Raw genomic sequence first — 97,492 nt, 5'->3', positions numbered from 1 at the left:
GCACACAGGCCATCAACGCATTCGAGGCATGGGTAAAGCAAAAGCACTTTTACGCTGCGCATAACCTAATAAGCAGTTAACTTATCACCGATAAGGCACAGTTGTGCTCACAATCCCGTTAAATACCTATTATTCCCACCAAATAGGCTGAAACTAACCCTCAGCTTCCACACCTCAATCAATCCAAGTCATTTTCACGCTCAAAATCGATATTGAATATTTTGGTTAGTCTCAAAATCTAATTATGGGTGGCTTGATAAAAAATGATGGGTGGTTTGATAAAAAATGCGGCTTGATAAAAAATGCGTATTTCGTTAATTAATCGGATTTAGCTTATCTATGTTAGTTACTTGATATGACTAGTCATACTTATTTAACTGCTATTTCGGGTATATCATTGAGGTCGCTTGTACTTTAGGGCTCTATTCTAAACAGAGATGCTAAAAGACAGTTTTTGTTAAATCACTATAAATATTTAATTAAATTCTGTCGGATGTATCAGTGATTTTTGATGAATATTTGAGAGATAGGTAAGGTGATTTTGTGGTATTTACATGATCCTCTAATGCAAATATTTGATTAAATTAAGAAGGGGGTCGGTGTGAACGTTACAACTTCAATTTTTTAGTATTTAAGGATCCTGATGTTCAACTATGAAGAAGCATTTTCGCGAAATATAGGTTGGGTTACTAAAAAAGAACAGCAACAACTTAGAAATTCTAAGGTTGCCATTGGTGGTTTGGGTGGAGTGGGAGGTGACCACGCAATAGTATTAGCCCGCTTGGGCATTGGAAATTTTCACATCTCTGATCTAGATGATTATGATGTCGCTAATTTTAATCGTCAAGCAGGTGCCAATATGTCAACTTTGGGGCAACCCAAGGCTGCCGTTATGGAAAAAACTATCAGGGGCATCAACCCTGAGGCTAACATAAAAAACTTTGACTCAGGAATTAATGAAGGAAATATTGAAGCGTTTTTAGAAGGGGTCGACATCTACGTTGATAGTCTAGATATTTTTGCTTTGGAAATTAGACGCAAAGTTTTTCGTCGATGTTATGAAAAGGGAATTCCAACGATAACCGCAGCGCCAATGGGAATGGGGACCGCTTTTTTAGTATTTATGCCTGGGAAAATGTCTTTCGACGAGTACTTTTCAATTGTTGATGCTGCAGCAAATGCCAGTGATGATGAAAGAGCTCAAATTTTTAATGATAATATTATTCGCTTCGTTATTGGCGTTTCTCCTTCGGTGCAGCAACGTCATTATTTAGTTGATAAGTCATCGGTTAACTTCCTTAAAAAGAAAGTTCCGTCAACTTGTATGGGGATTTCATTAGCTGCAGGAACGCTTTGTACCAATGTATTAAAAATACTATTAAAACGTGGCAAAGTAATTCACGCACCCCATGGCATGCATTTTGATGCATACAGAAATAACTTGATTAAAACTTGGCGGCCTTGGGGTAATCGGAGCTGGCTGCAACGTTTTATGTTTTGGCGTGTTAAGCAACTATTAAAGGCAACAACTAACTAGTGGGTTTCATATGCAGAAACTCCAAATGCACTAAACAGGCACCCTTTGCGGGACGATTCAAATCTTAGGATTTATTATATGAAAGTGCGCTTTAGCCTGTAAGGCTTTTGTAGACTTAAATCCTATTCGCGCCAAGATGGATACCACACCAGAAACGTCAAAACACACCAGTATTCAGCAACGTATTCACGCTCTCATCAATGGAAAGCAGACCCTTAGTTTCATGCGTTTCATGGGGAATCACAGACAAAACATGCCAAAGGCATTACCTATAGCTTGATTGATAACTGTGAATTAGTCGATTGCACAGGCCGTTGTATTCGAGATGATAAAGCCGGCTACATAAAGCATTCCAACAGCGCTATTCTAGAGCAGTTGGGCCTCAACTCAGAACAATGGGTAACACTAAACACAGAGTTCGAACAACACTTCAGCGCACACACTTTCAACGCTTCCAGCACTACCTGTGCTCAATGGTGTTGTTTGAAATTTGAATTGGCGAATTATTTAGTTGCATTCAATAAGCCAAATCCCCAATAGGCCTGAATTTCTTATTTTTTAAAACTCAATAGTGGAATATACCGATCACTTTATGCTTGTTGATTAGACCGAATTGCGTTGGGTGTCTTCATTAATATTCAGTGATTGGTTACTGAATTACGTTGGGTGTCTTCATTAATCATCTTCATTAATCAGGATTAGGTTAGTGACGCCTTTGTCGATTAATACAAACAAAGGCGAAGTTACTTTCAACGATTGGTGATCGCCACAAGCGATGAGTCTTCTTCAGTTTTCAAGCCATCATTGTTGCTCAGTATGTTGTGCTGATTAACTATCTTCAGGTTACCTGCCACCATATTTTGGAATTGACGAAAATGACTGGCTACATCTAAATCTTCGAGGCTCGCCTCTAGGTTTCCCTGAACATAGTGCATCACTGCACGGTTATTATAGGAAACAACTGATGCTTTACCTGTGTTAACGGCTGCTTGGCAGTATTGGTTTGCCTGTTGCATATTGTTAATGGCTAAATGAGCGACGCACAAGTTATCAAGAAGTGGTTTACGTAAAGACTGGTTAGAAGTTTTGACTAAAGCCGCTTTGCTTTTACGGATACCCTGTGCAAATTTTCCTGACTCAATTTCTCGTACACCTATGACCTCAACTACGCTGGTTTTTACTTTCAGTCCTGAAGCTGCTGTTGTATCAGTTGCCGATGCTTGGCTAGCTGACATTATCGTCAGCAAAGCTAAGGCCGCTGGATAGTATGATTTGATTGCAATTTTCATAATGACCTACCTTTTTTGTTTGCTTGAGTGATTAACGTATATCTGTTAGTGATTTATGATTACTTGTGCTACTTGCTTGTACCCTTTGTGTTTGATGAGTATGGTGAACCGGTAGGGAATATTCCTGAGGAACAACAGATAAAAAGCTGATGAAATGGTGATGAAAAGCCGATTTTGGAGGTTATATACCCATACTAGGAAGATAATTGTGTTGGACCAGATAATTGACTGAACAAGTGCTACCTGAAAATAGTTATTTCCGTTTAGGTGACTACTACATTGATGTGGGCGATCATAGAGTATTTTTTGGTGAACAAAGTCGTCACTTAGAGCCAAAAGCCATTCATGTTCTTTATCAGCTTGCTTTGTTTGCCGGCGAGACTGTTAGTCGACAAGAATTAATGGAGAAAGTATGGCATGGACGTGTGGTGATGGAGGATGCTCTGACACGGATCATCTCGCAGCTTCGCCTGACCTTCAACGATAGTAAAGCTCGCCAGATAATTCATACTGTGCCTAAAAAAGGTTACCGGTTGTCAACAGACGTCACTTGGTTGAGTAGACAAGAATTTATTAAATTCAGCACAAAACACAGCAAAAAATCAGGGTTAATCTCATCACTTAATAAGGGCAAAGTTGCAGCACTTATAGTGTTGAGCTTAATGCTTGCTCTGTTGATCTTTGTTTTATTACCGAAAACTCCTGAGAATCAAGGATCTACGCCAGAGGTACTTACTCAGAATATTGAAAATAACCACACAAAGACAGAAACGGTCATCGCTTTTTTACCATGGCGCAATCTTACTGGTGATGCTAGCAATGATTATTTGGCTGAGATGCTTCCAGAGGAGTTATCAATCGCTCTGGCTAAGTCAGATAAGGTTACCGTGTTGGCACACTATTCTTCTATTGCCCTTGCTAGAGACTCTGGTGCGTTAGATTCTATAGTTGAAAAATTGAATCTTGGGTATTTGGTAGAAGGCAGTATTACTGAGGCGAATGAGCGCATTCGGGTCTTAGTGCATTTGGTCGAAAAGCAAAGTAATAAGGTGATTTGGTCACAAGTGTATGAAGATAACATGCAAAAACTGCTGACCTTAAATTCTAAGGTAATCGCAGATATAAATGCGCAACTGTTTGGGCAAAGCGAACAAGCAAATTTTACAACAGTAAGCGGAAATGTGGATATTAATGCTTACCGAGCCTATCTTCAGGGCAATTACTGGTGGATGAATGGAAAAACCAGCGAGTGGTTTTTTCAAGCAGAAGCAGCATTCTTAAGAGCAACTCAACTTGCCCCTAATTTTGCTGCGGCGTTTGGCAGTTTAGCGTTTATCTACGCAAGATATAATTATCATGACATCTACATGGAAAAGGCCGTTGCGGTAACAAAGGCTAGAGTGGCTATTGATACAGCCTTACAACTTGATCCTAATGACATTAACGCGCTTCTTGCTGGGGCATTGTTAGCGATTGAAAATTTTCAGTTTGATGCAGCCGAGCAATTAATCAATAAAGTATTAAGTGTAGATGCCTCGAATACCAGAGGCCTATATGTTTATTCAGAGTTGGCCTTGGCCAAAAATCAGTTTGATGTGGCACTGATTTATGCTGATAAAGCGCTGCAAATAGATCCTCTTTCACCTTGGATAAATGTAAACAAAGCTATTGTGCACTTTTGGCGTAATGAGATGCCTAAAGCATTAGCATCAGTAGACCACGCCATCGATATTGATAGTAATTTCACCTGGGCTTATGTATGGAAAGCCAAAATACTTAGTCAAAGGGGACAGCTTTCAGAGTCTATCGAGGCAATGAAAGTTTGTTTAGAAATTGATGATGGCTCGCCAGTAAATAGCATCTACTTGGCGTTGCTATATTCCAAGGATTCTATGCCTGAGCAGGCACAAAGATGGTTTTCCCATACCGCGTCACTTTATGGTGATTCCCCCGACGCTAGATTTTGGCAAAACTATTTAAGCTTGATTACACAAAAAGAAAACCCTGATATCGCGCGACAATTAGTCAATCAAGTCACCTTAAAAACCACTCGGTTTTTTAGTTTGGTGCCTTTGCAAAAGGCCTTGCTATCATCACACCCCAAACTGATAAAGCAAGCCTTGCCTCAGTTCCTGTCACTTATTCAGGCTCCTAATCAATCGGGTTTTTGGGTCAACCATCATAATCAATTTAGTGCCTACGCCGCCTTAGCATTGATGCAGCAACTAGATAGTATTCAACATGAACAAAAAAAAGCCTTGCTGAATGTTCAAATTAAGGCATTTGAGAGTAAAGTAGCTTTGCAACTGCGAGCAGATTTCCATTAAAACGAGTTTGATATGTGGGTTAACTAATTAATCATTTCGTACTAATTTCGGACAGTATAGTTAACCCAATAGGTATAGGAAGGTTAATAGAAATTATTATCCTCATTTTCAAATGTAAAGAAAACCTAAGAGTATTTTTATTTTGTTTAAGTCAGTTGCCTAACTTTTAAATGCTAAAGAATAGATCCCCGTGATTACAAATAAAATGGTAGTGGTTGTTTTGTAATAGCGACTAAGGCCATGTAAGTAATACAACTAAGTGCTAGTAATAAAAACGAAAATCTAGAAACCACACTCTTGTCGCCTTTTAAGGCAAGTGCCCCACAGAGTATATAGCCAAATAATCCGATTATTTTTGCGCTGAGCCAATGATTTACAATGGGATATTGTTGGATCATCAATATTAGCGTGATGGCAGTTGCTAATAAAAATGTGTCGATTACATGTGGGGTAACTTTGGCCCACTTTTTTTGTAACCATTGTGCCTTTGCAGATACCGCAATAACACGAATAATTAGAAAACTAACGCTGATTACAACTAAGGTTAAATGGGAATGTTTAATGATTAAATACATATTAGATGACTCATTTTACTTTTAGAGTAGGAATAATCTAGACACCCAATTACAGCGTGTTTAATGACATGTTTTATATTAGCTAACTGACTTCTTACTAATAGTTTATCAGAGGATTTATCTAATGGCTCATTTTAAGCTTCGTTGTTTCTAGAATTAATAGGTAACAGAAGCACCTATATTTCTGGGAGCAACAACTGAAACTTAGCCATCTTGGGGATTAAGGATCCCCATTTTTAAAGGCTAATAAAAACACGGTTATTTCCTAAGCTTTAAGGTATTTAAACAACCTCGGATGCTCTGTTATGCCGCGACCACGTGAAAATCAGATACCCCTTATTAACATTGATTTTCACGTTGTATTCACAGTTCATTTATTTATAAACTTTGACGATTATGGGCTTTGGTAAAATCCTGCGCTGGCCCTACCGGTATAATCCCTGTGGGGTTAATTGTAAGATGACTGCCATAATAATGTGTTTTGATATGTTCAAAATTCACGGTTTCGGCAATGCCTGCAACTTGATACAACTCTCGTACGTAGTTACTCAAAGCTGGGTAGTCTGCAATTTGCTGGCGATTGGTTTTAAAGTGGCCGAAGTACACTGCATCGAATCGTATTAAGGTCGTAAATAAACGCCAATCGGCTTCAGTCAATTGCTCACCTGCCAGATAGGGTTGTTTAGATAAAATATCTTCAACCCAATCGAGTGACTCAAATAACGCCTTGAACGCTTTTTCGTATGCTTGTTGCGTAGTGGCAAAACCAGAGAGATAGACGCCATTGTTAATGGTGTCATACACTCGTTTGTTCACAGCATCTATTTGGCTACGCAAGTCCTCAGGATAATAATCACTGTGATTACCAGTTAAATGATTAAAGGCAGTATTAAACATGCGAATAATTTCTGATGATTCGTTGCTGACAATCGTTTGGGTGTGTTTATCCCATAAAATGGGCACTGTGACTCTACCTTCATAATTCGGATCTGCCTTTAAATACAGTTGGTAGGCATAATCAAAGCCATACAATGGCTCCCTAAGCTCCCAACCATTTTCTAGCATAATAGGCTCGACAGCCGTGACATCGATGTATTCTTGTAAACCCTTTAATGCTCTGAAAATAAGTGTTCGGTGCGCCCAAGGGCAAGCCAAAGAGACATATAAATGATAACGACCTTTTTCAGCTTTGAAACCTTGCACGCCATTGGGGCCGGCTTCACCATTTGCGGTTATCCAACTTCTAAAACGACTGTCTTGGCGGCGAAACTCGCCGCCGCTGTTTTTAGTGTCGTACCACTTGTCGACCCATTTTCCTTGTTGTAGTAAGCCCATTATGCGACCGCTAAATCTTCGTTGGTTTGCTCATTTTCTAAAAAACTGTCAATTTGTAGTTTGCCCGATTCGATGATTTGTTCAGGTGAACCTTTTGAACCACCGGCATCAATATGTACTACTTCTTTAACCCCTATAAAATTACAGATATGTGCCAAGTAATCACTGGCAAAATCCATATCGCTGCCTACAGGGGTACCGCCAGTAGCAGTAATAATGAATGCTCGTTTAATATTCAATAATCCCACTGGTCCCTGCTCGGTATATTTAAAACTCACACCAGCTCGGCATATAGCATCGATCCACTGCTTTAACGATGCAGGTATACCAAAATTGTACATCGCCGCGCCAATAACTAGAGTATCGGCATCTTTTAGTTCTTGGATCAATTGATCGGACAGGGCCAAATGAGAGTGCAAACTGTCCCGTTGATCATCAGATGAACCATGTACACCCATTAGATCTTGCGCGCTAATTGGAGGTAAAGGGTTAACAGCCAGATCACGGTGCACTACCCCTGCGTTTAATTCATTCACTAGGTACTGCCCAATTATGCGAGTATTCGAGCCTGTTAAGCGGGCGCTAGTATCTATATGTAATATGCTCATTGTATTCTCCAGATAAGTTTCGATTAATAGTTACGATTAAGAGTTAGGTTTATTGATTGCTAAATTTGTTGTGTAATAGATTGTCCAAGCTCAGGCTTCCTGCGCCTCTAATCGCTAAACCCACGCTTATAACTAACAACGCCAAACCAAATTCGTAACCGCCATTGGACATAAACAGGCCGTTTTGAATATGCACTGTGCAAATTGCTACCAACATAGTTACGGCTAAAACCACTGCAGTAGGGCGTACCAATAATCCTGCTATTAATAACAAACCACCAAAAAATTCAGCACCACCTGCCAAAGCTGCCATTAAAGTACCGGGAGCAAGACCTATTGATTCCATCCAACCTGCCGTGCCTTCTAAACCATAGCCGCCAAACCAGCCAAATAGCTTTTGAGCGCCGTGAGCGGTAAATATGATCCCTGCACCTATACGAACCGGCAGGGTATCTAGACCCAATTTTGTTGAGGTTAATGTATTGATAAATGTTTTCATTTTGTTGTTCCAATAAAGTGTTTAGGTAACTGATGGGGCCATTGTACTGAGTTGAATATTTGGAATAAGGGGGTAAATATGTTTAATATGTTCTAATTATTAGAACAATGGGGCGTTGATGCAGTGGCTAGAAATCCAATTAGTATAGAGGTGCTTGAAACTCTTGATGCTATCGAGCGGCGTGGCAGTTTTGCAAAAGCAGCAGAAGAGCTGAACAAAGCCACTTCTGCCATTTCTTACGCAGTACAGAAACTTGAAGAGCAACTTGGGATTTCGTTATTTCAACGTTTGGGTCGTCGTTCAGTTTTAACCCCAGCGGGGCGTTTGATCTTGGCCGAAGGCAGAGAAATTTTGCAAACTACCCGCAGGTTGGCTGACAAAGCCAAGGAAGTAGCAACGGGGTGGGAGCCTCGGATCAGTATTGGTATTGAATCACTGCAGTCTTATGTAGATTTTTTTCAAGTAATAAGTGCGTTTTTGCTGGAATTTCCAACAGTCGAAATTGATATATCTGAATGTGTATTAAACGGCGGATGGGAAGCGTTAGAGCAAGGTAGAGTTGACTTGTTGGTAGGGGCTCCGGGGCCCGTACCTTCGCTAAAAGGTTATAGAGCGGTTGTTATTGAGCGTGGTGAATTAGTACCTGTCATTGCAGCTAATCACGCCTTAGCAAAACAGTTAGATAATAAACAAAATACAGAGAGATTGTTGGCACAGCTTAGGCGTATTGTTATTCACGATACGTCATTTAGCGGAATAACACGCAGTGAAGGGTTAAGCAGTGATGGTCAGATGTTTTATGTGCAAAACATGGATCAAAAAATACATGCAATATTGGCAGGTATAGGTATTGGCAATATACCAAAACATCGGATCCAAGGTTATCTTGATAAAGGCATTCTGTTACCTCTAGGCATACAACAAAAAGGCGGTGTAGAATCCTTTTTAGCTTGGAAAATTAATAATAAAGGCAAAGGGTTAAAGGTCATCACCGATAGGTTTATAGCGCTGCAATCAAGCAAATAAATAGCCTATACCCAAAATCATTGGGATTGCACCGAGGCGGCAAATGAATGAGATCCCATGAGCTTAGTACACTAAGTGATTGGGGCGAAAGAATGTAGCCAACAAAGGTGCAGTTTCAAGGATGAAGGGTTTACAAGCTAACAACCATACCATCAGTTGCAAGGTATATCGGCCCAGGATACTTTTGGCTAATGATGCTTTTTGTTTCTTTTTGAACGGCTAAGGTGCGTTTCATAAAATGTGATAACACAAGTTGTTTGATTTGGGCTTTTTTAGCTATCTTGGCTATTGTAGATGGTGTCATATGTAGGTTGATAGCTGCACCAGAAGCATTATCGGGTACCGCATTATTGGCTACTAATATATCGGCCCCATTAGCGAATGCACTAAGCACATCAAATTGATTATTCATATCGCCAGAAAACACAATACTACATCCAGCCAGCTCAACTCGCCAAGCGACAGCCGCTACTGGACCGTGGTGCACAAAAGTAGCCTTAGCTTTGATGTTGTTTCCAAGTGAGTAGTCAAAGGTCTGTCCTATTACTAGTGGAACATCTGTTGCAACAACCTTGTAGTCAGAGTCATGGCGTTTGTTGACATAATCTTTTAGGTACGCAAACGCACCTTTGTCACCCATTAATCGTTGCAGATAGTCACTAGTTGAAGGCATTAGATCGTTTGCAGCTGGGCCATAGAGGAGGAGGTTAGTACTTCTTGAAGTAAAGTAACTACCTTTAATAAACGCGGCTAAGTCAGCACTATGATCGACATGTAAATGAGTCAGTAAAATACCCTGTAAATCTTCAAACTTAGCGCCACTTCGCCCATATTCAACACTTGAACCCGCGCCAGCATCTATGAGTACGCGGGCTTTATTCTGATACCAAATTAAATAGCCGCTGGAATTTCGGCCATCGTCAAGTTCAGGGCCACCAGAGCCCAAAACTTGTAATTTTATTTGGTCAGTTTTGCACTGGTTGGCAAAGCTGCTGCTGCTAAACGTCATTAATAGTAATAACACTGTCAGTATTGAGACCTGTTTAAACATGACTCTTTTTCTCCTAGTTAGCGATAGCTTTGCACTCAGCTTATTGTTAATCGATTATATCATCAGCCGGCACATTGACCTTAGGAAAAGATCTAACTTTCAAAGGTTTAACGGGATCTTTGTTAATCTTTTTCTGAAGTAATTTAATTGCCGCCTGCAATTGCGCATCTTCACCATTAAAAGTCGCGTAGGGTAAATTGTCGACTTCGATATCTGGAGAGATACCTCTGCCTTCTGTGATCCAGCGGCCGTCTATGGCGTAAACAGGATATTCGGCTACTCGAGACATACCTCCGTCTGTTTGTCTATTACGACCACTTAACCACACACCTGCGCCTGCTGTCTGTTTACCAATTACTGTACCGAGCTTTAGGGCTTTAATACCAGCGGTAAAGGTTTCTCCGTCTGAATAGGTAAATTGATCTGCCAATACAACTAAATGTCCTCTGAAGGTTTGTTGCATGTTAGTAAAGGATTCGCCACCGCGCACTTGCCAAAATGACCAAGCTCTTTTGAGTAGTTTTTCTAATATCCAGCTATCGACATTGCCACCATTATTACGTCTGACGTCAATGATAAGTCCTTGCTTTTTATATTGCGCATAGAATTCTCTAGCAAAATTAGCCACGTCACCAGCGCCCATTGCACGTAAATGTAAATAACCTAACTCATCATTAGCTTGATGCACTTTTTGTTGATTCTGCGTCACCCAATCGAAATAACGATTGTAATAATCGTCTCTAGTTGAACTGGGTTTGACTACAGTTTTTAGTTGCTCTGTTGCTCGAGTTAGACTCAGCAATACTTGTTTTCCAGCTTGATTTTGTAGCGCCTTAGCAATGTCGGGAATGGTTTGTATACTTTGACCATTAATGGCGCTAATGATATCGCCTACTTTAGCGTTAACACCGGGCTTGGCTAGTGGCGATAGGCGGCTGATAAGTTCAGGGTCATTGCTATAAATATGTTCAATTTTCACGCCTTGTTTATCCTGAGAATATTCTGCGCCTAAAGTCGCAGCTTTGGCGGTGTTGTTATCCTTTGGCAAGTCGCCACCCCGCACTTGGGAGTGTAAGGTATTTAATTCGCCCATCATTTGTTTAAATATATCGTTTAACTCATTACGATCGGTCAAACGTGCTAACAAAGGTTGATACTTTTGTTTGACTGCAGACCAATCTAATCCGCGCATGTTTTTATCGAATAACGAATCACGATGCATTAACCAGGCGTCGTGAAATATCTGCTGCCACTCTTGCTGCGGGTTGACATGTAACTTCCAGTCGGAGGTATTTACTTTAGTGTCTTTTGCGGTACTTGAAAATTTGGCGTTAGCCGATACCAGATACATGTCTTTTTTGCTGCCCGTTTTCTGCAAAAATAGTGTCTGACCATCGTCAGACAAACCAAAAGACTGCACCGATCCTAAGAAAGTACTAGATTTGCTTTTAGGTTCTATTTTTATCGATTTTAATTCTGCTTGGCTGTTAGGTTCGGTAATTTTGTCCAGCACATATAAGAACTTTTTGTTTGCTAACATTTTTGAGTAGTTACCAGATGCAACAGGAACTTGCCATAATCTGTCGTTAATGTTTTGCCAATCCACAGCGATTTTTGGCTGGTCTGCAGTGGTTTTTTCTTCCGATGAATCTGTATCTTTCTGACCATCAGCTTGGTCTTTTTCATTATCTACTTCGGGGTCTTTTTGTGTATCTAGCCCATCGAGTTCAGTAGGTTGTTCGAATGGAAATTTTGCTTCTTCTTTTAAGGCAATAGCAAAAATTTCTGTTCTTCTATCAAAACTTGCGCCCATATTTCTGTCTCCCCAAGGTGAATTAGGGAAGCTGTCAAAGTGACGGTCAGATAAAAAATACAACCAATTTGTATCGCTAGAAAATGCCGGTGAAAACGAAGCATACTTCTCACTTGTAAGAGTCTGGTGTTTGTTGTTTAAGGTATCAATGAGCAATATTTGGCTACGCTCTGCTTTTACTTCCGTATAAGTGATAGCGATAAGTTGGCTGTTGCTAGACCATGCCAAAGAATCGATGGGAAAATTACCTACACTATTTGAGAGTACCTTTTCATTTTTTTTGCTGGCTATATTTAACAGCCACAAGTCACCGTTTTTATCATCATGGGCGATAGACTTCCCATCAGGCGATAGGTAAAGATCCCAGCGAAATATTTTGCCATCAAAGGTTAATTGTTCACCACCCTGTGAACCATCAGCAGGATATTGCCAAATTTCCATTTCGCCGCTGCTGTCGTTTAGAGCATAAACTGACTTTTTGTCGTGACTTAATAATGCCTTGCGGGTTCGGGAATCTTCGGGAGTCGCAATTTCAATTAATCTTGACCCATCAGTGGCGGCAATAGCAACTCGTCCTCGGGCTGTTAATAACACTTTTTTAGTATCGCCAGCTTGTTTTGCCGAAGTGAGGTTCTTCAAAGGGTCATTAACCCAGTGCTCTCTTAACTCTGGGAAATCTGAAGTAAGTGCGATATCCACCACTGAACTTTGCCCACTTGAGATATCAAAAATTTTAATGTCGGCACCTAGTTGGTAAACAATTTTATTGTTGTTTAGTCGAGCGGTTCTGACTTCCCAATCTTGATATTGAGTATGTTGTTGTTGATCTCGACCATTAAGTTTCATTGACCAAATATTGTCGCTGCCGCTTTGATTGCTAATAAAATATAAACGCTCGCCAGATATCATAGGGGTACGAGCCGAACCTTTATGTTTTACGGTAAGTTGAGTCGCTTCTTCATTTGATCCTAACTTGTACTTCCACAGCTCTCCTTTTGCGCCTCCTTGATAAGCGCGAGCATTATCATTGGATATTTGTAAGCCAAACTGAGTGAAAAATAATGTGTTGCCATCGGTTGTTATTGTACCTTCCACCGCATCAGCCAAGGGAATAGTAGTAGTGATAAGGGTAACGGGGTCAACTTGTTTGAGGGTCCAGTTTCCGGCAGGACCTACTCGGCCATTATAGCTATATAATACTTTTGAATCGGCGCTCCAACCCTGCACTTTCACCCTAACGTTTTCAAATGTAATACGTTTGGCTAAACCTCCTTGAATAGGCATAACATGCACTTCTGATGCGCCCGAGTAATTGGCTACAAAGGCTACCCAATTGCCATCAGGAGAAATGCTGGATTCTATTTCTTCAGCAGGGTGTGTGGTTAAGCGCTTGGCATATTTTTCACCTAATGTGGTTGTCCATAAATCACCTTCAGCGGTGAAAACCAAAGTGTCATTATGTAACGCGGGATAACGGTAATAACCTGACATGGCTAAAACAGGTTGTGTCACTAGCAGTAAATATATTAAAAAAATCGAGCGCATTTATTGGTTCCTTTGGGTTGGTGGGCGAGTCCAAACAAATTAATCATTTATTACGAAATTATAAAATAGAAGCTCAGTTAATAACAAAGAAGTAAACATGTCTATGATGATGTTACAATTTCCATCTTCGAAAAATGCGGTCTTAATAAGGTTTATCAATAGTTTATGTCGTCGTGGAAATGCCCCTCTTGCGCAAATGTGCTGTTTCTTAATAATAAGTCCTGGGCTTGTACAAATGGCCATAGTTATGATGTGGCGAAAGAAGGCTATGTTAATTTATTATTGGCCCAACATAAAAATAGCAAACAGCCTGGTGATAACAAACAAATGGTCAATGGTCGCCGTGCTTTTTTAGAGCAAGGCCATTATCAGCCTTTAGCAGATGCCATTTCCGAAATCTTTAAGCGGCATCTCACAACACTTGCAGATCAAACTGAAGTGAGTTTTTTTGATGCTGGCTGTGGTGAAGGTTATTACATGGATCAGGTGAGTCAATCTAGCAATCAAGTTGACATTAAAATTGGGTTTAGTGGCTTAGACATATCTAAGTTTGCGGTGCAAAAAGCCGCTAAGAAATACCCCAAAAACCATTTCGCAGTGGCGAGTACTTTTCAATTACCACTTGAAAATAATAGTCAGGACACTGTATTGCAAATCTTTGCGCCCAGCAGTGAGCTCGAAATTCATCGTGTATTAAAGTCCACTGGCATATGGATTACAGTTAATCCCGCCGCGAATCATTTATATGAATTTAAACAGGCTTTATACGACAATCCTACTGAGCACAAAGCAGAGCAGCTAACGCCAGATGGATTTTCTTTAGCAGAACAGCTAAATGTAAGTTTTGTTATGCAACTCACCGAACCAGATCAAAGGGAAAACCTGTTAATGATGACACCTTACTACTGGTCGGCAACTGCTGAGAAAAAGCAGAAGTTAGTAGATAACTTGCAACAATTCACTACAGATTTTGATGTTTGTGTGTATAACAAACAATAGGCTTAAGTCTAGAGTCGACAAAGGCATGAATAAATAGGTGTTTTATGAGTGATGAAGAACTAAGCCCTTTCTGGGTGAACACCAACGAGGGACAGTATCAGGTGGTAGACGGCAGTGATCGCACTTGGCTGGAAACCTCTCATGCCGCGACTGCTGAACATTATGTGGATTTACTGAATAAGGCTTTTAAATCTGGATTTAAAAAAGGTTTCCGTAAAGCTCGTGCTGCTGAGTAAAAACCTATAGAAAAAACATAGCAGGTTTAACTGCTATGTTTTAAAGCCAAGTTACTGACCAAAACGCTCCTCAGCTGCAGGTTTGTTATCAACAATACTTTCTATGCGTTCCAAAACCTCTGGGGTTAACTTATCAAGAGCATTTACCGCGCTTAAGTTATCTTCTAGTTGAGACAATCTAGACGCACCTAAAATAACCGTACTAACATGCGGATTCTTTAAACACCAAGCAATGGATAAATGCGTTAGGCTGATACTTAACTCATTAGCGAGTGTGGTCAGTTGTCTAATTTTAGCGAGCTTTTGTTTGCCGTCTTCGCTGGTCCATAAATCTCGCAGCCATTCATAACCCGGAAGTTTTAAGCGACTGTCATCAGGAATGCCATCGTTATACTTACCCGTTAACAATCCGCTAGCTAATGGTGACCAGATTGTGGTGCCCATGCCATATTGTTCATATAGCGTAGTAAACTCACCTTCAACTTTATCGCGGTGCAATAAATTATATTGAGGTTGCTCCATAGTGGGTGGGGTTAAATGCTCTTGACGCGATATAGCATGGGCTTGGGTAATCTGCTGTGCCGACCACTCTGACGTACCCCAATATATCACTTTACCTTGCACAACTAGGTTGTGCATAGCGCGCACTGTTTCTTCAATGGGAGTATCAATATCGGGGCGATGGCAAAAGTACAAATCTAAATAGTCAACATGTAAGCGTTTAAGCGCAGCATCACATGCATCTCGCACGTGTTTAGCGCTTAAGCCCATTTGCATTTTTTTGTCGCCTCCCCAAAATACTTTAGAGGAAACTGCGAAGGTATCACGTGCTAAACCTAAGCCAGAAATTGCATCGCCCATGATTTTTTCTGATCCCCCAGCTTCATAACCTTCGGCATTATCAAAGAAGTTAATGCCGCCATCGTAAGCGGTCTTTAATAGTTTTTTTGCATCTCTAATATCAACTTGTTTGCCAAAAGTAACCCAAGAGCCCAATGACAAAGCCGAAACTTTTAAGCCTGCTTTACCTAAACGACGATATTCCATTTATATTTCCTCATATTTTAAATTAATATTCAGTTGTTCTTCCTAAGTATCACTATTTGGAAAACAATATTGATAACTTTGTGAATTTTTATAAATAACTCTATTTTATGCTCGATAGTATTTTTATTCCCAGTAGGGTGCATCCCCAAATTGGTCAGTAAAATAATCGATGAAAGCTCTCACTTTAGGGGCAAGTAACCTAGAGCTAGGGTAAACGGCCCAAATGGCCGTATCACTTACCAGTGGGTAATCTTTAAGGATTTGGATAAGTTCTCCATTTTGTAAGTGTTTATAAATACTCCATCGAGAGTTGATGGTAATTCCCAGTCCATTAATACAAGCGTCACGCACGGCTTCGCCATTGTCGGTTCTGAAGTTACCTTTAGCTTTAATGTTTACTTGTCCTTTTGGTGTTTGAAATGCCCAATCATCAAGCCCCATTAAGGTAATACATTGGTGGGAGTTTAACTCTTGGGGAGTGGCTGGCTCTGCGTGTTTTTGCAAATAACTTGGCGATGCACACAAAATCCTATTATCAGCTGCTAATTTTCTCGCAATTAAACTGGAATCCTTTAATTGAGAATTACGAATCGCAATATCAAAGCCACCTTCAACTAAATCAACAATAGTATCTGAGAGTTTTAAATCGACATTTAATTCAGGATAAAGTGTTAGAAAGTTAGTGAGTGCAGGCAATATATGCATGCGTCCAAAAGACGCTGGTGCAGCAACACGTAATGTTCCTATTGGTGAAGCGTTACCGGCACCAACCGACATTCGGGCTGCTTCAATGCTAGATATCACATCTTCGGCGTAAGGAAGAAAGGCTATTCCTTCTTCGGTAAGTGACACTTTTCTTGTGGTTCGATGAATTAAACGTACACCTAGGCCTGCTTCTAATTTATTGATATGCGCGCTAGCGACCGCTGCTGATAGCCTTAATTCGCTTCCTGCTAAGCTAATGTTATGGGTCGCTGCAATTCTAATAAAAAGTTTAAGGTGTTCAATATTCATGATTATCAACATAATCTATAAAGTGATTCTTCTTTCAAGTCTATTATCAAGGTATTCAATAGTAAATATACTGACTTCATTAAATCATCCAAATTAATTAATGAAGGAAATCTCATGAAAGCAATGATCATAAAAAGTTTTGGCGGTTCAGACGTTTTTGAACTAGCTGATATAGCAAAACCTGAAATAAAAGCCGGCCATGTTTTAGTCAGTATTGCAGCAAGCAGCGTAAACACAGTAGATACAATGATCCGTTTAGTGGGTGAAGAGTTACCTCTGGCTCCACCATTACCAGCTGTTTTAGGCATGGACTTTGCCGGAACGGTTGAAGCGGTTGGTGAAGGTGTGACTCAGTTTGTAGTAGGAGATGAAGTATACGGCTGTGCTGGTGGATTAGTTGATTTACCTGGAACCTTGGCAGAATATATTGTGGCAGATGTTAACTTAATTGCTAGAAAAGCAAAAAACTTAAGCATGCGTGAAGCGGCTGCCATTCCTTTAGTGGGCATTACTGCTTACGAAGGTCTAATGCGCGCTAATACCAGTAAAGATCAAACTGTATTAGTACATGGTGGTTCGGGTGGTGTAGGCCATATTGCTATACAACTAGCTAACTACATGGGTGCTAATGTTTTTGCTACAGGTGGTGGTGATAAACAACTCACGTTAATTGAAAAGCTTGGCGCAAAGGGTATTAATTACAAAACTGAAGCTGTTGAAGATTACGTGGCTAAACATACAAATGGAGCTGGTTTTGATGTGGTATTTGACTCAGTTGGTGGTGCAAATATGATTAATTCATTTAATGCAGCAGCGTTAAATGGCCAGGTTGCATCAACCGTTTCTATGGTGGAATTAGATTTAAGTGTGGCGCATTTTAAAGGGCTTTCATTACATGTTGTTTTTATGCTTATCTCTATGTTGCATAATTATAAGCGAGAAGCTCACGCTCAGATCCTTAACAAATTGACTGAAATAGCAGAAGCGGGTGCTTTACGTCCAGTGTTAGATGAGCAAACTTTTAGCTTAGAAGAAGCAGGTCGTGCGCACGATCGTCTTTCAAGTGGTCAAGGCATGGGTAAAGTGGTTATCGATATAAAATAACGGGATAAAATGCTGTCTTCGTTAAAAGAAACTAGTTTTGACGAGATTAATCGAGGTTACAATCATTTTTTATTGCAGTTTAAAGGAGGCATAACATGGCAAAAACAATCTTAATTACAGGTGCAACAGACGGTATTGGTTTAGAAACGGCAAAACTGTTAGCGTCTAATGGCCATGATTTGTTAATACACGGACGTAATAGTGAAAAGTTAAGCTCAGTAAAAAAACTCTTGTCTGCAATACCTAATGCAGGGAGCATCAAAACGTATTTGGCAGATTTATCTGAATTTGCGGATGTTTCAAAATTAATTAGTAATATTAAGAATGAATATAAACATCTTGATGTTCTGATTAATAACGCGGGCGTATTTAAAACCAATAACCCCATTACGGCTGATGGCCTAGATGTACGCTTTGTGGTGAATACTATTTCCCCTTACCTTCTTACCCAAGAACTTTTACCGTTACTTGGGCATTCAGGGCGAGTTATCAATCTTTCTTCAGCCGCTCAAGCACCGGTCAATATTCAGGCATTACTTGGTAAGGCAATACTTACAGACATGGAAGCTTATGCACAAAGCAAATTGGCTATTACCATGTGGAGTAAAACGCTTGCTGATAAAACTGCCGGAAGAGGGCCTACTGTTATTGCTGTTAATCCGGGATCTTTACTCGCCTCAAAAATGGTAACAGAAGGGTTTGGTGTTGCAGGAAAGGATTTAAGTATTGGTGCAAAAATATTGCAACGTATAGCGCTAGAAGAGGGAATTTCTGAACACTCAGGTGAATATTTTGATAACGACAGTGGGCAGTTTTCGCCTCCACATCCAGATGGGCTTAATGTTCAAAAATCAAAAGAAATTGTAGACGTGATAGAAAAAATTATAAATAACCGATAAAAATGCTGTTACTTAAAATACAAAAATTGATTGGGCATTATTTTCTAGATTAAATACTTATTCTTTAGCTGATCTGTGGTTTGATCATCTTCGAAGAAATAGGCATGCAAGCTTTGGATTTCTTGAACTTTTTGCTGGTATTGCTGTTTGTCTAACATTTCATATAACAGGGGTAACAGACGTTTTATATAGCGATAACACTGTTTTCGCCAAACACTGGCAAGGCAATTATCACACATAGTATCTATCAAAGTGTTGAGTACGCGCATATGTGCTTGTTGCACTGCGGATATATCAGAGTACTTTTTAGCCCGCTCCAATCCTAAGTGTACGTAGCAACTAATGATGTCTTTGTTAGTTTCGTAATCGCCATAGCGAACCGACATTTCTACAGCAGAAAAAGTAAAACAATACGAATAAGACATAAAACGCCATAATGTAAATGATAACCGTTATCATTTACATTATGGCGCTTTTAATATGATGTCAACACAGAAATGCAAAAATAGTGTGAAAGTTCATCTATTTCTGAGGCACCACATGCAACTAAGTTAGGCTCTTAAAGCAAGAGCCTATTGATGAATTTAGAAAAGCTAGTTCAGATTATTTATAAGGTTTGTTTGAACGTTTAGCTGAAAAGTGACTTAGATGTTTAATCCCTTGGCTAAGAATATTGGTATTTACTTGGCTAAAGGCTTCGTCGCCTGTATTTAAGTCAAAAACACGCACATTGCCATTGCTCATTATCTCAATTCTTTGTTCATTGGTCAGTAACAATACTTTGCTGCCTTGAGTACTGACAATATAGTTGAGTTTACTTTTTTGAGTAAGAGTATCTCCAGTACTATATGTTGTGGTTTGTGCCGCACAGCCCATTAAATGTAAGGCTGTGGGGGCGAGGTCCTCTAAACTAGTCATAGATTTATTGACGCTAATATTGGTCAGTAATGAATTGTTTAACGGGTTTTGAGCAACGAGGTTAGTAACTATCACCTGATATTGCGATAATACGCTTTCTGTTAAAAGCTCATTTAATTGCTCTGCTTTAACAAAACCGACAGATAAATTACTCGATGCATTGAATAGGTTTTGCTTAAATTGCTGCCAATTTTGCTGATAAGTCCTGAGCTGTTGATTCTTAGTATTGTCGAGATACAAAGATACATTTAGTCCCAAAGAGCTGGGTATTTGCAGTAATAATGGCGAGTATTTTTGCAATGCATCGTGATACAACTCAGGTAATCCATATAAAACAGTTGTGATGCCATACTCTAAAGATGATTGCAGTAGATAGTGATGCTCAAACTTTGATAAACCTACTATAGAAGTCGGCATTTCTCCTGCCACCAGTGATAATAACAATACTTTTTTGCTGCTATCTACTGAGCAGTAAACTGGATCCGCTGGGTAGGTAATGCCATTGATGGTTTTATTGAACTGTAGTGCTTTGCGTTGCTGATAGTCTTCAATGTCAAGCAAACTATATTTGGCCATCAGGGTTTTAGCGGTAGCCGGATAGGATAAGGGAAACATATTGTCTTGTTGCACAATGGGCTGATACAGCTTAGCATCAGCCCATACATGTAAGGCATGGCTGATAACAAAACAGCTGACAAAAAAGCTACTAATAGGTAAACCTAATTTGCGTTTTTGTAATCTGCCGATACGTTGCCATAACGCATTCGCAACAATTAATTGGAATGACAACCAGACAACAAACAATAACAGCAAAAATCCCCATTGCTGCCAACCAAACTGAGCCATCGCGGTTTGTGTTTCATTGCGGATAAGCTGGGCCGAGTTAATACTCAGGTGCACGCCATATTTGTTATACAGTAGTGCATCAAAAGCCAATAAGGCTAAACCTAACGCCGCTAACACTGAACTCAACACTTTGACCGCTTTTGCGTTAGGAACTAAGTAACAAAGTGGTAAAATGAGAATAACAAAACCAAAAAAGGTCAAAAATCCAATATGACTTATCCAATTAGTGAATAAGTAAAAGGTTCCGACGGCTGAACCAGGAGCCGGAGAGTTAAGAATATAAATGGCGGCAATGGTCACCGCAATCACAATATTAAGCAGTGCAAACCAATGACCCCAATTAACTAATTGGGTTACTAATTTTCTGCGCGGGGTTTCAGCTAGGATCATTTAACCTGTCGACCTTTTTTTATTTTCCATTGATACTTTTTAATAGCACTTGTGTAAACTGTTCGGCCATTTGTTGGCGCTTGTTTTCTGGAACTTGCTGGTGGAAAATATTAGTTATGACATTACCTAACACCATAAGTGACAGGTCTCGATTCGCTTTATTTTTCTCAATAGCAATAATGATGTCATGCATTATGGCTTCAAATTGGCTGTCAGAGTATTTGGATTGTTGTGGCATGTTGCTTGGCTCAGAAATAATAACACTGTGTATTTGAGCGATAATAACAATGGTCTAGATAAAATGCGAATAAAGCATCGAGGGTGAGTTGAATTTTTGTATATCGACGAGATACAAAAAGACCAATATGCTCAAGTTAGTGACTAAATTTAATTGATTTTTGTTAAGGAAAAAATGTGAGTGCGTTGATCCATCACTTTGTTGTACACCAATTAGCCGTTAACCAACAACAAGAACTAACCCTAGTTCCAAGAGCGAGTTGTTTTGATGTAAGCCCCGAGATAGAAAACTTGGCGCAACAAATCAATCATGCTTTTAATACTAAACCCGGTAAAGGGGTTGGCGCCTTTGTCGCTGAAAATGTTGAGATAGTCAGTGTAAGTAGAGAGCCATCAGCTAATGAAGAGCCCTCAGCCGGTGAAGAGCCATCAGCTAACGAAGAACCGCAAGTTCTGACTCCTCACGCCGTGTCATTTAAAACCTTGTTAGAAGATTTGCAGTCTGAAAAACATGACTTCGTTGAATTTAGTATTCAAGCCAGCGAGTTGTTGAAAAAGTCTTTAATTGATACAGGCACACTTGAAACTGGCTTTGTGGTGTTTAGTCATTACCAGTTTCTAGCCACTGATTATTTGATGATTGCGATCATCAACACTAAACAACATGTTGAAATAAGCAGAGATTTAGAGCTAACCAGCAGTGACCATTTAGATTTAGCTAAAATGCAATTGGCGGTTAGAATTGATTTGACACAATTAGCCGTGACAGCGGAACAACTTCGCTATATCAGCTTTATCAAAGGTCGTATGGGACGTAAAGTGTCTGATTTCTTTATGCATTTTATTGGTTGTGAAGAATTAGTTGATATTAAACAACAGAATAAGCAGTTATTAACCACTGTGGATGCGTTTTTAGCTGCTGAACAATTAGATCCTCAAGAAAAACATCAAGCACGAGAAACAGTTTCCAATTATTACAAAGAAAAACTCGAGTTGGGTGAAGATATTCAAATTCAAGAACTGGCTGCCAAACTACCTAGTGATCATGTTAGCTTTGAGGAATTTAACCAAAGTGCAGAATTGCCAGTAGAAGAACACTTTCAAGCTGATCGCGGCGTGTTAAAAACCTTAGCCAAGTTTAGTGGTCAAGGTGGTGGTATTTCCCTCAGTTTTGAGCGTAAGTTATTGGGTGATAGAGTGAGTTATGATGCCGGTTCGGATACTTTGATGATCAGAGGCATTCCACCAAACTTGAAAGATCAACTTTTGAAATCACAAAGCTGACTTCTGACTAGTTATCTTTATAATACAACGATAGTTTTAGAATATACCCATAAACACTTTACACAGAACAGGACATAACCACTTTTTATGCAATTATTTGTTAATGATTTAACCGTAATGGACTTCTCTTATCTTTGCCCTGAGCGTGGCATGGTAGGAGAAAGCTGGATAGTAGACGTGATCCTAAGCGGTGATTTGAATGAAGAAAGCATGGTGTTGGACTTTGGTAAAGTTAAGAAACAACTGAAACAGCTTATTGATGAATACATAGATCATAAGTTATTAGTGCCAGTTGAACACCAATACAGCCGTGTTAAACATGATGAAAAATCGGACCGAGTTAAAGTGGACTTTATTCGACCAGATGGCAAGTCGATTCATCTAAATTGTCCTGCTGAAGCTTATGCCTTTGTGTATTCACCAAATGTCACTATGCCTTCGGTGAGTGATTATCTTAAAGACGTTATTGCCACTCATTTGCCAGAAAACGTTGCCGGTCTTGAACTTAACTTGAGGGCTGAAGTGATTAATACACCTTATTATCACTACACCCACGGCCTTAAAAAACATGATGGCAATTGCCAACGTATCGCCCATGGTCACCGCTCTAAAGTGGTGGTGTTTGAAAATCAGCAAGAAAGCACCAAATGGCAACAATACTGGGCAGATCGTTGGTGTGATATTTATATTGGCTCGACTGAAGACATAGTTGATATCGGCGAAACCGTTTTCTCGCTTCCTGATGATGATGCCACGCAACATTATGTGTTCGCCTATGAATCGTCACAAGGCAGGTTTGAATTGGCTATTCCAAAAGCGGAATCAGAAATGTTAGATACTGATACTACAGTTGAATGTTTAGCGCAGTATATGGCAGATGAACATAAACGATTACAGAGTAACAGTGACTTCAAGGTTTTAGCTTATGAAGGCGTGGGTAAAGGAGCGATAGCTTTTGCTTAAGTTTCTAGCCACATGTTTTTTTTGTTTGTTGTCCTTTGGGGTTATCGCTAAAGACCTCCAGTTAAAAGGCAAAATGACCCAAGGGAGTTTGATTCGAGGCCAAGTTCCAGTTGGTCATCAAGTTTGGCTAAATGACACTGCAATAAAAATATCACCGGAAGGGTATTTTACTTTTGGGTTTGGTCGCGATGCCGAGTTAACCCAGCAACTCAAGTGGTTTGATAATCAAGGAGTCCAGCACACTCAATCTTTGCAACTTCAAGCTAGAACATACGATATTCAGAAAATTGAAGGCATTCCCAGCAAATACGTCAGCCCCCCAAAAGAAGTCAGTGCGCGGATCAAATTAGATAATCAGCAAATAGCTAAGGCTCGTTCATTAAACGCTGAACGTACAGACTTTTTTCAAGACTTTATTTGGCCGGCCGCAGGGCCAATTAGCGGAGTGTATGGTAGTCAGCGAGTTTTTAACGGCACCCCTAAACGCCCACATTTCGGCTTAGACGTAGCCGGCCCAACAGGCACTGCTGTGTACGCACCGGCCGATGGTATTGTGACCTTGTTTGTGCCAGACATGTATTACTCCGGTGGCACCATGATCATCGACCATGGCCATGGAGTATCTTCTACTTTTTTGCATCTAAGTAAAGGCCACGTAAAAGCCGGAACTAAAGTCAAACAAGGTGATTTGGTTGCTGAAATTGGTGCTACAGGGCGTGTGACTGGCCCCCATTTAGACTGGCGAATTAATTGGTTTAAGGAAAGACTCGATCCTGCTCTTTTAGTGCCTAAGCGTTAAACTACGGCTAAAAGCCCGTTTATTAGTAAAAAGCTCAAAATTTACTCTCGCGTTTTCTTTTAACATCTGTATAATTCGCGCCCTGCCCAGTTGCCCCCGCTTGTGGGAAAGCGGATGAATCATACGACTCGAAGGGGTCAAGGTATTGATTTTTAGCGGTTTTGTGTAGCAGTCGGTAGTTAAATGCCGGACATGAAACCAACGTAACGATTATTTATATATTTCGGGTAATTTTAAAATGAAAACTTTTGTTGCAAAGCCAGAAACGGTAAAACGTGAATGGTATGTGGTTGACGCCGCAGACAAAACTCTTGGTCGCTTAGCGACTGAGATTGCTAGCCGTTTACGCGGAAAGCATAAGCCAGAGTACACACCTCATGTAGACACTGGTGATTACATAGTTGTGATCAACGCTGAGAAAATCACTGTTACTGGCAATAAAGCCAAGGGCAAGATTTATTATTCTCATTCTGGTTATCCAGGCGGTCTTAAAGATACAACCTTTGAGAAGTTACAAGCTTTCAAACCAGAGATGATCATTGAAAAAGCGGTTAAAGGTATGTTGCCTAAAGGTCCTCTTGGACGCGATATGTTCCGCAAAATGAAAGTCTTCGCTGGTCCTGAGCATACACATGCTGCTCAGCAGCCTCAAGTCTTAGACCTTTAAGGAGCATTACAGATGGCAGATAATCAATATTACGGCACTGGCCGACGCAAAAGTTCTACCGCTCGTGTTTTTCTTCGCGCAGGCAGTGGCAACATTGTAGTAAATCAACGTCCTCTTGACGTATTCTTTGGTCGTGAGACTGCACGTATGATCGTGCGTCAACCGCTAGAATTAGTTGAAATGACTGAAAAGTTTGACATTTACATCACCGTTGCCGGTGGTGGTATTAGTGGTCAGGCTGGTGCAATTCGTCACGGCATTACACGTGCCTTGATGGAATTTGACGAAACTCTTCGTCCAGCATTACGTAAAGCGGGCTTTGTTACTCGTGATGCACGTAAAGTTGAACGTAAGAAAGTTGGTCTTCATAAAGCACGTAAACGTCCTCAATTCTCAAAACGTTAATTGTTCGACGACAGTCTCTTTACAAAAGACATTTAAAAAAACCCAGCTTTTGCTGGGTTTTTTATTGCTTACGATTTGTACAAAAAAACATCATCTCTTCAATATTCTCCTAAAAACACCTTAAGTATCAGTAATTCTTCATTTTATTGACGATTTCCTTGTCTTTTATGTGGGTTTTCTTTTATCATTTTCGGTTAATAGAAAAACTTTATTTTTTGAGTCAAATATCATTCAAAAATTAAAGTGTCAGCCATATTAACCCTCGGAGATTAGTGGATGAGCAATGTATCTTTAGATGCGCATGATTCGTCTGAAACCGAAAACCAACCAACCAATAGTAATAGACGCCGATTTTTAACGGTTGCGACTTCTGTTGTTGGTGGTGTCGGTGTAGTCGGTGCTGCAGTGCCTTTTATCGCATCCTGGAACCCTAGTATCAAAGCGAAAGCTGCTGGTGCTGATATCGAAGCTGATATCAGTAAAATCGAACCAGGTCAGTTGATTCGGGTTATTTGGCGAAGCAAACCAGTTTGGATTGCGCGGCGAACACCTGAATTATTAGCGTCCTTGCTCACTCATGACGATCAATTAAAAGATCCTAACTCCGATGAAGAGCAGCAACCTGAGTTTGCTAAAAACTCTTATCGTTCTTTGAAAGAAGAATATCTAGTGTTAGTAGGAATTTGCACCCATTTAGGTTGTTCTCCACAGCATTTAAAAGATGGTGCTTTCGCTGAATACGTAGAAGGTGTAGAAGAAGGCTTTTTCTGTCCTTGCCACGGTTCTAAGTTTGATATGGCTGGTCGAGTATTCGAAAACGTGCCAGCGGGTTTGAATTTGGTGGTACCGCCTTACATGTTTATTGACGACAATACTATTTTGATTGGTTCCGAAGAAGGGGCAGCATAATATGTGGAAAAATTTAATGGACTGGGTTGAGTATCGTCTTCCCATAATGCGCGTTGCTAATATGCACGCCATTCAATATCCCGCCCCTCGCAACATGAACTTTTGGTACATGTTTGGGTTTTTAGCGACCATAGTGTTAGTGAACCAAATCGTCACAGGCGTATGGTTAACTATGAGTTTTACACCTACTGCTGAAGAAGCATTTGCTTCAGTAGAATACATCATGCGTGATGTTGAATACGGCTATATACTCCGCTACATGCATAGCACAGGGGCATCGGCCTTCTTTATTGTTGTCTATTTGCATATGTTCAGAGGCATGATTTACGGCTCTTATCAAAAGCCTCGTGAGCTATTGTGGTTGTTCGGTATGTTTATCTACTTAGCGCTTATGGCAGAAGCCTTTATGGGTTATGTACTTCCTTGGGGACAAATGTCCTACTGGGGCGCACAGGTAATTGTATCTTTGTTCAGTGCTATTCCTGTGATTGGTCCTGACTTGGTTATCTGGATCCAGGGTGACTACGTTATCTCTGGGGCAACACTTAACCGTTTCTTTGCTCTGCATGTTATTGCACTGCCGTTAGTTATTGTGATTTTAGTGTTCTTGCACATAGTGGCATTACATGAAGTTGGCTCTAATAACCCCGATGGAACCGACGTTAAGCGTAAGAAAGGTTCCCTTAAAGATAGTGAAAAAACCAACTTCAAAATCCATGAATACTATACGGATAAATACGACATCGTTGACGATATAGTACCGTTCTTCCCCCATATAGTGTTGAAAGACCTTGTTGGCTTTGCATTCTTCTTACTGGCATTCTGTTACATCATGTTCTTTAACCCAGAGATGGGCGGATACTTCCTTGAGCACCCTAACTTTGAGATTGCTAACCCGTTGAAAACACCAGAACATATCTTTCCTGTATGGTACTTCACGCCTTTCTATGCAATTTTGAAAGCTGTACCCCATAAATTGGGTGGTGTTATTGCTATGTTTGCAGCGATTATATTCTTGGCACTGTTGCCATGGCTTGATAGAGGTAAAGTGAAATCTTGGCGTTATCGTTGTGGTTTACATAGATGGAACTTGATGATTTTTGCTGCGGTATTTATTTTCTTAGGTTATTTAGGTGGTACACCTCAAGAAGCTTGGAAAATTACTGCATCACAAATTTTGACCATCATGTATTTTGGTTTCTTTGTATTGTTATTTATATATAGCAAAAATGAACGCACCAAGCCTGTACCAGCGAGGATCACAGAATGAAAAAGTTAATTTTTGTATTGTCCTTGTTGTTACCTATGGGGGCTTTTGCTGCAGGCGGCAATGTTCACTTAGATAAAGCTGAATATGACTTAACCGACAAAGCCTCTTTGCAAACTGGTGCTAAGTTGTTTATGAACTACTGCTTAGGTTGTCATCAAACCCAATATCAACGTTATCAGAGAACTTTCGATGACTTAGATATTCCACTTGAACTTGGCAGCGCGAATTTGCAGTTTACTGGTGAGAAGCCAGGTGAACATATTAAAAATGCTATGCCAAGCGAGTCAGCAGCTAAATGGTTTGGTGCGCCGCCTCCAGACTTAACCTTAGTTGCCAGGGTTCGTGGTGCAGATTGGATTTATACTTACTTAAGAACTTTTTATGCTGATGAAAGTACTAAGTTTGGTGTTAATAACCTAGTGTTCCCAGATGTTGGTATGCCTCATGCATTGCAAGAACTACAAGGTGTACCAAGAAAAACCACTGAAAAAATGTTGGTAGACGGTGTGATGGTCGACCGTTATGTTGGCATTAAAGCTGACGGTAGTGGTGAACTAAGTGCAGCTGAGTACGACACAGCAGTGTTAGATTTAGTGAACTATTTAGTGTATATCGGTGAACCTTCGCGCTTACAGTCAGAAGCCATTGGCCGTTGGGTAATGATATTTTTACTGGTACTGCTAGTGTTAATCTATTTACTGAAGAAAGATTATTGGAGGGACGTACACTAATTCATAGCACTTTTATATTGAATTTAGTGTATAATCCGCAAAATTTTTGAGAGGGGCTATATATAACGTATATGCCCCTTTCTTTTCCGTTTTTAATTAGCTGGTTGACTTACTAATCGCTAGTAAAAGAACAAAAGCATAGATACCTAAGACGCTATCTTAGACACTATGCGATTATGTATGACATTTAGGAGATATATAGATGGCTGTAGCCGCCAATAAACGTTCAATCATGACGTTGTTTTCAGACACGATAGATATATACAGTCACCAAGCACGTATAGTGTTAGCCGAGAAAGGTGTTGGCGTAGAAATCAGTTTTACGGTCCCTAATGAGTTGCCAGAAGATCTTCTTGAACTAAATCCTTATGGTACTGTGCCTACTTTAATTGATAGAGAGTTAGTTTTATATAACTCGCATATCATCATGGAATATTTGGACGAGCGTTTCCCGCATCCACCTCTTATGCCTGTTTACCCAGTTTCTCGTGGCCAAAGTCGTTTGACCATGCACCGTATTCAAAATGATTGGTACACATTAGCTGAAAAAATCATGGCGAAAAAAGGCGATTTAGAAGCGACTCGTAACGAACTACGTGAAGCATTTTTAGCTTTAGCGCCATTATTCGCTGAAACGCCCTATTTTATGAGTGAAGAATTCAGTCTAGTTGATTGTTACTTAGCACCCTTATTGTGGCGTTTACCTGCATTAGGCATTGAATTGACTGGTACCGGTAGTAAAGACGTGAAGGCTTATATGAAACGCATTTTTGAAAGACCTTCTTTCATCGCGTCATTGACGGATCAAGAACGTGAAATACACAACCCACTATAACGGGTAGAAGTATATGACACCTAATCAACCATACTTATTACGCGCATTTTATGAGTGGATTGTGGATAACAATCTCACGCCTTACATAGTCGTAGATGCGCATTATGCTGGTACTCAAGTGCCGCAAGAGTTTGTCCAAGACGGTCAGATAGTGCTCAATGTATCTCCGTCTTCGACTGGTAATTTACAGATAGGTTTAAGCGACATTATGTTTAATGCGCGCTTTGGTGGCGTGCCAAGGAATATAGTTGTTCCTTGCCCAGCAGTACTTGCTATCTATGCTAAAGAAAATGGCGCAGGTACGGTATTTACTGTTGAAGAAAACATAGGTTCATCAGAGGTGTCGGAGCAACCCGCACCTCAGAAAACTGCACCAAAACCCAAAAAGGGTAAACCTACATTAACAGTTGTTAAATAACTGAACTTGAAATGGTTTGAACAAAAAAAAGCGCCTATTGGCGCTTTTTTTATTGAAACACATTAATTTGTTATCTCTGCCAAGTAACCTGAACTCGGGTTAAGACGTGCCGCTTGCTCTAAAGTAATTATAATAAAAACAATAAGTTAGAAAGTTAATGTTTATTTGGCTGCTTATTTAATGCATCCAATGCTGATATTATTGTGTTTATCAAGGCGAGCTTGTGAAGGAATAGCCACCTATTGAGAACAAGTTCAACGAAGATAGACGCAATAATTGCGGTGCTGGACGGTATGGCTTATCCCGAATTCAGGTTAAGTATATTCAAATGCCTTTATGACTTGTTTTACGCCATTGATATTACGAGTGATATCTACTGCAATATTCGATTCTTGTTCACTGACCAATCCCATTAAAAACACCTCTCCGTTTTCAACTTCTATCTCAATGTGCAGACCATCTATGCGTTTATCGGCAAGCAATTTGGTTTTTACCTTTGAGGCTAGCCATGCATCATTCGCCACTACACTTGCTGGTATAGGTGAGCCTAAACGAATTTGGTTGTGGAGTTTTCTAATGTTTTTTACTGCTGAAGCAAGATTCTGTGCCTGTTGGATCAGCGCTTGTGTCGGGGCTTGGCCAACTAATAGGGCGGTACCATTAAATACTTGCACTGAGATGCTGGTTTGTTCGTGTATTGCTAGGTCTTTAGACAAGGCATTAGATATACGACCCGCTGTTGTTGTATCGTCAACTTGGGTGCCTATTGTGCGTCTATCGTGTGCCACAGATGCGGCACCAACACCAGCACCTATGATTAATCCTGCACAGCTTTGTAATAATAAGCTTGCTGAAAGTACTAACGGTAGACAGATGTTTTTTGAATTAAGCATGTATTACTCCTGAAAATTTTCAGGGAACAAACAATTGTCTATCCCCTCACAAATACTATGTACCACTAAATAATGGACTTCTTGAATACGTGCAGTACGATTCGACGGTACACGGATTTCTACGTCATGTTGGCTTACTAAACCCTCCATCTTACCTCCGTCCATACCCGTTAAGGCCACTATCGTCATATCACGGCTAAGGGCAGCTTCCATGGCTTTGATCACGTTATGTGAATTACCACTGGTAGATATAACAAATAAAATGTCGCCTGCTTGGCCTAAGGCGCTAACTTGTTTTGAATACACCTCTTCAAATGAAAAGTCATTAGCTATTGAAGATAATGTGGCTCCATCTGCAGTCAATGCTAATGCGGGGAGGCTGGGTCTTTCGCGTTCAAATTTATTCAATAATAAAGATGAAAAGTGCTGGGCTATGACTGCCGAGCCTCCATTACCGCAACATAATATTTTATTGCCATTTATTAGTGCATTAACCATCATATAAGTGGCGTTAGAAATGGGTTCGGGTAACAACTCAATTGAGGCAATTTTGATTTGAATACTTTCAGTAAAATTGGCCTTAATGCTTTCTAACATAACACTCCTAGGTAAGTTATTTCTGAGATTGGTGCGCTCGGATTAAACACTTTTTAACCAATTGATATTTTGCTGTTTCTGGCCATTACCCTCAATACCCACTAAGTCAATTCTATGTGGGATAATACTCGGGTTGAAGCCTTTTTCTTGCATATAGTGCATGGCTGCAGATTCAAACTTGCGCTTTTTGCTAGCATGAAAAAACTCTATTGCTGAGCCGTGTTGACTCTTACTACGATATTTTACTTCAACAAACACCAATTCATCACCATCTTGCATAATTAAGTCTATCTCACCTGTTCGGCACCGATAATTTTGCATTACAAATGTAAGACCTTGCTGCTCAAGGAAGGTTCGAGCAAAACGTTCTGCCTCACTGCCAATTAATGGGGAGAGTGCTTGCTTAATCCATTGCAAGTAATTTTACTCGGTTTTGAGCGACTTGGGCCCAAGGTAAACGTCTGTGTAGCACTCCTTGCTCGTCAACATTGATTTCGCCGGTTAAGCCGTGACTGACAAGTTGCGGAAGCGTTTTTAATCGACGTAAATTCGGCAATAAGTTGTAGGCATCGAAACCCATTGCAAATAACCTTAATAGGGTGTCTTGTCGTTGTGGCCAAAGTTGTTTGGTTTGATTAGCCAAGGGTTGCCAACTATGCTCGGGTAACATCCAAGGCATGTCTGCGAATGTGAGATTACGCAAATCTCTGAGACTATTGCTATTCAAATCAACGCTATAGCTTCGTGAAGAAGCAAACACTGATAGTGATTTTCGAGCAAATGCGCTAAGGCTGGCTTCGATAATAGGATTCAATAATGCCGTTTGTTCAGGGTTGGCAAATAATACTATGGAATCGATATCTCGACGATTTCTTTCCATCCCAAAAACTTCGACATCTGCCAACACTTCAATTTGATTAATGCGTTTTTCGCTTTGGGTTACATCTAACATTTCTGATACACGAATACGCATGTCTTTATTGTCGGTGAATATTGTTAGGTCTGGCTGAATAGCGTTGGGTTTTTCTTGCCAAGCGGCAATAAAGGCCGCAGCCATTCTTTGGGTTGTAGGGTTGTCTGCAGCGAAGACAATAGGTCTCACTAATTGTCTTTGTTGTATTTGTAATGCCAGTTGTTGGGCTTCGTCTTCAGGTGCTAATGAAAAGTAATAATGTTCTGGCACAGCTAAAATTGGCTCTGATATCTCATCTAACTGCACTATTGTCGGCGTATTGGTTTTTAACTCCACTCTGTTTAGTGCCAAAAGTATTTTATCTGAGGGTAAAACGGCGGTTAGTTCAGTGATTTGTTCTTTGACCAATGGACCCAAAACCACATCAAAATCAGCTACAAGTGCATTTAGCTGTTGTGCTGTTTTTAAGGCAGAGTCAAAAAAACGAATTTCACGGTATTGTTGGCTGTTGCTCTGAGTTGTTTCGCCAAACTCAGTAGAAGCAGTAGGATCAAGCTCTGCTGCCGCTAAATTTTCTAGATACGCGGCTAATATTCCCTCTTTTATGGCTAAGCCTTGATTCGCTAGTCTGCCCGTTAATGGCAATAAAACCGCGATCCGTCTCGCCTGTATAGGTGATTCTATTAACGAACTTTGTATTTCTTGCGGGAGACTAGTGACTAGTGGGTGCCCTAAATGCCTACTCTGCCAATTGACTAGTTGCTGCTTAAATACCTCAGGCTCTAACGCAAAACGTTTTACTATTATGGCTAGTTGCAGCCAAGGTTGTAGTGTTGTCTCAGTTAATCGCGCCTTTTCTAACTCAGTTAAATCTAGTTTGTTGAGCCATTGCCAGATTGTTTGGGTTTTTTGCAGTTCTTCAATGTCTGTATCTTGTAATGTTATAGCGGCTTTCAACCATTGTTTTTTATTAACCTCAAGTTGTGCCTGTAACGCGGCTACGCGGGCTCGATAACCATAAGCATCAGTCAAATTTGCTAGTATGCTTTCTACCTTATCAAAGGTCTTGTCAGACAGAATCAAGTAACACTCAGCTAAAATCAGTTTACCATGAGTGAGTTGGCGATTGTCTTGCAACTCTGGCTGTAGAACTTGAAGTATCCTAATGCTCTTCTGGCATTGATGTTCTGTCTGCAGGGCTTCGGCGGCCTGTAATAGATAATCATTCCGTTGGTATATATCATTGTTTTTTGCATAAATTTGTTTGGCTTGGGTTAGATAATAACCACTGTCTTTCGCCACTCCGGATATCTCTTTCGATGCTTTTATGGTGATTTTTTGGGTTTGCTGAGTAGGACTGCTAGTACAAGAAAAAAAACTAAAAATAGCGATACAATATACAATTAACGCTCGAAAACTCATCGCTGATATCCATTAAATAAAGTGATTATACCCATGATAGTTTATAGTAACGGACATAAATATCTAATGCTTTGTTATTAAACTTATACTTGGACAAAGGTTAGATTAACGTTGTATTTTTTGGAGAGTAATCATTGATTGAGTCAGGTACGTTATTTATCGTCGCTACGCCTATTGGCAATCTGGAAGACATCACCCTTAGGGCTTTACGCATCTTGGCCGAAGTAGATTTAATCGCTGCTGAAGATACGCGGCATAGCCAACGTTTATTGCAACATTACGATATTTCGACGCGTTTAATCTCACTGCATGATCATAATGAATCGCAGCGGGCTATACAGCTTATCGAAAAAATAAAACTCGGCCAAAATATCGCCTTGATTTCTGATGCAGGTACGCCGCTGATCAGTGACCCAGGTTATGGTTTGGTTAGTCAGTGCAGAGAAGCTGAGGTTAATGTGGTGCCATTACCGGGACCGTGCGCGGCCATAACCGCTTTGTGTGCTGCGGGTTTGGCTACAGATAGATTTAAGTTCGAAGGATTTTTACCCGTCAAAGCAGTTGCTAAACAGCAGGCTTTGCAGCGTTTATTAACTGAAACCAGCACTAGTGTGTTTTATGAATCGCCCCGTAGAGTGGCCGGCACTGTCAAACAGATAGTAGCGGAGTTGGGTGAAAACCGAAAAATGGTGGTGGCAAAAGAGCTAACTAAGACCTTTGAAACTTTTTATTCAGGAAGTGCTCAAGCTTGTTTAACTTGGCTTGAGGCTGATGCTAATCACCAAAGGGGCGAATTTGTTTTAATGATCGCCGGTGAAAAGCAGGATCAGACTGATGTGTCAGCTGATGCACTTAATTTACTTAAACTATTAGTCAAAGAGTTACCTCTTAAAAAAGCCGCTGCTGTGACGGCGGAGCAATTTGGCTTAAAGAAAAATCAGCTTTATCAACTCGGATTAGATCTTAATTTATGAGGATGAAAGGACTTGTCTCGACCGCTTTGTGGCTGTGTCTGTTGATTTATTCAGGGCAGTCTTCGGCAAAGTGGTTTGAAGATAAACAAGGGATTATGGGCACTAATATTCACGTAGAGCTTTGGAGTGATTCTGCGCAACAAGGTGAAGCTGCAATACAAGCTGTGATGGACGAAATGCAACGCATTAATCAGTTAATGAGTCCATATATTGAAAGTAGCGAGCTGAGTAAGCTTAATCATCAAGCCTCTGCTGGTTTTGTGCCTGTTTCTAAAGAGTTATTTGAGCTTATTGCACTTTCAGTTGAACTTGCAAAGGAGACCGATGGTGCTTTTGATATAACTTTCGCTAGTGTGGGTTATCTGTATAACTATCGAGAAAGTCAAAAGCCACAGCAAAGCCAGATTGCAGCCTTGTTAAAGGCTATAAACTACCGCCACATTAGGTTTAATCTAACAGAACAGAGTGTTTTTTTCGCCCATCCCAATGTGAAGATTGATTTAGGAGGGATTGCTAAAGGTCATGCAGTTGACAATGCAATTGAAATATTAAAGAAACGTGGCATTAAACATGCTTTAGTGACAGCAGGCGGTGATACAAAATTGTTAGGTGACAGGCTCGGAAAACCCTGGATGGTAGGTATTCGTGACCCTCGTGATAAAGATAAACAGGCCGTGGTTTTGCCATTGGCGGATACAGCGTTATCCACCTCTGGTGATTACGAACGTTATTTCGAACAAGACGGGAAACGCTATCATCATATTTTATCCCCAAAAACAGGTACTTCGGCCAAAGAAGTGCAAAGTGTGTCTATTATTGGGCAGCGCAGTACATTAAATGATGCTTTATCTACAGCAGTGTTTGTATTGGGGGTGCAAAAAGGTATGGACTTGCTGAATCGAACTCCAGGATACGATGGCATTATTGTCGATAATCAGCGCAAGTTGCATTATTCCAATGCATTGGTGCAGTAATTTCTAGCATTTTATTTTTTAACAATTAACTGATGAGTAGTCGTATTATGAATAAACTCACAGGCCATGGCAGAATTAATATTCCTAATATTATTGATGTTGAAGCCAGTGGTTTTGGATCTTTAAGTTATCCCATTGAAGTGGGGGTCATTAATCAATCAGGTAAAAGGTTCTGCGGCTTGATTAAACCACAACGCGACTGGACGCACTGGGATAAAAAAGCTGAATCATTACATGGTATTAGCCGCAAACTACTAGCTGAAAAAGGTTTGCCAGTACAAGAAGTCTGTCGGCAACTCAATCAGTTTTTGGCAGGTCAGGTGGCATATTCAGATGGCTGGGTGGTAGACGATACTTGGTTAATTAAACTTTTCAACGCGGCTAAAATGACCATGCAATTTCATGTCAGTTCACTGGAAATGATTTTAAATGAAGTACAAATGCCGCTATGGCATGCAACCAAAGATAGATTATTTAAACAAATGAAAGAGCAGCGTCATAGGGCAAGTAGTGATGCAGCGCTAATCCAAAACACTTTTGTGACAACCCAAAAAATATGTATTGAAAACGCTAATCAATTACGGGCTTCTTAATTTGTATAAACCAAACTAGTAATTGTTGGAACTATCGGTTATTTTATTTAACATCTTGAAATCATGATAGATATTTGTGCTTCACAAGATAAAATTACAGATTCAATACAGTGAAATAATGCAACAAAATACAATTATCAATACACAATTTAACGTCAATATTCTCTGGCTGCTAGTTATCTAAAGCAGTTAGCGTTGTGCTGGCTGCTTATATTGGCAGTCAGACAAGTCTTCTACACTATTTTCATCTGACTCTCATATAAAAAACACAGCCACTTGGCATTTTTACTATGGGAGAACGGCTCACAAGCCCGAATATAATTTATGGTTACACAGCAACAAAAAGGTATTTTCTTTGTCGTGATGGGGACTTTATTGTTTTCTAGCAAAGCCATTATCGTAAAAATGTTATTTCAAATTGGCCTTGGCGCACTGGAATTGCAAACATTAAGGATGTTGTTCATTTTACCATTCTACCTAGGCATACTTTATTGGACAGTGTCGCGCCGAAGTTGGGGAGTAACAAAAAAAGATGTGTTAGGCGCAGTCGCAGCTGGAGTGGCTTGTTACCACATTGCCAGTTACCTTGATCTACAGGGGCTGTTATATATCAGTGCAGGTTTAGAACGGATGATCTTGTTTTGTTATCCTGCGATATCGATGTTATTTGCTTGGATTTTTCTAAAAGAAACTGTCTCATCTCGCTTATGGTTAGCATTGTTGGTGGCTTACAGCGGTATTGGTTTATTCTTTTTTGCCGATTTAAGTTTTGGTGGCGACGACCTTTGGTTAGGCAGTTTGCTGGTGTTTATTGCTAGTATTTTTACTGCTTGGTTTATGATTGCGAATCAAATTTATTCTCGGCGCATTGGCAGCCAACGTTTTACTTGTATAGCAATGATTGGCGCAGTAGCAACTATGTTAATGCATGCTACCGCAGTGGGTGTGCAAGACCTAAGTACTTTTACTAGACCTATGTATGCAGGCGCAGCAGCTATTGCTATTTTTTGTACGCTTATCCCATCATTTTTAGTCAGTGCCGGCGTCAAAATCGTAGGGGCGAGTAAAGCGGGGATTGTTGGAGCTGTTGGGCCTCTGATGACAATCATTCTATCGAACTATTTGTTGCAAGAACCACTAGGTTGGATGCACTTTGTTGGATTAATACTGGTTATAATGGGGATGCGCTTGTTAAAATAACAAGACCAACAATATGAAAATGGCAACACCTGTGACTGAAAATATCTGTTTGAGCGAACAGTTGATAGACAATATAGCAGATGCGTTGCAACATCATGGCTATATTCAGCTAATAGATTTTTTACCTGCTTGGCTGGGTACTCAATTGCAGCAAGAGGCAATACGATTATCTGCTATTAGTTTTAAACCCGCAGGCATTGGTCGCCAAAATGACCTGCAGCTTAATGCACAAATAAGAACCGATTCAACTTTATGGCTCGATGGTCATTCAGTACAACAAGAGGCTTATTTGCAATCTATGGAACAATTACGGGTAGGTTTAAATAGACGTTTGTTTATGGGCTTATTTGATTTTGAATGTCACTTTTCTCATTACGCAGAAGGTGACTTTTATCGGCGGCACCTAGATGCATTTAAAGGTCGTAGCAATCGTATATTGAGTACTGTGTTTTATTTAAATGACAACTGGCGTAAGAATGATGGTGGCGAGTTACTTTTGTATGCCGATGAGCAACCGTCACCTTTGCTTGTTGTGCCGCCGTTGTTTAATAGCTGCATCATATTTCTTAGTGATGTTTTCCCCCATGAAGTAATCACTAGTCATTGTGATCGATACAGTATTGCTGGTTGGTATAGGCTGAACAACAACTCCCAGGATCATCTGGATCCCAGCCAATAAGCTAGCCTTATAAATATTCAATTAAATCATTCCAATATCAGAGCTTTCTGATGCACACCATCAAAAATTTTTAGCAACCTCATTAAACATTATTCGTTTAATTCTCACTACCTTTTTTGCTGCTAATCAAAATACCCTTGACTATGTTACCTCACTGATCTTATTATTAGTGCAAATGATAGTGATTCGTATTTAGATTAAATGAAATTGACACCTTTAGTACTTAGTTTAGCTTTTTGTTGCATGGTTGATGTTGCTAGATCTTCGACAATGGAACAAATAGTAGTGACTGGCACTCGCTCAACTATATCCCAATCTCAAAGCCCAGTTTCAATTGACGTTATATCTGCGGTGCAATTGCAAAAACTCAGTCATGGCACCTTAGCAGGAGCATTGAATTATATTCCTGGAGTGGTCGCTAAGCGCAACGCTAAAGACGGATACACAGTGCAAATGCAGGGCTTTGATGAAAACCATGTATTGATTTTGTTGGATAGTCAGCCGTTAATTTCTCCCACAGGCTCAGCCGTTGATTTAGATCAAATTGGTGTGGTGGATATTGAACGAATTGAGGTATTACGCGGTGCAGCTTCAGTTTTATACGGTAGTTCTGCCATGGGAGGGGTGATCAATATTATTAGTCGTAAACAGTCGAAAGATCATCTTAAAGTAAAATATCAAAGCAGTAGTTATACCAATAACAATATTGATTCTGCTGATGTTGGTCAGCAACTTCAACTAGATGCCAGCCAAAACATACTTGGCTGGCAGAGCAGTCTTAGTCTACAAAAAATTGATGATCCTGGATTTGATTACGATACTAAAACCGTCTCTCAAAGTGCGCCAAGTACTGATAAACATTTTGTGAACTTACGCTTGTCAAAACAATTTGAAGATTCACTAGAACTAAGCCTTAAAGCTAGGTATTTCAGTGATGATAAGCAAAAACAGCGTTACGTTATTCCCGGTCAGGCAGGTGAGATCAGTTATCTTTCGCAGGTTGAGCAGTGGCAATACGATCTGGGACTTAATCAAGGAGAATTTTGGCGCGTTCAAGGTCGTTATCTTAATCATCAAGAAACCAGTGGAGATTCAAATTCTTTGCGAGATGCTGACATAAAGTTAGCGGAGATAGATAGTCAGTATCTATGGAATATTTCAGAAATTGAATTGGTATCTGGTTTTGTATTGCACCGTGATGAGTTGTATCAAGTGAAACAAGCTAGTGAAGAGGGCACTTCAGGAACCGTTGAAATTGATGATAAAGCACGGGACAGTATTGAGGGTTACAGTCAATTAAGCTGGCAAATTGCTGACCATGAAGTGTTAGCAGGTATCCGTGCCCAGCATGATAGTGAATTTGGTTGGCACAGCGCTGCCCGTGTAAATGTCTTATTCAGCTTTGTTGAAACTCAGCAACAGCAATGGCAACTTCGAATGGGCGTGGGGCAGAGTTACCGTGTACCTACATTAAAAGAACGTTTTTATATTTTTGACCACAGTAATTTAGGATACATGGTCTTAGGTAACGACCAGCTAAAACCAGAAACCGCAGTGAGTACTAACTTAGAGGCAACCTATCTCAATCAACTCAATAGCTCAAAGCAACAGCTATCATTAAGTGTTAATGCCCATTATGCCAGAGCCAAAGACTTTATCGAAACGGTGACAGATGTCGACGCATCTGCGGCTTCCGGCTTACTTATTTCTCGCTACAGTAATGTTGAACAAGCTGTGATGAAAGGGTTAGATCTCTCAGCAAAATTATCCTTGGGCAAAGTGAATTATCAGCTAAGTTACAGTTATTTACATGCCACTGATCACAGTGGTGAGCATCTTAGCGACCGTCCCACTCATCAAATCAAAGCTAATTTGGATTGGCAATTTCCATTCGATATTCATGGGCTGATTTATCTGGTGTATGAAAATGGCAGTTACCCGACAGAACAACAAGTAGGCGTAGAAAAGGACGCTTGGAGTAGTTTGAATTTAAGCCTTAGTCAAAGTTTAAATAAAAATTGGCACTGGATCGCTGGTGTCGACAACGTATTTGATAACCATCAAAACACAGATGCTATTGCAGCGGGGTTACTCGATGTTAGACCGCTGTCGAGTAGACGGGTTTTTGCTGGTATCTCCTATCAATTTTACTAAAGGAAAGTTACAACAATGAAGAAATATACCATTCCAGCGCTAAGTCTATTAGCCATAATGAGCGGCTGTGGTAGCTCAAGCTCTGATCCAGTTGATGAAATTGAAGTTATACCTGAGGTGGAAGAGGTTGTAGAAGAAGGTGTGATTTTTGGACCATTCAGCACAGGTACTTCGTCAGAGCCAAAGAGTGTTTATTTCGATTTAGAGACAGGTGCTGTGCTTGAATTAACCGATGAAGCTGCTGCAACTGACAGCCAATGGGATATAGCTTTTAAGCGTACAGAAGTGTCTTTAAATACCCATACAGATAACACTGTCGGAACCTATTTTAGTACTATAAATAGTGACTTTTATGATGATGCAGGAAATGCCATCAGTGACATGTTTTTAAACGCCACGGCTGATGCTGAGTTAGATAATTATTTGGCTGTTGGTGTTATAGATTTACCCACTGAGGATGACTACAGCTATGATTCTGAAGAATATATCGTAGGTGACAAATTTTATAATTATGATCTCACTACTCACCAAGTCAGTGCTGCGGATGATGTTTATTTTGTTGTTAGTTCTGACAATGCCTACACTAAATTTAGAGCCAAATCCCTGACAACTTCTGGTCGTACTTTGGCCACTATTACCCTTGGTATACAGCACCAAAGTGCCTTAGACGGTGAAACTGAGTTTGCAGAAGAATTCGAATTAGAGTTGGATGCAGTGAGTTGTGATACTGGGATATATGTAGATTTTGATCTTGCAGAACCTGTCAGTCAAGATGATGCCTGGGATATTCAATTACCTTGTCTCACAGATTCAGGCGTTACAGGCGCTGACTTTCAAATATTCATCGCTGATGAAGCTTCGGCACTTGTTGACACAACAAACAGCTATCTTGGGGTCGATAGTGAGGCTGAACAATATTATGGATTTAAGTCGAATTTGACTGAAGTGAAAGCATTTACCGCAAACCCTTGGTACCAATACAACCTCAATGATGGGCATTTATTATGGTCACAATATGGTGTCTACCTCATAAAAACCAATACAGCTAATTACAAGTTACAGGTCACTAGCTATTACGATGAAAGTGGCATTTCTGGAAACTACAGCTTTCGCTTTGACGCGATATCCACTGACTAACTAAAGGCGGGTTGTTCCCCGCCACTGCTGAGAAATAAACTATGTACAAGTTAATACTGATTTATGCACTAGTTACTGGTGTCGTGAATGCAGCTACAGATGCCCCGAAACGCATAATAAGTTCAGGTGGAAGCATCACCGAAATTATTTATGCCTTAGGTAAGCAGGAACTGATTGTGGCAACCGACAGCACCAGTCTTTATCCCATGGCTGCAGTTAATTTACCTAAACTTGGCTATTTTAGGCAGTTAAGTACTGAAGGGGTTTTAAGTTTTCAACCTAGCCATCTTATTGGTGCCCATGCGACTGGCCCCGCTAGCCTTGCTGGGCAACTTGAAGCTGCAGGGGTGCAAGTTAATATATTGGGAGAACAAAGGGATTTGGCAGGTTTAACGCAACTCATTGAGCAAGTTGGCAAGTTACTGGGCGCTGAGAATGACGCATTTTTATTAGTCGAAACCATCTCGCAACAAGTGACAGAACTTAAACTTCGGCAAAACACTGATCCTTCATTAAGTGCCTTGTTTGTGATGTCTGATAGTGAAAGAGGATTAACAGTTGCGGGTAATAATACTGTGCCACAAGCCTTGTTTGATGACGCAGGCATTCATAACGTTGCCGCTAAATTGACGGATTACAAAGTGATGGACAACGAGTCTATTTTGGCTGCAAACCCAGACTTGATTTTTGTTGCTAGTCACAGGATTAAAGAGCCAAAAGCTATAAAAGCACTTTGCCAACATCCAGCCTTAAAAGCCACTACAGCAGGTAGAAATTGCAGCCTAGTTGTGATGGAAAGTAGTAATGCCTTAGGTTTGTCGCCCCGATATCCTCAAGCGCTTGCCACTATCATTTCGAGTATAGAGTCGCTTTATGTCCGCAGATAGTCTGTCTGTCACCCTGCATGCTACCTTAACTCAACGCCATAAAAAGTATGGGCGGGGAATCTGGCTTGCAGCAGGATTGGGAGTGTTTTTGATACTAGTTGGTTTACAGGCTGGTAGTTTTGCCCAGTCATCTTTTGACATGTTGCAGATGTTGATTAAAAAAATCACCTCGCAAGACTTAACCCAACAACAAGATATCCATTGGTACATCTTTTCCGAGTTAAGAGCGCCGCGCATGGTAATGGCGATATGTGTGGGAGCACTATTGGCTATGTCAGGATGTGCCATGCAAGGCTTAGTCAGAAACCCATTAGCTGATCCAGGATTAATAGGTATTTCGGCCGGAGCAGCCGCAGCGGCAGCTACTACTTTAGCCTTGGTTAATCATTTTCCTGAACTAGAAAAAGCCGGGCAATATCTAGTGGCCGGCAGTGCGTTTGTAGGGGCATTACTTGCAGTATGGATAGTCTTACTGGTTGCTAAAACCCCCATGGGTACGGCTATTTCGTCCTTGATTTTGGCAGGTGTAGCGGTGAATGCTTTAGCGGGCACTCATATAGGTGCAATCAGTTATATGGCAAATGATGACGCACTGCGGCAAATCACCTATTGGACAATGGGCAGTTTAGGTGGGATTGACTGGCATAAAGTATCATTTGTCGGGGCCTTAAGTGTGCCTGCAATTGGGCTGTTTTTACATCTACGCAAGTCATTGAATATGCTGGCATTGGGAGAAAATGAAGCCCAATGTATGGGGCTCGCGGTAGCCAAGCATAAACGCCTGACTCTTTGGTTGGTGGCTTTTTCAGTGGCTTTAGCGACAGCACTTTGCGGTATTATTGGTTTTGTTGGATTGGTAGTACCTCATATTGCTCGCACTTTGTTTGGGGCAGACCACCAATATTTAATGCCCGCTTGTGGCGTGCTGGGTGGTGTATTGATGTTGGTAGCCGACATTATATCGCGAACCTTATTCCCTCCTTTAGAAATTCCCATAGGTATAGTGACTTCTGCCGTGGGTGCTCCTTTCTTTTTGTATTTATTAGCTAAGGGCAAGGCCGAGCATGTTTGAAATGAAAGACATATTTCTAAATTATAGGGAAAAAAGCATTCTTCAAAATATTTCTTTATCACTCAGTAGCGGAGATTTTGTCACTGTTATTGGAGAGAATGGTTGCGGTAAATCTACCTTACTACGTTGTGTTGCGGGTCTGCATCAACAAACTAGTGGCAGTATTATGTTTCAACAAAGAAACTTGGAGCAATGGTCAAATAAAGCCTTGGCAAAAGAACGTGCTTTTGTGGCGCAAAACAACCAGGTGCATTTCGCTTTTTTAACTGAAAATCTCTTAAAATTAGCGCGTTCAGAACAAGTAGAGACTGATAAACAAAGCACTTTGCTGATCTGTGAATTAGCCGAAAAGTTAAGTATTAGCCACTTGTTTGGACGTGATGTGCGTACCTTATCAGGAGGTGAACGTCAGCGGGTGTTTATCGCTAAAGCTCTGTTGCAGTTATTGCCAAGTAATAAACCAAACAATCACCAGTTAGCCTATCAAAACAAGTTGCTACTGCTAGATGAACCGACCTCTGCCCTCGATTTTCGTTTTCAAAAAGCCATGATGGATCTAGTTCAAGAGTTCTGTCAAAAAGGTTTAGCTGTGGTTTGTGTTAGCCACGATATGAACTTGGTGTTGCCCTATGCGAGCCAAGTTGTATTGCTTGCCCAAGGCAGGTGTTTAGCTAAAGGCGAAGCTAAAGATGTCATCACCACAGAAAATTTATCCGATTGTTTTGGTGTCACCCCCAAACTTATTCCACAAATAGGCTCAGTGCCTTATATCACTCATTAACTTTTATTAGGATTTAACATGAAAAAACAAGCCTATATATTTGATGCTAAAACCCTAGTGCGTCAACAACATTCAGCTGTGCTAAGCACTCATTCCCAGTCGGTAGAGGGTTATCCATTTGGTTCGATAGTGCCTTATTTTATGACGCCAGAGGGAGATTTGATTATATACATTAGTCAAATAGCCCAACACACTCGGAATATTAAGGGTAATCATAAAGTGTCTATGACTGTATTTGATAACTTGGCTGATGACTCTCAAGCTTCTGGCCGAGTGACTTTGCTTGGCGATGCTCATTTAATTGAGGATGAATCGCTGAAGGCTCAATATTTCTCTCTATTTAAGCAAGCGGAGGCCTACCAGCAAACCCATGATTTTATGTTCTATAAAATTATTCAAAAGCGGGTCAGGTATATTGGAGGTTTTGGAAAAATTCATTGGATCAACCAAGAAGATTGGCAACTAGATGTAAGTAATTGGCAACAAGCCAGTAAAGGCATAGTGGAACATATGAATAAGGACCATCAAGAAGCCATGCAATTGATCTTAGCTCATCAGTTTAATATCGAAGCCCAGCAAGTATCTATGCTGTCAGCATTTTGTGAGGGTGTGCATTTACAAGGGGATAATAATATTTATTATTGGCCATTCGACAACACTTGTTTGACATCGACTCAAGTGCGCGAACAACTGGTTAAGGCGACACATGATGCTAGGGCAGGGTTAATCTCTGTAGCCTCTTAAAAATTGGGCTATAGCTTTACTTCAATTACCAGAAACTTAAAGCCCAAGTTAATGACTTGAGCTTTAAGTGGTTAAGTCATTATTCTTGTTTGAAAGTTAACCCAGCATTCGCCACTAGGCGTTTAATCAACTTATCACCCATAGCTGGCGCTGATGTCCAAAAACCACCTTGGGTTTCGGTGGCATCTTTGACCAAACAAATAGCTGCTTCGGCAATAACTTTTGATGTTGAACCGTAACCTGGATCTCTGTCGCCTGTTACGGCAACTTTGATACTGTTACCTTCTGCGTCTGATCCAACATAAAGTAAATCGTAAAAGCCATTCTCGCGCTCTTCTTTGCTTGGGCCTTCACCTGGTTTAGGTCCGCCATCTCCGCCCATGCTTTTGTCATTTGCCATAGCGTTGGCAATGGCCTCACCTTTTTCACCAGGGCCGGTCATAAACATCTCGTCATACACAAAATCGTCGCCATATTCGCTGTTCAACAAAAAATTAGAACGTTGTACGTTGCGGGTATTAATGGCTGCCATCACAAAAGGGGTCACCCAAGTGCCTAGGTCTTCTTCATAATAAGGTTTATTACCAAAAGGTTGTTCGGCTCCAGTAAATCCAGGTGTGAGAGAAAATGGATTAAGAAGTGCTTTCATTTTAGCAGGATCTTTTTTGGCTGCTACTAGAGTGGCTTTAAGGCTAGCTGCCGTACCTCCCGAAAAGGTTCCTTTCATTTTTCTAACGCGACATCTTACTCTGGGCATAGGATGACCAAATTTTTCTTTGGCCAATTGTTGTAAGTGATACACACCTAGGTCAGATGGAATTGAGTCAAAACCACATGAGAACACTATACGTGCGCCACTGGCTTTAGCCGCTTCTTGATGGGCTGGGATCATTTCGCTCATCCATACCGGCTCACCACATAAGTCGACATAATCTACTCCTGATTTAGCGCACATTGCCACCAAATCAGAGCCGTACAATTGATAAGGACCTACAGTTGTTAATACCAGTTTGGTATCGTCCAACATTGCTTGGATTGTGCTTAAATCTTCTGAGTCGGCCACAACTAAAGGGGTATCAGAAGGCGCGCCTATTTCATCTCGAACCTGCGCTAGTTTTGCAGCACTTCTACCTGCCATGGCCCATTTTACTGAACTATCGCCAGCATATTGTTTAACCAAATATTCGGCAACTAATCGGCCTGTAAAACCAGTGGCTCCATAAATAACAATATCGAACTTTTTATTTGTACTCATAACACTCTCCAATTACTTTTGTATGTTGAGTGTAATGGGGATCATCTATAATTTTAATTTATTTGGGTAATGGCTAACTATATCGTTTATTAATGAATAGCTAGCTTCAGAGTAAAAAAAAACGAGCCATTAAGGCTCGTTTTATATTCAGAATATCGACTAGATAACGCTAGTTAATAGTTTTCTTAAGCTGTAACAATCTTACAAGCATTGGTGCCACCGACAGTTTCCATTACATCGCCATAAGTCATAATGAATTGATCACCAGGCTCTACAATGCCTTTTTCTAATAGTACTGCTACCACGTCGTCTTTAAGTTTACCCGGGTCGCTGCCTCTAGAGTCAAAAAAGACAGGTTTAACACCGCGATATAAAGCCATTTTGTTTAAGGTACTTTCGTGTCTAGACATCGCATAGATAGACAGTGAAGTAGTGATACGTGACATTAATAATGGTGTGCTACCACTTTCAGTTAAAGCCACTATAGCCTTAATTGTACTTAAGTGATTCGCTGAATAGACCGCGCTTAATGCCACTGTTTCGCTGACAGAGTGAAAAGCTTCATCCATTCTATGTTTTGAGATAGTTACACTAGGATGTGTTTCTGCACCTACACAAACGCGCGCCATCGCTTCTACTGTTTCAACTGGGAATTCACCAGCCGCAGTTTCGGCTGACAACATTACAGCATCAGTACCATCTAATACTGCATTGGCTACGTCCATTACTTCAGCACGAGTTGGCATTGGGCTGGTAATCATCGACTCCATCATTTGTGTGGCGGTAATCACTACTTTATTAAGCTGACGGGAGCGAGCGATAAGTTTTTTCTGGACACCCACTAATTCAGCATCACCAATCTCCACACCTAAATCACCACGAGCAACCATTACGGCGTCAGATGCTTCGATAATGTCATCAATGGCTTCGTCTGAAGCAACGGTTTCTGCACGTTCTACTTTTGCGCAAATCATGGCATAACAACCCGCTTCTTCAGCAAGTTGACGGGCATATCGCAAATCAGCACCTGAACGTGGGAAAGACACGGCTAAATAGTCCACGCCAATTTTGGCTGCAGTAACTATATCTTCTTTATCTTTAGCCGTTAGTGCTTCAGCTGACAAACCACCACCTTGGCGGTTAATGCCTTTATTATTCGATAATTTGCCTGCAACAGTCACTTGGGTATGTACTTTATTACCTTCAACGCTAGTTACTACTAATTGAATACGTCCATCATCAAGCAATAATAAGTCGTCTTTTTTCACATCTTGAGGCAATGCTTTATAATCGATACCTACTGCTTGTTGGTTTCCATCTTCTTTGCCCATGTCGGCATCAAGAATGAAATGGTCGCCAATTTTTAATTTGATAGAACCGTCAACAAATTTAGATACGCGAATTTTAGGTCCCTGCAAATCGCCCAATATGGCAACGTATTTACCTAATTTTTTCGCTGCAGCGCGAACTTTGTTTGCTCGGTTAATATGATCTTCGGCTGTTCCATGGGAAAAGTTCATGCGAACCACATTGGTTCCAGCTTTAATAATCGCCTCTATTTGCTCCACGGTATCTGTGGATGGACCTAAAGTTGCGAGTATTTTTGTTCGTCTTAACATAGTTTGGGTACCCTGTTGTTGTGGCGCGTTGGTTACCTATCTTCGCAGTACATGTTGCTTAGAATGGACTAAATTCACTAAATTAAACTTAGTCTCTATAGGGCGATAGTTGTTTTTGTATTCATTTATAAAAAGCAAAATAGTTATAAATAAACAAATCTGTAATTTTATTACGAAAATGGTAGTGCAAAATGACCGAAAAGTGAAATTATTCTAATAAAAAAGAGCCTTTTGGCTCTATTTTATTAAAATAAGCTAGGTTATTCGTTTAATCACTGCGTTTATCAAACCTTGAACCGCGTAATGTGTCTTTCACACGTTTAAGGTTTTCTCTGAATTTATTGCCTCTTCTGAGCGTAAAACCTGTGGCCAATATGTCAATAAGTATCAACTGCGCAATCCTTGACGCCATAGGCATATACATATCAGTATCTTCTGGGACTTCAAGGGATAACACTAAATTACATTCTTTGGCTAGAGGGCTGTCTTTAGAAGTAATGCCCATGACGGTAGCATCATTTCCTCGGGCTATTTGGGCTATTTCCACCAAACTTTTGGTTCTGCCAGTGTGAGAAATTAATACTACAACATCACCTTCACCAGAATTCATACAGCTCATTCGTTGCATGATAATATCTTCGAAATATATGACAGGGACATTAAATCGAAAAAACTTATTTAACGCGTCGTGGGCTACCGAGGCAGATGCCCCTAATCCAAAAAAGGATATTTTTTGGGCTTGGGTTAATAAGTCTACCGCACGGTTAATCGTGGCTATATCAACCGATTGCCGTGCAACCTCAAGTGAGGCCATAGTGGATTCAAAAATTTTATGAGTATATTCTTCAGGACCGTCGTTTTCTTCAACATGACGGTTTACATAAGGTGTGCCATTCGCAAGGCTTTGGGCTAAATGTAATTTAAAATCGGGATAACCTTTGGTGTCCAATCTGCGGCAAAATCGGTTCACTGTAGGCTCACTAACACCGGACATCTTTGCTAGAGTTGCAATGCTGCTATGAATAGCGGTTTGTGGATTTGCTAATATGACCTCAGCTACTTTGCGCTCAGACTTGCTAAAAAGAGCATTATGTTGGGTTATTTTTTCTAGAATATTCATGCGCGCATCAAAAACTTCATTATAATGGTTCCACTCAAAGGTCGATATTAACCTTGGCTCATTAAAGTCAGAATACTATAGTTGTAATTTTTTAACAGGAAATCTTTCGGTTTAATGGACTAAAAACCGTCATGTCAGCAGTTTTAGCGGCAAAATCTTAGTGAAAAGTTGTAAAATTACTACATTTAATGTTAAATTTTACGTTATGCGTTGTTGATTGGGTTGTAACTGCAATTTGTTATGACAATTAACACTATCAATCTCAATATTAGTAGGCAGAAAAAATGGTTTTGGAAAATTCATTCGAACCTTGTGATTTCGTGTTGTTTGGCACACAAGGTGATTTAGCCAGACGTAAACTTTTACCTTCTTTATATCAACTCGAAAAAGCTGATCTAATGCATGCCGAAACAAAAGTGATCGGCGTGGCGCGTCAAGATATTAGTCAAGTAGAGTATGTTGCACTTGTAAAAGAAAATATTGAAAAATTTTCTAAAGAGGAGCTATGCCAAGAGACATGGCAGCGATTCTCTGAAAAATTAGATTATGTGCAAGTCGATATGAAAAATATAGATAGCTACAAAGCATTTAAAGATCATGTCGATCCCAAACGTATGATGGTTTGTTATTTTGCAACGCCTCCTTCAATTTTTGGTGACATATGTCTTGGGCTTAAAGCAGCAAAAATTATCGATAAAAGCATGCGAGTGGTCTTAGAAAAACCCATTGGACACGACTTAGCGTCATCTAAAAAAATCAATGACCAAGTCGCTGAGTTTTTTGACGAATCTCAGATTTACCGGATTGATCATTATTTGGGTAAAGAAACAGTTTTGAATTTGATCGCGTTGCGCTTTGCTAACTCGATTTTTGCCACTAACTGGGACCATAATTGTATCGATCATGTGCAAATCAGTGTCGCCGAGTCTGTAGGTATTGAAGGCCGTTGGGGATATTTCGACGAAGCAGGGCAGATGCGTGACATGGTGCAAAATCACCTACTACAAATTTTGACGCTGATTGCCATGGAGCCACCTGCTAACTTAGATGCAGACAGTATTCGCGATGAAAAACTCAAAGTACTTAAATCATTACGTCCTATTAATGCGAGCAATGTGCGTCAGAATACTGTTCGTGGTCAATATGTAGGTGGCTTTGTTAAAGGTCAAGAAGTGCCAGGTTATTTAGATGAGCCTGATGCGAATACATCCAGCGAATCGGAAACCTTTATTGCTCTAAAAGTTGAATTGGATAATTGGCGTTGGGCTGGCGTGCCGTTTTATTTACGAACCGGTAAACGACTACCCAATAAAACCAGTGAAGTAAATATTTTCTTTAAACGTCAACCACATAACTTGTTTAAAGACAGTTTCCCGGAGTTACCAGCGAACAAACTCACCATTCGTTTGCAGCCAGACGAAGGGGTTGAAGTCACTGTCATGAACAAAGTGCCAGGACTGACTGGAAAGAGTTCAATGGATTTACAAAAATCTAAATTGAATTTGAGTTTTTCTGAAACCTTCAAAGATGAACGCATAGCAGATGCCTATGAAAAGCTGTTGTTAGAAGTCATGTTGGGTAATCAGGCTTTATTTGTTCGTCGTGACGAAGTAGAGGCCGCATGGAAGTGGGTAGATGGTATCCTAGCTGCTTGGAAAAACAGCAACGAACCACCTGAACCTTATCAGGCCGGTACATGGGGGCCAGTAGCGTCAATCGCGTTACTCGCTCGTGAAGATAGAGCTTGGTATGAAAGCCGCATGGGGAAAAAGTAATGGCATTAACGCAATCTAAATTTAGAACAACCGAACAACTCAATACTGCATTAGTTCGCAAAATCACTAAGTTACTTAGGGATGGTATAGAAGAAAACGGCCGAGCAAGCCTAGTAGTGTCAGGTGGACGCACACCAGCAGAGCTTTTTAATGCTTTGTCTAAAGCACATCTAGAGTGGAACAAAGTTGATATTAGTTTGGCTGATGAGCGTTGGGTAGATAATACCGATGATGCATCTAACGAAAAAATGCTGCGAACTAAGTTACTCATCAATAATGCTGCAAATGCTAATTTTGTACCGTTAAAAACCCATCATGGCGATGCCAAAGATGCAGTATTAACGTGCACCGATAATCTACAAAAAATGCATACTCCTTTTGACGTACTGATTTTGGGTATGGGTGAAGATGGTCATACGGCGTCATTGTTTCCTTGCTCAGAGCAAATTTCTGAAGGCTTGGATCTTGAGTCTGGCAATGCATATATTGCCGTTCAGCCTACCACCGCACCAAATCAGCGCATGTCATTAACTTTGCCAGCCTTATTAAACAGCAATCAAATATTTTTACATCTCACTGGTGAGAGTAAAAAGGACGTGTTAGATAAAGTTCTGTCAGATGACGACGCTATGGTTATGCCAATTCGAGCCGTCATCAACAACGCTGATGTTGAGCTTGTGTGGGCACCCTGATTAAAAATTTTTTATAGGAAAAATCCATGAACCCTGTTATCCAAGAAGTCACGGACCGAATTATACAGCGCAGCCAAAGTTCGCGTAAAAGTTATTTAGAGAAAATTGAAAGTGCGCGTTTGCAAGGTCCACATCGTGGTGTGTTGTCTTGTGGTAACTTAGCTCATGGGTTTGCCGCTTGTGGCACCGAAGATAAAGCTGATTTACGTAGCATGACCAAATCAAATATTGCGATAGTGTCATCTTACAACGATATGCTCTCAGCTCATCAACCCTATGAAGCATTCCCTGCTAGGTTAAAACAGGCTATTAGTGCTGTTGGAAGTGTCGCCCAATTTGCTGGTGGTGTACCTGCTATGTGTGACGGTGTTACCCAAGGTACACCGGGAATGGATTTGAGCCTGATGAGCCGTGATATTATTGCCATGTCTACGGCTGTTGCGCTTTCACATAATATGTTTGACGGTACCTTGATGTTAGGTATTTGCGACAAAATTGTCCCTGGGCTATTGATTGGTGGATTGAGTTTTGGTCACTTGCCTACAGTATTTGTCCCCGCAGGACCAATGCCTTCTGGTATTCCGAACAAAGAGAAAGCCCGCGTTCGTCAGCTATATGCTCAAGGCAAGGTTGGCCGTGAAGAATTACTGGATGCTGAATCAAAATCTTATCATTCAGCTGGCACTTGTACTTTTTATGGTACCGCTAATAGTAATCAGCTGGTCGTGGAAATCATGGGTCTACACCTTCCTGGTTCTTCATTTGTTAATCCAGGCACACCATTGCGTGATGCATTAACGGATGCAGCAGCTAGACAAGTCACTCGTATTACTGATTTAGGTGATGAGTATCGCCCTATTGGTCATATAGTTGATGCCAAAGCCATAGTGAATGGTTTAGTGGGGCTGCTGGCTACAGGTGGTTCAACAAATCACACTATGCATTTAGTCGCAGTGGCTAAAGCGGCAGGATATATTATCAACTGGGATGATTTTGCCGATATTTCCAAAGCTGTACCTTTGTTAACGCGTATTTATCCAAATGGTTCCGCCGACATTAACCACTTTACCGCTGCAGGCGGTATGGCGTTGTTGATCAGAGAATTGTTAGAAGGTGGATTGTTGCATAATGATGTGCAAACCATATGTGGTCAAGGGTTAGAGCAATATACCAAAGAACCTATTTTAGATCATGGTGAACTAGTTTGGCGTGACGGACCAGCGGAATCATTTGACAAACAAGTGGTAGCAACTGTTAGTGAACCATTCAAGGTCGATGGTGGTTTATCTGTATTGAGCGGCAATTTGGGCCGTGCAGTAATGAAAACTTCTGCTTTACGTGAACCCCATTGCAAAATTAAAGCGCCGGCTGTGGTATTTGAAGACCAGTTTGAATTACATGCGGCGTTTAAAGCCGGTGACTTAGATATGGATTGTGTGGTTGTTGTGCGCTTTCAGGGACCATCTGCTATCGGTATGCCAGAATTACATAGCTTGACGCCGCCGCTAGCCGTATTGCAAGACAGAGGGTTTCACGTGGCCTTAGTGACTGACGGACGTATGTCTGGTGCTTCGGGTAAAGTGCCAGCTGCCATCCACGTTACACCAGAAGCAATTAAAGGCGGTATGTTAGCCAAAATTCAAACCGGAGATATGATCGAATTAAACACTCAAACCGGTGCTATGGATGTTTTGATAAGCGCAGAAGAGTTAGCTAACCGAGAAGCTAAAGTTACCGACGTTGCTAAACATCAAATTGGCATGGGCCGCGAAATGTTTGCTGGGTTACGTACTACGTTAACCGGCGCAGAGCAGGGTGCTTGTTCGTTGTTTCACGGTCAGGACTAATAAAATGTCAAAGTTTGTTGCGGATGTAGGCGGTACTAATATTCGTTTGGCACAAATTGAGAATGGCTCACTGAGCCATATCAAAAAGTATTTATGCAGCGACTATAAAACCATAGGTGCTGCTATTAATGCGTATTTTGCTGAATTTTCTGATTTGAATTTTACAGCGGGTTGTTTAGGTGTTGCTTGCCCAGTGAATGGCGACATGATTTCTATGACTAACAATCCCTGGCAGTTTTCTATCTCGCAATTACAAACTGAACTAGGCTTAGATTGGTTAGGTGTGATCAACGATTTCACCGCTGTAGCCTATGCAGTGACTGTATTGAATAATCAACAGAAAGAACAAGTTGGCCAAGGGCAGGCAAGGGAATTAGATAACATTGCGGTATTTGGTCCCGGTACTGGGCTAGGAGTGAAACACTTAACTTATACCTCTGACGGTTGGCTGGCATTGGACGGTGAAGGCGGACATGTCGATTTCGCACCCGTGGATGAAGTGGATATCGCTATATGGCAATTTTTAACTGAAAAATTTGGTCATGCATCTGCCGAAGAAGTGATGTCTGGACGTGGTTTGGTGCATATCTATCAAGCAATTGCCAAACACCAAGGACTATTAGCTCCATTGGATGATCCAGCGGATATAACTGAACGAGCTCTTGATGGTGGTTGTGCATTAAGTGTGGCTACATTGAATCAATTCTGCAAAATATTGGGTAGCTTTGCAGGAAACCTTGCCCTTAATTTAGGGACACGTGGTGGCGTGTATATTGGAGGTGGCATTGCCCCCCGTTTCACCAATTTTATTAAACAAAGTGATTTTCGGGCACGTTTTGAAGCCAAGGGTCGATTTCGTGACTACGTAGCTGGCATACCGACTTTCATTATTACCGAGCCCGATCATGGTTTGATTGGTGCTATGGCTTATTTAAATCAAAATTGTAAAGGTTAAATGCAATGACAAAGAATTGGAAAATGACATCAGAAGAAATATTCAACCAAGGGCCTGTTGTGCCGGTATTGGTAATAAAAGATGTTGCACACGCTGTGCCATTGGCTAAAGCACTTATCGCTGGTGGTATTCGTGTACTTGAAGTTACTTTACGTACAGACGCTGCTTTAGAAGTGATCGCTAAGATTGCTAAAGAAGTACCAGAAGCGATTATTGGTGCAGGTACAGTGACTAATCGTGCTCAGTTGCAACAAGTCATCGATGCGGGTGCTAAATTTGCTATTAGTCCAGGGATGACTACAGATCTTCTAAAAGCTGGTAATGAAGGTAGCATTGCCCTAATCCCTGGCATTTCATCTATTTCAGAATTGATGACAGCTGTAGATCATGGCTATACTCACTTGAAATTTTTCCCTGCCGAAGCATCAGGTGGCGTAAAAGCCCTTAAAGCAATAGGTGGTCCATTCCCTGATATTAAGTTTTGCCCAACAGGTGGTATAAGCCCAAGTAACTATAATGATTATTTGGCTTTACCTAATGTATGTTGTGCTGGTGGTTCATGGTTAGCGCCTGAAGAAGCCATGATCAATGGTGAATGGGATAAAATTACTGAGCTTGCAAAACAAGCGGTAGCTGGCGTTAAATAAATTTAATTCCAGTAATGTTTAAAAAGCCGCGTAAGCGGCTTTTTTATTGTCTATGAAAAAGTGTTAATGCCGTACTTATTGAATCAAAATAGTTGCTTTAACTATTGCCACTTCTTCGCTAGTTTTGCCACTTCTCGACCCTAGTTTTTCGATACTTTCAAGCACTTCCATGCCCTTTACAACTTGACCAAATATAGTGTGTTTACCATCTAACCAAGGTGTAGCCGTGAAGGTTAAGAAAAATTGGCTGCCGTCGGTATTGGGACCCGAGTTAGCCATACTCAGCATCCCGCCTTGAGTATGTTTGAAGTCATCACTAAATTCTCCAGCATATTTGTAGCCCGGATTTCCCCTGCCAGTGCCTATTGGATCGCCGCCTTGAGCCATAAAACCAGGGATAATACGATGGAATATGGTGTTGTCGTAAAAACCTAAAGTGGTTAAATATAGTGTGCTAGACACGTGCATGGGGGCTATGTCTGGCATAAGTTCGATAACAATCTCACCTTTATTAGTGGTTAATTGCCAGAGGTAGGTTTTATCTTGGCTAAAAGTAAATTCGCTGGGTTGCGGTAAAGTTGTTTTCCAGTCTTCTTGGGTTTTATCAATCTTTTGTTGGTCGATAAATTGCTGTGCATCTTTGATGGCTTGGTCTTGGAATAAGTCGCAACCAGATAATATGCTGCTAATAAAAAATACAGCAAAAAGCTGTATTATGCGGGTCAGATATAAATTCATTACAGGCCTAATTTATGAGTGTTTAAACCGCTAGCTTAAACACTTTAGATTTGCGTTGAAAGTTGTAAAGCTGTTTTTTCTTAGTTGGCAATTCGTCTAAGCTAATTTCAACAAAGCCTTGTTCTTGAAACCAATGGGCGGTCACAGTGGTGAGTACAAAAATGAAATCCAATCCTTGTTCTCGTGCTTGTTTTTTGATGGCACTTAATAAGCGTTCGCCACGATTGCCGCCTCGATAGTCGCTATGAGTGGCAACACAGGCAAGTTCACCCATTCTTTCTTCGGCATAAGGATAGAGCGCTGCGCAAGCTATAGTCATTCCGTCTCGTTCAATCAAGGCAAATTGTTCAATTTCTTGTTCAAGATGTTCTCTTGAGCGTTTAACTAAAATACCGTTTTCTTCTAAAGGTTTGATTAGTTTAAGGATCCCACCTACATCCTCTATATTCGCTTGACGTAATTGCTCATACGATGTTTGGGATATGAGTGAACCTGCGCCATCACGAGTAAATAACTCTTGAAGTAAGGCTCCATCTTGACGATAACTCACAGTATGGCAACGACTTATACCTGCTTGCAAACTAGATATTATGGCTTGCAATGATTGTTTCTCAGAGGCGTAAAACGGCTCATTCAACATAGCGTAGAGTTCGTCTAATTCTAAATTTCTTAACAGTCTGCCATCTTTGCTTACAATACCGTCTTGGTGGCTAAACAATATGAGTTTGTCGGCTTTAAGTGCAATCGCAGCTTTAGTTGCCACATCTTCATGAGATAAATTAAAGACTTCGCCAGTTGATGAGTATCCCATTGGTGATAACAACACTATAGATCCATCATTTAAATGGTCGTTAATGCCATCGACATCAATACGGCGCACTACACCGGTATGTTCAAAATCCACGCCATCGCGCACACCTATAGGCATAGCAACCACTAGATTACCTGAACACACTCGGATATGTGAGCCGTGCATCGGTGAGTTGGCTAGTCCCATTGTCAACAGAGCCTCGACTTGGGAGCGTAGCGATCCAGCTGCGTCTTTGACACATTCAAGGGTTTGTTTATCGGTGATACGAATATCTTGATGAAAGCGTGTTTCTAATTTTCGTAATGCGACTCTTTGATCAATTTGTGGCCGCGCACCATGTACTAAAACTAAACGTACACCTAAGCTGCTTAACAAGGCAATATCATGAATGATATTGGCAAAGTTAGCTTCTTCTATGGCTTCACCACCAAACATCAATACAAAGGTTTTACCCCTGTGGGCATTGATGTAGGGTGCCGAATTGCGAATGATTTTAACACTGTCAATGTGTGAAACGACCACAAATTAATCCTTACTTATTTTGCGCTATTTCAGCGTCTAGAGCTTTAGTTACTGGATCAATACCTGTGCCACCTAGAATGCTGCGTTTATCGACTAAATAATCGAGTTGCAATATTGCGTAAACATCGTCTTCAATTAAGTCTGAGAATTGTTGTAATTCAGCAATGCTTAATTCTTCGATGGCTTTTTTCTTCTCTAGCGCGGCTAATACTACTTGACCCGAGATGTCATGGGCGGTTCTAAAAGGAATACCTTTAGCTACAAGATAGTCGGCTAATTCAGTGGCATTGGCATAACCTTCACGGGCGGCTTTGGCACAACGCTCTGAATCTAACTTGATACTGTCAATAACTTCGCAAGCAATACATAAACAGATATGCCACTGAGTCACAGCATCAAGTAAACCTTCTTTGTCTTCTTGCATATCTTTGTTGTACGCAAGTGGTAAACCTTTCATGGTAACTAACATGCCCTGCAAACTGCCAAATACCCGGCCACATTTACCACGCATAAGCTCAAGTGCATCGGGGTTTTTCTTCTGAGGCATCAATGATGAGCCAGACGTTACTTCATCACCTAAAGTAATAAATCCAGCTTCACCAGAATTGAAGAAAATCAAATCTTCTGCCATACGCGACATATGCATCATGCTAGTGCTGGCAGCAAATAAAAGCTCCAACACAAAATCACGATCCGATACCGCATCTAAGCTATTTAAACATGGGCTATCAAAACCTAATTCGCTGGCAATTTCATAACGGTCAATGGGGTAGGTGGTACCCGCTAATGCGCCACAACCAAGAGGTGACTGGTTTAAGCGCACTCTTAAGTCACGTAAGCGGCTAATATCACGTTTAAACATTTCTACATAGGCTAAACACCAGTGCGGGTAGCGTACTGGTTGAGCACGTTGTAAATGGGTATAGCCTGGCAAAATAACGGTTTTGTTGTTGCTTGCGGTACCCACTAAAGACGCTTTAACGTTTTCTAAATCGGCAACTAACAGGTCAATGTGTTCACGTGTCCAGAGTTTAAAATCTGTTGCCACTTGATCATTTCGGCTACGACCTGTGTGTAATTTGCGAGCAATATCACCAAGTTGCTCAATCAGCGTGGCCTCAACAAAGCTGTGAATATCTTCTTCACTGCTTGCATCAAAGTCCAAAGTGTCAGCCTCTGCTTTTACTAACAATGCTTGCAGAGCTTGTTCAAGTTGCTGTTGTTCGTCTTGGGTTAATACTCCGGCTTTATAGATGGCTTTTGACCACGCAATAGAACCACGGATATCTTGACTGGCTAATGCACGGTCGAAGGGTAACGAATCGTTGACCCTTCTAAACATTGCACTACTGCCGTCTTGAAAACGCCCGCCCCACAAACTCATTATTCGATACCTGTATTTTTAAAAGCTTGGCCTTTTTTATTCATTGCTTCAATACGGCTAGATAAGCTGTATAAACGGATGAAACCTTCAGCGTGGCTTTGGTCGTAAACGTCATCTGCACCAAAAGTGGCAAAGTCTTCAGAATACAAACTGTTTGGAGATTTTCTTTGGGTAACAGTGGCCTGACCTTTGTACAATTTCACCACTATTTCTCCAGTGACTTTTTGCGCAAAGCTTGCAGCACCGGCTAGAAGTGAATCGTTTAAGGCTGTGAACCAACGACCGTCATACATAACATGTGAATACTCAAGACCAATCTGCTCGCGATATTTAAGCGAGGCTTTATCTAATACTAAACATTCTAAGGCTTTGTACGCTTTCATCATCACTGTGCCGCCTGGAGTTTCGTAACATCCACGAGACTTCATGCCTACTAAACGGTTTTCAACAATATCGATACGGCCAACACCATGAGCTGCAGCAATTTTGTTAAGTTTCATTAAAACGCCATAAGGAGTTAATGATTCGCCATTTACCTTAGTTAACTTGCCTTCTTCGAAGCTAAGTTGAACCCGTTCCGGTTTATCTGGCGCGTCTTCTGGATCAACTGTTAATGTCCAGATCCCTTTAGTGGGTTCACACCAAGGATCTTCTAACTCTCCACCTTCGTGAGAGATATGCCAAGCGTTTGCGTCACGGCTATAAATTTTAGTTAAAGAAGCTGTGCATTCAATATTACGTTCGGCTAGGTAATCAAGAAGATCTTCACGAGATACCATGTCCCACTCACGCCAAGGAGCTATCACCGCCAATTGTGGTGCAAGAGCAGCAAATGTGCCTTCAAAACGAACTTGGTCGTTACCTTTACCAGTACAACCATGACAAAGTGCATCCGCACCCACTTTAAGGGCAATTTCTACTTGGGCTTTAGCAATGATTGGACGAGCCATAGAAGTACCAAGTAAGTACTCACCTTCGTATACGGCCCCAGTAGTAATGGTTGGGTAGATATAGTCAGATACAAACTCTTCTTTTAAGTCGACTATGTAACATTCACTTGCGCCAGTAGCGAGAGCCTTTTCACGAAGTCCAATTAACTCCTCTTCACCTTGACCTACATCAGCCGCAAAGGCGATAACTTCACAGTTATAGGTTTCGATTAACCAAGGAATGATAGCGGACGTGTCTAAGCCACCTGAATATGCCAACACTACTTTTTTGAATTCTTTTGTTGCCTGAATAGCCATGATTTTTCCTGTTAAAAGTAATTGCTAGCTTCGAGCTAGCACATTACTGCATTAATTTAATCTGATCTAATAAAGTGATTGACACTCTATCTACAATATTTTTTACAATCTGCTCGTAGCTCGTAGCTCGTAGCTCGTAGCTCGTAGCTCGTAGCTCGTAGCTCGTAGCTCGTAGCTCGTAGCTCGTAGCTCGTAGCTCGTAGCTCGTAGCTCGTAGCTCGTAGCTCGTAGCTGTTTTTAATTTCTTGGTTCGAAGTCTTTTGCTAACAACTCGACTAAAATCGCATTTTGACCATGCATTCTATTTTCTGCTTGTTGCATCAGCAATGATTTTTCACCATCAATTAAGCTGCCACTGATTTCTAGATCGCGATGGGCAGGCTGACAATGCATGACATAGTCAGCGCCAGTTGTTTCCATTAACGCTTCTGTTATTTCGTAACCAGCAAAGGTGTCCTTTATTTCTGCTAAAGGAGTGTCGTCACCCATTGATAACCAAGTATCGGTGTACAGTACTTGTGCGCCGTTGGCTGCACTCATATCTGTACTGATAGTTAACTTTCCGCCGTATAGTGCTGCTCGAGCTTCGGTTAACTCAACTATTTTAGGATCGACTTCGTGACCTTTAGGTGTAATAACAATCACTTCGCATCCAAGTGCGACACCAACCAACATCAATGAATGAGTAACGTTATTACCATCACCAATATAGGCTAGTTTTACCTTGCTTAAGTCATCATAATGTTCACTGATGGTGAGGTAATCAGCCACCGCTTGGCAAGGGTGGTATATATCACATAATGCATTAATCACTGGTACTTTGGCTGATCCAGCTAATTGTTCCAAAGTACTATGGGTAAACACCCGAGATACAATGGCATCTGCCCAACAGGCTAGGTTTGCACCCATATCTTTAACATCTTCTCTGCCAGCCAATTTATTTGATTGGCTATCTAGATACACCATGTGGCCACCTAACTTATTGATACCAATGTCAAAACTAACACGGGTTCGCAACGAAGGTTTTTCAAACAAAGCAACAACCGACAGCCCTTCTAAAGCTGTGCGATAACCCGCAGGATTATTTTTGATGGTTGTAGCCAAGGCTAATAAATTGTGTAATTGGTCCGCGGTCCAATCTTTAAATGAAAGGAGATCTTGTTTCATAATCAAGCCTTGTAACTAGGTGTTTTTATTTCGGGGGAGATTTTGCTGCCTATCGCTTCTTGTTGCAACAAACCGAGTAACTTTTCTGCATCTTTCCAACTAGCAATAGTGACGCTGCGGCCTAAACTATTGGCTGCGGTTAATGCTGCTTGTACTTTAACTATCATGCCGTCACGAATGACGTTTTGTGCGATGAGTGTTTCAATTTTCTCAAAATCTAATTCACTGATTAGATTCTTATCGGCATCTAATACGCCAGGTACATCAGATAAAAGTAATAATTCAGCATCTAACAACTGGGCAATCACTGTGGCTGCTTGATCTGCATTTACATTAAGTAAGTTACCTTCTTCGTCAGCTCCAATGGAACTGATAATAGGTAACATATGAGTGGCTGCCAATGCTTTCAATAGGGTTGCATCACCTGCTTTAACTGAACCAACAGCTCCGAGTTCTTCGCGCATAACTGTGGTATTACACATTTTTCCATCCAACAAACTAAGACCCACGGGGCTAATGCCTGCTTTAATGGCTAATCCGCATAGCTGTTTATTGGCTGTACCTGCAAGAGCGCCTGTTATATAAGGCATGTGTTCTTTAGGGGTAACGCGTAAGCCATCAATTTTTTGGCTGCTAAGATTAAGGGCACTAAGTAACTCTTCGACCATAGCTCCGCCACCGTGGACTAACACCACAATATAACTTTTTTGTAGCTCGCCAATAGTTGTTAGCAATTTCAGAGCTGCATCTTGGTTTTGCATAAATGCGCCGCCAACTTTGATCACTAATATATTTTTATTACTCATGGTTAGTTTACTAGCCCCATATGAGATTCAAAACCAAAGCGTAAATTAGCACATTGTATTGCTTGAGATGCAGCACCTTTTAATAAGTTATCAATGGCACTTACCACAACAAGATAGCCAGTTTTAGGATCTAACTTCCAGAATAGGTCACAGTATGGAGTACCTGCTACGTCATCAATTTTAGGCCAACTGTTTCTTAGCCTTACAATGGGATTACCTTGGTATGCTTGTTGAAAGGCGTCGGTAATCTGTTGTTCGCTAACATTGGCTGCGGTTTTTACTGTTATTGTTGCCAGTATTCCACGCTTAAAATTACCTAAATGGGGAGTGAAAATAACATCAGTACCTAAATAGTCAGCAATTTCAGGTTGATGTCTGTGCCCTAGTACCCCGTATGCCTGCAAACTCACTTCTGTAAAACTACTGTTCAGCGAAGCTTTTCTACCTGCCCCTGATACGCCAGATACTGCGTTGATAATAGGAAAATGTGTAGAGTCAATTAAAGCATTTTGTTGTAAAGGTTTGAGAGCTGTTAAAGATGCAGTTGGGTAACAACCCGGCACGGCGACCAAGTTAGCGTTACTTATTTGTTCTTGATGCCAATCAGCTAAACCATATACTGCGTCTGCTAATAGTTTGTCAGCATGGTGTTCGAAACCATAATATTCTGCAAACTTGTGTTTATCTTTTATTCTAAAGGCGCCTGACAAATCCATGATCACCGCTTTTTTGCCACATAGCTCATTCATCCATTTATGGCTTGCTTCGTGAGGTGTCGCTAAAAATATTAGATCGAAGCTTTCGGATAAGGCAGATAAGTTATCTTCATCAATTGGTAGCAGAGGTAAATCAATGGTGTTAAAAAATTGTGGATGAATAGTGCCTAAAGACTTGCCTGCATCCGCACTATTAGTGGAAACATACAGAGCGGCTAATTCAAATTGACTATGACGATGAACTAGTGCGGACAATTCAGCACCAGCATAACCACTGGCTCCGATAATACAGGTTTTGATCATGGGGAATTTCTCTATAAGCTCAATGTGAGCAGTGTACTAAATAATGAGGATAAAAATAAAAAGCACTCTTTGCTTTAAACTATATAATTTAAAGCAAAGAGTGAGCTATACGCTACAGAGTCGACTATCGTCGATACAACACACTGGCGAAGCTAGGCAGGGAAATAAAATAGGATGTTATTTTTTCAACGATTGAATACATATACGTTATCTAACCAAAACAAGTTAAAGTAATAAACAATTACACGAATCGATAATTTTATTTATCAGTCGTATCTGATTGGTCCATATAATGCCATGCGTTATATATTTATGCAATAAAAGTGAATAATTATTTAGTTGGGTGGTTATGCCAAATTTATCTTTCTTAGAACACTATGAAGCTATCATTAAAAGTCCGTCTATTAGCGCCTTTGATGAAAAAATAGATCAAACAAACAGGCCTCTTATTGACATCCTATCAAGTTGGTTTAGTGAGCTTGGATTTACAATAACTATTCAACATGTACCCGGAACTCGGAATAAATTTAATATGTTAGCCAAGATTGGCAGCGGTGAAGGTGGCTTGTTGCTTAGCGGTCACTCAGACACAGTGCCCTTTGATGAAGGGGCCTGGCAATCCGATCCATTTAAGGTCAAACAAGCAGATGGCAAGCTTTTTGGTTTAGGCAGTTGTGATATGAAAGGTTTTTTTGCTTTTATTCTTGAAGCCTTAAAAACCATTCCATTAAATAAATTGAAGAAACCTTTGTATATATTGGCCACGGCAGATGAAGAAACTTCTATGGCTGGGGCGCGATTTTTTGCCCAGCAACAACTTATAAAACCTAATATGGCGATTATAGGTGAGCCGACTGAACTAGTACCAATTTATAAACATAAAGGGCACATCGCACAAAGTCTAAATATTCAGGGTAAGGCGGGACATTCAAGCGATCCTGATAAAGGTGTCAACGCCATCGAGATTATGTATCAGGCCATTGGTCAATTGATGGATTTGCAGAGTCGATTAAAAGGTCAGTTTCATGATGACGATTTTAGTGTGCCCTATGTGACCATGAATTTAGGGCACATCCATGGCGGCGACGGTGAAAACCGTATTTGTGGGCATTGTAAACTCAATTTTGATTTGCGTGCTGTACCTGAATTAAACGATCAACAAGCCCTTGCCATGATTGATGAAGCATTGGCTCCAGTATTCGCTAAATATCCTAGTCGTTTAAGTTTGGATTTAATGTATCCCACAGCGCCAGCTTTTGCTTGTCGTGATGAACAAAATATTTTGGCTTTGGCAGAACAACTTACAGGTAAAAAATTCCAAAGTGCCAACTATGCCACCGAAGCGCCATTTATTAATCAACTAGGCTGCGATACCATCGTTTTAGGTCCTGGTAGTATTGACCAAGCCCATCAACCTGATGAGTATATTTCTCTGGATTATGTCGATCCAACAGTGCATATTTTGCAACAAATGATTAATAAGGTGTGTTTATAACACTGCTTCTGTTGTTCAGTTTATTTTCTATATTTGATAAAGGTTTCATACAAGATGCAAAAAACTATCGCACTGGTTGCTCACGACCATAGAAAGCCAGATTTAGTGAAATGGTCTTTGGCCCACAAAGCCAAGTTAAGCAAACATAAGTTAGTCGCAACAGGCACCACAGGTGGTATCTTACAGAAAGCATTGAATTTGGATGTGCATTGTTTTAATAGTGGTCCATTAGGTGGGGACCAACAAATAGGCGCTTTAATAGCAGAACAAAAATTGGATTGTTTGGTCTTTTTTTGGGATCCCCTCAATCCTGCGCCTCACGACCCTGACGTAAAGGCGTTATTAAGAATGTGCTCTGTGTGGAATATCCCTGTTGCTTGTAATATGGCCACAGCAGATATGATAGTTACCTCGCCTTTGTTTGTAGATGACACTTATCTCAGAGAAATACCGAATTTCTAATATAGTTGGGCACTATTTCACTTTTGGGTAACCCGAATTTGGGTTACCCAACTAAAGCAGCTAGATCACGGGTTTTTTGCCGTTGTTATGGTTAATAAGTGATTTAATGCAGAAATTATAAAAGTAGTGCTATGAACTGGAGATTGTTCATAAAAACTCTCCCAAGCATGGCTTTTATATTCTTGATAGTTATCTTGTTTTTCAGGGTATTGGGCAATATAGGCTAAGTTAACTGCGTGACCAATAGTGACGTCGATAATAATGGCATCGTCAATTATGAGTGTAGGATTTTGCTCAAAGAAGCTCGATAACGCATTCAATGTTTCTATACTTAATTGACGATATTCAGCAGCTTGAATGTTGTTGAACATATGCTCAATTAACAGTGCAAAAGCTTTTTCACCTTGAGTCATATCACTTAGCACTAAACTGCTATTGATACGATTTCGTTTGTCCATCTGATTACCGATCACTAAGCCACTGGTATGCTGTAATATTCGCCAAATTTTGCTTAAAAAGTCGGATGAACGACGGTCAATTATGCCTTGGTGTTGACGCCAAGCTAACCAGCCCTCTGTTGGTGTGTCTAGTTGTTCTAAGCCTAAATTTTGCTGCCAACTTAGTTGCTCGGTGTCGCCATGAGCATGTAATGCCTCCATTTTTTGCGGTAAATCTGCCAGATGTTGATAGTTTTCTAATACCGCCTCTAATCTAGATTGTACTTCTGAAGGAGGCATATCCATTAAAATTTCGTAAGCTTCATCAGTGTGACAGTTTTGTGTGCGCGCAATTTGACTGGTTAGCAGTATGATCAACAAGCTCGCTCGAACAGTCTGAAGTTCACTAAATAACTCAGGGCGTGCCTTAATTAATATACCTAGATAGAGTAATACCTCCTGAGTCATTATTTGGTCGCGCACGTCTTCACGGCAATATTGTACAATACGTTGCATCAGCTCCCCATCACCTATGGGACGGGTAATCAAAGATCCATCGTGATACGACCGACCTACCTGAATAAACTTTTGTGCAACCAGTAAATCACCAACGGCTAAGCCAATATCACCATCAATTTTGCCTTGCAGTCCTGTCGCTTGCCTTAACACCGACCAAAGTCTTAAACGGCCTGCTTGGGTATACACTTCTTCAATTAAGTCACGCAAACTTCGCTGTTGGTTATATATGTGGATCTGCGCATCAATGGTATTGAGTTCTACCAGTTTAGTCAGCACGGCAATCTGTTCATATAAATTGGTGGCCGCATTTAAACGAGCTTCTAAGGCGCTTACATTTGTTTCTAGAGCTATAGCTATTTCGTCTCTTGGCAACAGTTGTGTATGTTCCCCTGCTAAGGTCAATACACAGGATTGCAACAACAGATCAGCTAATGGTGCCTCAGGCAATATGACATCTTTTAAGTGTTCAACATGTTCAACTGCCGCTGTATTAATTAACTGGGCCATTAGGCCGTGTAAAACTGGAATGCCCTCTACTTCGCCACTGGCAATCTGTTTCATCAGCTCATAAAAGGTACTGCGATCTGTATCTAATAAATTGTGTGTAAGTAAAACTGTGACTGTGGGCCTGCCCACTTCAGTCCAGTTTCTGTGCAGGTAACTTAGCTCAGACTTAAAACGACGTACCAAAAATTCAATATCGTAACTTAGGAAAAAATCTCGCTGAATAAAAGAAGGTGTAAGACAAACGGATCGTTGTTTACCCATCATATACACGCGACTAGTAGTTAAGCTTTTGAGTCGCCTAGGAATGCGGCCAGATAAGCCAAGCTCATCACATTGACCAATCCGAGCATGCATAGTAGCGATATCTTCAGGGCGATAAACTTGTACTGGCGAAATATCTTCAAGGGTTTGGGTAAGCACACCGAAGCTTTCGAGTTCTTGTTGTAGAGCTTGATCCTCAGCTAAAAAAACAAGTTGCACCACAGGTTTTTTAGGTACTTTGGTATGTCTGCGCCCTAAAGGATCTAAGTCACCGGGACGGAGCAGTTCGTCCTCGAGTAAACAGCCAAGTATGTATAAACTTTGTGCCCACACTAATGGCACGTTATCGTTAGGAATACGCTGTTGTGAGCCTGGTTGTTCGCGCTCTTTGTCCACAGAATCTTTTGGCACGAAATATAACTCAGGTAACAACTTTTGACCGTTTTGTTTTACTAACACGGCATCGAGACGTTTACGATAATCAGCTATCTGTTCACGATCATCACGAAAAAGAGCATCTAAATAAAGATAGGTATAAAACAATGGCCATTCTGATTCAATGTGTTCGAACTGCTTTAGCTCTTGTTCTTCGTAATGCAAACGTCCCTCATCTTCGAGTGCAGTTTGATGGCCATCCCGTAAAAAACGTTTTAGCCCATATTTGCCCTGTAACTTTTGAATAATGTCGTTACGCACTTTATTCGCTAGATCTGGGTCGTCTACTGCAAACGCTGGATAACCAACAATGCTGAGTAATGCTGCATCGGTTTCCTTGGTGTTTGATTCACGGGGTAACATAGAAGTAAGCGTAATATTAGACTGCGCGATGTTATCTGGAATAACATGAATGACACTGGCTCGTGATCCTTTGGCCCCTAAAAGGTTAAAGCCAGAGAGTGCTTCGAGTGCGGCCTTAGCCATACCCAATGAGCTGGCATTAAGCTCTACATTACCGCTATTACTTTTAGCCCCTCGCTCCCAAATACCAAAGTCGGGCGTGCGATAGGCTCGTTCAATGTAATACACTAAGTTTTGTACAAAACTGACTTCTTCATCGGTCCAAATTATTTCTAAACCTGAGGCAATCATCTGTGTAAGAGTCAGTAGAAAAACTGAAGTAGCATCAACCTGTAAATGCCCCCATTCATCGTCACCTACTACGCTGTCACCTGTTGCAGTATCATATTTCGCATGCAAGGCGTCTATTGGCTGGCGCGTTTGTTTAAACTTTTCTACTTTTGAAGATTGCGCCATCATTGAGCGCAATAATGCACGCATCAATTTTACTGTACGTTGTTGTAATTCGAATCCTCGTCCACCATCATCATCTAGATTACGGTAGGCCAAAGCTAGTCCCCACACCGCTAAAATACTGTAAACGTTGTCACGTACCCAAGCGTCTTGGTAATTTCCATGTACAGTCACCGCTGTACTGGCAGGAAGTAATCCTGATATAGGATGTTGTTTGTCCAAAATGACCGATTTCGTTTGGCTATAATATTGGTCAAGACGAGTCCGTAATTCGATGTCTTGCATAATGGCTCCTTATCGCCCGAGTATGTAATAAAAAAGCTCAGATTTACTCGTAGCCTAAATTATTGATCGCTAATGTAACTGGTAGCTAGAGTTTTTTATTTTCTATCTAGTATGCAATAAACCAATTAGGCGAAATAACATAAGGCCATGTTTTCAAACAACCTAAAAAGATGAGTTTGGGAAAGTTTAAATATACTTGTGCTTTACATGCATGATTGGAGTTTTTAAGACTACACTCGATATTATTAAAAAGCCCCATACTACTTTAAATATGGGGCCTTTGTTGTTTATTTTGTGTTGAGTAAAGGTATTATTTTTGCTTACGTCTGCTCGTCAACATCCCTGCCATTGAAAACAATAGCAATAACAATATAGATGGTTCGGAAACGGGCTTAGCGGCATTTATATCGACGTCTAGTTGATATGCATATTCATTAAAAGTATCAAATAAACCTTCGCTACCTCCTAAGGCTAAAGTGTAAAAGCCAGCTTCAAGACTGATATTTGTCAGGAAATCTGCCGCTCCAGGAACAAACGGGTCGCTACCCGTGATATAGGTTAGGTCTGTGTCAAAATCGGAAAAGTCACTGCCGTTATTAAATATTATGGCAAAGTCATTCACTACTGTGCCGCTATATAGACTTAAGCCAAAATCAATGCTTGCGTTTAACACTATATCAACCAAAGACGATTCAGTGACCTCAAATAAAATGAAATCCAAACCATTGCCAAAGGTATCTTCGAGTAACCACGCTGTGTCTCCGGTTACGCTGTCTGTTAAATTACCACTAAGAGGTAAATCAATGATCGATGCTTGGCTTAAATTAGTTGCACATAACATGACCAATGCAAAGACTGTTTTAGATAAATATTTCATTTTGATTCCTTAATAAGATGCGCCAGCACTAAGGCTGGCGCTAAATGAGAAGTTAAAGTGCACCATTTTCCCAGGGGCCGGTGATTGCAAATGTCACTCCTGGAGATTGCACATTAACGAATAACCAGCGTCCATAAAAGCAGGCTCCAGCCCACTCTTGACTAGTAAAACTTCTGCGGTTTGAGCCATCTGTTGAGGTACCTACGCTGTCCCAAAAGTTACTTTGAGTGCCAGGGTAAACTGCGTCTATGGTGGCTAAGTCACCTGCATCTAATGCGATATTGTTTTCAGCGAATGGAAATGTTTCTCCGCTTTTAGTCAAGCCGATAAGACGTTTAGGATTGGATCTGCCATCTTCACATAACAGCATATTACCCCTTGGGCTAATAGCGATGTTGTCTGGGCCATCTACTTGAGTTTCGGCGTTGGTTGATTCAAATATTATGCTTAGCTCTTGGCGTCTGGGATCAAAACAAAAAACTTGTCCTAGTCCAGCGGCACCACCTGAAGTCGATACAAAATAGATCCTTCCATCGTCATACCAGCAACCTTCACCTCGTGCGATAATTGCCGCATCAGACGCTTGGCTATAACATCTTTCACTCATGGCATCTGGATCTGGCACTTCTTGCCAAGTAACATCCCAAGTTGTGCCTTCTGTAAGGCCACCACGTAGATCTACTCTTGAAGTACTGTTAAGTACCATTGCATAAAGCTTGCCGCCAGATTTTAAATCACCCCATTCACCAGCAGGTTCAAACTTATAAAATGCCGACGAGCCTGCATCTTCGGTTTCGTAAACAAAACCAGTGGCAGGATCAACTGCTGCAGCTTCATGAGAAAAACGTCCCATCTGAGTAATGGGTTGACCATCCGATATGCCAAACCCAGGTACTTCAAACACATAACCATGGTTGAGCCCTTGTGGACCCTGTCCCCAGTTGTGAAAGGTTTCTTCGCAAGAAAGCCAAGTTCCCCAAGGTGTTGGGCCACCTGCGCAGTTTCGAATTGTGCCACCCAGACTGTTGTATGAAGACAGAAACTCACCTTTTAACACATCAAACATAATGTTTGTTGTGCCACCATTTTGAGCTTGGTTATAGATCCCTCTGCCGCTTGCTGGTGATGAAGGAAAACCTTCTCCTTCAGAACATTCGTGATTACGCACAAGGGCTATGATATTACCTTTGGCTGCGACTACGCCCATACCATCATGATCTGTAGGTGTGGGTAATCGATCCGCTTGAATTTGACCGGTCCAACCAAAGGATGTGTATTCAAAACCTTCAGGTAACGATAATAATGTCAGACCTGTTGCTTTATCAACTGTAGGTACTAACTCACCATAAGAATTGCTGAAAGGTAAGCTGGCTGCGTTAGTACGAGTCGATAGCGCTACAAAAGCTGTACTAGCAGCGGCAATCGAACCACCTTTTAATACTTGTCTACGGCTAAAAACTGGTTGAATGGGTAAGTCGATATTACTTTTAGATATCGGAGTGTTCATTTTTATTCCTTACTGTTTGATAAAGGTAATTAACATATACAAGAAGGTTCAACCTTGGGTTGACAGCAACCTAACGAGATCAAAGTTAAAGGATTAAAGTGACAGTTTATGGCAGTTTTTTTGACAGTTTTGGTAAGCATTCATGGCAGTTTAATGGCAGAAAAATGACAAAAGGGTAGGTTTTAACTTTCACATTTATTGCAAACTTAGGAGTGGGTCGTTTTATCTCTTAGAGACGTGGCAACTGTTTTTTCGTTCCAGTGTATTAAGCCAATAGATAATTCATATAGTAATAACACAGGTATACCCAGTGCGATCTGCGAGATTAAATCTGGTGGGGTAAGGCATGCCGCCAATAGAAAAACCACTACTACAGCATGACGTCTATGTTGACGTAAGGTTTGTGCAGTAATTATTCCAGCTTTAGCCATTACTAGCAATAATACTGGTAATTCAAAACACAACCCAAAAGCCAAGATAAGTTGGATGACTAGCGATAAATATTCGCTGACTTTCGCCTCTAGTTGCACTTCAATACCAGTATTTTGTCCTGGGGTTTCAAAACTAATAAAAAACTCCCACGCCAGTGGCATTACCAAATAAAAAGCTAAGGCCGCTCCACCAATAAATAATATTGGTGTTAAAGCAAAGAGTGGAAATAAACTTTTCTGTTCTTGCTCATACAAACCAGGGGCAATAAAACGCCAAACTTGGATCAGGACCAAGGGAAGCGTAAAAAAAACCGCACTAAAAAAAGCTAGCTTTAAATAAGTGAAAAACGCTTCATGTAAACCTGTGTATATCATTCTTCGTCCACTATCTGGGCCGAATATGTCGACTAAAGGTTGTTGTAAAAATGTGTAAATTGGCTGCGCAAACCAATAACTTATAGCGAACATCAAAAAGAAAAATCCTAAACAATACAATAAGCGTTTACGTAACTCAGTGAGGTGAGTCAGTAACGGTGTTTTGCTTGGGGTATTTGCGGCTAATTTCATTTTTTTATCTCTGAGTTGCTACCCCTTTCATCCATTGCTTTTTTTCGTTGTTCTCGCATTTGCTGGTGATCGCTGGCAGGCAGTGAGCCAGGAATAAAATCGTCGGGTAAATTTTGTACTTCAGGTGGCAGCAGTGTTTGCCAGTTATCCTCTTGGTAGGCTTTACCATCACTGATATCGATCTCTTTTTCTAGCCGCGACAATGATCCTTTGACTTCATTAACCATTTTTTTTCCCTTGGCCATGACCCGTCCTATTCCTTTTACAAAAACAGGTAAATCTTTTGGGCCAACTACCACAAGTGTTAGTGCTGCACAAAAACCAAGCTCAATCCAACTTAAATCAAACATGGCGATTTACTTTGGCTGACTAATAGGTTTAGTCGTCTCGGCTGATTTTTTTGCGTTTTGGGTCTTGCTCTCAGTCGCAATCGATGCGTGTTCGTCTTCCTCTTGCTCCTTAATCCCATGTTTAAAGCTTTTTATCCCTGCAGCTAAGTCGGTCATCAAAGCGGGTATTTTTCCTCGACCAAACAGTAATATAAATAACAAACCTACAAGTAATATTTGCCAAATACTTAAGCTCATTTGCACTTCTCCAAGTCAATTTCGGCTAGCTTAGCATTGTATATATTGCCAAATAGTGAATGAAATATGATCCTATTATGACGGTGCGTTTAAGGTTACTAAACTTAACGAAATAGAACTAATGCCCAGAGGATTTTCTATGAGAAATGGGATGAACTTTTTGATTGGAATGATGGAATTAAATGACTGAAAATTATTAGCAGCCATAAATAAAACAACCGCAGCTAATGCGGTTGTTTATGCAGATAAGTGTTATTTTTAAACCGATTATTGTCTATTTTTTTTGTTACCCTTTTTGCCTTTTTTATGGTGTTTGCCTTTTCCTGATTTTTCCAAGGCTTTGGCTTGCTGTGCGGGCGTCATAATATTCCAAATATCATGTTTGCTTTTGCTTCTTAATAGCCCCATAGTCACAAAATCAGCTTGATACTCAGAGTTTAGAACTTGCCAAGCTTCAAGGCTAAAGTTCGGACTTTGGACTAGCGCTCGCTCTGCTTGTTTAAAGGTTTTAAGCTTAGCCTTAATTGCTTCGCCACTTTCTTTCTCTGCCGTTTTAATGGCTTTTACAGCTGCAAGTTGCTCTTCGGTAAAATCAAGACGTTTGAGTTTATTGCCTTTACGTTTGCCTTTTCTTTCACCTTTAGAGCTTTTCGCGTCATGTTTGGCCATGCGAGTTTCTAGTTGGGCAACAAATTCAGCTTGTTGAGTTTCAGTTAACAAATTCCATACTTGGTTTTTGTTGATAGCACGTTGTAGTGCTTTTTCCTGCTTTGCAGCTTGGTTTTGGGTAATGGCACTTTCGACAGCTGTTTGATCCCATGCAGTCGATTGTATAAGATTGCGCAATTCTGTTTGTGGCGACTTAGCATCAGTAAGGAACAGGTCTCTGTCTTCACGGCTTTGTTTTAATACCTGTCTGATATCTTGCTTTTGGGTATCGGTTAGAGATAACTCAGACAATATTTGGCGCATGCCATCATTTTTTTGGTGGTGGCTTTTATGAGCAATAGCAGGTACTGCTGTTGCAAGGGATAGACAAAGCGCAATAGGTGTAAGTGTTGTTTTAACTAATGTTTTAAATTTTGACATTTTTTTATCCTCTTTATTAACTACCTTCAATGAACTGCCAACAAGTCTAGCGAATACAATGCAAAGAAACGCAAAGGGAATGTAAAGCTTGTGTAAATGCATAATGTTGCACAGTATTCACAGGGGCGCACTGAGTTATAGTGTAGCTCCAGCTAAAAATACCCAAGGGAAGATATGTCGGCTAAAAAACTATTATTGATCGATGATGATTTAGAGTTGACCGAATTACTTAAAGAATACCTTAGCCCGCAAGGCTATGAATTAGATGTTGCCCACGACGGAGAAGCTGGTCTGAGTTTAGCGACCTCAAACAAACACTACGACCTTATCTTGCTGGATGTCATGTTACCTAAACTGGACGGCTTTGAAGTATTAAAAAAATTGCGCACTAGTCATCTCACTCCAGTATTAATGTTGACAGCTAAAGGCGACGACTATGACAAAATTTTTGGTCTGGAAATGGGAGCTGACGATTATTTGGCGAAACCGTTTAACCATAGGGAGTTATCGGCAAGAATAAAAGCTTTGGTTCGCAGAATGGCTTTGTTACCTAGTGGTAGTGTGCAGCAAAATTTAAAGTTAGGTGATGTGGTTCTTTCACCCTCAGCACAACAAGTGTTTTGTGCTGACAATATTGTGGAACTAACTGGCACCGAATATTCTATTTTGCATCTGTTGATGATTAACCAAGGAAGTTTAGTCAGTAAACAGGACATCAGTGAAAAAGTACTAGGAAGAAAACTTGCTGCTTTTGACCGCAGCATAGATATGCATGTTAGTAACCTTCGTAAAAAATTAGCTGTCTTTAGTCCAGAAGAAAAAATCAAAACTCATCGTGGGGCTGGTTATCTGTATGTGGTGCCCGCATGAAGGGATTAAGTCGTTTTAATCCAGCTAAAAGTTTATTTTTTAGAGTGTTTTTATGGTTTTGGTTGGCTGCTTTGTTGATTTTTTTAAGTTCAGTCTGGTTAGCTAAACAACTTGACTCAGAAGCCAAATATCAGCCATTGAGTCCCCAGCAGCACAAAGATTTAAATACCTTGACCCGCAAATTACAAAATCAAATTGATAAACGTAATGGCAATGTCGAACTTAAAAAGTTACTTGATCACGTGAGTGCTCGAAATCGCTTCGGTTTGATTTTAATTGATCCATCCACAAGAGAAATTGTGCATAACATAATTCGCAATAGACGCCTCAAAAAAGAAATGTTTGACGATTTTAACCAGCAAAGTGCACCGTTAATGTTAGAGGTGCAAGGTATCACCTTTGTTGGACCAAGTATGGTAAGTGCTAATCAAACCGACTATATGTTGTTTTTGGTTAAACCAAGGCCTGGTGGGAGTTTTCGGGTCATTCAGCATGAATATCCAGAGGTATTTATCACATTTATCATCTCCTTTAGTTTGGGATTGTGTTATTTATTTGTGCGTGGATTACTAAATCCTATTGCGCAACTCAGTCTCGCCTCTAAACGCATGGCGACGGGGGAAATGGGAGTGCGAGTGGGTGCTGCTAGTGCGCGTTTAGATGAAATTGGCCAACTTGGTCGTGACTTCAATTACATGTCTGAACAAGTGGAGAGTGTGCTAAATAGTCAGAAAAGGTTACTAGCTGATATCTCACATGAGTTGCGTTCACCTCTTACGCGTTTGCAATTATCTATTGGTATTGCGCTGCAACAAAATGAGACTGATATGTCAGCCAATATGCTTTCAGCCTTGGAGCGGATTGAAAAAGAAGCGCGGCAAATTGAAGATATGATAGCTCAAGTATTGTTGTTATCTAGGTTGGATAATCAACTACCAGTCGAAAACTTACAGTCTGTTAGTCTTGAGCAAATAATGACGCCCATTATTGCCGATGCACGATTCGAGGCTGCGCAAAAAAATAAGGAGTTGTTTTATCAAGCTGATGAAAACGTTAGTTTGCATGCAGATCCGCAGTTATTGAGTAGTGCTATAGAAAATATTCTACGAAATGCGATCCACTACTCTAATCATCACATTCAAGTCAAAGTGTCGGTACAAGACAAACACCTTGTATGGGAGATAGAAGATGATGGTAATGGTATTGAAGAGAGTCAACTGGATAGAATTTTTGAGGCATTTTATCGTGAATCAACCGCACGAGATAGGAATAGTGGCGGAGTAGGTTTGGGATTAGCTATTGCTCAACATGCGATAGGGAAACACCAAGGCTTAATACAGGCAAGCAATAAACCTCAAGGCGGATTACTGGTCAAAATAAGCATACCTTTGGTTTGGGCTCAATAAATTGCATCCAAATATTTGTCATTATGAATAGAGTTAAATCTTGTGGTTTTTATTGCAACATACCCAAAGTTGCAGTTACCTTTTATTCTAAACGTCATTAAGTGAAAGAAGGCAGCAAATGTTAGTTGAGAAAATCATGACTAAACCAGTGGTGACTGTGACAATGGATGATACTCTGCGACAGGTTAAACATATTTTTGAAAATGCCAAATTTCATCATTTGCTGGTGGTAGATGAAGGTAAATTATATGGTGTGCTATCAGACCGAGACTTACTCAAATCCATTAGTCCTTTTATCGGAACAGTACAAGAAACTGTCCATGATAAGTTTACCTTGAATAAAAAGGTACACCAAATCATGAGTCGAAAACCTATTACTTTGACTCCTACTGCTGATGTATATGAGGCGATCGGTTTATTTAATCAACACAGTATTTCTTGTATCCCCATAGTGAATGAACAGGGCGCCCCAATTGGGGTCGTTAGTTGGCGTGATATCCTTCGAATCATTGAAGCTAATCATAATAAAAAACTCAGCAACGCGAAATGAGCCAGTGTTAGTGCCTGAAATCTAAACCCTAAGGTCTGGTTTAGGCTGGGTATTTTATATCAAATTTAAATGTAGGATTTTTACATGTCTCAATACGTCTTGTGCTCCGAAGTTGACTTAGAATCAGTATATGCAACCGCTATTCAAGCATTCTGGCAAAACCGTGTTCAACACCAAATGTTTGCAGGAGTGGGAAACGTGGATATTGCATACGCCTATGTACTGCATCCGCAGGCACTAGGAGCTATTGTGATTTCATCTGGGCGTATTGAAAGTTTAATAAAATATAAGGAACTGGTGTACGACCTCTATCAAAATGGTTATTCGGTGTTTATTCATGACCATAGAGGGCAAGGTTTATCAGGGCGTATGTTGGATAATCCTCAAATAGGTTATGTGGGCAATTTTTCTGAATACGTGGATGATTTTAAAAAATTCGTTGATAAGGTGGTTATTAAAAAGACTGATCACAAACCAAAATTGTTGTGTCATTCTATGGGGGGAGCCATTGGTGCTTTGATGGTTTTGCGCTTTCCTGAGATGTTTGAAAAAGTGGCGTTTTCGGCGCCAATGTTTGGTATTCGTCCGCCTTTACCTAATTGGTTCGCTAAGTTATTGCTCACCCTACACGCCACATTTAATAAAAAAAATGCTTATTTTTTTGGCCAAAAAAATTATGACAACCAACCCTTTGCCGCTAATGAGTTAACGCATAGTGGAATCAGATATCAAATTTTTCGTCAAGAGTATCAAGAAGTACCACAAGCGCAGTTAGGTGGCGTTAGCGGTCATTGGTTAAAAGTGGCGGCACAGGCGATGGACGAAATAGAGCAAAGTGTGCATGCTTTTCCGATCCCCGCCTTAGTTATTCAAGCTGGAGCAGATCAAATTGTAGATAACAAACGACAGAGTCGAGTGGTAGCAAAAATGGCAAATACTAAACTTAAGGTGATTGATGGTTCCAAGCATGAATTATTAGAAGAACGGGATAAATATAGAGTCACTTGTGTAACTGCAATTTTAGACTTTTTTAGGGATTAATGGCTGCTATTTTGTCCAACTCTAAGGCCTCTTGTTTTGCGAATAGCATTTTAGCAAATATCAAATTACACTAATAGCGTCATATAAAAAGTCGGTACCTTATGCCCCAAATAAACATTACACGTGATGATTTAAATTATTTGCAACGCGCCATAGAACTAGAAGCTGGGCGTTCTGAAGTATTACGTAGTGTCGCTAGGGGCGATAGTATTGAAGTGGTACTTAACTTGTTATGTGAAAAATCAGAAATTTATAATCCTGAAATGAAAAGTTCAGTGTTATTGCTCGACTCTGAAAACGCTACTTTACATCCTATAGCATCTGCTTCTTTACCAGCTGATTATTGCGAAGCAATAAATGGTGTGGAAATTGGAATGGGAGTTGGCTCCTGTGGCACGGCGGCTTTTTCAAAAAAACGTGTTGTTGTCACAGATATTAATAGCGACCCTATTTGGGCGCAGTATAAAGATTTAGCGCTCAGTGCCGGTTTGCAAGCTTGTTGGTCTGAGCCAATTATGGGGCACAATGAAAAAGTCTATGGTACGTTTGCAATGTATTATGAGTATCCAAATACACCTACAGATGAAGATCTTGCGTATATCGAAACCTGTGCAAATCTAGCGGCCATTGTGTTCGAAAATGATAGCTCTAGGCAGAAGCTATTAGATGCGAACAAACAATTGAGTCACACAGTAGATGAGCGTAATACCCAACTGATTGAAGCGAACTTGCGCTTGTCCCAAGTATTAGAACAACAAACAATGGCCAATAAACGTGATGTAATCGCCGAAAAAGCCAATACGACTAACATGTTGTTAATGGGGTTTGCTCATGAAATAAATACCCCGCTGGGTGTAGCTATTACTTCTAATTCAAGTAGTGGTCGAATTGTTCATTCGTTTTCACAAGATATCGAAAATGGCAAATTGACTAAAAGTAGCGCCATGCAAACCCTAAGTAGGTTGTCCGAGTCTATTGATCTAACATTCAATAATTTGACCCGTGCATCAGACTTAATTTCTCGATTTTCCGAAATTGACACCAAAATCATAAGTGATCAGGCATACAATTTTGAGATGCAAAAATTTATCGACCAATTCCGCGCCCATGCGCAACTCAAGTATCCGCAGATTATCTTAGAGTGTGAAGTTCAAGATGGCCTGATTTGTTATTCACGTTCTGCATTTTCACAATTACTGGCACAATTGCTTGAAAATTCCGTTATCCATAGTTTTGAGCATCAGGGGGGCAAAGTATTTATATCAATAGTGCAAGATGCTGAAAATATTCATCTGGGTTACCATGACAACGGCAAAGGCATAGACAAACAACAAGCGAAGAAGATTTTTCAACCTTTTTTCTCTACGCAAAGAGGCACTGGAAAAATTGGTTTAGGTTTAAATATAGTGAGCAACATAGTAAGTAATATATATAAAGGTCAGATTGAACTAGTCGACTCACCTATTGGGGTTAGATACAAAGTGACGATCCCATTGAATATCAAGCAAGATTAACATTTATTGAAGTGACTATATTCGCTGAAAAGTGAATAACGAAAAAAGCGCTAATAGCTAAATCAATTAGCTGATTTTTGTTAGTATCACTTTATCAAACATAACCGAAATTTTATTCATGCTCGATATCGTTCTATACCAACCTGAAATCCCTCCAAATACAGGCAATATCATTCGTCTATGCGCAAATACTGGTTTTGCCCTGCATTTAATTGAACCTTTAGGGTTTGATTGGGATGACAAAAAAGTGCGGAGAGCTGGCTTGGATTATCATGAGTTTGCCAAAGTACAACGTTATCCAAATCTTGAGGCTTATATCGAAGCTCGTTCACCAAAGCGGATTTTTGCTTGTACAACCAAAGGTAAGGCGTTTTTTGCAGAGGCCAGGTATCAATTAGGCGATGCATTATTATTTGGCCCAGAAACCCGTGGCTTACCCGATGAGGTTATTCAGTCTCTGCCACCCCAGCAGCGAGTGCGAATTCCTATGCTGGCACAAAGCCGTAGCATGAATTTGTCTAATGCCGTGTCAGTATTTGTGTATGAAGCTTGGCGGCAATTAGAGTTTAAAGGGGCGGTGTAACCCGAGTTCAGATTAATTAGGAGCTTATTTTTTAAGCTCCTAATTAAGATTGCTTAGATATATGCGTATGCGTCACCAAATAAAGACGTTATTGGTAACCCTTGTTTAGTGAAGTCATCGCGCACCACTTTGGCCATTTCAAAACGCCCGGCTACATACACTTGATAAGCTGCTAGGTCTGGCATGTCATCGAGCACGGCTTGATGTACCCAACCTGTTCTACCCGCCCAATCTGTTTCTGGGATCTCTATAACCGGGATAAAGGTAAAAAGAGGGTGTTGTTGCGTAAGAGTGATGAGTTCGTCGAATGCATACATATCACTTATTGTGCGTGTTCCCCAATATAAATGTACTTGTGCTTCTAACGGTTTACTAAGTAGTTGTTGCAATATAGACAAAGCATAGGAAAACCCCGTGCCTCCAGCTAATAAAATAATATCTTGTGCATCGGTTTGACTAAGAAAAGCTTGCCCTAATCCACCTTCAACATTGACTAATTTATCTTTGAGCATTTTTTCGATGACTTGCCCTGAATATTGGTTGCCAGGTTCAGTACCTATATGCAACTCGATAGAGCCATCCTCACGTGGAGCGTTAGCGATTGAAAAGGGGCGTTTGTCACCATCGCCCATCACTATTTGTAAATAGTGGCCAGCAATAAAGTTAAAAGGGGTATCTGGAATTAAAATAATACGTTTGATTGTATCTGTAAGGGCTTCAATCTTTTCTACCTTACACTGAATTATTTGCATAGTGTTCTTCTGGTTAAATTAGTGCTTCTTGAATATGATTATTTGAAATAACCTTTGATATTCATCTGTTTGGGCTTTAGTCTCAGAGAGATTATACCCAAGCTACTTCTAAATGCACGTCGCAGCGGTAGTTTGGGTATATAATATATGACTGATTTTATAGGAGTTATAATTAACTGAAAGTGCTAGGTTTTAGCGGGAGTTCTGTAAATGAACGTCTTGTTCTGCTTGAATCTAATCCGAGCCCTCTGTGTTTACGGGAATTAGGGCATAATTTATGAGGAATAAAAATGACATTTACGTCTGATATGATTGCAGAGCTGAACTTATTATTGAAGTTTCCTAACAAGAGTCTGATGCAAGGTTTGAAAATTCATCATGACGCAGAACCAGAGGTGATTGCTGCCGCAAAAAGGTTGTTCGACAAAGGCATAGTGACTTTACCAGATGGCGGGTATTTAACCGACTTAGGTCATGATTTATCTGAGCATGCTCAGGTTGTGAAAATAGCATTGACGAATAAATAATCCTTGCTAGTAGAACCATTAAACGTACAAGTGATTAGGGTCTAATGGCCCTAAATACTTATAAAAACACTTTTGTTGCCGATACAAAAGAAATCGTAAAAGTTAGATAATTTGTTATGCATCTATTCAAATCATTATCATTATTTTGTTGTGCCTTATTTTTTGTAGCTACGACTAACGCAGCGGATGAAATTAAAGCCGTTCAGTTGTATTCACAGGATGAGTTACTGGGCTTAATTAATAGAAATGAACATTTAAGCCGAGTGGTATTAGATGATTGTCAATTGGTGCAAGATATTCAGGCACGTGCAGAAATACTAAAAATTCCTAGTTATCAGTTTTTGTGGGGCGATATGTTGGCTTGGGGTGTCTGCGTGGACGCAGATGCAGAGCGGGGCATTAACTATATGCATCAAGCTGCTGAACAGGGTCTTGCAGCTGGATTAGAACAATTAGGCCGCTATTACTCTCAAGGTAAACTTGTGCAACAAGATAAAGAAAGAGCGGTTGTTTTTTTACGTGAGGCTTCTGTACTTGGAAACCTAAAAGCACAAATTCAATTGGCAGAGTTGTTTATTGAAGGATATGGAAGCCCTTACGACTATGAAGACGCTTATCATTGGTTGTACAACGCGATTAGCGCAGATAAGGCAACCCACGCTAAAATCGCTAATTGTATGCAAGACTTAGAGAAACTGATGCACCCCAAAGCAGTACGTAACGCCAAAAGACCACTTAATTCTTAACTATCCATATATCCTATTTGTAGCTCGCCTTTCTTAAAAAAATTCACAACTTTAGTGGACGTGACACCTCTTAATCCGAGTTCAGGTTATCTAAACAAAAGCAGCACAAGGCAAATATATTCGAATTACATTTTTTGAGATGCAAGAGGATTCGTTTGAATTGAAATGGTCAAATGATGGCAAGAGCAATTGGTTAGAGGTGCATCGAATTCATGGAAAAAGAGTTAAATAAGGCAGTATCTGTTAAAAAGTCATATTTGGTTGTGTTCATTTAGTTATACTCGACTTAATTAAATTATTAGTTAGGACTCTATGAGCGACGACCCATTTTACCAACGCGAAAAAGAAAAATACGAAAAGCCTGTTGCTAGCCGTGAATATTTACTAGAACTTTTAGTTAAAGCTAAAAAGCCTTTGTCTTTCCTAGAATTTTGTCAATTGCTTGATGCAAAAGATGAGGATAGTCGTATCGGTATTCAGCGTCGCCTTAGAGCAATGGAGCGTGAAGGCCAGGTTGAGTTTAATCGTGACAAAAAGTACGCCAAGCTTAAAACAGAAGATCTTATTCAAGGTCGAGTGATAGGCCATCGCGATGGCTTTGGTTTTTTAAAACGCGATGATGGTGAAAAAGACTTATTTATTCATAATGCACAAATGTCCACGGTATTACATGGCGATGTGGTCTTGGTTAAAGAAAGTGGCACGGATAATCGTGGTCGACGAGAAGCCAGAATTGCCAAAATTGTTGAGCCTCGCACTGAGCCTATAGTTGGTCGTTACTTTTTTGAAAATAATGTGGGTGTGGTCATTCCCGATGATAGCCGAATTAACCACGAAATAATGATACCCAAAGAGCAAACTAACGGTGCTCGTCAAGGGCACATAGTTGTGGTTGAAATTGTGCAGCGTCCTCGTAAACGAGTTAATGCTATCGGTAAAATTATTGAAGTACTGGGTGAACATATGGCTCCCGGTATGGAAATCGATATGGCGCTGCGGACTTTTGATATTCCTCACCATTGGCCAAAAGGTGTCGATAGGCAAGTGAAGGGACTAAATGAACAAGTTCCCGAAGAGGCCAAGGAAAACCGCATTGATTTAAGACAATTGCCACTGGTCACTATCGATGGTGAAGATGCCCGCGATTTTGATGATGCTGTTTTTTGTGAACCTTTAGATGGTGGTGGTTGGCAACTTTGGGTCGCTATTGCAGACGTGAGTTATTATGTGCGTTCAGGTACAGCCCTTGACAGTGAAGCTCAAAATCGAGGCAACTCTGTTTACTTCCCTGAACAAGTTGTTCCAATGTTGCCTGAAGTATTATCTAACGGATTATGTTCACTTAATCCCCAAGTTGACCGTTTATGTATGGTTTGTGAGATGACCATCAGCAAAACGGGTAAGCTGGTGGAGCATCAATTTTACGAAGCTGTGATGAACTCCAAGGCAAGATTAACCTACACCAAAGTGTGGGACATCTTGAAGGAACAAGGAGCGCAAGGCAATCCTGAATTGCATAAACGTTATGCTGAGCAAGTGCCGCACTTGAGGAATTTGCACGATATGTACCGTGTTTTAAAGCGCACTCGTAAGCAACGTGGTGCGATTGAGTTTGAAACCCAAGAAAGTAAATTTGTATTCAACGCTCAGCGTAAAATTGACAACATCGTCCCGGTAACACGCAACGATGCGCACAAGCTAATTGAAGAATGTATGATTTTAGCCAATGTGTCTGCAGCGCAAACCTTAACAAAAAATAAGGCTGAGGCCTTGTATCGTATCCACGATGAACCAGATTCTGATCGCCTAGGTGCATTTTTGTCATACTTAGCTGAAGTGGGTATCACTCATGGGATCGGCAAGGAAGTATCCCCTCAAGATTTCACTGATGTGATTGAAAAAATTCAAGGGCGACCTGACCAAGAACTGATTCAAACTATGTTGTTACGCTCGATGAAACAAGCGGTATACGATCATGAAAATATTGGCCACTTTGGTTTGGCATTAGATGCCTATGCGCACTTTACCTCGCCTATTCGTCGCTATCCTGATTTAGTTGTGCATCGAGCCCTTAAAGGTATTATCGATAAACAACAGCAACGCAAGAGTAAATCAGGCGGAAAAGCCTATACCGCAGATGAAGTGGAAACTTTAGGCGAGCAGTGTTCTATGACCGAACGCCGTGCAGACGATGCTACCAGAGACGTATCCGATTGGCTTAAATGTGAGTTTATGTTGGACCATGTGGGTGATGTGTTTGAAGGTGTGATTGCTTCGGTGACTAACTTTGGATTTTTTGTGCGTTTGTCCGAGTTTCATATTGATGGTTTAGTGCATATAACATCGTTAGAGAAAGACTATTTTCGCTATGATGAAGTTAAGCAGCATTTAATTGGCGAGAGTTTTGGTACGGTTTACCGGTTGGGTGATCCTGTTGAAGTGAAAGTTGCCTCTGTTAACTTAGATGAACGAAAAATTGACTTTGTATTGGATGGCGTAGCAGGTAAAAATATTAAAAAAACAGCTGGCAGAAAACCGTCTAGGGCTAAACAACCAAGTAAAAAAGCGAAAGAGTCTGCAAGCAAGGACAAAATCGCAAAACCAGCACCAGCAAATAAATCGACCAAGAAGCCAGCGACTAAAAAAAGTCGCCCAGCATCAAAGTCGAAAACTGCTCGAAGTAAACCTACAAGCTCATCCAGAAAGGGGAAATAAAGCATATGGCTCAACAAGAATGGTTATATGGTATCCACGCCCTTGAATCAATTATCCTGCGTGAACCAGAGCGCTTGATTGAACTCTTTGTGTTAAAAGGTCGAGATGACAAAAGTATTCATGACATTGTTAGCCAAGCAAGAAGCCTTGGTACTTCAGTGCAATTTTGTCAACGAAAAACATTAGATGATAAAGTCGACGGTGGTCAACATCAAGGTGTGGTCGCAAAAGTTAAACCTGCGAAACAATATAATGAAAATGATCTGGCTGCGATAGTAGAGTCAAGTAAATTGCCATTTTTGCTTATCTTGGATGGCGTGACTGATCCCCATAATTTAGGGGCTTGTTTACGTACAGCGGATGCCGCCGGTGTGGACGCAGTAGTGGTTCCTAAAGACAAATCAGCTGCCCTTACGCCTGTGGTGCGAAAAGTAGCTTGTGGAGCAGCTGATGTTATCCCTTTAGTACAAGTCACCAACTTGGCTAGAACGTTACGAGACTTACAAGACGCAGGGGTGTGGATAGTCGGCACTGCCGGGGAAGCAGAAAATAATATTTATGATTGCAAATTTAACGGTCCAATGGCCCTTGTTATGGGCGCCGAAGGTAAAGGCATGCGCCGTTTAACTCGTGAACATTGCGATGAGTTAATTAAACTACCCATGGCAGGCTCTGTTTCAAGCCTTAACGTCTCTGTGGCGACCGGGGTGTGTTTATATGAGATTGTTAGACAAAGAGGCTAGGTAGCCGATAAAAAGGGAATGCCTTTAGGGTATTCCCTTATCTCTTCAAATAAATAAGTGTTTATCCTATTCACTTAAAATGTTTTGGCTAGTAGCTTCTTGGCCTCTTCTCTATCGATGCAGGCACGCAAAGGTTTTAGAGTAAATTTCTTTAAACTTGTAATGCGTTCCTCGCCTTGCCAAATTTGACCATTTTGTGATACTTCAACTCGGCAACTGATGTTCTCTGCACCCTTATCTGCACCCTTTGTATAGAATATAGTTACTTGTTCTGAGCGATCTACTAGACCTTCGTATGGATATCCATTTTGTGTATACACTTTTTCTGTTGGATTAACTTCAGCTAAACTACTGGTTGATGTGAAAAGTAATATTGATGCAAGTGTTAATATTTTACATATGCTTGAATTCTTGATTAGTGGCTTATTCATTAGTGTTCTCCTGTTAATAGAGATATGAATATAGGTATGTGTAGAGCGTCAGACAAACGATGAAAACTTATATATACTTAAGAACAACTTAAGTTTGGAGCTTGGCTTGAAAAAATTACCACCGTTGAATTCATTACGTTATTTCTTAGTCGCCGCACAGAATTTAAGTTTCAAAAAAGCCGCTGAGCAATTATTTGTGACTCAGGCAGCTATAAGCCAGCATATTAAAACCTTAGAAACCCATTTAGGTGTACAGCTTTTTATTAGAGGGACGCGACTAGTGTCTCTAACAGAAGATGGCAAGCGTTTAATACCCCATATCCAAGCAGGTTTTGATCACTTTGCTAAAGGTGTTGCACTTTTAATAGAAGACGCCAATCCCGATGTGTTAAATGTGACTGTGGTGGAGTCATTGTCAACTCGATGGTTGGTACCTAGATTGCAGTTTTTTCAGGAGCTGCATCCCGAAATCAGAGTTCGCCTCGAACCTTGCAATCAATTGAGAGATTTTTCTGGTACCGATATTGACCTTGCTATTCGTTTTGGTGAAGGCAACTATGCTGGACTTGAAAGTCGATTTCTTCTTAAAGATAAATACGTCTTAGTTTGTCACCCAAGACTCATTCAGCCCAATATTAGACCACAAGACCTGTATAAACTGCCGTTATTGGAAGAACGCGGAGCTATTACTGGGGAGGCATGGCAGACCTTTTTGGCAAAACATAAGCTTCAAGAACAAAAATTTAATAAGATCCTAGAAGTCGACGATTCTACCGTGACCATTGTCGATGCAGCCTTAGCTGGACAGGGGTTCGCAATGTTACGCTACAATTTGATATATCAGCAAATTCAACGTCAACAATTGGTCTCACTCTTTGACTTCAGTCATCCAAGTGCCTATTCCTATTATCTGGTTGCTCCTAATCATCATTTTAGTAAACCCAAAGTGCAGTTATTTGAAAAGTGGTTAAGTGAAGCGCTCGAAGATATTGTGTAGCGTTGTTGGGTAAGGTTTTATCCCGGAAGCATAAAGTTGTTGATTTAGCGCTGTTTATTTAATAATCAGTATTGTTAAAAACATGTTATCTATGATTGATCTATTTCTTCGTAGTCGTTATAAAGAGATAAATCAAACCCTATTTTTGGATATCAAATGTCATTAAAGTCACCCTTGGAAATGTTTTATCACTGGGAAGAGACCACTCCAGATTCTATTTATCTAAAACAACCCATAAATGGTTCGGTGCGAGACTTTACTTGGCGAGATGTTGGTGATCAAGCTAGAAGAGTTGCGGCAAGTTTGCTCGCGATGGAATTACCCTCAGGCAGTAATATCGCCATTTTGTCAAAAAATTGTGCAGAGTGGTTTATTACTGATTTGGCCATTATGTTGGCAGGTCATGTATCTGTACCTATCTACTCCACTGCTGGCGAAAAGACAATCCGTTATGTTTTGGACCATGCTAAGTGTCCAGTGATATTTGTGGGTAAGTTGGATGACACCGAAAGACAAGTTGCGGCTATTGAAGAAGGGATAATAAAACTAGCATTTCCCTATCCAAATATTCCTGCCGATAAGCAGTGGGACGAATTATTACAAAGCGCCCCATATATCGACAAACCTATTCCCGCTTTAGATTCTGTGATGACCATAGTTTATACCTCTGGTAGTACCGGTAATCCAAAAGGTGTAGTGCATAATTATGAGTCCATTTGCTGGGCGGCATCGAATTCATTGGTGGAGTTAGGTGTGGATCAAAACGATCGTATTCTTAGTTATTTGCCCCTTGCACATATTACTGAAAGAGTATTAGTTGAAATTGCTAGTTTATACGCGGGTATGCGGATTGATTTTATTGAGTCACTAGATACATTTTCTCGTGATGTTAATGCAACACAGCCGACTTTGTTTCTTTCTGTGCCACGGCTATGGACACGTTTCCAAATGGGCGTGTTAGCCAATATGCCACAAAAAAAGCTCGACTTATTATTACGTATTCCAATTGTGTCAGGGTTGGTTAGTAAAAAGATACGTACTAAATTAGGTCTCAATAAAGCAAGACTTTGTGCAAGTGGTTCAGCTCCTATCGCTGTGCCTACACTAGAATGGTTCAGAAAAATAGGTGTCAATATTGCTGAAGGCTGGGGTATGACTGAGAACAGCGCCTATGGCACTTCTAGCGTGCCTTTTCGAGCGGACAAAATAGGCTCTATAGGGCGTGCGTATTCAGGTGTGGATATACGTATAGCGGAAGATGGTGAAATTCAGGTTAAGGGACCTTGTAATATGAAAGAGTATTATTTAGAGCCCGAAAAAACGGCAGAAGTGATGACTGAAGATGGATATCTGAAAACTGGGGACAAAGGTTCTATAGACAGTGATGGTTACATCACAATTACCGGCCGTTTAAAAGAAATTTTTAAAACATCTAAAGGTAAATATATCGCACCTGTCCCTATTGAGTCCAAATTGATGGCGAACTCTTCTATTGAACAAGTATGTGTTACTGGCTCGCAGTTAAAGCAACCTATCGGCTTGGTCGTTTTGTCTGTTGAAGCCCTTAAGTTAGCAACAGAGGAGATTGAAGAAAGCCTGTTGGCAACGTTAAATGAAGTGAATGCAACACTCGAAAGCCATGCCGTACTTGATTGCCTAGTTGTTATGAAAGATGAGTGGACAGTAGATAATGGGCTTTTGACTCCTACTCTAAAGTTAAAGAGGCATGATCTGGAAGAATACTATGACAGCCTTATCAATGGAGAGTTACAAGGGAAAATTGCGAGGCAATAGTGAGGTAAATCCTAGTAGAGAGCATTGTCATTATTCGTTCGGCGTATCAAAGCAAAGATTCTTTAAAGAGTGTAAAGCGCCGAACTTAGCTTAATGTAATCCATGCTATTAGCGAATAATTTCGTTAATAGTATGGACCACCCTTATGATAAAAAACTTCTTAACATCAACTTCCCTTCTTTTGCAGAATATCGTTATAAACGTGAAGAACTTGAAGGTCATTTCTGATTATTCGCAACATCAGTCATCAATGAGTCAGGGAGTTATGATTTATATATGAGCGCCGCAGGGGAACCATTTAGTGCAGCCCACTCATTAGGCACTATTAACAACTGAGTGATTTTTATAAATAATTACGAAGTTCGATAATAGCAATAAGACACAAATCCTACTCGATAGAACTGAATTACTAGGTATTAATGAAAAAGTAAAGCATATCATTACAGTTGAAAAAACAGATGATTCAGCCACAGGTTTCAAAATTTCGATACTTAAATGATCTTAACTTGACCCTAAGAGGCCTCTTCTGGGGACTTTTAGTTATCTATTGAAATGTGTCGAGCCTTGAAATTACGGCGCTCCATACACTTGTCATAGGTAAATGGCATCCTAATAGACATACCCCCATCTTTCTCATTATTATTTGCATATTCCACTATCGCAGCATTGGGTTTTCTGTTAGTATTTCGCGCCCTTTTAACTGGGGTATGTATAAAAAAGCAGCTGAATGCTGTTTTTTTGCAGCTAAACGACTCGGAAGAGTCTTAATTTTAATAGCGGAGCACTAACATGATCCAAATGCAAACTAACCTGGATGTTGCCGATAATTCCGGCGCTCGCAGGGTTCAGTGTATTAAGGTTCTTGGTGGCTCGCATCGCCGTTATGCACATATTGGTGACATCATCAAAGTTACTGTTAAGGAAGCAATTCCTCGCGGTAAAGTAAAAAAAGGTGATGTACTAACTGCAGTGGTGGTGCGTACTAGAAAAGGCGTACGTCGTCCTGATGGATCTTCGATCCGTTTTGATGGAAACGCAGCTGTTTTGCTTAATGCAAACAAGCAACCGATTGGTACGCGTATCTTTGGTCCGGTTACCCGAGAACTTCGTGTGAATAACATGAAAATTGTCTCGCTAGCCCCTGAGGTATTATAAGGAGTCACGATATGGCTAATAAAATTCGTCGTGATGATGAAATCATCGTTTTGGCTGGTAAAGATAAAGGAAAACAAGGCAAAGTGCTTAAAGTTCTTCCCGCTTCTAACCGTCTAATCGTTGAAGGTGTGAGCATGATCAAGAAGCATACTAAACCTAACCCTCAATTGGGTGTGGCTGGTGGCATTGTTGAGAAAGAAGCATCGATTCACGTATCAAATGTAGCGATCTACAACTCGAAAACGGGTAAAGCAGATCGTGTAGGTTTCCGTCTTGAAGGTGAGAAGAAAGTACGTTTCTTCAAATCAGACGGCGAACTAGTTTAAAAAATTGGAGAGTACGATGGCGAAACTGCATGATTACTATAAAGACACAGTTGTAGCGGAACTTGCTAAGCAGTTCAACTACAAAAGCGTCATGCAAGTCCCTCGGATTGATAAAATCACTTTAAACATGGGTTTAGGTGAAGCGGTAGCGGACAAGAAGGTATTAGAAAATGCCACGGCTGAAATGCAAGCAATTGCAGGTCAAAAGCCTATTGTAACCGTTGCTCGCAAGTCTGTAGCGGGTTTTAAAATCCGTGAAGGTTATCCGATTGGCTGTAAAGTAACCCTACGTGGTGAACGTATGTGGGAATTCTTTGAACGTTTAGTTTCAATAGCAATTCCTCGTATCCGTGATTTCCGTGGCTTAAATCCTAAGTCATTCGATGGTCGCGGTAACTTTAGCATGGGCGTTCGTGAGCAAATTATCTTCCCTGAAATCGAATTCGATAAAGTGGATAAGATACGCGGTATGGATATTACTATCACTACTAGCGCACAAACCGATGCGGAAGCACACGCTTTATTAAGCGCGTTTAACTTCCCGTTTAAAAAGTAAGGTGTAGGGTTATGGCAAAAGAATCAATGAAAGCGCGCGAAGTAAAACGTGCGAAGCTAGTTGTTAAGTTCGCAGTAAAACGCGCAGCGCTTAAAGCAACTATCAGCGATGTCAACTCTTCTGACGAAGAACGTTGGGACGCTGTTCTTAAGCTACAACAACTGCCACGTGACTCATCTGTAAGTCGTAAGCGTAATCGCTGCAACATTACAGGTCGTCCACATGGTTTCCTACGCAAGTTTGGCATGAGTCGTATCAAGTTGCGTGAAGCAGCTATGCGTGGCGAAGTGCCTGGCTTGAAAAAAGCCAGTTGGTAAGGGGTAGCTGATATGAGTATGCAAGATCCTATCGCGGACATGTTTACACGCGTTCGTAACGGCCAGATGGCTAGCAAAGTTTCTGTAATTATGCCTTCATCTAAAGTTCGTGTTGCAATTGCAGGCGTTCTAAAAGAAGAAGGTTATGTAACAGACTTCGCTGTTTCTGGTGACGTAAAGCCGGTATTAGAAGTGACTTTAAAGTACTTCGAAGGCAAAAAAGTAATCGAGAGCATTGAGCGCGTAAGTCGCCCTGGTCTTCGCATCTATAAGAAAAAAGATGAGTTGCCAAAAGTAATGGGTGGTTTAGGTGTGGCTATCGTGTCTACCTCTAAAGGTGTGATGACTGACCGTGCAGCGCGTAAAGCGGGTATGGGCGGTGAAATCATCGGCTACGTAGCGTAAGGGGAATAATATGTCACGTATAGCAAAAGCTCCTGTTGACGTTTTATCTGGTGTAGAAATTTCTATCGCTGGTCAAGAAGTCACAGTAAAAGGTAAAAACGGTACGCTAGTTCGTGTATTTAATGAAGCAGTTGAAGTAGTACAAGAAGAGAATCAGCTAGTTGCTAAGCCTCGTGAAGGCAAAGTAAATGGTTGGGCTCAAGCTGGTACAGCTCGTTCTTTGTTAAACAACATGATCCTAGGTGTATCTCAAGGTTTTGAGAAAAAACTATTGTTGAATGGTGTTGGTTACCGTGCGCAAGCTCAAGGTAGCAAACTAAATTTAACTCTGGGTTTCTCACACCCTGTAGCATACGAAATGCCTGATGGTATTTCTGTTGAAACTCCTAGTCAGACTGAAATCATCGTCAAAGGCGTTGATAAACAGTTGATAGGTCAGGTTGCAGCTAACATCCGCGCATACCGTCCGCCAGAGCCTTATAAAGGTAAAGGTGTTCGTTACGCTGATGAAGTTGTGCGTCGTAAAGAAGCTAAGAAAAAGTAAGGAGTTAGTACGATGGATAAAAAATCAGCTCGTTTACGTCGCGCTACTCGTGCACGTAAAAAAATTAGTGAATTGGCCGCGCATCGCTTGGTTGTTAACCGCACACCGCGTCACATATACGCTCAGTTAATCGCACCTAGCGGTTCTGAAGTATTGGCGTCGGCTTCAACAGTTGAAACTGAACTAGCTGGTAGCCTTAAAGGTACTGGTAACTCAGCGGCAGCAGCGGCTATTGGCAAAGCGATCGCAGAACGCGCTATAGAAAAAGGCATCAAGAAAGTTGCTTTTGACCGTAGTGGATTCAAGTATCACGGTCGAGTTAAAGCATTAGCTGACGCAGCCCGCGAAGCTGGCCTTCAGTTCTAGGAGTTAATTATGGCTAAAGTAGAAGTTCAAAACGCTGGTGATCTGCTAGAAAAGCTAATCGCAGTTAACCGTGTATCTAAAGTAGTTAAAGGTGGTCGTATCTTTAGCTTTACTGCTTTGACAGTAGTAGGTGACGGTAACGGTCGTGTAGGTTTTGGTTACGGTAAAGCACGTGAAGTGCCTGCTGCAATTCAAAAAGCTATGGAAAAAGCGCGTCGCAATATTGTGAACGTTGATCTTAATGGCAATACACTACAGCACCCAATAAAAGGTCGTCACTCAGGCTCTAAGGTCTACATGCAACCAGCATCTGAAGGTACTGGTATTATTGCCGGTGGTGCAATGCGTGCAGTTCTTGAAGTTTCGGGTGTACAAAACGTACTTTCAAAATGTTACGGATCTACGAATCCAATTAACGTTGTGCGTGCAACTATCAATGCGTTGACAGAAATGAATTCGCCTGAGTCAGTTGCCGCTAAGCGTGGATTGTCTGTATCGCAGATTTTGGGGTAATTGATCATGACTAAAATGATTAAAATAAAGCAAACAAAAAGTTCTATCGGTCGTTTACCTAAGCATAAAGCTACGCTTACTGGTTTAGGTCTTCGTCGTATAGGTCATATTAGTGAGCTAGAAGACACCCCTTCTGTCCGTGGCATGATCAACCGTGTATTTTACATGGTTGAAGTAGTGGAGGAGAAATAAATGTATTTAAATACTTTGGCTCCTGCACCTGGAGCGAAAAATTCTGGTAAACGTGTGGGTCGTGGTATGGGCTCTGGTCTTGGAAAAACTGGTGGCCGTGGTCACAAAGGTCAAAAGTCTCGCTCAGGCGGTTCTGTAAAACCTGGTTTTGAAGGCGGGCAAATGCCAATCCAACGTCGTCTACCTAAGTTCGGTTTTACTTCTCGTAAATCTTTGGTTTCTGACCAAGTTACGTTAAGCGAAATCGCCAAGGTAGAAGGTGATGTGGTATCACTTGAAACTTTAAAAGCAGCAGGTCTTGTTAAGAAAGAAATGTTGTTCGTTAAAGTTATGAAAAGTGGTGACATTTCACGTGCCGTAACTATTAGTGGTTTAAAGGTATCAAAAGGCGCTCTTGAGTCAATCAAGGCGGCTGGCGGTAAAGTAGAGGAATAGGCTAGATGGCTAAACCAGGACAGGATTCAAGCGCCAAAGGCGGCTTGAGCGAGCTTAAATCAAGATTGTTGTTCGTACTTGGTGCGATCATAGTTTTTAGGTTGGGTTCTTATGTACCTATTCCTGGTATTGACGCTGCGGTGTTAGCTCAGTTATTTGAGCAACAGAAAGGTACAATCGTGGAGATGTTTAACATGTTCTCCGGTGGTGCTCTTGAACGCGCGTCAGTTCTAGCCCTAGGCATCATGCCTTATATTACAGCTTCCATTATCATTCAGTTGATGTCACATATGCATCCACCGATGATGGAACTTAAAAAGGAAGGTGAAGCAGGGCGTCGTAAAATTAGTCAATACACACGTTATTTTACGTTGGTGTTGGCCTCTTTCCAAGCAGTTGGAATAGCGACAAACTTACCAAACCTTATACAAGGTTTAGTAATTAACCCCGGCTTCGGTTTTTACTTTACAGCATGGATTAGCTTAGTCACGGGAACTATGTTCCTTATGTGGTTAGGTGAACAAATTACAGAGAGAGGTATTGGTAACGGTATCTCTATTCTGATTTTTGCCGGTATTGTATCTGGTTTGCCATCAGCATTAGGTAATGTTGCTGAGCAAGCAAGACAAGGTGAATTGAACTTATTGTTCTTGATGTTAGTGGGCGTAATCATTATTGCCGTCACTTACTTTGTGGTATTTGTAGAGCGTGGTCAGCGACGTATCGTTGTTAACTATGCAAAACGTCAACAAGGTCGTAAGGTTTTTGCTGCACAAAGCACGCATTTACCTTTAAAGGTGAACATGGCTGGTGTTATTCCTCCTATCTTTGCATCAAGCATAATTTTGTTTCCAGGCACCATTGCAAATTGGTTTGGTCAGAATGAGTCATTATCTTGGTTACAAGATGTGGCCCTACAGTTGTCCCCTGGACAACCTTTGTATGTGATGTTGTATGCTGCGACGATTATTTTCTTCTGTTTCTTCTATACTGCGTTGGTGTTTAACCCTCGCGAAACGGCAGATAACTTGAAGAAATCTGGAGCTTTTGTTCCTGGTATTCGTCCTGGCGAACAAACATCTAAATATGTTGATAAAGTTATGACACGCCTTACTTTGGCAGGTGCACTTTACATAACCTTTATATGTTTAGTGCCTGAGTTCATGTTGATCGCTTGGAACGTTCCGTTCTACTTTGGCGGTACATCACTACTTATTATGGTAGTGGTAATCATGGATTTCATGGCGCAGGTGCAGACCCATTTGATGTCAAATCAATATGAGTCTGTTCTTAAAAAAGCTAATCTTAAAGGCTATGGCCGCTAAGTTAGCGATTTACGGAGTGATGAAATGAAAGTTCGTGCATCAGTCAAGCGGATTTGCCGTAACTGTAAAGTCGTTAAGCGCAACGGTGTTGTGCGTGTGATTTGCAGTTCTGACCTTAAGCATAAGCAAAGGCAGGGTTAATCGAGTGGATTGGGGGTCGTCTAGATACACTAGCGCCTCAATCCTTATTTGCAATTTAGTTATTGGGTAAGTATCCTATCGGGCTTTTTAGGCTAATGACTATAAATTATAAGGAGTACTGTTAATGGCCCGTATCGCTGGCATTAACATCCCTGAACACAAGCATACTGTAATTGCATTATCTGCAATTTATGGTGTTGGTTCCACACGTGCTAAAAGCATTTGTGTAGCGTCTGGTGTTGCAGAGACAACCAAGATCAAAGATCTTAGTGAAGAACAGATTGATAAACTTCGAGATGAAGTTGCAAAATTCACAGTTGAAGGTGACCTTCGCCGTGAAGTATCAATGAGTATAAAACGTTTGATGGATTTAGGTTGCTACCGTGGTATTCGCCACCGTCGTAGTCTTCCTCTACGTGGTCAGCGCACTAAAACTAATGCGCGTACCCGTAAAGGTCCTCGCAAAGCAATAAAACGATAAGCGGGGGATATTATGGCTAAAGCACCAACCAAAACGCGTAAGCGCGTAAAACGTCAAGTTGCTGATGGTATGGCTCATATTCATGCCTCTTTCAACAATACAATAGTGACTATTACTGACCGTCAGGGCAACGCTCTGTCATGGGCAACTTCAGGTGGTTCTGGTTTCCGTGGTTCACGTAAATCAACTCCCTTTGCTGCTCAAGTAGCTGCTGAACGTGCTGGTACAGCCGCTCAGGATTACGGTTTGAAAAACATAGAAGTGTTCGTTAAGGGCCCAGGTCCAGGTCGTGAATCTGCGATCCGAGCTTTGAACGCTGCTGGTTATAAAATCACTAATATTACCGATGTGACACCTATACCTCACAACGGTTGTCGTCCACCGAAAAAACGTCGCGTTTAATCGACGGACAGTTGGAGAAAGATCATGGCAAGATATTTGGGTCCAAAACTCAAACTTAGCCGTCGCGAAGGAACAGATTTATTCCTTAAAAGCGGCGTTCGAGCAATCGAATCTAAATGTAAAATTGATACCGCACCTGGTCAACATGGCGCCCGTCGTGGCCGTTTGTCTGATTACGGTGTTCAGTTACGTGAAAAGCAAAAAGTACGTCGTATGTACGGTGTATTGGAAAAGCAATTCCGTAACTATTATAAAGAAGCAGCACGTTTAAAAGGCAACACAGGTGAAAACTTGTTACAGCTTTTGGAGCAGCGTCTTGACAATGTTGTATACCGTATAGGTTTTGCTAGTACTCGTGCTGAAGCGCGTCAACTAGTTAGCCATAAAGCCATTTTGGTTAACGGTAAAGTTGTTAACGTTCCTTCTTTTAACGTTACTGCTGATGATGTAGTTTCTGTTCGTGAGAAAGCGAAAAAGCAAGCGCGTATCGTTGCTGCATTGGAACTAGCTGATCAGCGTGAAAAACCAGTTTGGATTGAAGTAGATAACAAGAAAATGGAAGGCACATTTAAACGTGTTCCTGAAAGAACTGATTTGTCTGCAGATATTAACGAACAGTTGATCGTCGAACTTTACTCTAAGTAAAGCTTAAAGAAGAGAGGAAACAATGTCGGGTTCTGTAACTGAGTTCTTAAAACCAAGATTAGTTGAAATTGATAACGTCTCGTCAACTCGCGCAAAGGTCACACTTGAGCCTTTAGAACGTGGGTTTGGCCATACGCTAGGTAACGCGTTACGTCGCATCTTATTGTCGTCAATGCCAGGATGTGCAGTGACAGAAGTTGAAATCGATGGTGTGTTGCATGAATACAGCACCAAAGAGGGCGTACAAGAAGACGTTATCGAGATATTGCTTAACCTTAAAGGTTTAGCCGTACGTCTTGAAGGCAAAACTGAAGCAACACTAACTCTAGTGAAATCCGGTGCGGGCCCAGTATTAGCTGGTGATATCCAGCATGATGGCGATGTGGAAATTGTTAACCCTGACCATTTGGTTTGTACTTTAACTGGCGAAGCTGAACTTAGCATGCGTATTAAAGTAGAAATGGGTCGTGGTTATGTTCCTGCATCAACTCGCCGCTCTTCAGAAGAAGATGATCGTCCTATTGGTCGTTTATTAGTGGATGCTTCATATAGCCCTGTTGATCGTATATCTTACAATGTTGAGTCTGCTCGTGTAGAGCAAAGAACCGACCTTGATAAGCTAATCATTGATATGGAAACAAATGGCACAATTGATCCGGAAGAAGCAATTCGTCGTGCAGCTACTATTTTAGCTGAACAATTAGACGCATTTGTTGAACTTCGTGATATTTCTGAGCCAGTTGAAAAAGAAGAAAAACCGGAATTTGATCCGATTTTACTTCGTCCTGTTGATGACTTAGAGCTAACTGTACGTTCAGCTAACTGTTTGAAAGCCGAAGCCATACAATATATTGGTGACCTAGTACAACGTACCGAAGTTGAGTTGTTAAAAACTCCTAACTTGGGTAAAAAATCTCTTACTGAGATTAAAGATGTGCTAGCTTCTCGTGGACTGTCTCTAGGCATGCGCTTAGAAAACTGGCCACCAGAGTCAATCGCTGAAAAAGATTAATCAGGTTTTCGAACCTGATTTGTAAAGAAGGATAAAACTATGCGCCATCGTAAAAGTGGTCGTCAGTTAAATCGTAACAGCAGTCATCGTCAAGCTATGTTTAAAAACATGGCTGGTTCTTTGGTTAAACATGAGTTGATTAAAACTACTCTACCAAAGGCGAAAGAATTGCGTCGCGTAATTGAGCCTCTTATCACACTTGCTAAGCAAGACAGTGTAGCTAATCGCCGTTTGGCAATGGCTCGTACTGGTGACAAAGAAGTTGTTGGTAAATTGTTTAACGAACTAGGTCCTCGCTATGAAGAGCGTCCTGGTGGCTATATTCGCATTTTGAAATGTGGATTCCGTACTGGTGATAAAGCACCTATGGCCTACGTTGAATTGGTTGATCGCCCTGAAGTTGAAGCAGTCGAAGAGATTGAAGAAACAGAAGCGGAATAAACAACCGTACTAAATAAAAAAGCCAGACTGATGTCTGGCTTTTTTATATCTAAAGTAAAGTTATTCCTTATTATCTAAAACTTGAGAAAGCTCTTCAGTTGTAGCCCCACCTTTAATCGCATAGGCTTCAAGTTTTTCTATATCAATCCCAGAGTTTTGTGCAGTTTCAATAATCCTTTTTACGTTTTCTCTCTGCGCACTTGATTCACGAACGGCAGTAGTGATGACCATTTCCGCATCATTGGGAAATACCGCCAGTAATGCTTCAACTACATATTCCCCAACAAAAGGTACCGCACCTATAGCTGACTGCAATATCTCTACAATTTTACTTGGATGTTCTTTAGCGAGAGATTGCACAATATAGTCTGCTGAATCTGGTTCAGTTATCACTGCTATTCTTACAATTTCATTTAGTTCTTCAGGAGTCGAATGTGCAGCTGCTGTAACGACAAAATCAATATAACTTGGATCTGCATTAATAGCGGTCTCTACAATACTTGTACAACTACTGATACCTTTACTGAGCGCTATAGTTACCACTTCTTCAGCTAAGGTTGGTTGTGCAGATATTGCTGCGTGAATGATTTCTTTATATTTTGATGGATATAGATCTAGTGCAGTGTCTACTATGGAGGCTGCTTGTTGGGGGTAGTGACTTACTATGACCTTAATGGCTTTACCTATAGTGACATTTTGTTCTACTTGTATTTGTAGAAACCTTTCATTAATTTGATTAGGTTTGCTTTTGTCCATGTCCTGGTTGGCAGATGCGCCATGCATATGCACTAGTGAACTAAGTGTTAATGCTAACCCTACTAATTTTTTCATGTTTACTACACCATAACGTGATTAAGCAATAATGTAGGACACCATTACCGGAATTAAATTCAATCTAACATAATTGTATGTACTTTATACATCTAGGTTGAAAACTATGCAGTTAAACAGAAAAGTACTAATTATTTGAAATTAGGGGTTGCATAGGAATCTGTTCTCTCTATAATGCGCCCTCGCTTCAAGGGAGACCACTTAGGACTCTCGCAACAAACAAGGTTTTACCGAATTGTTGCATGTACTTTAAAGGTACAA

100 protein-coding genes and 1 pseudogene are annotated in these 97,492 nt (G+C 40.7%); 65 read left to right on the top strand and 36 right to left on the bottom strand.

Annotated elements, in window-relative coordinates:
• Positions 1–643: 643 nt before the first annotated feature.
• Both GARC_RS25035 and GARC_RS27505 read left to right on the top strand, forming a co-directional pair.
• Complete coding sequence (locus GARC_RS25035) at positions 644–1,537, top strand: ThiF family adenylyltransferase (RefSeq protein ID WP_007625828.1); 894 nt, start codon at positions 644–646, stop codon at positions 1,535–1,537.
• A gap of 91 nt (positions 1,538–1,628) precedes the next feature.
• Positions 1,629–1,969, top strand: a pseudogene (locus GARC_RS27505) (transposase); the annotation flags it as partial.
• Between the two features lie 317 nt (positions 1,970–2,286).
• Here GARC_RS27505 and GARC_RS25025 read toward each other — a convergent pair.
• Entirely contained in the window at positions 2,287–2,826 is a 540-nt protein-coding gene (locus GARC_RS25025) for a hypothetical protein (protein WP_007625825.1), read from the bottom strand.
• Between the two features lie 224 nt (positions 2,827–3,050).
• Between GARC_RS25025 and GARC_RS25020 the strand changes: the two genes are divergently transcribed.
• Entirely contained in the window at positions 3,051–5,153 is a 2,103-nt protein-coding gene (locus GARC_RS25020; RefSeq protein WP_007625824.1) for a winged helix-turn-helix domain-containing protein, read from the top strand.
• A gap of 194 nt (positions 5,154–5,347) precedes the next feature.
• On the opposite strand, the gene GARC_RS25015 is transcribed toward GARC_RS25020, so the two are convergent.
• From GARC_RS25015 to GARC_RS25000, 4 genes are all read right to left on the bottom strand, one after another.
• Positions 5,348–5,728 (bottom strand): SirB2 family protein, encoded by a 381-nt coding sequence (locus GARC_RS25015; protein ID WP_007625822.1) that lies wholly within the window; start codon positions 5,726–5,728, stop codon positions 5,348–5,350.
• Positions 5,729–6,106: 378 nt separating this feature from the next.
• Complete coding sequence (locus GARC_RS25010) at positions 6,107–7,063, bottom strand: glutathione S-transferase family protein (protein WP_007625820.1); 957 nt, start codon at positions 7,061–7,063, stop codon at positions 6,107–6,109.
• Positions 7,063–7,671 (bottom strand): FMN-dependent NADH-azoreductase, encoded by a 609-nt coding sequence (locus GARC_RS25005; protein WP_007625818.1) that lies wholly within the window; start codon positions 7,669–7,671, stop codon positions 7,063–7,065. Before GARC_RS25005 ends, GARC_RS25010 begins: the two co-directional genes overlap by 1 nt.
• Positions 7,672–7,720: 49 nt before the next feature.
• A complete protein-coding gene (locus GARC_RS25000) occupies positions 7,721–8,170 on the bottom strand; it encodes a DoxX family protein (RefSeq protein ID WP_007625816.1) in 450 nt (149 codons plus the stop codon).
• 123 nt (positions 8,171–8,293) lie between these two features.
• On the opposite strand from GARC_RS25000, the gene GARC_RS24995 reads away from it, so the two are divergent.
• Entirely contained in the window at positions 8,294–9,196 is a 903-nt protein-coding gene (locus GARC_RS24995) for a LysR family transcriptional regulator (protein ID WP_007625815.1), read from the top strand.
• 130 nt (positions 9,197–9,326) lie between these two features.
• Here GARC_RS24995 and GARC_RS24990 read toward each other — a convergent pair whose 3' ends face one another.
• Both GARC_RS24990 and GARC_RS24985 read right to left on the bottom strand, forming a co-directional pair.
• Positions 9,327–10,247 (bottom strand): MBL fold metallo-hydrolase, encoded by a 921-nt coding sequence (locus GARC_RS24990; protein WP_007625814.1) that lies wholly within the window; start codon positions 10,245–10,247, stop codon positions 9,327–9,329.
• A gap of 46 nt (positions 10,248–10,293) precedes the next feature.
• On the bottom strand, positions 10,294–13,605 hold the full coding sequence (locus GARC_RS24985) for a S41 family peptidase (protein ID WP_007625813.1): 3,312 nt from the start codon (positions 13,603–13,605) through the stop codon (positions 10,294–10,296).
• A gap of 165 nt (positions 13,606–13,770) precedes the next feature.
• Between GARC_RS24985 and GARC_RS24980 the strand changes: the two genes are divergently transcribed.
• Both GARC_RS24980 and GARC_RS24975 read left to right on the top strand, forming a co-directional pair.
• A complete protein-coding gene (locus tag GARC_RS24980) occupies positions 13,771–14,604 on the top strand; it encodes a putative RNA methyltransferase (protein ID WP_081587622.1) in 834 nt (277 codons plus the stop codon).
• A gap of 44 nt (positions 14,605–14,648) precedes the next feature.
• Complete coding sequence (locus GARC_RS24975) at positions 14,649–14,840, top strand: hypothetical protein (protein ID WP_007625809.1); 192 nt, start codon at positions 14,649–14,651, stop codon at positions 14,838–14,840.
• 51 nt (positions 14,841–14,891) lie between these two features.
• On the opposite strand, the gene GARC_RS24970 is transcribed toward GARC_RS24975, so the two are convergent.
• Both GARC_RS24970 and GARC_RS24965 read right to left on the bottom strand, forming a co-directional pair.
• Positions 14,892–15,887: a potassium channel beta subunit family protein gene (locus GARC_RS24970; RefSeq protein ID WP_007625808.1), complete on the bottom strand. Its 996-nt coding sequence runs from the start codon at positions 15,885–15,887 to the stop codon at positions 14,892–14,894.
• A gap of 123 nt (positions 15,888–16,010) precedes the next feature.
• Positions 16,011–16,901 (bottom strand): LysR family transcriptional regulator, encoded by an 891-nt coding sequence (locus tag GARC_RS24965; RefSeq protein ID WP_007625806.1) that lies wholly within the window; start codon positions 16,899–16,901, stop codon positions 16,011–16,013.
• Positions 16,902–17,015: 114 nt separating this feature from the next.
• On the opposite strand from GARC_RS24965, the gene GARC_RS24960 reads away from it, so the two are divergent.
• Positions 17,016–18,005 (top strand): zinc-dependent alcohol dehydrogenase family protein, encoded by a 990-nt coding sequence (locus tag GARC_RS24960; RefSeq protein ID WP_007625804.1) that lies wholly within the window; start codon positions 17,016–17,018, stop codon positions 18,003–18,005.
• Positions 18,006–18,100: 95 nt separating this feature from the next.
• Positions 18,101–18,904, top strand: a complete 804-nt coding sequence (locus GARC_RS24955; RefSeq protein WP_007625802.1) for an SDR family NAD(P)-dependent oxidoreductase — start codon at positions 18,101–18,103, stop codon at positions 18,902–18,904.
• A 44-nt stretch (positions 18,905–18,948) separates the two neighbouring features.
• Here GARC_RS24955 and GARC_RS24950 read toward each other — a convergent pair whose 3' ends face one another.
• From GARC_RS24950 to GARC_RS24940, 3 genes are all read right to left on the bottom strand, one after another.
• On the bottom strand, positions 18,949–19,329 hold the full coding sequence (locus GARC_RS24950; RefSeq protein WP_007625800.1) for a hypothetical protein: 381 nt from the start codon (positions 19,327–19,329) through the stop codon (positions 18,949–18,951).
• Positions 19,330–19,507: 178 nt separating this feature from the next.
• Positions 19,508–21,058 carry a DUF3413 domain-containing protein gene (locus GARC_RS24945; RefSeq protein WP_007625798.1) on the bottom strand — a complete coding sequence of 517 codons (1,551 nt, stop codon included), beginning with the start codon at positions 21,056–21,058 and terminating at the stop codon, positions 19,508–19,510.
• A 19-nt stretch (positions 21,059–21,077) separates the two neighbouring features.
• Positions 21,078–21,296: a YejL family protein gene (locus tag GARC_RS24940; protein ID WP_039990500.1), complete on the bottom strand. Its 219-nt coding sequence runs from the start codon at positions 21,294–21,296 to the stop codon at positions 21,078–21,080.
• A gap of 176 nt (positions 21,297–21,472) precedes the next feature.
• Here GARC_RS24940 and yejK point away from each other — a divergent pair, with 176 nt between their 5' ends.
• The 10 genes from yejK to GARC_RS24890 all read left to right on the top strand — a co-directional run bounded on the left by yejK (position 21,473) and on the right by GARC_RS24890 (position 29,576).
• Positions 21,473–22,579: a nucleoid-associated protein YejK gene (yejK, locus tag GARC_RS24935; RefSeq protein ID WP_007625792.1), complete on the top strand. Its 1,107-nt coding sequence runs from the start codon at positions 21,473–21,475 to the stop codon at positions 22,577–22,579.
• 87 nt (positions 22,580–22,666) lie between these two features.
• Positions 22,667–23,542, top strand: a complete 876-nt coding sequence (locus GARC_RS24930; protein ID WP_007625791.1) for a 6-pyruvoyl trahydropterin synthase family protein — start codon at positions 22,667–22,669, stop codon at positions 23,540–23,542.
• Positions 23,535–24,341 (top strand): M23 family metallopeptidase, encoded by an 807-nt coding sequence (locus GARC_RS24925; RefSeq protein WP_007625790.1) that lies wholly within the window; start codon positions 23,535–23,537, stop codon positions 24,339–24,341. The genes GARC_RS24930 and GARC_RS24925 overlap by 8 nt, the downstream gene beginning before the upstream one ends.
• Before the next feature lie 238 nt (positions 24,342–24,579).
• Positions 24,580–25,008 (top strand): 50S ribosomal protein L13, encoded by a 429-nt coding sequence (gene rplM / locus GARC_RS24920; protein WP_007625789.1) that lies wholly within the window; start codon positions 24,580–24,582, stop codon positions 25,006–25,008.
• Between the two features lie 12 nt (positions 25,009–25,020).
• Positions 25,021–25,413, top strand: coding sequence for a 30S ribosomal protein S9 (gene rpsI / locus GARC_RS24915; RefSeq protein ID WP_007625787.1), 393 nt, complete (start codon positions 25,021–25,023; stop codon positions 25,411–25,413).
• A gap of 276 nt (positions 25,414–25,689) precedes the next feature.
• Positions 25,690–26,322, top strand: coding sequence for a ubiquinol-cytochrome c reductase iron-sulfur subunit (petA, locus tag GARC_RS24910; protein ID WP_007625786.1), 633 nt, complete (start codon positions 25,690–25,692; stop codon positions 26,320–26,322).
• Position 26,323: 1 nt separating this feature from the next.
• A complete protein-coding gene (locus tag GARC_RS24905; RefSeq protein WP_039990498.1) occupies positions 26,324–27,592 on the top strand; it encodes a cytochrome b in 1,269 nt (422 codons plus the stop codon).
• Positions 27,589–28,323, top strand: coding sequence for a cytochrome c1 (locus GARC_RS24900; protein ID WP_007625781.1), 735 nt, complete (start codon positions 27,589–27,591; stop codon positions 28,321–28,323). The genes GARC_RS24905 and GARC_RS24900 overlap by 4 nt, the downstream gene beginning before the upstream one ends.
• Before the next feature lie 202 nt (positions 28,324–28,525).
• On the top strand, positions 28,526–29,158 hold the full coding sequence (gene sspA / locus GARC_RS24895) for a stringent starvation protein SspA (RefSeq protein ID WP_007625780.1): 633 nt from the start codon (positions 28,526–28,528) through the stop codon (positions 29,156–29,158).
• A 13-nt stretch (positions 29,159–29,171) separates the two neighbouring features.
• Positions 29,172–29,576, top strand: a complete 405-nt coding sequence (locus GARC_RS24890) for a ClpXP protease specificity-enhancing factor (protein ID WP_007625777.1) — start codon at positions 29,172–29,174, stop codon at positions 29,574–29,576.
• A gap of 314 nt (positions 29,577–29,890) precedes the next feature.
• On the opposite strand, the gene GARC_RS24885 is transcribed toward GARC_RS24890, so the two are convergent.
• From GARC_RS24885 to GARC_RS24870, 4 genes are read right to left on the bottom strand one after another with little or no spacing between them, the layout of a single operon-like run.
• On the bottom strand, positions 29,891–30,469 hold the full coding sequence (locus tag GARC_RS24885; RefSeq protein ID WP_007625775.1) for a BON domain-containing protein: 579 nt from the start codon (positions 30,467–30,469) through the stop codon (positions 29,891–29,893).
• A gap of 3 nt (positions 30,470–30,472) precedes the next feature.
• Entirely contained in the window at positions 30,473–31,066 is a 594-nt protein-coding gene (locus tag GARC_RS24880; RefSeq protein WP_007625774.1) for a phosphoheptose isomerase, read from the bottom strand.
• A gap of 42 nt (positions 31,067–31,108) precedes the next feature.
• Complete coding sequence (locus GARC_RS24875; protein WP_039990495.1) at positions 31,109–31,483, bottom strand: YraN family protein; 375 nt, start codon at positions 31,481–31,483, stop codon at positions 31,109–31,111.
• Complete coding sequence (locus tag GARC_RS24870; RefSeq protein WP_007625771.1) at positions 31,470–33,401, bottom strand: penicillin-binding protein activator; 1,932 nt, start codon at positions 33,399–33,401, stop codon at positions 31,470–31,472. Before GARC_RS24870 ends, GARC_RS24875 begins: the two co-directional genes overlap by 14 nt.
• Positions 33,402–33,535: 134 nt before the next feature.
• Between GARC_RS24870 and rsmI the strand changes: the two genes are divergently transcribed.
• The 11 genes from rsmI to GARC_RS24815 all read left to right on the top strand — a co-directional run bounded on the left by rsmI (position 33,536) and on the right by GARC_RS24815 (position 44,596).
• Entirely contained in the window at positions 33,536–34,375 is an 840-nt protein-coding gene (gene rsmI, locus GARC_RS24865; RefSeq protein WP_007625769.1) for a 16S rRNA (cytidine(1402)-2'-O)-methyltransferase, read from the top strand.
• Between the two features lie 2 nt (positions 34,376–34,377).
• Complete coding sequence (locus GARC_RS24860) at positions 34,378–35,349, top strand: FAD:protein FMN transferase (protein WP_007625768.1); 972 nt, start codon at positions 34,378–34,380, stop codon at positions 35,347–35,349.
• A gap of 47 nt (positions 35,350–35,396) precedes the next feature.
• Positions 35,397–35,942 carry a hypothetical protein gene (locus GARC_RS24855; protein ID WP_007625767.1) on the top strand — a complete coding sequence of 182 codons (546 nt, stop codon included), beginning with the start codon at positions 35,397–35,399 and terminating at the stop codon, positions 35,940–35,942.
• A gap of 324 nt (positions 35,943–36,266) precedes the next feature.
• Positions 36,267–37,142 (top strand): DMT family transporter, encoded by an 876-nt coding sequence (locus tag GARC_RS24850; protein WP_007625766.1) that lies wholly within the window; start codon positions 36,267–36,269, stop codon positions 37,140–37,142.
• 13 nt (positions 37,143–37,155) lie between these two features.
• Entirely contained in the window at positions 37,156–37,821 is a 666-nt protein-coding gene (locus GARC_RS24845; RefSeq protein WP_007625764.1) for a 2OG-Fe(II) oxygenase, read from the top strand.
• Positions 37,822–38,022: 201 nt separating this feature from the next.
• Entirely contained in the window at positions 38,023–39,975 is a 1,953-nt protein-coding gene (locus GARC_RS24840) for a TonB-dependent receptor plug domain-containing protein (RefSeq protein ID WP_153811024.1), read from the top strand.
• Between the two features lie 15 nt (positions 39,976–39,990).
• The gene (locus GARC_RS24835) at positions 39,991–41,112 is read left to right on the top strand and encodes an HmuY family protein (RefSeq protein ID WP_007625761.1); all 1,122 of its coding nucleotides are present in this window, start codon (positions 39,991–39,993) and stop codon (positions 41,110–41,112) included.
• A gap of 41 nt (positions 41,113–41,153) precedes the next feature.
• Positions 41,154–41,999 carry a heme/hemin ABC transporter substrate-binding protein gene (locus GARC_RS24830; RefSeq protein WP_007625760.1) on the top strand — a complete coding sequence of 282 codons (846 nt, stop codon included), beginning with the start codon at positions 41,154–41,156 and terminating at the stop codon, positions 41,997–41,999.
• Positions 41,986–43,071: a FecCD family ABC transporter permease gene (locus GARC_RS24825; protein ID WP_007625757.1), complete on the top strand. Its 1,086-nt coding sequence runs from the start codon at positions 41,986–41,988 to the stop codon at positions 43,069–43,071. The genes GARC_RS24830 and GARC_RS24825 overlap by 14 nt, the downstream gene beginning before the upstream one ends.
• Positions 43,064–43,852, top strand: coding sequence for an ABC transporter ATP-binding protein (locus GARC_RS24820; RefSeq protein WP_007625755.1), 789 nt, complete (start codon positions 43,064–43,066; stop codon positions 43,850–43,852). Before GARC_RS24825 ends, GARC_RS24820 begins: the two co-directional genes overlap by 8 nt.
• An 18-nt stretch (positions 43,853–43,870) precedes the next feature.
• Positions 43,871–44,596 carry a HugZ family pyridoxamine 5'-phosphate oxidase gene (locus tag GARC_RS24815; protein ID WP_007625754.1) on the top strand — a complete coding sequence of 242 codons (726 nt, stop codon included), beginning with the start codon at positions 43,871–43,873 and terminating at the stop codon, positions 44,594–44,596.
• Positions 44,597–44,675: 79 nt separating this feature from the next.
• Here GARC_RS24815 and GARC_RS24810 read toward each other — a convergent pair whose 3' ends face one another.
• The 3 genes from GARC_RS24810 to GARC_RS24800 all read right to left on the bottom strand — a co-directional run bounded on the left by GARC_RS24810 (position 44,676) and on the right by GARC_RS24800 (position 48,590).
• On the bottom strand, positions 44,676–45,851 hold the full coding sequence (locus GARC_RS24810; RefSeq protein WP_007625753.1) for a saccharopine dehydrogenase family protein: 1,176 nt from the start codon (positions 45,849–45,851) through the stop codon (positions 44,676–44,678).
• A gap of 185 nt (positions 45,852–46,036) precedes the next feature.
• A complete protein-coding gene (gene pyk, locus GARC_RS24805) occupies positions 46,037–47,470 on the bottom strand; it encodes a pyruvate kinase (RefSeq protein WP_007625752.1) in 1,434 nt (477 codons plus the stop codon).
• 268 nt (positions 47,471–47,738) lie between these two features.
• Positions 47,739–48,590, bottom strand: coding sequence for a MurR/RpiR family transcriptional regulator (locus tag GARC_RS24800; RefSeq protein ID WP_007625751.1), 852 nt, complete (start codon positions 48,588–48,590; stop codon positions 47,739–47,741).
• Positions 48,591–48,874: 284 nt separating this feature from the next.
• Here GARC_RS24800 and zwf point away from each other — a divergent pair, with 284 nt between their 5' ends.
• The 5 genes from zwf to GARC_RS24775 are packed head-to-tail and all read left to right on the top strand — an operon-like array spanning position 48,875 to position 54,506.
• Complete coding sequence (gene zwf, locus GARC_RS24795; protein WP_007625750.1) at positions 48,875–50,365, top strand: glucose-6-phosphate dehydrogenase; 1,491 nt, start codon at positions 48,875–48,877, stop codon at positions 50,363–50,365.
• Positions 50,365–51,057 carry a 6-phosphogluconolactonase gene (pgl, locus tag GARC_RS24790; protein ID WP_007625748.1) on the top strand — a complete coding sequence of 231 codons (693 nt, stop codon included), beginning with the start codon at positions 50,365–50,367 and terminating at the stop codon, positions 51,055–51,057. The genes zwf and pgl overlap by 1 nt, the downstream gene beginning before the upstream one ends.
• Positions 51,058–51,083: 26 nt before the next feature.
• Positions 51,084–52,904, top strand: a complete 1,821-nt coding sequence (gene edd, locus GARC_RS24785) for a phosphogluconate dehydratase (RefSeq protein ID WP_007625746.1) — start codon at positions 51,084–51,086, stop codon at positions 52,902–52,904.
• A 4-nt stretch (positions 52,905–52,908) separates the two neighbouring features.
• A complete protein-coding gene (locus GARC_RS24780) occupies positions 52,909–53,859 on the top strand; it encodes a glucokinase (RefSeq protein WP_007625745.1) in 951 nt (316 codons plus the stop codon).
• Positions 53,860–53,864: 5 nt separating this feature from the next.
• Positions 53,865–54,506, top strand: a complete 642-nt coding sequence (locus tag GARC_RS24775) for a bifunctional 4-hydroxy-2-oxoglutarate aldolase/2-dehydro-3-deoxy-phosphogluconate aldolase (RefSeq protein ID WP_007625744.1) — start codon at positions 53,865–53,867, stop codon at positions 54,504–54,506.
• A 75-nt stretch (positions 54,507–54,581) separates the two neighbouring features.
• On the opposite strand, the gene GARC_RS24770 is transcribed toward GARC_RS24775, so the two are convergent.
• The 7 genes from GARC_RS24770 to argC form a co-directional block, all read right to left on the bottom strand.
• Positions 54,582–55,244: a peptidylprolyl isomerase gene (locus GARC_RS24770; RefSeq protein WP_007625742.1), complete on the bottom strand. Its 663-nt coding sequence runs from the start codon at positions 55,242–55,244 to the stop codon at positions 54,582–54,584.
• Positions 55,245–55,266: 22 nt separating this feature from the next.
• Complete coding sequence (gene argA / locus GARC_RS24765; protein ID WP_007625740.1) at positions 55,267–56,577, bottom strand: amino-acid N-acetyltransferase; 1,311 nt, start codon at positions 56,575–56,577, stop codon at positions 55,267–55,269.
• A gap of 10 nt (positions 56,578–56,587) precedes the next feature.
• On the bottom strand, positions 56,588–57,961 hold the full coding sequence (gene argH, locus GARC_RS24760) for an argininosuccinate lyase (RefSeq protein WP_007625738.1): 1,374 nt from the start codon (positions 57,959–57,961) through the stop codon (positions 56,588–56,590).
• Positions 57,961–59,208: an argininosuccinate synthase gene (locus tag GARC_RS24755; RefSeq protein ID WP_007625736.1), complete on the bottom strand. Its 1,248-nt coding sequence runs from the start codon at positions 59,206–59,208 to the stop codon at positions 57,961–57,963. The genes argH and GARC_RS24755 overlap by 1 nt, the downstream gene beginning before the upstream one ends.
• Before the next feature lie 237 nt (positions 59,209–59,445).
• Entirely contained in the window at positions 59,446–60,375 is a 930-nt protein-coding gene (locus GARC_RS24750) for an ornithine carbamoyltransferase (RefSeq protein WP_007625734.1), read from the bottom strand.
• Between the two features lie 2 nt (positions 60,376–60,377).
• Positions 60,378–61,181 (bottom strand): acetylglutamate kinase, encoded by an 804-nt coding sequence (argB, locus tag GARC_RS24745; protein ID WP_007625733.1) that lies wholly within the window; start codon positions 61,179–61,181, stop codon positions 60,378–60,380.
• Positions 61,182–61,183: 2 nt separating this feature from the next.
• Positions 61,184–62,200 (bottom strand): N-acetyl-gamma-glutamyl-phosphate reductase, encoded by a 1,017-nt coding sequence (argC, locus tag GARC_RS24740; RefSeq protein WP_007625731.1) that lies wholly within the window; start codon positions 62,198–62,200, stop codon positions 61,184–61,186.
• A gap of 349 nt (positions 62,201–62,549) precedes the next feature.
• Here argC and argE point away from each other — a divergent pair, with 349 nt between their 5' ends.
• Complete coding sequence (argE, locus tag GARC_RS24735) at positions 62,550–63,695, top strand: acetylornithine deacetylase (protein ID WP_007625730.1); 1,146 nt, start codon at positions 62,550–62,552, stop codon at positions 63,693–63,695.
• Positions 63,696–63,749: 54 nt separating this feature from the next.
• Entirely contained in the window at positions 63,750–64,157 is a 408-nt protein-coding gene (locus GARC_RS24730) for a methylglyoxal synthase (RefSeq protein ID WP_007625729.1), read from the top strand.
• 65 nt (positions 64,158–64,222) lie between these two features.
• On the opposite strand, the gene GARC_RS24725 is transcribed toward GARC_RS24730, so the two are convergent.
• The 7 genes from GARC_RS24725 to GARC_RS24695 form a co-directional block, all read right to left on the bottom strand.
• On the bottom strand, positions 64,223–67,417 hold the full coding sequence (locus GARC_RS24725) for a glycoside hydrolase family 15 protein (RefSeq protein WP_007625728.1): 3,195 nt from the start codon (positions 67,415–67,417) through the stop codon (positions 64,223–64,225).
• Positions 67,418–67,727: 310 nt separating this feature from the next.
• Entirely contained in the window at positions 67,728–68,294 is a 567-nt protein-coding gene (locus tag GARC_RS24720) for a PEP-CTERM sorting domain-containing protein (protein ID WP_007625727.1), read from the bottom strand.
• 52 nt (positions 68,295–68,346) lie between these two features.
• A complete protein-coding gene (locus GARC_RS24715; RefSeq protein WP_007625726.1) occupies positions 68,347–69,801 on the bottom strand; it encodes a PhoX family protein in 1,455 nt (484 codons plus the stop codon).
• Positions 69,802–70,007: 206 nt separating this feature from the next.
• On the bottom strand, positions 70,008–70,799 hold the full coding sequence (tatC, locus tag GARC_RS24710; RefSeq protein WP_007625724.1) for a twin-arginine translocase subunit TatC: 792 nt from the start codon (positions 70,797–70,799) through the stop codon (positions 70,008–70,010).
• Positions 70,796–71,149, bottom strand: a complete 354-nt coding sequence (locus tag GARC_RS24705; RefSeq protein ID WP_007625723.1) for a hypothetical protein — start codon at positions 71,147–71,149, stop codon at positions 70,796–70,798. The genes tatC and GARC_RS24705 overlap by 4 nt, the downstream gene beginning before the upstream one ends.
• Before the next feature lie 6 nt (positions 71,150–71,155).
• Complete coding sequence (tatA, locus tag GARC_RS24700; protein WP_007625722.1) at positions 71,156–71,386, bottom strand: twin-arginine translocase TatA/TatE family subunit; 231 nt, start codon at positions 71,384–71,386, stop codon at positions 71,156–71,158.
• Positions 71,387–71,653: 267 nt separating this feature from the next.
• Entirely contained in the window at positions 71,654–72,475 is an 822-nt protein-coding gene (locus GARC_RS24695) for a Spy/CpxP family protein refolding chaperone (protein ID WP_007625721.1), read from the bottom strand.
• A gap of 174 nt (positions 72,476–72,649) precedes the next feature.
• Between GARC_RS24695 and GARC_RS24690 the strand changes: the two genes are divergently transcribed.
• From GARC_RS24690 to trmL, 6 genes are all read left to right on the top strand, one after another.
• Complete coding sequence (locus GARC_RS24690; protein WP_007625720.1) at positions 72,650–73,345, top strand: response regulator transcription factor; 696 nt, start codon at positions 72,650–72,652, stop codon at positions 73,343–73,345.
• Positions 73,342–74,751: an ATP-binding protein gene (locus tag GARC_RS24685; RefSeq protein ID WP_007625715.1), complete on the top strand. Its 1,410-nt coding sequence runs from the start codon at positions 73,342–73,344 to the stop codon at positions 74,749–74,751. The genes GARC_RS24690 and GARC_RS24685 overlap by 4 nt, the downstream gene beginning before the upstream one ends.
• A gap of 118 nt (positions 74,752–74,869) precedes the next feature.
• Positions 74,870–75,301, top strand: coding sequence for a CBS domain-containing protein (locus tag GARC_RS24680; RefSeq protein ID WP_007625714.1), 432 nt, complete (start codon positions 74,870–74,872; stop codon positions 75,299–75,301).
• Between the two features lie 84 nt (positions 75,302–75,385).
• Positions 75,386–76,342 carry an alpha/beta fold hydrolase gene (locus GARC_RS24675; RefSeq protein ID WP_007625713.1) on the top strand — a complete coding sequence of 319 codons (957 nt, stop codon included), beginning with the start codon at positions 75,386–75,388 and terminating at the stop codon, positions 76,340–76,342.
• A gap of 101 nt (positions 76,343–76,443) precedes the next feature.
• A complete protein-coding gene (locus GARC_RS24670) occupies positions 76,444–77,856 on the top strand; it encodes a GAF domain-containing sensor histidine kinase (protein ID WP_007625712.1) in 1,413 nt (470 codons plus the stop codon).
• 118 nt (positions 77,857–77,974) lie between these two features.
• Positions 77,975–78,439, top strand: coding sequence for a tRNA (uridine(34)/cytosine(34)/5-carboxymethylaminomethyluridine(34)-2'-O)-methyltransferase TrmL (gene trmL / locus GARC_RS24665; RefSeq protein WP_007625711.1), 465 nt, complete (start codon positions 77,975–77,977; stop codon positions 78,437–78,439).
• Positions 78,440–78,492: 53 nt separating this feature from the next.
• Here the strand turns inward: trmL and fre are convergent, their stop codons facing one another.
• Entirely contained in the window at positions 78,493–79,191 is a 699-nt protein-coding gene (gene fre / locus GARC_RS24660) for an NAD(P)H-flavin reductase (RefSeq protein WP_007625710.1), read from the bottom strand.
• A 290-nt stretch (positions 79,192–79,481) separates the two neighbouring features.
• Between fre and GARC_RS24655 the strand changes: the two genes are divergently transcribed.
• The 4 genes from GARC_RS24655 (at position 79,482) to rlmB (ending at position 83,922) form a co-directional block, all read left to right on the top strand.
• Complete coding sequence (locus tag GARC_RS24655) at positions 79,482–79,718, top strand: TIGR02647 family protein (protein WP_007625708.1); 237 nt, start codon at positions 79,482–79,484, stop codon at positions 79,716–79,718.
• Between the two features lie 116 nt (positions 79,719–79,834).
• Entirely contained in the window at positions 79,835–80,464 is a 630-nt protein-coding gene (locus GARC_RS24650; RefSeq protein WP_007625707.1) for a tetratricopeptide repeat protein, read from the top strand.
• Between the two features lie 312 nt (positions 80,465–80,776).
• On the top strand, positions 80,777–83,179 hold the full coding sequence (rnr, locus tag GARC_RS24645) for a ribonuclease R (RefSeq protein ID WP_007625706.1): 2,403 nt from the start codon (positions 80,777–80,779) through the stop codon (positions 83,177–83,179).
• A 5-nt stretch (positions 83,180–83,184) separates the two neighbouring features.
• Positions 83,185–83,922, top strand: a complete 738-nt coding sequence (gene rlmB / locus GARC_RS24640) for a 23S rRNA (guanosine(2251)-2'-O)-methyltransferase RlmB (RefSeq protein WP_007625703.1) — start codon at positions 83,185–83,187, stop codon at positions 83,920–83,922.
• Positions 83,923–83,996: 74 nt separating this feature from the next.
• Here rlmB and GARC_RS24635 read toward each other — a convergent pair whose 3' ends face one another.
• Positions 83,997–84,353 (bottom strand): hypothetical protein, encoded by a 357-nt coding sequence (locus tag GARC_RS24635; RefSeq protein ID WP_007625701.1) that lies wholly within the window; start codon positions 84,351–84,353, stop codon positions 83,997–83,999.
• A 106-nt stretch (positions 84,354–84,459) separates the two neighbouring features.
• Here GARC_RS24635 and GARC_RS24630 point away from each other — a divergent pair, with 106 nt between their 5' ends.
• From GARC_RS24630 to rplQ, 19 genes are all read left to right on the top strand, one after another.
• A complete protein-coding gene (locus tag GARC_RS24630) occupies positions 84,460–85,350 on the top strand; it encodes a LysR substrate-binding domain-containing protein (RefSeq protein ID WP_226989324.1) in 891 nt (296 codons plus the stop codon).
• A 156-nt stretch (positions 85,351–85,506) separates the two neighbouring features.
• On the top strand, positions 85,507–87,144 hold the full coding sequence (locus GARC_RS24625) for an AMP-binding protein (RefSeq protein ID WP_007625697.1): 1,638 nt from the start codon (positions 85,507–85,509) through the stop codon (positions 87,142–87,144).
• 789 nt (positions 87,145–87,933) lie between these two features.
• Positions 87,934–88,299, top strand: coding sequence for a 50S ribosomal protein L14 (gene rplN / locus GARC_RS24620; RefSeq protein WP_007625695.1), 366 nt, complete (start codon positions 87,934–87,936; stop codon positions 88,297–88,299).
• 11 nt (positions 88,300–88,310) lie between these two features.
• On the top strand, positions 88,311–88,625 hold the full coding sequence (gene rplX, locus GARC_RS24615; RefSeq protein ID WP_007625694.1) for a 50S ribosomal protein L24: 315 nt from the start codon (positions 88,311–88,313) through the stop codon (positions 88,623–88,625).
• A 16-nt stretch (positions 88,626–88,641) separates the two neighbouring features.
• Complete coding sequence (gene rplE / locus GARC_RS24610; protein ID WP_007625693.1) at positions 88,642–89,181, top strand: 50S ribosomal protein L5; 540 nt, start codon at positions 88,642–88,644, stop codon at positions 89,179–89,181.
• 11 nt (positions 89,182–89,192) lie between these two features.
• Positions 89,193–89,498 carry a 30S ribosomal protein S14 gene (gene rpsN / locus GARC_RS24605; RefSeq protein ID WP_007625692.1) on the top strand — a complete coding sequence of 102 codons (306 nt, stop codon included), beginning with the start codon at positions 89,193–89,195 and terminating at the stop codon, positions 89,496–89,498.
• A gap of 12 nt (positions 89,499–89,510) precedes the next feature.
• Positions 89,511–89,903, top strand: coding sequence for a 30S ribosomal protein S8 (rpsH, locus tag GARC_RS24600; protein WP_039990491.1), 393 nt, complete (start codon positions 89,511–89,513; stop codon positions 89,901–89,903).
• Positions 89,904–89,913: 10 nt separating this feature from the next.
• Positions 89,914–90,447 carry a 50S ribosomal protein L6 gene (gene rplF / locus GARC_RS24595; RefSeq protein ID WP_007625690.1) on the top strand — a complete coding sequence of 178 codons (534 nt, stop codon included), beginning with the start codon at positions 89,914–89,916 and terminating at the stop codon, positions 90,445–90,447.
• A 12-nt stretch (positions 90,448–90,459) separates the two neighbouring features.
• A complete protein-coding gene (gene rplR / locus GARC_RS24590; protein WP_007625689.1) occupies positions 90,460–90,813 on the top strand; it encodes a 50S ribosomal protein L18 in 354 nt (117 codons plus the stop codon).
• A gap of 9 nt (positions 90,814–90,822) precedes the next feature.
• Positions 90,823–91,326, top strand: coding sequence for a 30S ribosomal protein S5 (rpsE, locus tag GARC_RS24585; RefSeq protein ID WP_007625688.1), 504 nt, complete (start codon positions 90,823–90,825; stop codon positions 91,324–91,326).
• Between the two features lie 3 nt (positions 91,327–91,329).
• Complete coding sequence (rpmD, locus tag GARC_RS24580; protein ID WP_193363092.1) at positions 91,330–91,518, top strand: 50S ribosomal protein L30; 189 nt, start codon at positions 91,330–91,332, stop codon at positions 91,516–91,518.
• Positions 91,519–91,953: a 50S ribosomal protein L15 gene (rplO, locus tag GARC_RS24575; RefSeq protein ID WP_007625683.1), complete on the top strand. Its 435-nt coding sequence runs from the start codon at positions 91,519–91,521 to the stop codon at positions 91,951–91,953.
• A gap of 5 nt (positions 91,954–91,958) precedes the next feature.
• Positions 91,959–93,278, top strand: a complete 1,320-nt coding sequence (gene secY, locus GARC_RS24570; RefSeq protein ID WP_007625681.1) for a preprotein translocase subunit SecY — start codon at positions 91,959–91,961, stop codon at positions 93,276–93,278.
• A 24-nt stretch (positions 93,279–93,302) separates the two neighbouring features.
• Positions 93,303–93,419 (top strand): 50S ribosomal protein L36, encoded by a 117-nt coding sequence (gene rpmJ / locus GARC_RS26575; protein WP_081587621.1) that lies wholly within the window; start codon positions 93,303–93,305, stop codon positions 93,417–93,419.
• A 124-nt stretch (positions 93,420–93,543) separates the two neighbouring features.
• Complete coding sequence (gene rpsM, locus GARC_RS24565; RefSeq protein WP_007625678.1) at positions 93,544–93,900, top strand: 30S ribosomal protein S13; 357 nt, start codon at positions 93,544–93,546, stop codon at positions 93,898–93,900.
• A 12-nt stretch (positions 93,901–93,912) separates the two neighbouring features.
• Positions 93,913–94,302 (top strand): 30S ribosomal protein S11, encoded by a 390-nt coding sequence (gene rpsK, locus GARC_RS24560; RefSeq protein ID WP_007625676.1) that lies wholly within the window; start codon positions 93,913–93,915, stop codon positions 94,300–94,302.
• Positions 94,303–94,326: 24 nt separating this feature from the next.
• Positions 94,327–94,947, top strand: a complete 621-nt coding sequence (rpsD, locus tag GARC_RS24555; RefSeq protein WP_007625675.1) for a 30S ribosomal protein S4 — start codon at positions 94,327–94,329, stop codon at positions 94,945–94,947.
• A 22-nt stretch (positions 94,948–94,969) separates the two neighbouring features.
• Complete coding sequence (locus GARC_RS24550) at positions 94,970–95,959, top strand: DNA-directed RNA polymerase subunit alpha (RefSeq protein WP_007625666.1); 990 nt, start codon at positions 94,970–94,972, stop codon at positions 95,957–95,959.
• Between the two features lie 39 nt (positions 95,960–95,998).
• A complete protein-coding gene (gene rplQ / locus GARC_RS24545; protein ID WP_007625660.1) occupies positions 95,999–96,400 on the top strand; it encodes a 50S ribosomal protein L17 in 402 nt (133 codons plus the stop codon).
• A 60-nt stretch (positions 96,401–96,460) separates the two neighbouring features.
• Here the strand turns inward: rplQ and GARC_RS24540 are convergent, their stop codons facing one another.
• A complete protein-coding gene (locus GARC_RS24540) occupies positions 96,461–97,231 on the bottom strand; it encodes a hypothetical protein (RefSeq protein WP_007625658.1) in 771 nt (256 codons plus the stop codon).
• Between the last annotated feature and the right edge of the window lie 261 nt (positions 97,232–97,492).

Source organism: Paraglaciecola arctica BSs20135 (genome assembly GCF_000314995.1).
Lineage (GTDB): Bacteria > Pseudomonadota > Gammaproteobacteria > Enterobacterales > Alteromonadaceae > Paraglaciecola > Paraglaciecola arctica.
Note: the sequence above shows the minus strand (reverse complement) of the source record. Positions and strands in the feature narration are given on the sequence as shown.

Bases quoted from the DNA above. Each gene is read 5' to 3' on its own strand.
- rpsN (WP_007625692.1), top strand. From the start codon at position 89,193: ATGGCAAAAGAATCAATGAAAGCGCGCGAAGTAAAACGTGCGAAGCTA.
- GARC_RS25025 (WP_007625825.1), bottom strand. From the start codon at position 2,826: ATGAAAATTGCAATCAAATCATACTATCCAGCGGCCTTAGCTTTGCTG.
- GARC_RS24780 (WP_007625745.1), top strand. From the start codon at position 52,909: ATGTCAAAGTTTGTTGCGGATGTAGGCGGTACTAATATTCGTTTGGCA.
- GARC_RS24950 (WP_007625800.1), bottom strand. From the start codon at position 19,329: ATGTCTTATTCGTATTGTTTTACTTTTTCTGCTGTAGAAATGTCGGTT.
- fre (WP_007625710.1), bottom strand. From the start codon at position 79,191: ATGCAAATAATTCAGTGTAAGGTAGAAAAGATTGAAGCCCTTACAGAT.
- GARC_RS24750 (WP_007625734.1), bottom strand. From the start codon at position 60,375: ATGAAACAAGATCTCCTTTCATTTAAAGATTGGACCGCGGACCAATTA.
- GARC_RS24650 (WP_007625707.1), top strand. From the start codon at position 79,835: ATGCATCTATTCAAATCATTATCATTATTTTGTTGTGCCTTATTTTTT.
- petA (WP_007625786.1), top strand. From the start codon at position 25,690: ATGAGCAATGTATCTTTAGATGCGCATGATTCGTCTGAAACCGAAAAC.
- GARC_RS24770 (WP_007625742.1), bottom strand. From the start codon at position 55,244: ATGAATTTATATCTGACCCGCATAATACAGCTTTTTGCTGTATTTTTT.
- rplQ (WP_007625660.1), top strand. From the start codon at position 95,999: ATGCGCCATCGTAAAAGTGGTCGTCAGTTAAATCGTAACAGCAGTCAT.
- GARC_RS24720 (WP_007625727.1), bottom strand. From the start codon at position 68,294: ATGAAATATTTATCTAAAACAGTCTTTGCATTGGTCATGTTATGTGCA.
- rpmJ (WP_081587621.1), top strand. From the start codon at position 93,303: ATGAAAGTTCGTGCATCAGTCAAGCGGATTTGCCGTAACTGTAAAGTC.
- GARC_RS24870 (WP_007625771.1), bottom strand. From the start codon at position 33,401: ATGAGTTTTCGAGCGTTAATTGTATATTGTATCGCTATTTTTAGTTTT.
- rplM (WP_007625789.1), top strand. From the start codon at position 24,580: ATGAAAACTTTTGTTGCAAAGCCAGAAACGGTAAAACGTGAATGGTAT.
- GARC_RS24825 (WP_007625757.1), top strand. From the start codon at position 41,986: ATGTCCGCAGATAGTCTGTCTGTCACCCTGCATGCTACCTTAACTCAA.
- GARC_RS24835 (WP_007625761.1), top strand. From the start codon at position 39,991: ATGAAGAAATATACCATTCCAGCGCTAAGTCTATTAGCCATAATGAGC.
- GARC_RS24725 (WP_007625728.1), bottom strand. From the start codon at position 67,417: ATGCAAGACATCGAATTACGGACTCGTCTTGACCAATATTATAGCCAA.
- GARC_RS24540 (WP_007625658.1), bottom strand. From the start codon at position 97,231: ATGAAAAAATTAGTAGGGTTAGCATTAACACTTAGTTCACTAGTGCAT.
- rpsI (WP_007625787.1), top strand. From the start codon at position 25,021: ATGGCAGATAATCAATATTACGGCACTGGCCGACGCAAAAGTTCTACC.
- rplR (WP_007625689.1), top strand. From the start codon at position 90,460: ATGGATAAAAAATCAGCTCGTTTACGTCGCGCTACTCGTGCACGTAAA.
- rplN (WP_007625695.1), top strand. From the start codon at position 87,934: ATGATCCAAATGCAAACTAACCTGGATGTTGCCGATAATTCCGGCGCT.
- GARC_RS24900 (WP_007625781.1), top strand. From the start codon at position 27,589: ATGAAAAAGTTAATTTTTGTATTGTCCTTGTTGTTACCTATGGGGGCT.
- GARC_RS24940 (WP_039990500.1), bottom strand. From the start codon at position 21,296: ATGCCACAACAATCCAAATACTCTGACAGCCAATTTGAAGCCATAATG.
- argB (WP_007625733.1), bottom strand. From the start codon at position 61,181: ATGAGTAATAAAAATATATTAGTGATCAAAGTTGGCGGCGCATTTATG.
- GARC_RS24945 (WP_007625798.1), bottom strand. From the start codon at position 21,058: ATGATCCTAGCTGAAACCCCGCGCAGAAAATTAGTAACCCAATTAGTT.
- GARC_RS24670 (WP_007625712.1), top strand. From the start codon at position 76,444: ATGCCCCAAATAAACATTACACGTGATGATTTAAATTATTTGCAACGC.
- GARC_RS24980 (WP_081587622.1), top strand. From the start codon at position 13,771: ATGTCGTCGTGGAAATGCCCCTCTTGCGCAAATGTGCTGTTTCTTAAT.
- GARC_RS24625 (WP_007625697.1), top strand. From the start codon at position 85,507: ATGTCATTAAAGTCACCCTTGGAAATGTTTTATCACTGGGAAGAGACC.
- GARC_RS24855 (WP_007625767.1), top strand. From the start codon at position 35,397: ATGAATAAACTCACAGGCCATGGCAGAATTAATATTCCTAATATTATT.
- GARC_RS24830 (WP_007625760.1), top strand. From the start codon at position 41,154: ATGTACAAGTTAATACTGATTTATGCACTAGTTACTGGTGTCGTGAAT.
- GARC_RS24715 (WP_007625726.1), bottom strand. From the start codon at position 69,801: ATGAACACTCCGATATCTAAAAGTAATATCGACTTACCCATTCAACCA.
- rplF (WP_007625690.1), top strand. From the start codon at position 89,914: ATGTCACGTATAGCAAAAGCTCCTGTTGACGTTTTATCTGGTGTAGAA.
- GARC_RS24690 (WP_007625720.1), top strand. From the start codon at position 72,650: ATGTCGGCTAAAAAACTATTATTGATCGATGATGATTTAGAGTTGACC.
- GARC_RS24820 (WP_007625755.1), top strand. From the start codon at position 43,064: ATGTTTGAAATGAAAGACATATTTCTAAATTATAGGGAAAAAAGCATT.
- pyk (WP_007625752.1), bottom strand. From the start codon at position 47,470: ATGTTAAGACGAACAAAAATACTCGCAACTTTAGGTCCATCCACAGAT.
- GARC_RS24880 (WP_007625774.1), bottom strand. From the start codon at position 31,066: ATGTTAGAAAGCATTAAGGCCAATTTTACTGAAAGTATTCAAATCAAA.
- rplX (WP_007625694.1), top strand. From the start codon at position 88,311: ATGGCTAATAAAATTCGTCGTGATGATGAAATCATCGTTTTGGCTGGT.
- trmL (WP_007625711.1), top strand. From the start codon at position 77,975: ATGCTCGATATCGTTCTATACCAACCTGAAATCCCTCCAAATACAGGC.
- GARC_RS24885 (WP_007625775.1), bottom strand. From the start codon at position 30,469: ATGCTTAATTCAAAAAACATCTGTCTACCGTTAGTACTTTCAGCAAGC.
- GARC_RS24810 (WP_007625753.1), bottom strand. From the start codon at position 45,851: ATGAGTACAAATAAAAAGTTCGATATTGTTATTTATGGAGCCACTGGT.
- GARC_RS24905 (WP_039990498.1), top strand. From the start codon at position 26,324: ATGTGGAAAAATTTAATGGACTGGGTTGAGTATCGTCTTCCCATAATG.
- rlmB (WP_007625703.1), top strand. From the start codon at position 83,185: ATGGCTCAACAAGAATGGTTATATGGTATCCACGCCCTTGAATCAATT.
- rpsH (WP_039990491.1), top strand. From the start codon at position 89,511: ATGAGTATGCAAGATCCTATCGCGGACATGTTTACACGCGTTCGTAAC.
- GARC_RS25000 (WP_007625816.1), bottom strand. From the start codon at position 8,170: ATGAAAACATTTATCAATACATTAACCTCAACAAAATTGGGTCTAGAT.
- GARC_RS24840 (WP_153811024.1), top strand. From the start codon at position 38,023: ATGAAATTGACACCTTTAGTACTTAGTTTAGCTTTTTGTTGCATGGTT.
- argH (WP_007625738.1), bottom strand. From the start codon at position 57,961: ATGAGTTTGTGGGGCGGGCGTTTTCAAGACGGCAGTAGTGCAATGTTT.
- GARC_RS24675 (WP_007625713.1), top strand. From the start codon at position 75,386: ATGTCTCAATACGTCTTGTGCTCCGAAGTTGACTTAGAATCAGTATAT.
- tatC (WP_007625724.1), bottom strand. From the start codon at position 70,799: ATGAAATTAGCCGCAAATACCCCAAGCAAAACACCGTTACTGACTCAC.
- GARC_RS25015 (WP_007625822.1), bottom strand. From the start codon at position 5,728: ATGTATTTAATCATTAAACATTCCCATTTAACCTTAGTTGTAATCAGC.
- GARC_RS24850 (WP_007625766.1), top strand. From the start codon at position 36,267: ATGGTTACACAGCAACAAAAAGGTATTTTCTTTGTCGTGATGGGGACT.
- GARC_RS24845 (WP_007625764.1), top strand. From the start codon at position 37,156: ATGAAAATGGCAACACCTGTGACTGAAAATATCTGTTTGAGCGAACAG.
- GARC_RS24955 (WP_007625802.1), top strand. From the start codon at position 18,101: ATGGCAAAAACAATCTTAATTACAGGTGCAACAGACGGTATTGGTTTA.
- GARC_RS24985 (WP_007625813.1), bottom strand. From the start codon at position 13,605: ATGCGCTCGATTTTTTTAATATATTTACTGCTAGTGACACAACCTGTT.
- GARC_RS24930 (WP_007625791.1), top strand. From the start codon at position 22,667: ATGCAATTATTTGTTAATGATTTAACCGTAATGGACTTCTCTTATCTT.
- GARC_RS24730 (WP_007625729.1), top strand. From the start codon at position 63,750: ATGCAAAAAACTATCGCACTGGTTGCTCACGACCATAGAAAGCCAGAT.
- GARC_RS24695 (WP_007625721.1), bottom strand. From the start codon at position 72,475: ATGTCAAAATTTAAAACATTAGTTAAAACAACACTTACACCTATTGCG.
- rpsM (WP_007625678.1), top strand. From the start codon at position 93,544: ATGGCCCGTATCGCTGGCATTAACATCCCTGAACACAAGCATACTGTA.
- GARC_RS24655 (WP_007625708.1), top strand. From the start codon at position 79,482: ATGACATTTACGTCTGATATGATTGCAGAGCTGAACTTATTATTGAAG.
- pgl (WP_007625748.1), top strand. From the start codon at position 50,365: ATGGCATTAACGCAATCTAAATTTAGAACAACCGAACAACTCAATACT.
- rpsK (WP_007625676.1), top strand. From the start codon at position 93,913: ATGGCTAAAGCACCAACCAAAACGCGTAAGCGCGTAAAACGTCAAGTT.
- GARC_RS24975 (WP_007625809.1), top strand. From the start codon at position 14,649: ATGAGTGATGAAGAACTAAGCCCTTTCTGGGTGAACACCAACGAGGGA.
- GARC_RS25005 (WP_007625818.1), bottom strand. From the start codon at position 7,671: ATGAGCATATTACATATAGATACTAGCGCCCGCTTAACAGGCTCGAAT.
- GARC_RS24705 (WP_007625723.1), bottom strand. From the start codon at position 71,149: ATGTTTGATTTAAGTTGGATTGAGCTTGGTTTTTGTGCAGCACTAACA.
- GARC_RS24965 (WP_007625806.1), bottom strand. From the start codon at position 16,901: ATGAATATTGAACACCTTAAACTTTTTATTAGAATTGCAGCGACCCAT.
- GARC_RS24960 (WP_007625804.1), top strand. From the start codon at position 17,016: ATGAAAGCAATGATCATAAAAAGTTTTGGCGGTTCAGACGTTTTTGAA.
- sspA (WP_007625780.1), top strand. From the start codon at position 28,526: ATGGCTGTAGCCGCCAATAAACGTTCAATCATGACGTTGTTTTCAGAC.
- rplO (WP_007625683.1), top strand. From the start codon at position 91,519: ATGTATTTAAATACTTTGGCTCCTGCACCTGGAGCGAAAAATTCTGGT.
- zwf (WP_007625750.1), top strand. From the start codon at position 48,875: ATGGTTTTGGAAAATTCATTCGAACCTTGTGATTTCGTGTTGTTTGGC.
- GARC_RS24860 (WP_007625768.1), top strand. From the start codon at position 34,378: ATGAAAGGACTTGTCTCGACCGCTTTGTGGCTGTGTCTGTTGATTTAT.
- rnr (WP_007625706.1), top strand. From the start codon at position 80,777: ATGAGCGACGACCCATTTTACCAACGCGAAAAAGAAAAATACGAAAAG.
- tatA (WP_007625722.1), bottom strand. From the start codon at position 71,386: ATGAGCTTAAGTATTTGGCAAATATTACTTGTAGGTTTGTTATTTATA.
- secY (WP_007625681.1), top strand. From the start codon at position 91,959: ATGGCTAAACCAGGACAGGATTCAAGCGCCAAAGGCGGCTTGAGCGAG.
- GARC_RS24635 (WP_007625701.1), bottom strand. From the start codon at position 84,353: ATGAATAAGCCACTAATCAAGAATTCAAGCATATGTAAAATATTAACA.
- GARC_RS24970 (WP_007625808.1), bottom strand. From the start codon at position 15,887: ATGGAATATCGTCGTTTAGGTAAAGCAGGCTTAAAAGTTTCGGCTTTG.
- rplE (WP_007625693.1), top strand. From the start codon at position 88,642: ATGGCGAAACTGCATGATTACTATAAAGACACAGTTGTAGCGGAACTT.
- GARC_RS24890 (WP_007625777.1), top strand. From the start codon at position 29,172: ATGACACCTAATCAACCATACTTATTACGCGCATTTTATGAGTGGATT.
- GARC_RS24800 (WP_007625751.1), bottom strand. From the start codon at position 48,590: ATGAATATTCTAGAAAAAATAACCCAACATAATGCTCTTTTTAGCAAG.
- argC (WP_007625731.1), bottom strand. From the start codon at position 62,200: ATGATCAAAACCTGTATTATCGGAGCCAGTGGTTATGCTGGTGCTGAA.
- rpsE (WP_007625688.1), top strand. From the start codon at position 90,823: ATGGCTAAAGTAGAAGTTCAAAACGCTGGTGATCTGCTAGAAAAGCTA.
- GARC_RS24685 (WP_007625715.1), top strand. From the start codon at position 73,342: ATGAAGGGATTAAGTCGTTTTAATCCAGCTAAAAGTTTATTTTTTAGA.
- argE (WP_007625730.1), top strand. From the start codon at position 62,550: ATGCCAAATTTATCTTTCTTAGAACACTATGAAGCTATCATTAAAAGT.
- GARC_RS24775 (WP_007625744.1), top strand. From the start codon at position 53,865: ATGACAAAGAATTGGAAAATGACATCAGAAGAAATATTCAACCAAGGG.
- GARC_RS24755 (WP_007625736.1), bottom strand. From the start codon at position 59,208: ATGGCTATTCAGGCAACAAAAGAATTCAAAAAAGTAGTGTTGGCATAT.
- GARC_RS24815 (WP_007625754.1), top strand. From the start codon at position 43,871: ATGAAAAAACAAGCCTATATATTTGATGCTAAAACCCTAGTGCGTCAA.
- GARC_RS24990 (WP_007625814.1), bottom strand. From the start codon at position 10,247: ATGTTTAAACAGGTCTCAATACTGACAGTGTTATTACTATTAATGACG.
- GARC_RS24550 (WP_007625666.1), top strand. From the start codon at position 94,970: ATGTCGGGTTCTGTAACTGAGTTCTTAAAACCAAGATTAGTTGAAATT.
- edd (WP_007625746.1), top strand. From the start codon at position 51,084: ATGAACCCTGTTATCCAAGAAGTCACGGACCGAATTATACAGCGCAGC.
- GARC_RS25035 (WP_007625828.1), top strand. From the start codon at position 644: ATGTTCAACTATGAAGAAGCATTTTCGCGAAATATAGGTTGGGTTACT.
- GARC_RS24680 (WP_007625714.1), top strand. From the start codon at position 74,870: ATGTTAGTTGAGAAAATCATGACTAAACCAGTGGTGACTGTGACAATG.
- rpsD (WP_007625675.1), top strand. From the start codon at position 94,327: ATGGCAAGATATTTGGGTCCAAAACTCAAACTTAGCCGTCGCGAAGGA.
- GARC_RS25010 (WP_007625820.1), bottom strand. From the start codon at position 7,063: ATGGGCTTACTACAACAAGGAAAATGGGTCGACAAGTGGTACGACACT.